The sequence below is a fragment of the Geobacillus sp. GHH01 genome (assembly GCF_000336445.1).
In the GTDB taxonomy this organism is placed as follows: domain Bacteria; phylum Bacillota; class Bacilli; order Bacillales; family Anoxybacillaceae; genus Geobacillus; species Geobacillus zalihae.
This window is the reverse complement of the sequence record NC_020210.1, coordinates 217,672-333,014: the sequence shown is the minus strand read 5'-3', so window position 1 is coordinate 333,014 and position 115,343 is coordinate 217,672. Positions and strand designations below refer to the sequence as shown.

The 115,343-nt window shown below is 53.1% G+C and carries 89 protein-coding genes, 11 tRNA genes, 6 rRNA genes, 4 pseudogenes, 2 CRISPR repeat arrays and 4 riboswitches (2 of these 116 only partly in view); of the genes and pseudogenes, 19 read left to right on the top strand and 91 right to left on the bottom strand.

What is annotated here, in order from left to right:
- The 3 genes from csx2 to cas6 all read right to left on the bottom strand — a co-directional run.
- Nucleotides 1-1,041, bottom strand: partial view of a TIGR02221 family CRISPR-associated protein gene (gene csx2, locus GHH_RS01725; protein ID WP_015373845.1) — the 5' portion only. The gene continues 300 nt to the left of window position 1, outside the view; 1,041 of the gene's 1,341 nt are visible here — the first part of the coding sequence; it begins with the start codon at nt 1,039-1,041; its stop codon lies beyond the left edge, outside the window.
- A gap of 2 nt (nt 1,042-1,043) precedes the next feature.
- Nucleotides 1,044-2,243: a putative CRISPR-associated protein gene (locus tag GHH_RS01720; RefSeq protein ID WP_015373844.1), complete on the bottom strand. Its 1,200-nt coding sequence runs from the start codon at nt 2,241-2,243 to the stop codon at nt 1,044-1,046.
- A gap of 561 nt (nt 2,244-2,804) precedes the next feature.
- Nucleotides 2,805-3,029: direct repeats of the CRISPR family, unit length 30 nt; unit sequence GTTTCAATCCCTCATAGGTACGATAAAAAC.
- A 182-nt stretch (nt 3,030-3,211) separates the two neighbouring features.
- Nucleotides 3,212-3,958 (bottom strand): CRISPR-associated endoribonuclease Cas6, encoded by a 747-nt coding sequence (gene cas6, locus GHH_RS01715; RefSeq protein WP_015373843.1) that lies wholly within the window; start codon nt 3,956-3,958, stop codon nt 3,212-3,214.
- Nucleotides 3,959-4,006: 48 nt separating this feature from the next.
- On the opposite strand from cas6, the pseudogene GHH_RS01710 reads away from it, so the two are divergent.
- Nucleotides 4,007-4,880: pseudogene (locus GHH_RS01710) on the top strand (IS982 family transposase).
- A 49-nt stretch (nt 4,881-4,929) separates the two neighbouring features.
- Nucleotides 4,930-5,359: a CRISPR direct-repeat array (repeat unit 30 nt; unit sequence GTTTCAATCCCTCATAGGTACGATAAAAAC).
- Nucleotides 5,360-5,555: 196 nt separating this feature from the next.
- On the opposite strand, the pseudogene GHH_RS01705 reads toward GHH_RS01710, so the two are convergent.
- From GHH_RS01705 to GHH_RS01685, 5 genes and pseudogenes are all read right to left on the bottom strand, one after another.
- Nucleotides 5,556-5,939, bottom strand: a pseudogene (locus tag GHH_RS01705) (DUF4351 domain-containing protein); the annotation flags it as partial.
- A gap of 49 nt (nt 5,940-5,988) precedes the next feature.
- Nucleotides 5,989-7,209, bottom strand: a complete 1,221-nt coding sequence (locus GHH_RS01700) for a TIGR02679 family protein (protein WP_015373841.1) — start codon at nt 7,207-7,209, stop codon at nt 5,989-5,991.
- Nucleotides 7,206-11,327 carry a TIGR02680 family protein gene (locus GHH_RS01695; protein ID WP_015373840.1) on the bottom strand — a complete coding sequence of 1,374 codons (4,122 nt, stop codon included), beginning with the start codon at nt 11,325-11,327 and terminating at the stop codon, nt 7,206-7,208. The genes GHH_RS01700 and GHH_RS01695 overlap by 4 nt, the downstream gene beginning before the upstream one ends.
- A complete protein-coding gene (locus GHH_RS01690; RefSeq protein ID WP_015373839.1) occupies nt 11,287-12,483 on the bottom strand; it encodes a TIGR02678 family protein in 1,197 nt (398 codons plus the stop codon). The genes GHH_RS01695 and GHH_RS01690 overlap by 41 nt, the downstream gene beginning before the upstream one ends.
- A gap of 2 nt (nt 12,484-12,485) precedes the next feature.
- Nucleotides 12,486-13,976: a TIGR02677 family protein gene (locus GHH_RS01685; protein WP_015373838.1), complete on the bottom strand. Its 1,491-nt coding sequence runs from the start codon at nt 13,974-13,976 to the stop codon at nt 12,486-12,488.
- 144 nt (nt 13,977-14,120) lie between these two features.
- Here GHH_RS01685 and GHH_RS01680 point away from each other — a divergent pair, with 144 nt between their 5' ends.
- Nucleotides 14,121-14,726, top strand: a complete 606-nt coding sequence (locus tag GHH_RS01680) for a coiled-coil protein (protein WP_015373837.1) — start codon at nt 14,121-14,123, stop codon at nt 14,724-14,726.
- Here the strand turns inward: GHH_RS01680 and GHH_RS18700 are convergent.
- The gene (locus GHH_RS18700; protein ID WP_144052001.1) at nt 14,723-15,085 is read right to left on the bottom strand and encodes a hypothetical protein; all 363 of its coding nucleotides are present in this window, start codon (nt 15,083-15,085) and stop codon (nt 14,723-14,725) included. The two genes, GHH_RS01680 and GHH_RS18700, sit on opposite strands and share 4 nt — an antisense overlap.
- Nucleotides 15,086-15,158: 73 nt before the next feature.
- Between GHH_RS18700 and GHH_RS01670 the strand changes: the two genes are divergently transcribed.
- The 3 genes from GHH_RS01670 to GHH_RS01660 all read left to right on the top strand — a co-directional run bounded on the left by GHH_RS01670 (nt 15,159) and on the right by GHH_RS01660 (nt 18,059).
- On the top strand, nt 15,159-16,061 hold the full coding sequence (locus GHH_RS01670) for a glycine betaine ABC transporter substrate-binding protein (protein WP_015373836.1): 903 nt from the start codon (nt 15,159-15,161) through the stop codon (nt 16,059-16,061).
- 16 nt (nt 16,062-16,077) lie between these two features.
- A complete protein-coding gene (locus GHH_RS01665) occupies nt 16,078-17,205 on the top strand; it encodes a betaine/proline/choline family ABC transporter ATP-binding protein (protein WP_015373835.1) in 1,128 nt (375 codons plus the stop codon).
- Between the two features lie 224 nt (nt 17,206-17,429).
- The gene (locus tag GHH_RS01660; RefSeq protein WP_015373834.1) at nt 17,430-18,059 is read left to right on the top strand and encodes an ABC transporter permease; all 630 of its coding nucleotides are present in this window, start codon (nt 17,430-17,432) and stop codon (nt 18,057-18,059) included.
- A gap of 701 nt (nt 18,060-18,760) precedes the next feature.
- Here GHH_RS01660 and GHH_RS01650 read toward each other — a convergent pair.
- The 7 genes and pseudogenes from GHH_RS01650 to gatC all read right to left on the bottom strand — a co-directional run bounded on the left by GHH_RS01650 (nt 18,761) and on the right by gatC (nt 26,362).
- A complete protein-coding gene (locus GHH_RS01650; RefSeq protein ID WP_015373833.1) occupies nt 18,761-19,984 on the bottom strand; it encodes an erythromycin esterase family protein in 1,224 nt (407 codons plus the stop codon).
- 87 nt (nt 19,985-20,071) lie between these two features.
- A complete protein-coding gene (locus GHH_RS01645) occupies nt 20,072-20,452 on the bottom strand; it encodes a DUF5367 family protein (protein WP_015373832.1) in 381 nt (126 codons plus the stop codon).
- Nucleotides 20,453-20,521: 69 nt separating this feature from the next.
- Nucleotides 20,522-20,635 (bottom strand): annotated as a pseudogene (locus GHH_RS19060) (DUF5360 family protein); the annotation flags it as partial.
- Nucleotides 20,636-21,677: 1,042 nt separating this feature from the next.
- On the bottom strand, nt 21,678-22,982 hold the full coding sequence (locus GHH_RS01635; RefSeq protein WP_015373830.1) for a homocysteine synthase: 1,305 nt from the start codon (nt 22,980-22,982) through the stop codon (nt 21,678-21,680).
- A 175-nt stretch (nt 22,983-23,157) separates the two neighbouring features.
- Nucleotides 23,158-24,588: an Asp-tRNA(Asn)/Glu-tRNA(Gln) amidotransferase subunit GatB gene (gene gatB, locus GHH_RS01630; RefSeq protein ID WP_015373829.1), complete on the bottom strand. Its 1,431-nt coding sequence runs from the start codon at nt 24,586-24,588 to the stop codon at nt 23,158-23,160.
- Nucleotides 24,589-24,601: 13 nt separating this feature from the next.
- Nucleotides 24,602-26,059 carry an Asp-tRNA(Asn)/Glu-tRNA(Gln) amidotransferase subunit GatA gene (gene gatA / locus GHH_RS01625; protein WP_015373828.1) on the bottom strand — a complete coding sequence of 486 codons (1,458 nt, stop codon included), beginning with the start codon at nt 26,057-26,059 and terminating at the stop codon, nt 24,602-24,604.
- Between the two features lie 12 nt (nt 26,060-26,071).
- Nucleotides 26,072-26,362 (bottom strand): Asp-tRNA(Asn)/Glu-tRNA(Gln) amidotransferase subunit GatC, encoded by a 291-nt coding sequence (gatC, locus tag GHH_RS01620; RefSeq protein WP_013144149.1) that lies wholly within the window; start codon nt 26,360-26,362, stop codon nt 26,072-26,074.
- A gap of 365 nt (nt 26,363-26,727) precedes the next feature.
- Between gatC and GHH_RS01615 the strand changes: the two genes are divergently transcribed.
- The 4 genes from GHH_RS01615 to GHH_RS01600 all read left to right on the top strand — a co-directional run bounded on the left by GHH_RS01615 (nt 26,728) and on the right by GHH_RS01600 (nt 30,441).
- Entirely contained in the window at nt 26,728-27,303 is a 576-nt protein-coding gene (locus GHH_RS01615; protein WP_015373827.1) for a Uma2 family endonuclease, read from the top strand.
- Nucleotides 27,304-27,487: 184 nt separating this feature from the next.
- Complete coding sequence (locus GHH_RS01610) at nt 27,488-28,057, top strand: hypothetical protein (protein WP_041470379.1); 570 nt, start codon at nt 27,488-27,490, stop codon at nt 28,055-28,057.
- A 29-nt stretch (nt 28,058-28,086) separates the two neighbouring features.
- Entirely contained in the window at nt 28,087-28,863 is a 777-nt protein-coding gene (locus GHH_RS01605; RefSeq protein WP_015373825.1) for a VOC family protein, read from the top strand.
- Nucleotides 28,864-28,965: 102 nt separating this feature from the next.
- Nucleotides 28,966-30,441 (top strand): flavin monoamine oxidase family protein, encoded by a 1,476-nt coding sequence (locus GHH_RS01600; RefSeq protein ID WP_015373824.1) that lies wholly within the window; start codon nt 28,966-28,968, stop codon nt 30,439-30,441.
- 84 nt (nt 30,442-30,525) lie between these two features.
- Here the strand turns inward: GHH_RS01600 and GHH_RS01595 are convergent, their stop codons facing one another.
- The 8 genes from GHH_RS01595 to GHH_RS01560 form a co-directional block, all read right to left on the bottom strand.
- Entirely contained in the window at nt 30,526-31,083 is a 558-nt protein-coding gene (locus GHH_RS01595) for a TIGR00730 family Rossman fold protein (protein ID WP_015373823.1), read from the bottom strand.
- A gap of 175 nt (nt 31,084-31,258) precedes the next feature.
- Entirely contained in the window at nt 31,259-32,482 is a 1,224-nt protein-coding gene (locus GHH_RS01590; protein WP_015373822.1) for a CamS family sex pheromone protein, read from the bottom strand.
- Complete coding sequence (ligA, locus tag GHH_RS01585; RefSeq protein WP_015373821.1) at nt 32,479-34,491, bottom strand: NAD-dependent DNA ligase LigA; 2,013 nt, start codon at nt 34,489-34,491, stop codon at nt 32,479-32,481. Before ligA ends, GHH_RS01590 begins: the two co-directional genes overlap by 4 nt.
- Nucleotides 34,492-34,511: 20 nt before the next feature.
- Complete coding sequence (gene pcrA, locus GHH_RS01580) at nt 34,512-36,686, bottom strand: DNA helicase PcrA (protein WP_011229784.1); 2,175 nt, start codon at nt 36,684-36,686, stop codon at nt 34,512-34,514.
- Nucleotides 36,687-36,714: 28 nt separating this feature from the next.
- Nucleotides 36,715-37,434 (bottom strand): heptaprenylglyceryl phosphate synthase, encoded by a 720-nt coding sequence (locus GHH_RS01575; RefSeq protein ID WP_014194773.1) that lies wholly within the window; start codon nt 37,432-37,434, stop codon nt 36,715-36,717.
- Nucleotides 37,435-37,531: 97 nt separating this feature from the next.
- Nucleotides 37,532-37,867 carry a YerC/YecD family TrpR-related protein gene (locus GHH_RS01570; protein ID WP_011229782.1) on the bottom strand — a complete coding sequence of 112 codons (336 nt, stop codon included), beginning with the start codon at nt 37,865-37,867 and terminating at the stop codon, nt 37,532-37,534.
- A gap of 92 nt (nt 37,868-37,959) precedes the next feature.
- Nucleotides 37,960-38,979: a DUF3048 domain-containing protein gene (locus tag GHH_RS01565; RefSeq protein WP_015373819.1), complete on the bottom strand. Its 1,020-nt coding sequence runs from the start codon at nt 38,977-38,979 to the stop codon at nt 37,960-37,962.
- A 27-nt stretch (nt 38,980-39,006) separates the two neighbouring features.
- Nucleotides 39,007-40,752, bottom strand: a complete 1,746-nt coding sequence (locus GHH_RS01560; RefSeq protein WP_015373818.1) for an adenine deaminase C-terminal domain-containing protein — start codon at nt 40,750-40,752, stop codon at nt 39,007-39,009.
- Nucleotides 40,753-40,849: 97 nt separating this feature from the next.
- On the opposite strand from GHH_RS01560, the gene GHH_RS01555 reads away from it, so the two are divergent.
- Nucleotides 40,850-41,095: a DUF2892 domain-containing protein gene (locus tag GHH_RS01555; RefSeq protein ID WP_013522825.1), complete on the top strand. Its 246-nt coding sequence runs from the start codon at nt 40,850-40,852 to the stop codon at nt 41,093-41,095.
- Nucleotides 41,096-41,405: 310 nt separating this feature from the next.
- Here GHH_RS01555 and purD read toward each other — a convergent pair whose 3' ends face one another.
- The 12 genes from purD to purE all read right to left on the bottom strand — a co-directional run bounded on the left by purD (nt 41,406) and on the right by purE (nt 54,266).
- A complete protein-coding gene (purD, locus tag GHH_RS01550) occupies nt 41,406-42,698 on the bottom strand; it encodes a phosphoribosylamine--glycine ligase (protein WP_015373817.1) in 1,293 nt (430 codons plus the stop codon).
- A 23-nt stretch (nt 42,699-42,721) separates the two neighbouring features.
- On the bottom strand, nt 42,722-44,260 hold the full coding sequence (purH, locus tag GHH_RS01545; protein ID WP_015373816.1) for a bifunctional phosphoribosylaminoimidazolecarboxamide formyltransferase/IMP cyclohydrolase: 1,539 nt from the start codon (nt 44,258-44,260) through the stop codon (nt 42,722-42,724).
- Nucleotides 44,223-44,855, bottom strand: a complete 633-nt coding sequence (purN, locus tag GHH_RS01540) for a phosphoribosylglycinamide formyltransferase (protein ID WP_015373815.1) — start codon at nt 44,853-44,855, stop codon at nt 44,223-44,225. The genes purH and purN overlap by 38 nt, the downstream gene beginning before the upstream one ends.
- Nucleotides 44,852-45,892: a phosphoribosylformylglycinamidine cyclo-ligase gene (gene purM / locus GHH_RS01535; protein ID WP_015373814.1), complete on the bottom strand. Its 1,041-nt coding sequence runs from the start codon at nt 45,890-45,892 to the stop codon at nt 44,852-44,854. The genes purN and purM overlap by 4 nt, the downstream gene beginning before the upstream one ends.
- Before the next feature lie 123 nt (nt 45,893-46,015).
- On the bottom strand, nt 46,016-47,428 hold the full coding sequence (purF, locus tag GHH_RS01530) for an amidophosphoribosyltransferase (protein ID WP_015373813.1): 1,413 nt from the start codon (nt 47,426-47,428) through the stop codon (nt 46,016-46,018).
- Nucleotides 47,404-49,632, bottom strand: a complete 2,229-nt coding sequence (gene purL, locus GHH_RS01525) for a phosphoribosylformylglycinamidine synthase subunit PurL (protein ID WP_015373812.1) — start codon at nt 49,630-49,632, stop codon at nt 47,404-47,406. The genes purF and purL overlap by 25 nt, the downstream gene beginning before the upstream one ends.
- Complete coding sequence (gene purQ, locus GHH_RS01520) at nt 49,616-50,302, bottom strand: phosphoribosylformylglycinamidine synthase subunit PurQ (protein WP_015373811.1); 687 nt, start codon at nt 50,300-50,302, stop codon at nt 49,616-49,618. Before purQ ends, purL begins: the two co-directional genes overlap by 17 nt.
- Nucleotides 50,299-50,553: a phosphoribosylformylglycinamidine synthase subunit PurS gene (purS, locus tag GHH_RS01515; RefSeq protein ID WP_013522818.1), complete on the bottom strand. Its 255-nt coding sequence runs from the start codon at nt 50,551-50,553 to the stop codon at nt 50,299-50,301. Before purS ends, purQ begins: the two co-directional genes overlap by 4 nt.
- On the bottom strand, nt 50,541-51,269 hold the full coding sequence (purC, locus tag GHH_RS01510; RefSeq protein WP_013522817.1) for a phosphoribosylaminoimidazolesuccinocarboxamide synthase: 729 nt from the start codon (nt 51,267-51,269) through the stop codon (nt 50,541-50,543). Before purC ends, purS begins: the two co-directional genes overlap by 13 nt.
- Nucleotides 51,270-51,344: 75 nt before the next feature.
- A complete protein-coding gene (purB, locus tag GHH_RS01505; protein ID WP_015373810.1) occupies nt 51,345-52,640 on the bottom strand; it encodes an adenylosuccinate lyase in 1,296 nt (431 codons plus the stop codon).
- Complete coding sequence (gene purK, locus GHH_RS01500; RefSeq protein WP_015373809.1) at nt 52,637-53,785, bottom strand: 5-(carboxyamino)imidazole ribonucleotide synthase; 1,149 nt, start codon at nt 53,783-53,785, stop codon at nt 52,637-52,639. Before purK ends, purB begins: the two co-directional genes overlap by 4 nt.
- Nucleotides 53,778-54,266 (bottom strand): 5-(carboxyamino)imidazole ribonucleotide mutase, encoded by a 489-nt coding sequence (purE, locus tag GHH_RS01495; protein WP_013144125.1) that lies wholly within the window; start codon nt 54,264-54,266, stop codon nt 53,778-53,780. The genes purK and purE overlap by 8 nt, the downstream gene beginning before the upstream one ends.
- A gap of 110 nt (nt 54,267-54,376) precedes the next feature.
- Nucleotides 54,377-54,478: riboswitch (purine riboswitch) on the bottom strand.
- 148 nt (nt 54,479-54,626) lie between these two features.
- On the opposite strand from purE, the gene GHH_RS01490 reads away from it, so the two are divergent.
- Nucleotides 54,627-55,070, top strand: a complete 444-nt coding sequence (locus tag GHH_RS01490) for an Hsp20/alpha crystallin family protein (RefSeq protein ID WP_015373808.1) — start codon at nt 54,627-54,629, stop codon at nt 55,068-55,070.
- Nucleotides 55,071-55,324: 254 nt separating this feature from the next.
- On the opposite strand, the gene rrf (GHH_RS01485) is transcribed toward GHH_RS01490, so the two are convergent.
- The 9 genes and pseudogenes from rrf (GHH_RS01485) to GHH_RS01445 all read right to left on the bottom strand — a co-directional run bounded on the left by rrf (GHH_RS01485) (nt 55,325) and on the right by GHH_RS01445 (nt 69,531).
- A 5S ribosomal RNA gene (gene rrf, locus GHH_RS01485) occupies nt 55,325-55,441 on the bottom strand.
- A 476-nt stretch (nt 55,442-55,917) separates the two neighbouring features.
- Nucleotides 55,918-58,846 (bottom strand): 23S ribosomal RNA (locus tag GHH_RS01480).
- Nucleotides 58,847-59,495: 649 nt separating this feature from the next.
- A 16S ribosomal RNA gene (locus tag GHH_RS01475) occupies nt 59,496-61,054 on the bottom strand.
- The 16S, 23S and 5S rRNA genes sit together here, the layout of an rRNA operon.
- 361 nt (nt 61,055-61,415) lie before the next feature.
- Nucleotides 61,416-61,805: pseudogene (locus GHH_RS01470) on the bottom strand (GNAT family N-acetyltransferase); the annotation flags it as partial.
- Between the two features lie 76 nt (nt 61,806-61,881).
- The gene (locus GHH_RS01465; RefSeq protein WP_015373806.1) at nt 61,882-63,207 is read right to left on the bottom strand and encodes an NCS2 family permease; all 1,326 of its coding nucleotides are present in this window, start codon (nt 63,205-63,207) and stop codon (nt 61,882-61,884) included.
- A 95-nt stretch (nt 63,208-63,302) separates the two neighbouring features.
- A riboswitch (purine riboswitch) is annotated at nt 63,303-63,404 on the bottom strand.
- Nucleotides 63,405-63,492: 88 nt separating this feature from the next.
- Nucleotides 63,493-65,025 (bottom strand): glutamine-hydrolyzing GMP synthase, encoded by a 1,533-nt coding sequence (guaA, locus tag GHH_RS01460; protein ID WP_015373805.1) that lies wholly within the window; start codon nt 65,023-65,025, stop codon nt 63,493-63,495.
- A gap of 61 nt (nt 65,026-65,086) precedes the next feature.
- A riboswitch (purine riboswitch) is annotated at nt 65,087-65,188 on the bottom strand.
- Nucleotides 65,189-65,228: 40 nt separating this feature from the next.
- Entirely contained in the window at nt 65,229-67,391 is a 2,163-nt protein-coding gene (locus GHH_RS01455) for a transglutaminaseTgpA domain-containing protein (RefSeq protein WP_015373804.1), read from the bottom strand.
- Nucleotides 67,388-68,569, bottom strand: coding sequence for a DUF58 domain-containing protein (locus tag GHH_RS01450; protein ID WP_015373803.1), 1,182 nt, complete (start codon nt 68,567-68,569; stop codon nt 67,388-67,390). The genes GHH_RS01455 and GHH_RS01450 overlap by 4 nt, the downstream gene beginning before the upstream one ends.
- 5 nt (nt 68,570-68,574) lie before the next feature.
- On the bottom strand, nt 68,575-69,531 hold the full coding sequence (locus GHH_RS01445) for a MoxR family ATPase (RefSeq protein WP_015373802.1): 957 nt from the start codon (nt 69,529-69,531) through the stop codon (nt 68,575-68,577).
- A 128-nt stretch (nt 69,532-69,659) separates the two neighbouring features.
- Between GHH_RS01445 and GHH_RS01440 the strand changes: the two genes are divergently transcribed.
- Nucleotides 69,660-70,883 (top strand): Nramp family divalent metal transporter, encoded by a 1,224-nt coding sequence (locus tag GHH_RS01440; RefSeq protein ID WP_015373801.1) that lies wholly within the window; start codon nt 69,660-69,662, stop codon nt 70,881-70,883.
- A gap of 134 nt (nt 70,884-71,017) precedes the next feature.
- Here GHH_RS01440 and fumC read toward each other — a convergent pair whose 3' ends face one another.
- Nucleotides 71,018-72,388: a class II fumarate hydratase gene (fumC, locus tag GHH_RS01435; RefSeq protein ID WP_015373800.1), complete on the bottom strand. Its 1,371-nt coding sequence runs from the start codon at nt 72,386-72,388 to the stop codon at nt 71,018-71,020.
- A gap of 113 nt (nt 72,389-72,501) precedes the next feature.
- Here fumC and GHH_RS01430 point away from each other — a divergent pair, with 113 nt between their 5' ends.
- Nucleotides 72,502-72,921 (top strand): hypothetical protein, encoded by a 420-nt coding sequence (locus GHH_RS01430; RefSeq protein WP_015373799.1) that lies wholly within the window; start codon nt 72,502-72,504, stop codon nt 72,919-72,921.
- A gap of 168 nt (nt 72,922-73,089) precedes the next feature.
- Here GHH_RS01430 and groL read toward each other — a convergent pair whose 3' ends face one another.
- Together groL and groES are read right to left on the bottom strand one after the other, a co-directional pair.
- Entirely contained in the window at nt 73,090-74,706 is a 1,617-nt protein-coding gene (gene groL / locus GHH_RS01425; protein ID WP_015373798.1) for a chaperonin GroEL, read from the bottom strand.
- Nucleotides 74,707-74,810: 104 nt separating this feature from the next.
- Nucleotides 74,811-75,095: a co-chaperone GroES gene (gene groES, locus GHH_RS01420; protein ID WP_013144057.1), complete on the bottom strand. Its 285-nt coding sequence runs from the start codon at nt 75,093-75,095 to the stop codon at nt 74,811-74,813.
- Nucleotides 75,096-75,450: 355 nt separating this feature from the next.
- On the opposite strand from groES, the gene GHH_RS01415 reads away from it, so the two are divergent.
- The gene (locus tag GHH_RS01415) at nt 75,451-76,185 is read left to right on the top strand and encodes a CPBP family intramembrane glutamic endopeptidase (protein WP_015373797.1); all 735 of its coding nucleotides are present in this window, start codon (nt 75,451-75,453) and stop codon (nt 76,183-76,185) included.
- A complete protein-coding gene (locus GHH_RS01410; protein WP_013144055.1) occupies nt 76,182-76,361 on the top strand; it encodes a YdiK family protein in 180 nt (59 codons plus the stop codon). The genes GHH_RS01415 and GHH_RS01410 overlap by 4 nt, the downstream gene beginning before the upstream one ends.
- Nucleotides 76,362-76,542: 181 nt before the next feature.
- Here GHH_RS01410 and tatC read toward each other — a convergent pair whose 3' ends face one another.
- Genes tatC through moaC form a run of 4 tightly spaced genes read right to left on the bottom strand, consistent with a single transcriptional unit; the run spans nt 76,543 to nt 78,622 of the window.
- The gene (gene tatC, locus GHH_RS01405; RefSeq protein WP_013144053.1) at nt 76,543-77,286 is read right to left on the bottom strand and encodes a twin-arginine translocase subunit TatC; all 744 of its coding nucleotides are present in this window, start codon (nt 77,284-77,286) and stop codon (nt 76,543-76,545) included.
- 20 nt (nt 77,287-77,306) lie between these two features.
- Complete coding sequence (tatA, locus tag GHH_RS01400) at nt 77,307-77,459, bottom strand: twin-arginine translocase TatA/TatE family subunit (protein ID WP_011229752.1); 153 nt, start codon at nt 77,457-77,459, stop codon at nt 77,307-77,309.
- Between the two features lie 17 nt (nt 77,460-77,476).
- A complete protein-coding gene (locus tag GHH_RS01395; protein WP_013144051.1) occupies nt 77,477-78,118 on the bottom strand; it encodes a redox-sensing transcriptional repressor Rex in 642 nt (213 codons plus the stop codon).
- Between the two features lie 15 nt (nt 78,119-78,133).
- Complete coding sequence (gene moaC / locus GHH_RS01390) at nt 78,134-78,622, bottom strand: cyclic pyranopterin monophosphate synthase MoaC (protein ID WP_011229750.1); 489 nt, start codon at nt 78,620-78,622, stop codon at nt 78,134-78,136.
- Nucleotides 78,623-78,718: 96 nt separating this feature from the next.
- Between moaC and GHH_RS01385 the strand changes: the two genes are divergently transcribed.
- Nucleotides 78,719-80,644, top strand: coding sequence for an ABC-F family ATP-binding cassette domain-containing protein (locus GHH_RS01385; protein ID WP_015373796.1), 1,926 nt, complete (start codon nt 78,719-78,721; stop codon nt 80,642-80,644).
- A gap of 321 nt (nt 80,645-80,965) precedes the next feature.
- Here GHH_RS01385 and tsaD read toward each other — a convergent pair whose 3' ends face one another.
- From tsaD to GHH_RS01280, 19 genes are all read right to left on the bottom strand, one after another.
- On the bottom strand, nt 80,966-81,979 hold the full coding sequence (tsaD, locus tag GHH_RS01375) for a tRNA (adenosine(37)-N6)-threonylcarbamoyltransferase complex transferase subunit TsaD (protein ID WP_013144049.1): 1,014 nt from the start codon (nt 81,977-81,979) through the stop codon (nt 80,966-80,968).
- Nucleotides 81,976-82,428, bottom strand: coding sequence for a ribosomal protein S18-alanine N-acetyltransferase (rimI, locus tag GHH_RS01370; protein WP_011229747.1), 453 nt, complete (start codon nt 82,426-82,428; stop codon nt 81,976-81,978). Before rimI ends, tsaD begins: the two co-directional genes overlap by 4 nt.
- Nucleotides 82,388-83,128 (bottom strand): tRNA (adenosine(37)-N6)-threonylcarbamoyltransferase complex dimerization subunit type 1 TsaB, encoded by a 741-nt coding sequence (tsaB, locus tag GHH_RS01365; RefSeq protein WP_015373795.1) that lies wholly within the window; start codon nt 83,126-83,128, stop codon nt 82,388-82,390. The genes rimI and tsaB overlap by 41 nt, the downstream gene beginning before the upstream one ends.
- Entirely contained in the window at nt 83,125-83,583 is a 459-nt protein-coding gene (tsaE, locus tag GHH_RS01360; protein ID WP_015373794.1) for a tRNA (adenosine(37)-N6)-threonylcarbamoyltransferase complex ATPase subunit type 1 TsaE, read from the bottom strand. Before tsaE ends, tsaB begins: the two co-directional genes overlap by 4 nt.
- Nucleotides 83,584-83,815: 232 nt before the next feature.
- A 5S ribosomal RNA gene (gene rrf, locus GHH_RS01355) occupies nt 83,816-83,932 on the bottom strand.
- 232 nt (nt 83,933-84,164) lie between these two features.
- Nucleotides 84,165-87,094: ribosomal RNA gene (locus tag GHH_RS01350) — 23S ribosomal RNA — on the bottom strand.
- Nucleotides 87,095-87,758: 664 nt separating this feature from the next.
- Nucleotides 87,759-89,317, bottom strand: a 16S ribosomal RNA gene (locus GHH_RS01340).
- 101 nt (nt 89,318-89,418) lie between these two features.
- Nucleotides 89,419-89,492, bottom strand: a tRNA-Gly gene (locus tag GHH_RS01335).
- 21 nt (nt 89,493-89,513) lie between these two features.
- Nucleotides 89,514-89,587 (bottom strand) — tRNA-Pro (locus tag GHH_RS01330).
- 4 nt (nt 89,588-89,591) lie between these two features.
- Nucleotides 89,592-89,668, bottom strand: a tRNA-Arg gene (locus tag GHH_RS01325).
- A 76-nt stretch (nt 89,669-89,744) separates the two neighbouring features.
- A tRNA-Leu gene (locus GHH_RS01320) sits at nt 89,745-89,827 on the bottom strand.
- A 15-nt stretch (nt 89,828-89,842) separates the two neighbouring features.
- A tRNA-Leu gene (locus GHH_RS01315) sits at nt 89,843-89,924 on the bottom strand.
- Nucleotides 89,925-89,929: 5 nt separating this feature from the next.
- Nucleotides 89,930-90,005, bottom strand: a tRNA-Lys gene (locus GHH_RS01310).
- Between the two features lie 538 nt (nt 90,006-90,543).
- Nucleotides 90,544-90,618: transfer RNA gene (locus GHH_RS01305), tRNA-Gln, on the bottom strand.
- Nucleotides 90,619-90,632: 14 nt separating this feature from the next.
- Nucleotides 90,633-90,708: transfer RNA gene (locus GHH_RS01300), tRNA-Asp, on the bottom strand.
- A 32-nt stretch (nt 90,709-90,740) separates the two neighbouring features.
- Nucleotides 90,741-90,812 (bottom strand) — tRNA-Glu (locus GHH_RS01295).
- Nucleotides 90,813-90,831: 19 nt separating this feature from the next.
- Nucleotides 90,832-90,924 (bottom strand) — tRNA-Ser (locus tag GHH_RS01290).
- A gap of 7 nt (nt 90,925-90,931) precedes the next feature.
- Nucleotides 90,932-91,006, bottom strand: a tRNA-Asn gene (locus GHH_RS01285).
- 636 nt (nt 91,007-91,642) lie between these two features.
- Nucleotides 91,643-92,092, bottom strand: a complete 450-nt coding sequence (locus tag GHH_RS01280; RefSeq protein ID WP_013144047.1) for a SprT family protein — start codon at nt 92,090-92,092, stop codon at nt 91,643-91,645.
- 89 nt (nt 92,093-92,181) lie between these two features.
- Between GHH_RS01280 and cmpA the strand changes: the two genes are divergently transcribed.
- Nucleotides 92,182-92,295, top strand: a complete 114-nt coding sequence (cmpA, locus tag GHH_RS18695; RefSeq protein ID WP_013144046.1) for a cortex morphogenetic protein CmpA — start codon at nt 92,182-92,184, stop codon at nt 92,293-92,295.
- Between the two features lie 18 nt (nt 92,296-92,313).
- Here cmpA and GHH_RS01275 read toward each other — a convergent pair whose 3' ends face one another.
- From GHH_RS01275 to acpS, 6 genes are all read right to left on the bottom strand, one after another.
- Complete coding sequence (locus GHH_RS01275) at nt 92,314-94,479, bottom strand: Tex family protein (RefSeq protein WP_015373792.1); 2,166 nt, start codon at nt 94,477-94,479, stop codon at nt 92,314-92,316.
- A gap of 331 nt (nt 94,480-94,810) precedes the next feature.
- Nucleotides 94,811-95,161: a type II toxin-antitoxin system endoribonuclease NdoA gene (gene ndoA / locus GHH_RS01270; RefSeq protein WP_003253417.1), complete on the bottom strand. Its 351-nt coding sequence runs from the start codon at nt 95,159-95,161 to the stop codon at nt 94,811-94,813.
- A 4-nt stretch (nt 95,162-95,165) separates the two neighbouring features.
- The gene (locus tag GHH_RS01265) at nt 95,166-95,447 is read right to left on the bottom strand and encodes a CopG family ribbon-helix-helix protein (protein WP_011229742.1); all 282 of its coding nucleotides are present in this window, start codon (nt 95,445-95,447) and stop codon (nt 95,166-95,168) included.
- 126 nt (nt 95,448-95,573) lie between these two features.
- Nucleotides 95,574-96,728: an alanine racemase gene (alr, locus tag GHH_RS01260; protein WP_015373791.1), complete on the bottom strand. Its 1,155-nt coding sequence runs from the start codon at nt 96,726-96,728 to the stop codon at nt 95,574-95,576.
- A 248-nt stretch (nt 96,729-96,976) separates the two neighbouring features.
- The gene (locus GHH_RS01255; RefSeq protein WP_013144042.1) at nt 96,977-97,990 is read right to left on the bottom strand and encodes an outer membrane lipoprotein carrier protein LolA; all 1,014 of its coding nucleotides are present in this window, start codon (nt 97,988-97,990) and stop codon (nt 96,977-96,979) included.
- A 105-nt stretch (nt 97,991-98,095) separates the two neighbouring features.
- Entirely contained in the window at nt 98,096-98,458 is a 363-nt protein-coding gene (gene acpS / locus GHH_RS01250) for a holo-ACP synthase (RefSeq protein ID WP_015373790.1), read from the bottom strand.
- 113 nt (nt 98,459-98,571) lie between these two features.
- On the opposite strand from acpS, the gene GHH_RS01245 reads away from it, so the two are divergent.
- Nucleotides 98,572-99,189 carry a rhomboid family intramembrane serine protease gene (locus tag GHH_RS01245; RefSeq protein WP_011229737.1) on the top strand — a complete coding sequence of 206 codons (618 nt, stop codon included), beginning with the start codon at nt 98,572-98,574 and terminating at the stop codon, nt 99,187-99,189.
- 11 nt (nt 99,190-99,200) lie between these two features.
- On the opposite strand, the gene GHH_RS01240 is transcribed toward GHH_RS01245, so the two are convergent.
- The 7 genes from GHH_RS01240 to GHH_RS01210 form a co-directional block, all read right to left on the bottom strand.
- Entirely contained in the window at nt 99,201-100,604 is a 1,404-nt protein-coding gene (locus tag GHH_RS01240; RefSeq protein WP_013144041.1) for a DEAD/DEAH box helicase, read from the bottom strand.
- Between the two features lie 60 nt (nt 100,605-100,664).
- Nucleotides 100,665-101,387, bottom strand: a complete 723-nt coding sequence (locus GHH_RS01235; RefSeq protein WP_011229735.1) for a carboxylesterase — start codon at nt 101,385-101,387, stop codon at nt 100,665-100,667.
- A 72-nt stretch (nt 101,388-101,459) separates the two neighbouring features.
- On the bottom strand, nt 101,460-102,836 hold the full coding sequence (gene murF / locus GHH_RS01230; RefSeq protein WP_015373789.1) for a UDP-N-acetylmuramoyl-tripeptide--D-alanyl-D-alanine ligase: 1,377 nt from the start codon (nt 102,834-102,836) through the stop codon (nt 101,460-101,462).
- A 6-nt stretch (nt 102,837-102,842) separates the two neighbouring features.
- Nucleotides 102,843-103,946, bottom strand: coding sequence for a D-alanine--D-alanine ligase (locus GHH_RS01225; protein ID WP_015373788.1), 1,104 nt, complete (start codon nt 103,944-103,946; stop codon nt 102,843-102,845).
- Between the two features lie 253 nt (nt 103,947-104,199).
- Nucleotides 104,200-105,342 (bottom strand): diacylglycerol glucosyltransferase, encoded by a 1,143-nt coding sequence (locus tag GHH_RS01220; protein ID WP_015373787.1) that lies wholly within the window; start codon nt 105,340-105,342, stop codon nt 104,200-104,202.
- Between the two features lie 12 nt (nt 105,343-105,354).
- Nucleotides 105,355-105,951, bottom strand: a complete 597-nt coding sequence (locus GHH_RS01215; RefSeq protein ID WP_011229731.1) for a DedA family protein — start codon at nt 105,949-105,951, stop codon at nt 105,355-105,357.
- A 10-nt stretch (nt 105,952-105,961) separates the two neighbouring features.
- Entirely contained in the window at nt 105,962-106,690 is a 729-nt protein-coding gene (locus GHH_RS01210) for a polysaccharide deacetylase family protein (RefSeq protein WP_015373786.1), read from the bottom strand.
- A 394-nt stretch (nt 106,691-107,084) separates the two neighbouring features.
- On the opposite strand from GHH_RS01210, the gene GHH_RS01205 reads away from it, so the two are divergent.
- Complete coding sequence (locus GHH_RS01205; protein ID WP_015373785.1) at nt 107,085-108,158, top strand: undecaprenyldiphospho-muramoylpentapeptide beta-N-acetylglucosaminyltransferase; 1,074 nt, start codon at nt 107,085-107,087, stop codon at nt 108,156-108,158.
- 302 nt (nt 108,159-108,460) lie between these two features.
- On the opposite strand, the gene GHH_RS01200 is transcribed toward GHH_RS01205, so the two are convergent.
- The 7 genes from GHH_RS01200 to GHH_RS01170 all read right to left on the bottom strand — a co-directional run.
- Nucleotides 108,461-109,282 carry an undecaprenyl-diphosphate phosphatase gene (locus GHH_RS01200; protein ID WP_015373784.1) on the bottom strand — a complete coding sequence of 274 codons (822 nt, stop codon included), beginning with the start codon at nt 109,280-109,282 and terminating at the stop codon, nt 108,461-108,463.
- 183 nt (nt 109,283-109,465) lie between these two features.
- Complete coding sequence (locus GHH_RS01195) at nt 109,466-110,404, bottom strand: ROK family protein (protein WP_015373783.1); 939 nt, start codon at nt 110,402-110,404, stop codon at nt 109,466-109,468.
- A 153-nt stretch (nt 110,405-110,557) separates the two neighbouring features.
- On the bottom strand, nt 110,558-111,064 hold the full coding sequence (locus GHH_RS01190; protein WP_015373782.1) for a spore coat protein: 507 nt from the start codon (nt 111,062-111,064) through the stop codon (nt 110,558-110,560).
- A 148-nt stretch (nt 111,065-111,212) separates the two neighbouring features.
- On the bottom strand, nt 111,213-112,196 hold the full coding sequence (locus GHH_RS01185; protein ID WP_015373781.1) for a sporulation protein: 984 nt from the start codon (nt 112,194-112,196) through the stop codon (nt 111,213-111,215).
- A gap of 67 nt (nt 112,197-112,263) precedes the next feature.
- On the bottom strand, nt 112,264-112,902 hold the full coding sequence (gene ytaF, locus GHH_RS01180) for a sporulation membrane protein YtaF (protein ID WP_015373780.1): 639 nt from the start codon (nt 112,900-112,902) through the stop codon (nt 112,264-112,266).
- Nucleotides 112,903-113,007: 105 nt separating this feature from the next.
- Nucleotides 113,008-114,843: an APC family permease gene (locus GHH_RS01175; protein ID WP_015373779.1), complete on the bottom strand. Its 1,836-nt coding sequence runs from the start codon at nt 114,841-114,843 to the stop codon at nt 113,008-113,010.
- Between the two features lie 100 nt (nt 114,844-114,943).
- A riboswitch (cyclic di-AMP (ydaO/yuaA leader) is annotated at nt 114,944-115,083 on the bottom strand.
- A 150-nt stretch (nt 115,084-115,233) separates the two neighbouring features.
- A protein-coding gene (locus GHH_RS01170; RefSeq protein WP_015373778.1) for a TrkH family potassium uptake protein crosses the window boundary here: on the bottom strand, nt 115,234-115,343 show its 3' portion. It continues 1,228 nt past the right edge of the window; the window shows 110 of its 1,338 coding nt (coding positions 1,229-1,338); its start codon lies off the right edge, out of view; its stop codon occupies nt 115,234-115,236.

The following is a 115,343-nucleotide window of genomic DNA, read 5'->3' as shown; positions in this document are numbered from 1 at the left end:
ATCTCCCCGGGCCTTCTCATTCCGCAAATCAAGCCCCAACACCCGGCAAACGGCCGTCACCGCATTTTCCTCCAACATCGTCAGCGCCTGCTGAATCAATCCGTGGTCCAAACACCAACGCACAGCCTTCCAACTGTTCATGATCGGATCATCATCAAACATCGCATACTTTTTCTCCATCACATCCAACAATGGGACAAGCGGTTTAATCGCTTCCGCCGACGCTGAGCGAACGCGGCCGAGCTGTTCATGAAATTTCTGCACTTCTTCATCGATTTGCAAGCTTCGGCACGTGCGGATCACTTTTTCCGTCTGATCAAGCTGCTTCGTCAACTGATTTAATTCTTTCACTTCGTTTCGCATTGTCTGGCTCGAAGACGGATTGCGGAACACTTCGCTGTTTTCTTTCGCGGTCAGCGCCTGGATGATGGAGGCATCCCCCGTGCGCAAAAATTGATCGACCCCGTTCGTCCAATCGAGCAGCCTCGCCATGCTTGTCAAATTGACAATCGGCGCCAACCGCCGTTCTGGAGGCAACTGTTTGACATCGGCTGGACGCCCAAGCATTTCAAACCAGCCGTAAACGATCGCGCCAATGTCCGTTTTTTTCACAAAGCGGGCGTAGTTCAACACGATGAGCGCGACAAACGGGATGGAACGGAAACTGTGGGTGATGTCAAAATAAATCGTATCCCCTTCCCGAATTTCATTCAGAATGCAGTCAAACAACCGCCAATTGGCCTGTTCATCCTGACGGCTTTCCATTTCCACGAGCTTCACATTCGCCTCAGGAGCGATGCGCTGAAAAGCGGTGATCAAGCCCTCCAGCCGCTCCTCCCCTTTGAAGCGGTCTCGCCCATTCCGCTCCCGCGCTTCTTTCGTCGCAAACACCACCACATCCATCGGTCCATCCCCGCGAAACAACTCATACACCGCTGTCTGGATAAAACGCGTATAAGAAGACGATTTGCCCTCGTATGTGTAATAACAATATTCATAATCGCTCAATCCAAGAAACGACAACAATACCCTTCTCCCCACGCTTATCTCCCCACTCCCGCCAATTGTTTCGTGATATCGATAAACTCAGAATCCTCTTCATAAATCCCTTTTCCTCTTTCCGCTTCCCGCTCATATCGGTTATGGTCAAGCCATAAATAGTTGGCATACAAGCAATCTTCTTTTTCATCGTATCGGTAAGCAAGGCGAAACGCCGTCTGTCCGTTGCTCGCTCCTTTGTACAAGTGATATTTCACTTTTCGGACATCAATCGTTTTGAATGACTTTTCGTGGTACAAAACGCCCATGTCTCCCTCTTCATGCTTCAGCTTTTTTACCAGCTCCCGCATCTGCTGGTGCACAAACAACGACTGATGGTGATTATGCCGAAGTAGATCGGCGACTTGTTTCGATACAAGGTACGTTGTCGCAAACAAATGTTTATATTTTTCATGTTCAAACAAAAATTGTCCAAATGCACTTAAATACACAAGACCATCCTCTTGCTGGAACAAAAACGGATATTGAAGAATACATTGTTTTTCGCGGTAAGAAAGCGAATCCGCATCAACCATGTCCTTTTGGCATTTCCGCAACAGATCAAAGTGATCATGAACAAATTGCTCATCAATATGTATCGGCACAGGAGGAATCTCATGTAACACTTGGCCGTCCTCATGCATATAAGCTGTCGGATAGTGCAGAAATGCCCCGACGATGTAGCCCAACGATGTCATCACTTTATACCCGCCAATCGGCGCAAAACAAGTTGTTGACGGTTCCCCGTGGGAAAGAGCATCCGCCACCTTCCACATGTACTCCCCCAACGTCTCTTGCATCCGTCTTGGATGATTCACATCCACATCCACGTACATGACACGAACGTTCGCGGCAAAGTCTTCCTCCAGCAACCTTGTCAACACGGCTTCCACAATCCGTCCTCCCACCGTGTCTGTCGCAATGAGGACAACCATTGGCCTCTCCGCCAATTTCCCTTGTCTACGAAGTTCGTAAATCATCGAATATTCCGCCGACACACGATTGGGATCTCGGGCGGCCTCATGAGCAAACTGCCCGGCATGGCGAATCCATTGATCAATTTTTCGTTGTTTTTCCTCGTCGATGTTGGTCGCGCTCAACCAAGGACGAATCTCCCCCATGATTTCATCCCGATTCATCGAGAAAACGTTCCTGTTTCCTGTCAGCAACGACACACCACACGTTACAACAATATGCTGGTACAACCGCCCTTCCCCTCCATATTTCTTTCATCTCAGGAAAATATAGCTATATTTATATCAATTATATTCTATTTTTCAATTATAGAGGAGGATATTTTTTAACAATTTCAAACATTTTTCCACTGAAGAGACGGGTGAAAAACGAATTTTCCACCCAACTTCGCGAAGGCGAATGGAAAATAACAAGGGCCCTCGAAAGTAAAAGAGCGTCTCTTCCAGCTGGTTTTTCCGTTGCTTCCCCCTTTTAAGGAGCGACGCAAAACAACGTCGGAGGACGAAACACAAAAAAAGAATCCCCTGCTCAGAAGGGATTCCCTCGATCGAAAGATGCCGCCAACATAGATCGCTGCCATCTTATTTTTTTCTCCCGTCACTTAGAAAGGCAACCCGTGAGACTAGAAATGCCTTTGCCCAACTTAGAATGCTGTACTGCCTGTTCCGCAGGCGCCCATCCGTTACGCACAATGCTTCATCACCGCAAACGAAGCAAATGAGAGATGTGGTCTGAACTAACTCTGCGACAACAACGAGCCCCCCATCACACCTGCGCGCGAAGATGGAGAGGGTTCAGTTCCTTGTGGATACGATAAAAACATCATAGATTTGCTTGACCGCCGCAAGCAAAAAGTTTCAATCCCTCATAGGTACGATAAAAACGTTTTTCCTTGCGTAAAAGAAGAAAATAAATTAATTGGTTTCAATCCCTCATAGGTACGATAAAAACTCATGGAAGAAATCATGACAGTAAACAAAACGAGAGTTTCAATCCCTCATAGGTACGATAAAAACCCCAAAAATGCTTGTTGCATCAAGCATTTCGATCTAGCGCTGTTTTCAGAATACCACATTTCAAAAATTCTGTCAATAACCTTCAACCTCGATGGCTGTAAGTCTGAACCACCAAAAACCATTGTCGTCGATCCCCCGGGATTTTTGCACGATTGGAGGTCGACGACAATCCCATGACTCGTTTATCCACTTTTGAGGCGAAACATGCCAAATCCTTGTGAATTTCGGCCACCTAGACCGACATGATATAAAAATGTCAACTGTTCTGGCGAAGAACAGAGGCGGTAATAGCCAAGCCATCCTGTAATATATATATTCTTGAACATCGTCACCACACGATGACGATGATGAACATGAATCGGCTCGATCAATAGCCTTTCCGTCGGCGGAACACCGTAGTATGCTTCATATTTATGACGGAAATTCAATTCAATCAAGTGGGGGAACACCTCATCATCGGGATCAAAAAATTGCGTTTTCTTTCTTCCATCGAACGTTTCATATGTGCTATATACGGTCAACGGAGAGAGCATGACAATGTCCATTTCGTTTTCACGTATGTCGATGTTCTCCATTTTGACACTTTTCACTTCGATCAACTGTCCGTAAAGCTCAATCTCTCTCTGCAACAAGAATCGCTGCCCAAGTTGTTGAGTCAGTTCTGGGAGAACGGTGTCGATATGCCATTGGAAATCCCCCAAAAAATGAATTGTTTTCCTTTCTCGATTCACTTGATGCGTTCCAAATAAACGGCTAAATGTGAAAAGTTTAAATGACCGTTTCCCGTGACGGAATCCTTTGTCATGCAAAAAAGCGGCTAATTGTTCATTCTCTAACGAGCGATACACCACCCCTTGTAACAAATGTTGGTAATAGAGAGGCAAGGAAACAGGCCCTTGCCGTCCGCTCATTGTGATTGTCAATCTCATATTTTATCCTGTCCTTCCTTGTTGAGTGCCGTCCTTTGCCCTTATAAAATAAATTCGTCTCCACTTACTACAGATCGAGCCAAGATTCAAAAGCAATATGCCGCCATTTTCTTTTTTGTCTCTGCCCAACTGTCATCGATTCAGATGTACCTACAGCGTCGCAACCGCCATTTGGTCAAACAGGAAGACGCCGTGGTCATCGCGATTCATCTTTTAGGAAAGTTGCTCGGTTTGACATCCGAACGGGCATGGCATCGCTTTGTCACGGGAAATTTGTTCACAAATGGCTCGTTTCTCGAACGTTCCCGGTACAACCGCCGTTGCCTGACGCTTGACTTCGCCATCAAATGGATCGCCGTCGTGAGCAAAACGCGGCCAACATCATGCCTATGCCGTCGTCGACCGCTTGCCGCTCCCGTTGTGCCATACCGCAAGAATGCATCGCGTCAAACGGTTTCAAGAGATCGCAGACATCGGGTATTGCGCTTCCAAAAAGCAATGGTACTATGGGTTGAAGCTGCACCTTCAAGTGACCGATCAAGGGTTGCCCATGGGCTATGTGGTAACGGAAGCATCCTGCCATGATCGTATCGCCGCTGAAAGCGTGATGACTCAAATTCCTCATCCCTATAACTTTGGGGACAAAGGATTCATCAGCCGTGAGTTGCAAAAAAGGCTGTACGAAGAGTACCAAATGGCGCTTTGGACTCCGTCTCGAAAAAACCAGAAACATTGCTGGTCCGAAGCATAGGAGAAATGGATCCAACAAAAACGCAAAGTGATCGAGACGGTGTTCTCGGTTCTGGTTGACCAATACCGGATCACAGGGATCCGAGCAAATTCCATGATCGGATTTGAAGTAGCGCTCGACGGCATATTGTTAGCCTATTCCCTAGTTACACTTGGGCTAGTTGAGTTCTAACGCTCAACTAGCACCACGGGTAACACAAATATTTTGGTACACCGGCACAGGTCTCATCCCTTGTAGGTACGATAAAAACGCTGTTGTTATACGGCAGAGAACTGCCTTTTTTCGGTTTCAATCCCTCATAGGTACGATAAAAACTTGATCCAGTTCCCCGATATGAAAATGAGGCTCCTGAGTTTCAATCCCTCATAGGTACGATAAAAACATATTATCGAATCCTTTGGGAACGCGGCGAAGAAATGTTTCAATCCCTCATAGGTACGATAAAAACATTGCTTCCATCGTCTCTGAAATACTAGAATCAAAAATGTTTCAATCCCTCATAGGTACGATAAAAACTTCCATTCTGGTCATTCTACCTTAGGTCTTCTTGTATGTTTCAATCCCTCATAGGTACGATAAAAACGCTGATTTAGCTTTACAAGAAAGAGAAAAGGGAGATAGTTTCAATCCCTCATAGGTACGATAAAAACCCACACAATGCGCATAAAATCAAGCTTTTCCCCTTTTGGCTGTTTTCAGAATATCACGTTTCAAATATTCTGTCAATATCGTTCAGCCGTGTTGGCTGTAGGATTTTGGCGCAAAAGAACATTGTCGTCGATCCCCAGGGGTTTTTGCACGATTGGAGGTCGACGACAATGCGGAGCTTGACGGCGAAGGGCCGTCTTACCCCTTCATCCTTTCAATCTTCTCCATCGGCATCCCGGTCAGTTCGTGGATCGTGTCGGCATCGTACCCTTTCGCCATCATTCTCTTCACCACGTCGAGCTTCCCTTCCTCGATCCCTTGTTGGCGCCCTTGCTTCATCCCTTGCTTTATCCCCTGTTCAATTCCTTGTTGGATTCCCTTTTCCAGCCCCCGCTGTTCGTATGAGACGATGAGCTCCATCACACGCTTTGCTTCCTTCGTTTCCATTTGGCTCACCTCGTGTCGCAGTTTTGCTTCCTCCTCTTCAGATAGCCGCAAATACGTCTCGAAAAAACCGAACAACAGCCGCTGTTTCGCTTCATCCAGCTCGAGACGGACGAGCATGCGCAAAAATTCCTTTTGGAGAAGGAGACCCGATCGCTCCGGGCTCCTTCTCTGGCTCGTGGATGGACTACCCGTTGATATCCTCTGTCAGCCTCCCGATAATTGCCTCTTGATACCCCGCTTTTTTCGTTTCCGCCATCTCCTCTTTCAGCGGCTGCAGCGGCGTCGACGTTACGGACGCGAGCTTGGCGAGGCGCTCGGGGGTGAGGTCGACGACAGGGTTGGCAGCCTTATAATCGTCCACGGAAAAGCGCCAAAGGGTGACGGACGGTCCGTACCGCTCCTGCATCCGCTCCGCCATGGCCAATCCTTCCGGGTCGAAGTCACCGGAGTAATACAGCTTGGCGCCAGAAGCCGCGAGCAAATCGAGCAGCTTCATCGTCGCCAAGTTCATTTGCCCGTTCGTGCTGACAAGCGGGGCGCGGGTGTCAAGCAGCGTCGAAAAGACGCCCGCGTTTTCGACAATGTACACCGTCCCCCCATGGGCAGGGCGGGCGCGGACAAGCGACAGCACATCTCTAAGCGGCATGTTCAGCGCCGTGTTCGCCTCCCAGGCAGCGGAGAAAACAGGATGCGGTCCGTCCTTGGTTTCAGCAAGAATGTTGGCGCATGTGACAAAGTTCAGGATATCCTCACGGAGCAAGCCGACGGACTGGAGCAACTCGTTGACGCTCTCTACAGATGCCATGTCCCAATCCCCGGGCACGGTCGCTTGCAACGCCGAAAGCAACAATCTCCCCGGTAGCGTGGACAAATCGAACGCGTGCGGGTCGCCCGCCACTTGCTGGGCAAAGAGCGGGAGGCGCATGTATGACGGGAGCGGGAAGTAGCCCAGGGCGGCGCCGACAAGGCGGATGGCCTCCTCCAGGCTGCGGCGGTCGGCTTCGTACGCCGTTTGGACGAAGCGCTGAGGGCGGACCGACTCAACCCAATGATGCTCCTCGGTCAGACGCGCAAAAAAACGATCCCGTTCCTCTTCCTCCGCCTGGCGCCGTTCTTTGTTTGAGACAAGCGGGGCGCCGAAGTACTGTTCAAGCAGCTCGACAAGCCCAACGCCCGCAAACCTCGTCTGTCCGAGCTGTTTTTCAAACGCGATAAGGGAGACGCGGGAGACGTCTTTGCCGAAAAAGGCGGCGATCGACTCCCGCTCTTCCTTGGAGAACGACTGCAATGAAACCGCGCCGCCGACGCGGCCGAGCGACTCGTACTTGCGTTTCATTTCGGCAAACAGCCGCTTGAAGCCCGGTTCGGATCGGAAAAAGGCAGCCGCCTCCTTGGCCGTGCTCACGTCTCGATCGTCTCCCATTCTTTATCATTGACCATCAGCTGTTTGACGCGGCCGTTCCAACGGTAATGAATGACGGTCACAAACGACGCATTGCGCGGGCGGACGAGTTCGCAAATGGACAACGCGGGCACGGTGTCGTAGTCGCCCCAAAGCGCCTGCGAGTTCATGATGTAGTTAAAGCCGAGCTGTTCGACAAGTCCGAACAGGTTGCGGATGTTGTTTTCGTCAACGCCGGCGAACGCCTCGTCAAGGGAGATGATGTACGGGGCGTCATCGCCCGCTTCTTGGTAGCGCGAATACGCCGCGGCGAAAAGCGGAATGTACATCGCCATCGCCTTTTCCCCGCCGCTGAATTGGTAAAAGCGGTGGTTCGTCAGCTCGCGTTTCGGCTCGTTTGTTTTTTCATAGTACAAAGTGAAGGAAAACCATTTCCGATAGTCGAGCACTTCTTTAATGATTTGATGGAGCGTGCTGCCTTGGCCGCGCTCTTCAAGCAATTCGCGGGCGCGGGCGATTTTCGAGCGGAAATGGTTCGTCACCCGCTGCAAATCTTCCTCTTTCAACAGCCGTGAATCGATCCGCAATAGGCGCACCAATTCTTTCGTATCGAGCTCCGCTTCCGTCTCCGCCGTTTTCGGCTTCCATTGAATGGACAGCACAAGCCCTGATGATGTGTCGAGGCCGCCCATCAGTTTATTCATATCATTCACCCACCGTTCGGCGCGCTGAATGCGGCTGCGCAAAATGCGGCCGACTGATTTTAAAATGACGTCCTCATACAGCTCGCGGTCTTGTTCTTTCATATACTCGTGCTGCAAGACGATGTCGCGCTCCACTTCCGCCAGCACCGCAAACGGCGTGGCGCGCTCGCCTTTGTAGTCGAGGTAAATGACGTGCCGTTCTTGTTTCTCCCGCCAGTCCGCGGCTTTCATGGCCATCTCATCGTCTGGGGCAGCGGCGGTCCATTCGGGCTTCGTTTGTTCTTCCAGCGGCTCGAAGGACGCCCGGTATTCGGTCAAGTTGGACGACTCTTGGAAAAAGACGGTGTTCAGCCGCGCCAGAAGCGAGGAACGCGTCTCTTTTAACACTGCTTCGTACCGTTGTTTCGCTTCTTTCGCCTGCTCCAGGAGGGAGCGGGAACGATCAAGATCCACAAGCCCAAGCGCCGCTTCACGGGCAAACGACTTTTCCCACATCGCGGCGAGCTCGCGGGCGAACGCTTCCCGCTGCGCCCCTTTTTCCCGCTCTTCGACTAAGCGCATGAGCCGCTGTTCCGTCCGCGCCCGTTCGTTGACAAGGCGCGGAATTTCGCGGCGCAAAAACGCCAATCGTTCTTGGATGCGGGCGATTTCGGCGCGAATGTCATCCGCCCCCATTTGCGCGAGCGTCCGTTCCATCTCCGCGATTCGCAAGGCGAGCCGCTCGGTTTCATCCCGAAGCCGATTTCGTTCGCCTTTCGCTTCGTCGATCTCCGTTTCCAGCGCCGCGAGCCGCTCGCGCTGTTGGGCGATCATCGCCTCGGTATGGCGCGTTTCGCGGTAAAGCACTTCGAGTTCGTGCACATGGCGGACGTACGATTTCATGGCGAGCTGGGCTTGTTCACAGCCGTCTAAAGTAAAGGCCAAATCGAGCTCGGCCGACTCGTCGTGGAGCTGTTGTTTGATTTGTTTCCATTCGCGCGCCAAGAGAGCGGCTTTTTCTTCTTGCCGCTTCCATTCCCGTTCTTTGCTTTCGGCTTGGCGGCGCGCTTCTTGCGCTTCGTCAAACGCGGTGCGCACATCGCGGTCCGATGGGAAGGACGCCAACCAGTCGGCGAGCGCTTGGATGGCCGCTTCCACCGCCTGATGCGCCCCGCGCAGACGGTCGATCTCTTGCCCCACAGCGGCGATCTCGGCTTCCAGCGCCGCGATGTTCTCAAGCCGCCACCGTTCGCGCGCCGCACGGCCAATGAACATCGCCTTCGATCTCCGCGGCGCATGGCCGCGCACAAGGCCGAGCGAATAGCGCCCCGTTTCATCGATCGTCATGCCGCCTTCTTGTTCCACATCGGTGATCATGATGCTTCGGAGCACTTCGTCGATCCGTTCCATTGACACAGGGGCGTCTTTGTCGGGGCGCAAATAATCGGCGAGCGTATGCGCCATATGAGCCGGGTTCGGAGTGAGCACACGATCGCAGGCGACGTCAATCTCGCGAGCGGTAATGAGGGCGTCAAGCAGCCCCGCGTGTGAAAGCGCCGATTCGATCCGCTCGCGCACATCGTCAGGCACATCGTCGACAAATTCGACCGCGGCATAAAACGGGACAAACGGAATGCCTTTCTCCTCCAACGCCAACCGGGCGGCGACGGTTTGTTCATCCCGTTCAGGCTCGGGGTCGCGTTGTTCCCGCCATTGACGCAGTTCGGCCTCGCGCTCTGCCCGTTTTTCTTCCAACAGACGGATGTCATGCTCGAGCCGCCATTTCTCATCCTTTTTCTTGCCGACGGCATCGTAATACGCTTGAACGAACGGGCGCTTCAAATCATCGAGCGAATACTGCTCATAGAGGGCGCCCATTTGTTGCAAAAACGCCTGAATGTCCGTTTCGGAAACGTCGATTCCTCCCTGCTCGACCCAGGCAAGCACGGCTTGTTCAAACCGCTCTTTCTCCTCTTCGAACAGCTCTTCCCATTTCCATTGCTGGTGGCGCCATTCGTCCATTTCCCGCCGCCTTTCGCCCGCTTCGCTGCTCGCTTCTTCATAGCGCCGTTTCACCTCGTCATGCCTGCGCCAAAGGCGCGCCAGCCCCTCAAGCCGTTCGACATGACGATCGGCTTCCTGCTTCCAAGCGGCAAACGAAAACTCCTGCTGCTTTTGGCGATGGCGGTGAAAGTCGCCTTCGTTCGTTTCATGCAAGGGAAACGCTCCTTCTTCGGCATCCATGCGCAACTGCTCCAACTCATCTTCAAGCTTCTTCTCAAGGTCATCCAACCGCGCTTCCGATTCATCTAGGCGGCGGCGGTGCTGACGTTCCTGCCGTTCTTTTTCCGCAATCGTCTGCTCGTGCCGCTCCCGCCGCTCCTCTAGGCGCTGCCGTTCGGCTTTCAGCTGTTCATACTTTTCCGCCTGCTGAAACACTTCATGGCCAGCCAAGTCGATTTCGCGCGCTCGCAGCACGTCTTCCTCGCGGCCGAGGCGGGTGATGGACTCCTCAAGCTCATCAAGCGCCTTTCGCGTCTTTTCTTCTTCATCGTGAAGGCGGTGTTGTTCAGCAGCGAGCTGTTCCGCTTGTTTGACCGCTTTTACGTATTCTGCCGCCTTTTCGGCGATCATATATTCGTTGTACAGGCGGTACTGATCGCAAAGACGCTTCAACGCCCGTTCGTCGCGTTCGAGCTGCTCAAGTTGCTGCTTGGCTTGGTCCATGTTTTCAATCGTTTCGGATAAATGGCGGAGCTCGTCATCGGTCAACGGAGGCAGCGAGCTTTCCAAAATCTCATAAATCACCGTCGGCTTAAAGTCTTTCGACAGCTTCGGGCTGCGCAGTTGAATGAGCAGTTCGATCAATTCTTGAAACGCGTCGATCGTCTCAAAACGAAACACATGTTTGTTCACGAGCTCCATATACTCTTTTTGCGTCTCGACGACCGTCCCGCCCGCACCGAGCAATGCGGCGAGCTCGCGTTTCGTCAGCGGGATTTTTTCTCCTGTTTTTTCTTGTTTATACAACTGAAGGTCATAGCCGATGCGGCGGTTGTCAAAGAGGACAAACCCCCAAAAATCGAGGCTTTTTTGCCGCTTCGCGCGCAGGCCGATGCCCGTTGTGACGTATTGGTCGGATGTCTTCCGTTTGTATTCCAAAAACAAATACCCCGTCCGCTCATCGCGATTGACGACATCTTTTTCCCCAAGCAAGTAGTCTTCCATGCGCCGCGCCCGTGAACCGAACGGATCGAGGCGATCGGGCGTCTTCTTGCCGTCTAAAAGCACCGGGATCAAGCTTTGCATCGTCACCGACTTGCCCGCCCCGTTGCTTCCCCGCAAGAGCAGCTTACCGTCAGCGAAATGAAAATACTGCTCGTCGTAATACCAAAAATTAATCAGCCCCGCACGATGAAGCACCCATGGATTCGCCATGTTCTCCTCCCTCTTTCGCGTCAAAATCATCCGGATACCGTCCCGACATCCGCCCGAGGAGGGGATAAAGGACGATCATTCCGGTGTCGTGCTCCACATCGGCCATGCGCCATTCGTTGAGCGCCGCAAGCACTACGCGGACAAGCTCGGCAGCCGACATGTCGCGGTACGTTTTCCCCCACCCAGCCCCGTAACGGCGCCGGCAATCGGCAAGCCAGGCGGAAAATTGTTCAGGCGTCAATCGTATGCGGCCGTATTCATCCGGCGGATATTCCCCAAGCCGCTCGCGCACCAAGGCAGAAAAATGAAGGATGATCTCCGACGTTCCTTTCTGGTCGGGAAATGTCGTGTACGGCGCCTGCCGCTCAGGCAGCGTCAACATGGCGGCGTTTTTGTACAACTCGTACCGAAACGGCGTATGCGCTTCGATGTCATCGCGCAGCCGATGGCGGAAGTTGCGCAAGTAGTAAAAGTCTTGCTCGTCCCCTTCCGTCCGATGCACCGCCGGGGATAAAAACAGCTTCCGATACAGGCGATGGCGCCGATAATCTTGCGGCGAGGCTTTCCACTCCTCGGCGAGCAATTCGTCGATCGATTCATATTGCAACAAATCTTTCGGATACGTGCGCATAAAATAACGGGCGAGCACCGGCACTTCGTACAGCGCCTCTTCCTCCACATGCTGGGCGAACGCCTCAATCTCCCCATCCATCCGGCGGACGAGTCCGATTTGTTCCGCCGTCTTCAACACGCGGATGAGGGAGCGCCGATGCGAGTAGTTCGTCCAATCGACCGGTAGATCCCCCGGGTACATGGCGCGAATTTCTTCGCACACGTCGGAAAGCAAAAACTTGTCCTCCACCGCCTTGCCTTCCAAATACGCCATCAAGCAGCAAAACAGCGCATAGTCAAGCGGCTCTTGGAACGACTCGATGCCCATCCACGGCTCGGGATCGGCGGGAATTTTCTCGAGCTTGGCGAAATAGCGGTGGACGATGAGTCGATACCCAAACTTCTCCTCCACATACCGTTTCAACACATGTTCACGCTCGCGGATGAGCTGATACAAATCCGGCTCTTGGTCGCGAATGATCCAAAACTGCTCAAACAGCGCGGCGAGCGCTTCCTTCGCCTTGTCGTCAAACGCCGTCTCCACGCTCATTCACCTCCTGCCAGCACGTGGATTTCATAGTTGGGCATTACGAGTTCCCCGTCTTCCGCCCGAAGGCAAATCGTCCCCTCTTTCGCCGCCACCTTGACCACCCACCCGTTTTCCGTCTTAATAGCTTGCCCCTCGCGCCCCATCGCCTTGGCGATCCAACCGAGCAGCGTTTTTCGTACATATGGAGTCACCTCGGGAAGGTCAGCCAGCACGATTTTCCCGTCGGTCACAAGCTGCCTAAGCGCCGCTTCCTCGCGCGCTTTTTCTTCCAAATAGCGGAGGCGCGCTTCTTCTTTCTCCCGTTCTTTGTCTTCAATCGCCTGCGGCTTTTTCTTTTCCCCGTAATGGCGGACGCGCGGCTTCGTCACCCACTCGGCTGGCGGCTCGTCCCATACGTCGCGGTATATGTTGTCTGTCGCCCCGAAATCGGCCACGAGATGTTTCGTATGGAAGCAGCCGAATACGACCGCTGACAGGCAGTGCGCCTCTTCAATCGATTCAAGGCGGGAAAACCAACGGGCCAAATGCAAGTAGTCGCCTTTGCGGCTGCGAAAATGATGATGCCGCTCGCCAAGCCGCTGCACGACGCGCGTCAGACGGCGAATCGCCTCATTCGTCTGGTATTGCAAAAACGAAAGCTCGCTCTCGCGCCCGTCGCGGCCTAAAAACCATTCGCACAGGCTGCGCCACGTCTCCCATTTTTCTTCAATCTGCACAGCGCGCGGCGGCGGCGCATCGGCAAAGCGCGGGATCGACCGCTCATAGTCGACGACACGCTCGATGAACTGCCGAACCCCTTTTTCCGGCAGATCTTCAAGCAATTGTTCAATCTGCATCGACGTTTTTTGCAAGGCGACGATAAAATCGCGCAAGTACGCCGTAAACTGCTCTTTATAGACGAGAAACGACTCGGACGTCATCCGCTCTTCCAAGTTTTCACTGTGCAAATAAGCGATATAGTCAGCGGAATTTTGGATGATTTTCTTAAAATAATCGAACGTCTCTTCCCATACTTGATGCATTTCATCCGCTTGTTCTTGAAAATCAGAAGCGATGATCGCCTCCATGCGGGAAAGAGATGCATACAAACGGTCGAACCGTGTTTTCTCGAGGGACCCTCCGAACGAATCCCCGAGCTGCTCAAGGGTACGGATCATCCGCTCGATCTCCACCGTGTACGGGCTGCATTGGTAGCGAAACCGCTTTTTCTTAAACTCTTCAATCGTCCGGACATGGGACGTCTCTTGGCGGGCGATCAAGTTGTTCCATTTGACGAGCTGGTCGAGGTCTTGCTGCAAGTCATCTTCCGTGTAATCCGCAAACTCCTCGTGCTGCTTTAAAAAGGCGTACACTTCTTCCGGAAACAAAAATTGGCGCATCCGCTCGTGCTGGATGTAGAAATAGCGCAAAATCGCCCGGTAGCGGTGCGCGTTTTCCGTCGATAAATATTTGGTTTCGACAATGGGCTTGAGCCATGTGGCGTCCATTTCCGTCCACCTTTGCTTCGGTTTTTTCCTATGTTTATTGTAACGATTCTCTCCGCTCTTTTTCTAGCAAAAACCGTTTTCCTATTTTTTCTCGCCATCGGCGCGCGTTTTTTGTAAAATAGAGGGGAAAAGGAGGTGAAACGAATGGAAGCGTTGCTGCGGGAAATTTTGCATGAAGTGAAAGCGACGCGCGCGGCGGTCGAATCGCTCGAGCAACGGGTTGGCGCCTTGGAGGGGCAAGTGGCCCAGCTCAATGAACGAACAGGTGCTCTTGAAGCTCAAATGACCAAGCTGAATGAGCGCACGAGCGTTCTCGAACGCCAGGTCGCACAGCTTAACGAACGAACAAGCGCCCTTGAGCAGCAGTTCACTCAGTTGAATGAGCGGACAAGCAACCTTGAGCACCAAGTTGCTCATCTCAACGAACGCATGGGCACTGTCGAACACCAAGTCGCTCAACTGAACGAGCAGACGACCACGCTTGCGCAACAAATCGACTTGCTGGATGAGCGCACGAATGAAACGAAGGCGATCGTTGAAGCGCTCCGCCATGGGCAAGAAGTGCTGACCGCCAAATACGAGGCGATGGCGCACGACCTTCACCATATGAAAGGCGACCTCACCCATATCACATCCATCCTCGAAGACAAAGTGCTGCCTGCCCTCGCCGAACATGAAGCGGGACTGCACGTCTTGAACGCCCGCGTTTTCAAAACGGAAAGCACCCTTCATCGCCTTGTTCATGCCTAATGCGTTCCCCATAAAAAACGTTCCACACGGATTCCTTTTTCACCCGGCAGCCGTGGGCTGCCGTTTTTTTGTTCACGTGTCGATCCGTTCGTCTTCGCCATGGAGCCTGCCAACCTTTCGATCAACGGCGCGGGGGAATGCATAGCCAGCATGTTGATGGATAAACGGCGGGCTTGTTCGAACATCTCGAATTCGGAGTATTCCGAAGGATTCGCCAGCATTCCGGAGCATTTTTTAGGATCAAGGAGGAGAGGGCCATCATCACCGCGAGAGCAGGCGAGAGGCAAACATATCGGCTGATACCAAATTTGCCAGTTGCACCCAAATTGCGGTATCCTTTGTTTGTGACGCTTTTTCATCCCCTCCGCGTCTTGTTGCCGCCTTTTTTCATCCCCCTTTATTTGTATGACAACAGCCGAAAAAGGAGGAATTGTGTTGCGAAAATGGATCCGATCTTTGCTCGCTGTTGGGCTTGTATTTGGATTGGCTGCCTGCAACGGAACGAGCGATGCGAAAGGAAAAATTGTGATTAGCGGAAAGAAGTTTACCGAGCAGGTGATTTTGACGCATTTGTTGGCGGAATATGTGAAAGCCCATACGGATTTGGATGTTGAAGTGAAAGACAGTTTAGGCGGCGCGTTTATGTTGCAGCAGGCCATTGAAAATGGCGATGTCGACATGTATGTCGAGTACACAGGGACAGGGTATTTGAACATTTTAAAACAGCCGTACGACCCCAAAAAGACGCCCGAACAAATCTACAATGAAACGAAGAAATTATATAAGAAAAAATACAACATCGCTTGGCTCAAACCACTCGGATTTAACAACACCTACGCCTTGGCCATGCGCAGAGACTTGGCGGAAAAGCTCGGGGTAAAAACGTACTCCGATTTGGCCAAACACTCGTCCTCCCTCACCTTCGGGTCGGACGCCGAGTTTTTTGAGCGAAGCGACGGCTATGATGGGCTTGTCGATGCGTACGGATTTCAGTTCAAGAAAAAAGTGACGATCGATCCAGACCTGCAATACGAAGCGGCGAAAAACGGGGAGATTGACGTCATCACCGCCTATACGACTGATGCAAGAATCAAAAAATATGATTTGGTCGTGCTAAAAGATGATAAGAACTACTTCCCGCCATACCACTCCGTGCCGATCATCCGCCAGGAAGTGCTCGATGCCAATCCCGGGCTTGAGGAGAAACTGAACAAGTTGGCCAACATTTTGACCGATGAAAAAATGATGGAACTAAACGGCCAAGTGAACTTGGAAGGAAAACAGCCACGTGAGGTGGCAATCAACTTTTTGAAATCGGAAGGACTGATCGACTAGAAAGCGAGGAATGTCAATGATTCGGTTTGAAAACGTGACGAAACAGTATGAGGACGGCTTTGTCGCCTTAAAAAATATGAATCTTGAAATCCGCAAAGGTGAGCTTGTCGCCTTGATCGGGCCGAGCGGGTGCGGAAAAACGACGACGATGCGGATGATCAACCGCTTGATCGAGCCGACATCGGGCAAAGTGTACATCGACGGGCAAGACATTTCAGAGCTCGACCCGGTTGAACTGCGGCGCAACATCGGCTACGTCATCCAGCAAATCGGCTTGTTTCCGCACATGACGATCGCGGAAAACATCGCGCTCGTGCCGAAGTTGAAAAAGTGGGAAAAACACGTCTATGAAAAGCGGGTGGATGAGCTGCTTGAGCTCGTCGGATTGGATCCGGCGACGTTTAAGCACCGCTACCCGTCAGAGCTCAGCGGCGGCCAGCAGCAGCGCGTCGGCGTCGTCCGCGCCTTGGCGGCTGAACCGAATATCATTTTGATGGATGAACCGTTCAGCGCTCTTGACCCGATCAGCCGCGAGCAGCTGCAAGATGACATCGTCCGCCTGCAAGAAGAGATTCAAAAAACAATCGTCTTTGTCACCCACGATATGGATGAAGCCATTAAAATCGCCGATCGGATCGCCTTGATGAAGGACGGGGAAATCGTCCAATTTGCGACGCCCGACCAAATGCTTCGGCGGCCGGCGAACTCGTTCGTCCGCGAGTTTATCGGCGAAGACCGGCTGCGGACCCGCCAGACGGCCGTGCCGACGGCGGAAGATTTAATGTCGGCGGACGTCGCGACGATCTCGCCGCGCCGCGGTTTGGCCGAGGCATTCCGATTGATGAAAGCGAAAAAAGTCGACAGCCTGGTCGTGGTCGATAAAAAGCAGGCCTTTCTCGGCATCGTGACGCTGAAACAAATCGAGGAGCGCTATCGGGAAGAGCATTTGTTAGTCGCCGACATCGCCGATTACGATGTGACGACGTTGGCGAAAGAAGCGGACGTCACGAACGTCGCCGCTCTGTTCCAAGACCCGGATGTGCGCATCATTCCGGTGCTCGATGGCGACCGTCTTATCGGGGGGATTACGCGCTCGAGCATGATGCGCGCACTCGCGGAGTGGACGTTCCAGCAGCACGCATAACGGGCAACGGAACATGCGCAGGCAAATCACAGCCGGAAAACTCGATGCCGCAATCGCCTCGCTTGAACAACATGCCTCATGTTGAAAAGGAAAAATGGCCTCGAGCGGTTTGTCAACGGAATTCGTTCTGCTTGCGAATAAAAAGGGATGACCGTTTTTATCTGAACTTCTCACGACGAAGCAGCAGCCATCCGCTGCCGCTTTTTCCGCCAAGGAGGGATACGATGGAATTGTTGCAGACGTTGATCGAACGAAAGAATGATATTTGGATCGCCTTTCAAGAGCATGTGCTCTTATCCGCTATCGCCATGGGCATTGCGATCGTCATCGCCGTGCCGCTCGGCGTCGCATTGACGCGGTATCGCAAACTCGCCGAGCCGATCATTGGCGTGGCCGCCATCATTCAGACAATTCCGAGCTTGGCGTTGCTTGGGTTTATGCTTCCGATTTTCGGCATCGGCAAACTGCCGGCGATCATCGCGTTGATGCTGTATGCCTTGCTTCCGATTTTGCGCAACACGTACACCGGCATTCTCGGCGTCGACCCGGCGCTGGTGGACGCTGGCCGGGGGATGGGGATGACATCGCGGCAAATTTTATGGATGGTTGAACTTCCTCTCTCGCTTCCCGTCATTATGGCTGGCGTGCGCACGGCAACGGTGCTGACGATCGGCGTCGCCGCCTTGGCGACCTTCATCGGCGCTGGCGGGCTTGGCGACTTGATCGACCGCGGCTTGCGCATCGCCGACAAAAACTTGATTTTAGCCGGCGCCATCCCCGCAGCGATCTTAGCGATTGCCTTTGACTGGCTGCTGCGCAAAGTCGAAAAGAAAGTGACGCCAAAAGGGTTTTGACAGGCCACCAGATGTTGACTTCTTCCATACGCTTCAGGCAACCAACAAACACAGTGGCCCTGACGCAAAACTTCCTAAGATGGAAGCCGTCTTGAAAAAGGTGTCCTCCAACAACTATTGTTGAGCTGATTTTTCATTCAATCACCAGCCTTCTAGGCATGAATATGCCCCATTAAGGCACGCGTATTTTCACTGAAACAAGTTCCTTGGAGAATTTTCTCTCCAAGGAACAGCTCCAAGATATAAGCCACTAAACTTGAGTATGGTCTGTAGATGAGCAAATTCACTAACATAAATAACATAAATTGACAACCAAACAAAAAAGGGGTTCATCACCAAAAGATGTACTTGACTTTTAAAGATAAACATGATAGCAATGTTGCTCAAAGAGATGTGTGGTATAAAAAGGAAAAATGCTATTTTGATTGTCTTTATCATAATCGTCTTTCTTTGTCAAGTACACTTTGTGGTGAAGAGCCAGCAAAGGCTCTTCACCACAACATGTACTTGACAAGCAATACGGTTTCCTGCCCAAAGATGTGCAAAAATCACTGATTTGTTGATTTTCCCTCACAAGCGTAAATAGAGTATGTTCAGAAAAAATCAAGTACAACTTTTGGTGAAGAGCCACATTTTTCTTGATCGACAGATGCCTGGCGCCATGCTGCTAAAAGTGGTCCCTTATCTTTCTATGACCAAATTCAATCTAGATTGATGTACTTTGGAGAAGATGTTTTCGCACAAACGACAAGCCCGTCATAACAAGCGCTAGGTTTGATAAGACTTAATTGCTTTCCTTCATGCATTGTGTAAGTATGCTTGAAAAGCCAACGGTTTTGGGGCACTTTTCTTTGCTGCGAGATATCTAAAAAGCCAATTTCATGTCCTACTTGCTTGATTCGAAACTCGATGCTGTCTTGGCCAGGCTGCTGTACTTCATATACACTGCGATTATTTTCTGCTGCTTGTCCACTATACATAAAGAAGCCAATGGTATAGGAGAATTCCTTGATTTCGGGAGGTAAATAAGAAAATGTCGATAGAAACCCTAGTAATCTCCTAGATTGCTTCATTATATGCCCATTGTGCGCCCATATTATTATCTTTTCATTAGGAAACATCTCTTGTGCCAGCCACGAAATATTGTCAGCCATTGCCTTATTTCGGATTTTTATCGCTTTCATGAAATGGGAAGAGATCATCTGCATAAGGAAAATTCGGTTTTGCAAAATTCGGTTCACAAGCAAAAAAGCGTCTTTTCCAAACTTATTTTGTAATGCAAGGCGGTTTTTATCTAATAACAAGAGAAATTCTTGATAAAGAGCCATCAATTCTTTGCATTTTTGCTTACGTTCCTTTTTGGAAATTGACGGACTACGGGAATTGACATATTGGTAAAGCATTTCTTGTTCCAACTCTACCATTTTCTCACCATAGGCCTTATCCATATTTGAAAACATTTTTGAGAGAAATTTGCCAGTAATATGATCGTTTGAGGCAGGCTGAATATCCAATCCTGTTAAGATAAGAGGCTGATTGGATAATTGTGTTTCCTTCACATAATGAAAGAGCGTCTCGACTTCCTCCGTATGCCAGACTTTAAACAACGAATGTTTCATCCATTGCCTTGCATCCAGTTGGTCTTGTTGATAAAAGCATACGCTGCAGTCACTGAAGCTGCTTTCGAATGCTAAAACTCGAAACCCCAATTCTTTATGTAAGTACTTGATCATCTTTGTTTTAATCATGCTATGTTCTGCCACCCCGTGGCCATTCTCTCCCAAAAAAACGATCCGCTTATTTTGCAATAAAGGTTTTAAAAAATACAAATCGGAATCATCATCGAATTCATGCAATTGTATACAGTACGTATGACCTTTGAGCCAATCGATTTCAGAAGAAATATTATTTTTGCGGTGAAACATGTGTTTATCCCCTTGCTTTCATAATATTCCGTAGCATTACTGCCCCAAAGCCTGTAAAACGGCCAGACAAACATTTTAAACGTTTTTTCATTTGTCACCTCCCTCTCGCTTTTTTAACGGAAGACCCGTTATCAAAATTAAACTGTACGCCCATAATAACCAAGAACCAAAATACCGATCGGATTGCACAGGTAAATTCGTAAACACATCTGGAAAGATCACTAACACAACCGTATCAATGAACATGCCGGGAAGCGCGATAAACATAGCGGCTTTTAAACGTTCATCTTTTGTCAAGTCTTTAAGCTTGTACAGCGGATAGGTTAATAAAACAATGACCGGAACAACAAGCAGATAGGACAAAAGAAGAAGTAAAGCGTTTTCTGGATGGAAGAAAAAATGGCCAAAAAACCGGAAAATGAGGGTTGCTCCTAACCAGACAAGAAAGCCCCAAATAAGAAAATACACGATCAACACCCCTTTTTCTTAAATAAGGTCATAACCGCATTTCACCAACAATTTTGATCCATCATACCTTCACAGACAATCCTTATTCTTTTCAGCAATAAAATCTTTAATAAAAAACAACGGGTAAATCATTAAATACAAGTTGGCAGCCCACCAAGTGATGTCAAAATCTTTGCGGAAAACCCAAAATGCGCATGATCAACGGAAAGAAACGGCTAAAAGTTTGATTAATTTTATTTTGTTGATTCTTTACATTGGACATTGAGGAAAGGAAAAACAACGCAAGAAAGCATTGCCTCTTTTCGTTCATCTCCAATAAGAAAATCGGCAGAGCGGTCAAATCTTTGATAAATGAAGATAGCATGCGGCAATTCCTCCGTGATTGATGATTTGCCCACCTTTACTTTCGCTTTCTTTGTACCCTCATGCACACAAAAAAACGGACACATTTTATAAAGATCCTCAATTTACAAAAATAAGGAACCACCTGCCTATAGGATAAGCTAGAATGTGAGATCATCGGCTTTAACGCTAAGCTTATCCTAAACGCGCATACCAATCAATCATTACCACATGCCTAATGACTCCCATTTAGTCGCCCCTAATGTTTTATAAGCTGAGTTAATTGTCTCAATTGGCTCTTCACCACAAAGTGTACTTGACAAAGAAAGACGATTATGATAAAGAAAATCAAAACAGCATTTTTCCTTTTTATACCACACATCTCTTTGAGCAACATTGCTATCATGTTTGTCTTTAAAAGTCAAGTACATCTTTTGGTGATGAACCTTAAAATACAGGACCGGTCCCATGGGATATTATAACAAAAAAAAAGAAGTAAATACGAAAAATTAAAACAAAATGGGTGCATCACTGTAACCTTGAATCGGTGATCAAGACGGGTTCACACCCCCACAAGAAAATTTGATCAATCAACAAAACGTTTAATAGGTGAACATTCGAAATAGAGTAGAGGCCTCTGCATAATTGAGAGTTTCCCGGCATTTCGGGTACACTTCTATCACGGATTCAGGTGGAACGTACTTGACAAGCGAGGATAGTCTGGAGTCTCCGTGTCCGGAAAATCTGATGTACTGATTTTCCCTTGCAAGTGCAGAGAAGGCGTGTTCTGAGATAGCTTTGCTCTGCAAATCAAAAAAGAGCGCCCTAGTTTGTCGATTAGGGCGCTCTTTCTATTTTCTAAATGGTTCTCGCTTCGTTGCTTCTACTTCACCCCCACCGTCTGGCTTTGACGAATGGCTTGGCGCAAGTCGTCCAAAATGTCGTCGATCGCTTCCGTGCCGACGGACAGACGCACAAGGCCCGGGGTGACGCCGGCGGACAGCTGTTCGTCCGGGCTCAGCTGCTCGTGCGTCGTGCTGGCCGGGTGGATGATGAGCGATTTCGAATCGCCGATGTTGGCCAAATGGGAGAACAGCTTGACCGAGTCGATCAGTTTTTTGCCAGCTTCGACGCCGCCTTTGATTTCAAACGTGACGATCGCGCCCTGCCCATTCGGCAAATACTTTTTCGCCAGTTCATGCGACGGATGGCTCGGAAGCCCTGGGTAGTTGACCGATTCAACTGCTTCTTCCTCTTCTAAAAACTTGGCGACGGCAAGGGCGTTTTCGCTATGGCGCTGCATCCGCAAATGGAGCGTCTCCAACCCTTGCAAAAGCAAAAACGCGTTAAACGGCGACAGCGCCGCTCCTAAGTCGCGCAAGAGCTGGATGCGCGCTTTCGTGATGTACGCTGCTTCGCCGACGGCGTCCACATACACCAACCCGTGGTAGCTTGGGTCTGGCTCGGTGAACTCCGGAAACTTGCCGCTCCCTTTCCAGTCAAACTTGCCGCTGTCGACAATCACACCGCCGATCGAATTGCCGTGCCCGCCGATGAACTTTGTCGCTGAGTGGACGACGATGTCGGCGCCGAATTCAATCGGCCGCAACAAATAGGGGCTGGCCACCGTGTTGTCAACGATGAGCGGAATGGCGTGGCGATGGGCGATGTCGGCGACCGCTTCAATGTCAAGCACATCGTTTTTCGGGTTGCCGATCGTTTCCGCAAACAACGCTTTCGTTTTGTCGGTGATGGCCTTCTCAAAGTTTTCCGGGTCAGACGGATCGACAAACTTCACCGTAATGCCGAACTTGCGCAGCGTATGGGCGAACAAGTTGTACGTTCCGCCGTAAATGGACGACGACGAGACGATTTCATCGCCCGCCGAGGCGATGTTGATGATCGAATAAAACACCGCCGCCTGCCCCGATGACAGCGCAAGCGCTCCAATGCCGCCTTCAAGCGCCGCGATCCGTTTTTCGAACACGTCGTTCGTCGGGTTCATAATGCGAGTGTAAATGTATCCTTCCTCTTTCAAGCCAAATAAATTGGCTGCGTGCTCGCTGTCGCGGAATACATACGAGCTTGTTTGGTAAATCGGCACCGCCCGCGCGCCCGTTTCCGCATCCGGTTTTTGCCCGGCGTGGATGGCGAGCGTCTCCGGGCGGAAGGTTTGTTCATTGCTCATCGTTTCCTCTCCCCTCTTTGACCCTTCGAGATTTCATATCCTACTAAATCAATTGGTTTTTTCTTATAAAAAATCTATCATTCGATCACAACGTTTGTCAATTGTATTTTTTTAATAGTGCAAAAATTTTTATTGAAAACAGAGCCTGCCGGTGGGCAGGCCTCCTATTGTTTCATTATCGTTTTCCAATTTCCTCTACTAACAGCTTATTGACAAGCGGCGGATTCGCTTGTCCTTTCGTCGCTTTCATCACTTGGCCGACAAGGAAGCCGAGCGCGCGGTCTTTGCCGTTTTTATAGTCTTCCACCGACTGCGGGTTGGCGTCAAGCACTTCGAGCACAATTTTGCGCAACGCTCCTTCGTCGGAAATTTGCACGAGCCCTTTTTCTTTGACGATTTTCTCTGGGTCGCCGCCGTGTTCGACGAGTTCTTTGAACACTTTTTTCGCGATTTTCGACGAAATCGTGCCGTTTTGGATGAGTTTGATCATCCCAGCCAAACTTTCCGGCGTCAACGCGATGTCATGGAGCTCTTTTTGCTCGGCGTTTAAGTACCCGGATACTTCGACCATGAGCCAGTTCGACGCCAGTTTCGGATCGGCGCCGTTTGCGACCGTTGCTTCGAAGAAATCCGCCATTTCTTTGGTCAGCGTCAGCACTTTGGCGTCGTATTCCGGCAAGCCCCACTCTTCGACATACCGCTTCCGGCGGGCGTCCGGCAGCTCCGGAATCGAGGCGCGGACGCGCTCTTTCCATTCGTCGTCAATATAGAGCATCACCAAGTCCGGCTCTGGGAAGTAGCGGTAGTCTTCCGAACCTTCTTTGACGCGCATGAGGATGGTCGTTTTTGTCGCTTCGTCAAAGCGCCGCGTTTCTTGGCGGATGACGCCGCCTGAAAGCAAAATTTTCTCCTGCCGCTTCGCCTCATACTCGAGCCCCATGCGGACGAAGTTGAACGAGTTTAAGTTTTTCAACTCCGTTTTCGTGCCGAATTGGTCCGATCCGATCGGGCGGAGCGAAATGTTGGCATCGCAGCGGAGCGATCCTTCTTCCATTTTGCAGTCGGAGACGCCTGTGTATTGGATGATCGCCTTTAATTTTTCCAAGTAGGCGTACGCCTCTTCCGGCGAGCGGATGTCTGGTTCCGAGACGATCTCGATGAGCGGCGTCCCTTGGCGGTTAAAATCAACGAGCGAATAGCCGTCGCCCGTATGTGTCAGCTTGCCGGCGTCTTCTTCCAAGTGAATGCGGGTGATGCCGATTTTTTTCTTTTTCCCATTCACTTCAATTTCAATCCAGCCGTTTTTGCCAAGCGGCTGGTCGTATTGCGAAATTTGGTACGCTTTCGGGTTGTCCGGATAAAAGTAGTTTTTGCGGTCGAATTTCGTCTCGGTCGCGATTTCGCAGTTTAACGCCATCGCCGCTTTCATCGCAAACTCGACCGCCTGGCGGTTCAACACCGGCAGCACGCCCGGATACCCTAAGTCGATGACGTTCGTTTGCGTGTTCGGGGGCGCGCCGAACGCGTTCGGGCTGCTGGAGAAAATTTTCGATTTCGTTTTCAGCTCGACGTGCACCTCAAGTCCGATGACCGTTTCAAAGTTCATCACCTAACCCCCCTTACAACACCGGTTTTTGCTTATGGTAGTCGGTCGCTTGTTCAAAAGCGTGGGCGACGCGGTAGACAGTGCTTTCATCAAAGTGCTTGCCGATGATTTGCAAGCCGACCGGCAAGCCATCGACAAAGCCGCACGGCACGGAAATGGCCGGCACGCCTGCCAAGTTGACTGGAATCGTTAAAATGTCGTTCATATACATCGTCAGCGGATCGTTCGTTTTCTCACCGATTTTAAACGCCGGTGTCGGTGTCGTCGGGCCGATGATGACGTCATATTGTTCAAAGACGTTCTCAAAATCTCGTTTGATCAATGTCCGCACTTTTTGCGCTTTTTTGTAATACGCATCGTAATAGCCCGAGCTTAACGCGAACGTCCCGAGCATAATGCGGCGCTTGACCTCCGCCCCAAACCCTTCGCTTCGCGTCAGTTTATACATATCGATCAAGTTTTTCGCGTTGTCCGTCCGGTAGCCGTAGCGGACGCCGTCAAAGCGAGCCAAGTTCGCTGATGCCTCGGACGAAGCGAGCAAATAGTACGTCGCGAGCGCATATTTCGAATGCGGCAGCGACACTTCTTCCCACGCCGCACCCAGCTTCTCAAGCACGGCAAGCGCCGCAAGCACCGACTGGCGCACGCCTTCATCGACGCCCTCACCTAAATATTCTTTCGGCACGGCGATTTTCAATCCTTTGATGTCCCCGGTCAACGCCTCCACATAGTTTGGCACCGGAACATTTGCCGATGTCGAATCCATCGGATCGACACCCGCTATCGCCTGCAATAAGTAGGCGTTGTCTTCGACCGTGCGCGTAATCGGGCCGATTTGGTCAAGCGACGAGGCAAACGCGACGAGGCCAAAGCGCGAGACGCGTCCGTACGTCGGCTTCAAGCCAACAACCCCGCAAAACGCCGCCGGCTGGCGGATCGAACCGCCCGTATCAGAACCTAAAGCAAACGGCACTTCGCCGGCCGCCACCGCCGCCGCCGAACCGCCGCTCGAGCCGCCCGGAACGCGCTCTACGTCCCACGGGTTGCGCGTCAGCTGAAAGCCGGAGTTTTCCGTCGACGAGCCCATGGCGAACTCGTCCATGTTCAGCTTCCCGATCGTGATCGCCCCTGCGGCATGCAGCCGCTCCATGACAGTAGCGTCATAAATCGGGTCAAAGTTGTATAGAATTTTGCTGGCGCATGTCGTGCGCAATCCTTTTGTGACGATGTTGTCTTTAATGCCGATCGGCAAGCCGAACAGCGGGTTCGTTTCTTCACCTTTGGCGAGCCGGTCATCGAGCTCCTTCGCTTTCGCCCTCGCCTGTTCTTCATTTAATGTTAAAAACGCTTGCACTTTCTCTTCCACTTCGCCGATGCGGCGGTACGATTCGTCGACGAGATCGGAAACGGACACTTCTTTTTTCTGCAGCAACGTATGTAATTCTTGCACGGAATGGTCAAAAAGCGACATAAATCCCCCTCCTTACTCTAAAATGGCCGGCACACGGAACTGGCCGTCTTGCTGATCCGGCGCGTTTTTCAACACTTCTTCGCGCGGCAGCCCCGGTTCTGGAATATCCTCGCGCATCACGTTTCTCATATCAAGCACGTGCGAAGTCGGCGGAACATTCTCCGTATCCAATTCATTCAACTGCTCGGCAAATGTAATGATCGCATCGAGCTGTTTCGCAAACATCTCCGCCTCTTCATCCGTAATCGCCAATCGCGCTAGGTCGGCGACGTGTTTGACTTGGTCAATCGAAATTCGCGACATGGTTTCACCTCCAACGAGTTCGACCTATCACAATACCATGATGATACCAAACTTTCAACGAATGAAGCAACAGTTGCCGCGTGTTCTGAGCGAGAATCAATCTACATATTCGCGATGCAAATGAATACAACGTTCCATAACACCCCCCAATAGCGAAGGCAGGCGTGAAACCGGGAGGATTTAATTTTGATGTAGGAATATTTCGTTTTCCTGAACAGCGCACAATAGGACGTCACTCGCATGAGTAAACGGTTGATGGGAGAAAAAGGACGCGCTCCTAATTTAGACACAGGAAGGAATCGCTCGTGACGCCTTTTTTTATTCAAAGAAATACGATAAAATGAAAGCACAAGGAGGGAAATTGCATGTCGCTGCCAAATCAAAATCATCCATGGACATATGCAGATTACGTAAACTTCCCTGAGGAAAAACGATATGAGGGAATTGACGGCGTCCTATTTATGACTCCTTCACCTACACCAAGACATCAACGTATCGTGACAGCTTTGTCAGCACAGTTTTTCGACTTTCTACACCATTCCTCGTGTGAAGTATTTGTCGCACCGATCGATGTATGTTTATTCGCAACAAAAGATACTCCTCTTCATGACATTAAAGATTGGTATATTCCCGATTTCATTGTTGTTTGTGACAAACAAAAAATTGGTGATGAGCGAATTTATGGGGCGCCTGATCTTATCGTAGAAGTTCTTTCTCCATCTACCGCCAAACACGACCGCATTACGAAATTTCACAACTACGAACAAGCTGGTGTCAGAGAATACTGGATTGTCGATCCGGTTCATGAGACCGTCGAAAAATATGCCTTGCAAGATCAAAAGTTTCACCAAGCGGGAGTGCACTATAAAGATGAAACGATTTGCCCTCATATTTTTCCAAAGCTCTTCATCTCATTGCCAAAAGTATTTGCTTCCATGTGAACATCTCATATTTTGGATGCTGCTGACAAAAATCGGGAGGATTGTTGGGCATCGATATGGAATAAACCGTTGACAAACAAGGAATGGGAAGGAGTTTGTCCGCCATGGATGTTCAAATTTTCTTGATTGACAACCCCGAACATATGTACTATAATGGCCATAACAGACGAAAAAAGGGGGAATCATGACGATGAGTGACGCTTTGCTCGCCCAAGTGCTTGATCGCCTGAACGCCATGGACAGCACACTGCAAAAGCTCGTAGAAGGCCAAGAGCGGCTCGAGCGTGAACAAATCGCCATTCGCCAGGAACAAGAAGAAATTCGGAAAGAGCAACAAGAAATTCGGAGAGAACAGCAAGAAATCCGAAAAGAACAGCAAGAAATCCGAAAAGAACAGCAAGAAATCCGAAAAGAACAGCAGGAAATCCGTTTGGAACAACAGCGTCTGCGTCAAGAACAAGATTCGCTTCGCGCTGGGCAAACGGAATTGAACGGCATCGTGGCTGCTCTCCTCCACCGCCAAGACGAAACAGACGCCAAACTGGAAGCTCTCGCTGCTGACATCCACCAGCTTCACCGGGAATTTTCCTCATTGAAACAAACGGTGGACCGCCTCGAACAAAAAATGGATTCCCGTTACGAACAATTGTCCGCCCAAATTGAAGACATCAAGCTCGATTTGAATTTTATCGCCCACCGCACCGTCGATAACGAACGAATCATTTACAAGCTCAAAGAAATGCTGTTCCGCTGATCGATTCCATCTAGGAGGAGGCCGCCGCCATGCATGTCGTGTTTGACCATCTCGTCCACTTAACCGAACGACCAGAGCAAGCGAAAACGGCGTTTGAACAATGGGGGTTTACAGCCATCCATGGCGGCCGCCATCCGTCATGGGGAACGTACAACGCCTTATGTTACTTTGAGCATTTGCGCTACATTGAATGGATCGGCATTGCTGATAGACAGGCGGCGAGAACGTGCGGAAATCCGCTCATCGCCCAGCTTGTCGCCGACCGCCAAGAAGGAAACGGCTTCTCCCAATTTGCCTTCCGCACGAACAACATCGAAGCGGTGGCGGCACATCTCAAACGAAACGGGTTTACCCCAATCGGTCCGCTCCCCGGCAGCCGCGAGCGCGATGACGGCAAGCGGCTGACATGGTCGATGCTGTTTATCGAAGACGACACAGACGGTGCATTTCGCTATCCGTTTTTCATCCAATGGGGCGACGGCGATGACGTGCGGATGAACGAGCTGGCACCGCTCATGAGACACCCGATTGGCTCTGTTTCGCTGTCGTCAATTAGCATCTACACCCTCGATCTCCAGCGGGCAGTCAACGGCTACCGCCGGCTGTTTGACTTGCCCAAACCCGATGTGGGGCGCGATGAGGCGGGAGCGTATGCGAAGCTCGCTGTCGGCGGCATTGCGATTCGGTTCTATGAGGCTGACCGACGTCATCCATCAACGCGCCCGTTTTCGTGCCGGATTGTGGGGGTGCAGGAACAGCGCTCCATCGAAATCGATGGCGCGACGTATATCGTTTCCAGGCCGTGACGGGCATTCCTATTCTCACATACTCCCCTTTGCCGCGGAATAAGATGGAATAACCGCACCTTCATCCTCGCGCGGTGAAAACGGCAAAGGGGGAGTCCAACCGTGTCCCACCCGTATGTTTCTCCAAAACTCTCAATGGAAACGATGATCTCGATTATTCGCCACGGCTTAAAGAAAACGACGGCGCCTCAACATATCGTCATCATCGGCGCCGGGATGGCCGGGCTTGTCGCAGCGTCATTGCTGAAGCAAGCCGGCCATCGCATCACCATCTTAGAAGCATCCGAGCGGGTCGGCGGCCGCATCTACACGCTCCGCTCCCACTTTCGCGACGACCAGTATCTCGAAGCCGGCGCGATGCGCATCCCGCACACCCATCAATTGACATTGGAATATATCAAAAAATTCAACTTGCCGCTCCACCCGTTTATCAACAGCACCCCGCGCGACATTTTATATTTCCGCGGTGTGAAAGCACGCCTTGGCGAATATGAGCGGCATCCCGGCCTCTTTGGCTTTCCCGTCGCCCCCCACGAACGGGGAAAAACCGCTTCCGAGTTATTGCAGATGGCCATTCGTCCGGTCGTTCAATTCATTGAACAAAATCCGGAAAACCATTGGCCAATTGTCATCGAACGGCTCGACCGCTATTCGCTGGACGCCTATTTGCGTTACAATCCGTTTGGCCTATCGTTGTCCATCGGCGCCATCGATATGATCAAAGCCGTTCTTTCGCTTGGGGGATTGCCGGAACTGTCGTTTCTGGAAATGTTGCGTGAATTGATGGTGCTGTTTACCCCGAACATCCGTTTTTACGAAATCGTCGGCGGAAACGACCGGCTTCCAAAAGCCTTTTTGCCGCAGCTGAAAGATGATATCCTTTTCAGCCACAAAGTGCAAAAAATCGTCCAGCGCGAAAACGGCGTCACCATCCACGCCACGCACACCAAAATTCTTCAACCGTTTCAAGTCACCGCCGATCGAGCAATCGTCACCATCCCATTTTCGATTTTGCAGTTTGTCGACATCGAACCCCGCCATTCATTTTCCGAAAACAAATGGAAAGCCATTCGTGAACTTCACTATGCCGGTTCGACGAAAACGGGCATCCAGTTTAAAACGCGGTTTTGGGAAAAAGAAGGCATGTTTGGGGGCAGAGCGGTTTCCGATCTGCCGATTACGTATACACAATATCCAAGCCAAGGCATTGGCACCACGGGGCCAGGTGTCGTATTGGCGAGCTATACGTGGGAAGATGACACCATTCCTTGGGACAGCTTGGGCGATGAAGAGCGACTGGAATATACGCTGAAAAATTTAGCGATCCTCTATGGAGAGCAAGTATACCGTGAATTTGAAACCGGAACGAGCCATAGCTGGGTTCGCTATCCGTACTCCGGCGGTGCCTTCACGATGATGAAGCCGAATCAAGTGACGGAGCTGTCGCCGTATATCGCCACTCCCGAAGGGAGGGTGCATTTTGCCGGGGAACACGCTTCCACCCACCACGGATGGATTCAAGGCGCCATTGAATCCGGCATTCGCGTCGCCCATGAAGTGAACAATGCACAGGCTTGATGAACCACTGGCAGCCCGCACCATCGTTTTGATTGGCCTTGAAAGATCAAATGCACCGTCATGATCGCATAAAAAGACCCGTCATCACTGTCTACGATGATGGCGGAACAGGCTCATCCGCTCATACAGCGTCGGAACGTCTTCGGCGCTGACGATCAGCTTGAGATCTTCCGGCGCGGCAAATCCGTTTTCGACTGTATGCCGAAGCAAATGAAGAAGAGGATCGAAAAACCCGTCCACGTTAAGCAGGCCAATCGGTTTTTGGTGGAGGCCGACGCGCGACCATGAGAGCACTTCAAACAGCTCTTCATACGTCCCATACCCGCCTGGCAAGGCGATAAACCCGTCGGCCGCTTCATACATTTTCGCCTTGCGCGTATGCATCGTATCGACGACCACCAGCTCGCTCAACCGGTCATGCGCCACTTCCCTGTCTTTTAAAAACTGCGGAATGATGCCGATCACACGCCCTTGATGGCGAAGCGCCGCCTCCGCGATTTCCCCCATCAAGCCGCGTTTTCCGCCGCCGTAAATAAGCGTCGTGCCGCTTTGGGCGAGAAACGTTCCGAGCGCTTTCGCCGCTTCCTTGTATTTTACGCTTTGTCCATAACTTGATCCGCAAAACACACAGATGGCTTTCATGATCGTGACACACCTTTACTCGCATCTAGGTCTTCATTATTTTATCAGTCTGTCCCCCATCCGGCAAATCACACCGACAGGCTGCCACCGAATCCGTTTACACCAGCCTTTTCGAACCGCAACATCGCAAAAAACACATCCCCTCTGGCTCGTCCAGAGGGGATGTGGCACGTTGTCATTGATAAATATGCACAAACGGCTCGTCTGCTTTCGCCTGGCGCACGATGAGGCTTTCCGGCTGGCCGGCCGAGGCGATGTAGACGTTGACGGTGATGTAGTCCGGGAATTTTTCCATCACCAAGCCGGTCACGTATTGGGTAAAGCCGATCACTTCCGCTTTGCCGTAAAACGGCATCGTAATGTTGATCGTTAACTTCTGAAGCTGGTCGTTGACATACAGCCCTCTGCCGACGATGCCCGTGTAGTTCGGGAAAAAGTCCTCAACGTCTGATTTAAAATTATTGAATTTCAGCCAGTCGTCGCGGTGGTTTTCTTCCGCCTCATCAGACGGGAATAAATAATATTCCTCGTTCACCGCCTCCCAATCATCGATGGTGCTGCTTCCTTCATCGACATGGGCGACGGCGAAAAAGTGGCCTGGAACAACAGATGAACGGGGCGCTTGTTTGTACAGGGCGATCGTAATCGGCACACTGCCAAGCCCTTTCATGCTCCGCAGCCGCTTCAGCACCTCGGCGGCGATCCGCTTTCCTTCCCGTTCGATGACATCGTCTTTGATTTTGACCTCGCGCGGATAGCCTTGCTCGGTTGAGTAATAGTGGACGGAGTTTAACGCCAGGCCGATAGCGATGCCGCCGAGCTTCACTTTGTCGTTGTCGATCTTCACCAAATAATCATGTTCCAAAATGCTCGCCAAATAAATCGGGCTTTGTTTGTTTTTTTGTTCGTTTGTTCCCGTGTCGCTGATCGGTGGGTTTAAGCCGATGTTGTCTTCCGGCTTCATTTTCTCTTCCTTCAGCTGGCGAGTCGTCTTCTTGCGAGCGAGCCATTTTCCAACCGTCTCGCTGTCTAAATATTGCCCCTCTTGGAACAAGTACTCATCCGACGGAAACTGCTCAGTGGCCAAGCGCATGAGCCCCGTCTCAAATTCGTCGACATCAAGGCGCGTATTTAAATCATTGACGACCTCCCCACGGGCCCCGGACGGTTTGAACGGAAGGATGACGCGGTAATACGAGTCGGCAATGTTGTATTTCGGGATGACGGCTTCTTGCTGTTTGCTGCCTTTGTCTTGCACGACTTCCTCACCTTTGTCAAACTTCGGCGCACACGCAGACAACAAACAAATCGAAGCGAGGCCGACAGCGGCCAACCGCTTTCGGGCCCGATTCGTCCAACGGCAGGCAACCAAACTGCGAAGTGGTGAGATTCGTTTCATCGTTTCCCCCTGTTGATCTCTTGCAAAAATCGTGATTCGTCCCAAATCTCAATGCCAAGCTGCTGGGCTTTCTCCAGCTTCGATCCGGCGTCCTCACCGGCGATGACGATGTCGGTGCTGCGGCTGACGCTGCCGGTGACGCGCCCGCCGCGCCGTTCAATCTCTTCCTTTGCCTCATTGCGCGACATCGACGCGAGTTTGCCGGTCAAGACGACCGTTTTGCCGGCGAAGGCGGAGTCAGCAGGCGCTTCAGCCGCCCGCTTCGGCCCTTTGTATGCCATGTTGACGCCGTAAAGCCGCAGCTCATGGAGCAGCTCGGCCGCTTCTGGCTGGGAAAAGAAGGCGATGATCGAGTCCGCCATTTTCTCGCCAATTTCCGGCACGGCCATCAATTCCTCTTTCGTCGCTTTTTCCAGCCGCTCCATCGTTTCAAAATGCTCAGCCAAAAGTTGGGCGGCTTTCGCCCCGACGTAGCGGATGCCAAGACCGAACAGCAACCGCTCGAGCGAGTTTTGCTTCGATGCCTCAATCGCTGCAAGCAAGTTGGTTGCTGACTTTTCGCCCATCCGTTCCAAACCGATGAGCTGTTCTTTCGTCAGCCGGTACAAATCGGCGACATCGTGGACGAGGCCAGCGTTAAACAGTTGGGTGACGACTTTTTCGCCCAACCCTTCAATGTTCATCGCTGCTCTTGAGGCAAAATGGATGAGCCGTTCGCGCAGCTGGGCCGGGCATTTCGGGTTTAAGCAACGGAGCGCCACTTCTCCATCTAGGCGGACGAGCTCGCTTTCGCATTCCGGACAATGCGTCGGCATCACAAACGGCGTTTCATCCCCGTCGCGCCGGTCGACGACGACGCCGACCACTTCCGGGATGATGTCGCCCGCTTTTTTAATGATGACCGCATCGCCGATGCGAATATCTTTTTCCCGTATAAAATCTTCATTATGAAGAGTGGCGCGCTGCACGGTCGTGCCGGCGACGCGGACCGGCTCTAAGATCGCTGTCGGAGTGACGACGCCCGTGCGGCCGACGTTCACCTCAATGCCGATGAGCGTCGTCACCACTTCCTCGGCTGGGAATTTGTAGGCGATCGCCCAGCGCGGGCTTTTTGCCGTCGCACCAAGCTCCCGCTGTTGGGCGAACGAGTCGACTTTAATGACGATGCCGTCGATCTCGTACGGCAGCTGCGGCCGTTTTTCGTGCCACTCGTTGACGAAGGCGATCACCTCATCGATGTTGGCGCAGCGCCGCCGCTCGGGATTCACTTTAAACCCAAGCGCCTGTAAGTAGTCGAGCGCCTCGCTGTGCGACTCAATGCCAAGCTCTTCGGCATTGGCCAAACCATAAACGAACAAATCGAGCTGGCGCGACGCCGCCACTTTCGGATCGAGCTGGCGGAGCGAGCCAGCCGCAGCGTTGCGCGGGTTGGCAAACAGCTCCTCGCCTCGGGCTTTTCGCTCCTCATTCAAGCGCAAAAACGACGCTTTCGGCATGAACGCCTCGCCGCGCGCCTCCAGCGACACCGGCTCCTTCAGCCGAAGCGGCAGTGAACGGATCGTTCTCAAATTTTCCGTAATGTCCTCGCCGGTCGTTCCGTCGCCGCGTGTCGCCCCTTGGACGAAATAACCATCTTCATAGCGGACGGAGACAGCGAGACCATCGATTTTCAACTCGCACACGTACGCTGCTTCGCCGACCTCTTGGCGGACGCGGCGGTCAAAATCGCGCAAATCCCCTTCGTCAAACGCGTTCGCGAGACTCATCATGGGAACAACATGCGTCACTTTGCGAAACGCCTCAAGCGGAGGGCCGCCGATGCGCTGGGTCGGCGAGTCGCTCGTTTTCAATTCCGGATACTGTTCCTCGATGGCCATCAACTCTTGCATGAGCCGGTCATACTCGGCGTCCGGGACGGACGGCCGGTCGAGCACATAATATTCGTAGCCATAGCGGTGCAGCAGTTCGCGCAGCTCGGCCGCGCGCCGTTCGGCTTGTTGGCGGTCCATACGTTCACCCGTTCTCCTTTCTATACTTTCTCAATCGGCGCAAATTTAGCGAGCAGACGTTTAATGCCGATCGGGCTCGGGAAGGCGATATCGAGTTCTTGGTCGTCACCTTCGCCACGGACACTGACAACCGTACCGATTCCCCATTTCCGATGGTTCGCCCGGTCTCCGACTTTCCACACCCTGATGGCGCCGCCTGCCTGCAAGCGAGCGGACGCTGAACGGGAAACAGACGGTTTCCCACGCGAGACCGTCTCCAGCAAATGCGCGGGAATCTCATCTAAAAAGCGCGACGGCCGGTTCATTTGGATGTTGCCAAACAGCGTCCGCATTTGCGCGTTCGTCAATACGAGCTCTTCCTCGGCCCGAGTGATGCCGACATACGCCAGCCGCCGCTCTTCTTCCATTTCATCCTCATTCTCCAGTGAACGAAGATGCGGAAAAATGCCTTCTTCCATGCCAATCAAAAACACGACCGGAAACTCAAGCCCTTTGGCGGCGTGCAGCGTCATGAAGACGACGGCATCGCCCTCGGCCGCCTGATCTGTCCCATTCAGCTCGTCCAAATCAGAAATGAGCGCCAAGTCGGTTAAAAAGGCGACGAGCGATTTATCGTCGCTTACATTTTCGAAATGCTTCGTCACCGACAAAAACTCGTCCAAGTTCTCAAGCCGGCTTTGCGCTTCAATCGTCCGTTCCGCCTTGAGCATCTCGCGGTAGCCCGATTGGTCGAGCACTTCCTCCACAAGTTCCGTCACCGGAACGTATTCTTGCAGCTGCGTCCATTGCTCAAGCTGTCCGCGAAACGCGGCGAGCGCCCCGGCCGTCTTCGCGCTGAAGCCGATCATCTCCAGCTCGCCGAGCGCTTCAAACAAGGACAGCTCATGCTCGGCCGCATAGCGGACAAGTTTGTCGATCGTAGAGGCGCCGATGCCACGCTTTGGCACGTTGATGATGCGAAGCAAGCTCAAATCGTCATCGGGGTTGGCGATGACGCGCAAGTAAGCGAGAATGTCTTTAATTTCTTTCCGGTCATAGAACTTTAAGCCGCCGACGATTTGGTACGGAATGTTCGCTTTTAAAAACATTTCCTCGATGACGCGCGACTGGGCGTTCGTCCGATAAAGCACGGCAAAATCGCGGTAGCGGCGCTCCCCGCTCTCAACCGCCTCTTGAATGCGGCGGGCGACAAATTGCGCTTCGTCCACTTCGTTCATCGCTTCATAATAGACGATTGGCTTCCCTTCCGGGTTTTCCGTCCACAACCGCTTTGGTTTTCGATTGACGTTATGCGCAATGACTTCATTTGCCGCCTGCAAAATGCGTTTCGTCGAGCGGTAGTTTTGTTCAAGCAAAATGACTTTCGCGTTCGGGTAGTCGCGCTCAAACGATAAAATATTGCGAATGTCCGCCCCGCGCCACCGGTAAATCGACTGGTCGGCATCGCCGACGGCGCAAATATTTTGAAACCGGTCTGCGAGCTTTTTCACCAGCGTATATTGAGCGCGGTTCGTATCCTGGTACTCATCGATATGGATGTACTGGAACTTATACTGGTAATATTGAAGCACATCCGGCACGCGGTCAAACAAGTGGATCGTCGTCATGATCAAATCGTCGAAATCGAGTGAATGATTGCGGAGAAGGCGCTGTTGATACTCTTGATACACGTCGCCGACGATCTTTTCGTAGTACGTCGATGCCCGCTTTGCGAATTGCTCGGGCGTGAGCAAATCGTTTTTCGCCCCGCTGATCGTCGCTAAAATCGTCCGCGGCTCAAATTTTTTCGGATCGATATTTTTGTCTTTCAAAATCGCTTTGATGACCGAAAGCTGATCCGTCGGGTCAAGGATGGAAAAATTGCGATTGATGCCGATGCGGTCAATGTCGCGGCGCAACATGCGGACGCACATCGAATGGAACGTCGAAATCCACACGTCTTCCGCCGCCCCGCCTAAGAGCGCCTGCACCCGCTCCTTCATTTCACGCGCCGCTTTGTTCGTAAACGTAATGGCTAAAATATTCCACGGCGCCACCTGTTTTTCCGCCATCAAATAGGCGATCCGGTGCGTCAGCACGCGCGTTTTTCCGCTGCCCGCTCCCGCCATGATGAGCAATGGGCCTTCTGTCGTTTTAACGGCTTCTTGCTGCTCTTTGTTTAAATGCGCAAGCAGCTTTTCCGATAAAAAATTCATCATGTCCACCACCAACAAAACATATGTTCTATTTTCCGTCATCGCCGCTGCGTTGACCAGCCATCTGCTTCACCGCCGCCACCGTCGCCAACGCCTGTTCGAACGCGTCGTAAATCGCGTTGCCGACGACCACCGTATCGGCATAGCGCGCCATATGCTCCGCCTGCTCAGGAGTTGTGATGCCGCCGCCGTAAAACAGCTGCGTCTGATCAAGCGCTTGTTTCACTTTTTCCACGACAGACGGATCTCCATAAACTCCGCTATACTCAAGGTAAAAAATCGGCAGCTTGTACAAATGCTCAGCCAAACGGGCATAGGCCACAATATCGTCGACGTCAAGCTCCGTATCGGCTCTCGTCAGCTTGGCGGCCTTGCATTCCGGATTTAAAATGCAATAGCCCTCTGCGGCAATCTCATCCCAGTTCATCATATCACCGTATTGTTTCACCGCCTCGTGATGACGGCCGATGATCCACTCCGCCTGCCGGCTGTTTAACACGATCGGAACCAAATATACGTCAAATCCCGGCGTCAGCGCTTCGACGTCGGTGACTTCGAGCGCGCATGGCACCGAAAAACGGCGGATGCGAGCCAATAAATCAAGCACGTTGTCGATGGTCACCCCGTCGGTTCCGCCGACGATGACGGCATCCGTTCCCGACTCGCAAAGGCGCTCAAGGCGCTCGTCATCAATCGGTTTATTCGGGTCGAGTTTAAACACATGGCGCCAAGCGCGAATCTCCTCCATAGCGGCAACCCTCCACTCCGTCTCCATTGTTCCATTATAACAAATCCGCAAAAAGAAAAGGAGTTCCTTTGCAAATGGAAGGAATCTCCTTGCCGCGTCAGTCTGTGACCGCTTCGTTGGCTTCTTTCTCTTCTTGCTGTTGCTCCTCTTTAATGCGATCGAGCGCCATGGCGTAAGCATCATTGCCGTAGTTGAGGCAGCGCTTGACGCGCGAAATCGTCGCCGTGCTCGCTCCGGTTTCCGTTTCGATTTTGTGATACGTATATCCTTCGCGCAGCATGCGGGCGACCTCGAGCCGCTGGGCGAGCGCCTGGATTTCATTCACGGTGCATAAATCATCAAAAAAACGGTAACACTCTTCTAAATCGCGCAGCGATAAAATCGCTTTAAACAGTTGATCCAACTCTCTGCCGCGCAGTTTGTCAATTTGCATAGCTGCTTCCTCCTTGCGTTTTGGCGGGAAAAATGTTGTAGCCAACCAATCTGCGAATCCACCGCCCCTTTGCCTTGCAACAGACAAGGCGGTTATGATTTCCACTGGACGATCGCCAGTTCCGGCACGATATTGATCCACGTTTTTCCCGGCACGAATCCGATCGGAGCCCCGTTATGGTACGGCAGCAGCCGGCCGTCGACGTTTTTCCATTCGATCGGCTGCATGACGCCGCCCTGCAGCAAGTACCCCTTGCCACCGGAGGCGAGGTCGATGTCGCGCCGTCCGTGGCTATCGATGACTCGATGCCGGGCAGCGATAATCATGACGTTTTGCACGACAACCGGCTTATGCGTATCATAATCGATCGTTTGCTCGCCGCCGCTGTACCGGTAATACCCCTTTTGTTCAGGAACATATTGGTATTCAACCTGGGCATAGGCGCGATGCGAATAGGCGATGTGAACCGTCTCGACCTTTTGGCCGCTCGGCTCATCGGTGCGAAACGATAGCGGGGCAACGTGGTCCGTCCAAGCATACCCGTTTTGTTTCGCTCCTTTTTCGATGTTGGCGAATGAAATGTATGAGTTGTGCGGCGCCTTGCGGAACGGGACGCGCTGAAACAATGTGCCGTCGTAAAACAATCCGTTCAAATAGTCGATTCCGCCTCCCTCAAGACGCGCTTTCGCCTCCGGACTCCAGCCGTGACATACATACAGTGCATGGTAGCCTTCACTCAAGTCAATATAGTAATCACGCGCGCTTCGCACCGGTCCGACCCGCTCCGGCAATTCGCTTTGGTACAACGCCAACAAACGGGTGATATCGCCCTCGGCAAGCACCTCATACACGATGTCCGCCGCACGAAGCCCCGATTGCGGCCGCGCCTTCGGGTGATTGTTGATCATCACGCCGACGACCCGTTGATGGATGTTCCCTTTCGCCGGCAGCCCCGTCAGCGGGAACGTTTGTTTTTCCTCCGCCGGAGGCTTGGACGGCTGCTCCTGCCGAGGAGCCGGTTTGGCTGGTTCAGCCTGCTTCGGCTCGCTTTTGGTCGTGCAGCCCCCTAACAACAATGCCGCGCAGCTGATGACGAACAGCCAATGTTTCAATGGACACACAACCTTTTCTTTTTTATTTTACCGCATTATCGAAGGAAAGAGTACCGTTTTGTGCATCACATCATAAATGCCGCGTTGGGTGACGCGCACATACGGCAGGTGGGTCGATTGCAAAAAGAGCAACGAATACACCGGGTCTTCGAACGGATATCCACGCTCGCGCAACAAACGGACGAACGTTTTTTCTTCGTTGATCAATTCATCCACCTCTAAGGAGGACATCATGCCGCCTAAAGGAAGCGAGAGCTCAAACAAAATCTCTCCGTCCTCAGCGAGCACAATGCCGCCGCCGATCTCCTTCATCCGCCGGAAGGCGAGCATCATATCTTCCTTATGCTTGCCGATCAAAATCAAATCCCCGGTGTTCGAGTAAGAACTCGCCAGCCCGCCAAGCACCGATGAAAAACCTTTTAACATCGTATTGACGCGCCAGCGGCCGTTTCGGTCAAACAAGGCCAGAAAACACTCATCATGGTCATGCCCTAAACGATCGCGCGACGTATCGATCGACACGGAATACGGTTTTAAAATGACGGCGTTTTCCATGCACAGCCCCATCGGCATGGAAAATTGCAAATCATCCCATTCAAGCTCCCATGACAACGAAAGCGGCCGAATGCCAAACTGCCCCCATTCCAGATCTGGCCAGAGAGGCGGCGCTTCTCCATCGCGCTTCACCCATTCGCCTTTGGCGAGCACTTGCGCCGGCGTCGGATCGTGAGCCGAGCGCAAAAAGTTGATATGAGCGATGCGGCCGGTGGCAATGCTGCCGTGAAGATGCTCGATGCCGTAGTGGCGGGCGGCGTTGATCGTCGCCATCGCATAGGCATCGATCACCGGCACGCCATGCTCGATCGCGATGCGGATCAGCCAATCGATCACTCCATTCTCATAAAACGATGGCGGCGAGCCATCCGTCGTCAACAAGCATTTATCATAATGCCGGATGCCAAGCGCTTTCATCTCTTCAAGCAGCACCGGCAAATCGGGGCGAATCGAGGAATGCCGAAGCGCGACGGTATAGCCGTGCCAAAGGCGCATGCGCACTTCCTTTCCCGTCATTGCCTCATGATCGCCATCTGCGCCAAAGAGCGCCATTTTGACAAGCGTCTTTTCCGACGCCCCCGGAAAATGCCCTTCAATTTTGCGGCGTCGCCGATGCGCTTCTTGCATCCAGTACAAGATGATGTCATCGCCGCTCGCCACTTTTGGCCATGAGGTCAACTCACCGCCTTGAAGCACCGCCTCTTGGTCAAGCCAGCGCTTGATCCGAGCATTGGACACTTGTTCCTCTTCGCGCTCGAGCTCCGTTTGCCCATCAAATCGGCACCACCAATACATCGACGTTGGAAGCGCATTCATTTCTTGTAAAAAGAAAAGCGCTTCTTCATCATCGAGCTGCAAAAGCAAAAACAAGTTATCGTTGAGGAGTGTTGTTGTTCCGTGCGCCGCTGCATAACGGGCAAATGAATGGGGATTATATAATTGAAATGGATGGACATGCGGCTCGATGTAGCCGGGAACGAGCACGTACCCACGGCAGTCGACGATTTCACACGCCTCGTCGACCTGATCAGGAAGACGCTCTCCGGCATACACGATGCGATCTCCATGGATCCATATGTTTCCTTTTACCCATTCACGAAAATACGAGTGCAAATACGTCGCATTCACCAATACTTTCGTCGGCGATTGTTTGCCATCAATCACCGCTGCTTGTGCACGCAGTTCGCTGCCTTTCCATCGGTAACGTTGTTCGCCCATTGATACCCCGTCCCTTGTTTCCTAATCGTTCCATACAACCATTTTAACGCACAAAAGCGACTTTCACAATAAAAAATATTAAGGAGGGGACAGACCGATGGCGAATATCGGCATTGTGAACGCATTGATTCGCATCACGGTTGGCCTGACTGTCATCGCCTGGGCCACCGCCCGCCTGGCTCGGCGGCCTTGGTGCACATCCTATTTGTGGGCCGCTTTGCTTGGAGCGATGAAAGTCGGAGAAGGGATCACCCGTTTTTGTCCGATGACCGCTCTGTTTGACAATATGCAGCGCCGACAGCTGCTTGAAGAGGAAAAGGAAGCGGTCGTCAATCCGACATGAGGGAGGACATCCGTCCGACGTTGCGCACCGCTTTTTCCAATATCCTCCATCCCACCGTCATTCGGCAACATTTTTCGCATCGTGAGTGATGCGTGCTGCTTCGGTATCGAAGCGGCCCGTGAAGAGTGCAGACTGTCAACGAAAGAGAAGAAAGCAACATGATTCGCGGCTTGGCATTGTGGACTAGCCAAACATCATCAAAAAAGGTGTCCCATACTTGGGACACCTTCGACTACAAAGGAGTGAACCACCTTGCTGCTCGAGTATATGACCGATATGTCGTTCGTATTGGCCGCGTTAATCGGCGGCATTATCGCCCTTTCATACGTGTATATGCGGCGGAGACGCGTTCGATAGCGCGCCGGCCGATATCGCGGCGGTAAAATAAACCGTCACAGTCGATCGCGGCCAATTGCTCGTACGCTCTTTCCTTCGCTTCGGCAAGCGTCTCCCCTTTGGCCGCTAACAGGAGAACGCGTCCGCCATTGGTGTACCATGCGCCGCCTTCTCGTTTGGTGCCAGCATGGAACAACAACGCATCAGGGGAAATTCGGTCCAACCCGCGGATTTCGGCCCCGCGCTCGTACGCGCCGGGGTAACCTTTCGCTGCCAGCACGACGCCAAGCACCGCCTCGTCCGTCCATTCAAGCTCCAACTCTTTTCCATCCATCACCGCTAGTACCGCTTCCACCAAATCGGTCTTCAGCCGCGGTAGCACGACTTGTGCCTCTGGGTCGCCAAAACGGGCGTTGAATTCGATCACTTTCGGCCCCGTTGCTGTTTCGATCAGCCCGGCATACAGCACGCCGGTAAACGGCCGGCCTTCAGCCACTAACGCTTTGGCGGCCGGACGCAAGATCGTCTCCAGCGCTGTTTCCACCGTCTCCGCCGAGATTTGCGGCACCGGCGAGTAGGCTCCCATGCCGCCGGTGTTCGGTCCTTCGTCTCCGTCATACGCCCGCTTATGGTCTTGGGCGATGGAGAGCGGATACACCTTCTCGCCGTTAACGAACGCCATAAACGAAAATTCTTCCCCTTCTAAATACTCCTCAATGACAACTTGACTGCCGGCTGTGCCGAATTGTCCGTCGACAAGCGCTGCCTTCGCCGCGGCAAGCGCGTCTTCCACCGTTTGGGCGACGGTGACGCCTTTTCCGGCGGCCAATCCGTCCGCTTTCACGACGATCGGCGCGCCTTTTTGTTCAATGTACGCTTTCGCTTCTTCGTATGACGTAAAGGTCGCATGGTCCGCCGTTGGGATGCCGTATTTCTTCATCAGCTCTTTGGCAAACGCCTTGCTTCCTTCGATGAGCGCCGCCCTCTGGCTTGGGCCGAAAATGCGAAGCCCCTCGGCCATAAAACGGTCAACAATGCCGGAAGCAAGCGGCGCTTCCGGCCCGACGATCGTCAAATCGATCGCCTGTTGTTTCGCAAACTGCACCAATGCCTCAATATCGAGCTCATCAATAGGAATCAGTTCCGCCACGTCCGCGATGCCCGGGTTTCCCGGCGCTACATACAGCTTGCCAACAAGCGGGCTTTGCGCCGCTTTCCAGGCGATGGCGTGCTCGCGCCCGCCTCGTCCGATGACCAGTACATTCATCGTCTCCCTCTCCTTTGCCACACTTAATGTTTAAAGTGGCGCACGCCGGTGAAGACCATGGCGATGCCGTATTCATCCGCTTTGCGGATCGAGTCGGCGTCGCGAATCGAGCCGCCCGGCTGAATGATCGCGGTAATGCCGGCTTTCGCCGCCGCCTCGACCGTATCGTCCATCGGGAAGAACGCATCGGACGCCAACACGGCGCCAACCGCCTGTTCCCCAGCCTGTTCAATCGCAATTTTGGCCGCGCCGACCCGGTTCATTTGCCCGGCGCCAACGCCGACCGTCATCCCGTTTTTGGCCAGTACAATCGCATTCGATTTCACATGTTTGACAACCTTCCAAGCAAACCGAAGCTGTTCGCGCTCAGCCTCGGTCGGCTCGCGCTTCGTTACGACATTCCATTCGGCGTCTTCAAGCGTGAACGTATCGGCCTCTTGGACGAGCAAGCCGCCATTGACGGAAACGAGCATGTTTTCCTTGACGTCCGGCGCGGTAAAATCAAGCGTCAACAGACGGATGTTTTTCTTTTTCGTCAAAATGGCAAGCGCCTCGTCGCTGAATGACGGAGCGATGACGATTTCCAAAAAGATGTCGTGCATCCGTTCGGCTGTTTCTTTGTCCACTTCACGGTTGACCGCAATAATGCCGCCGAAAATCGAGACTGGATCCGCTTCATACGCTTTCGTAAACGCCTCAAGAAGCGTCGCGCCGACGCCGACGCCGCATGGGTTCATATGTTTGATGGCGGCCACAGCCGGCTCTTGAAATTCGCGAATGAGGTTGATCGCCGCATTGGCGTCGTTAATGTTGTTGTACGACAACTCTTTGCCATGCAGCTGTGTCGCGTTGGCAATCGAGAACGCCGCACCGAGCGGCTTGGCATAAAACGCTGCCGATTGATGCGGATTCTCGCCATAGCGCAATGATTGTTTTTTCGTATACGTGACCGTGAGCGTTTCCGGATAGTTCTCTCCGGTGAGGTTTGTCAAATACTCCGCAATCATCGCGTCATACGCCGCCGTATGGCGGAACGCTTTCGCCGCCAGTTGTTGCCGCGTTTTTGCTTGGATCGAACCGGTCATTTTCAGTTCTTCAATCACTATCGGATAGTCGGCTGGATCGACGACAATCGCGACATCAGCATAGTTTTTCGCCGCCGCCCGCACCATCGTCGGGCCGCCGATATCGATGTTTTCAATCGCCTCGGCGAGCGTCACATCCGGTTTGGCGATCGTTTGTTGGAACGGATACAAGTTGACGACGACCAAATCGATCGGGCGAATGCCGTGCTCTTTAAGCGCTGCTTGGTGGCGCTCATCGCTGCGCACCGCCAAAATGCCGCCGTGAATGGCCGGATGCAATGTTTTGACGCGCCCGTCCAAAATTTCCGGAAAGCCGGTGACATCGGAAATCGAAATGACGGGAACGCCGGCGTCTTCAAGCGCTCGTTTTGTCCCACCGGTCGAAATGATATCAATGCCAAGTTCAGCCAGCTGCTTCGCAAACGGAATGATGCCTTCCTTATTGGACACGCTGATCAATGCTCGTTTCACTGCCATCGTTCTCGATCCTTTCTTCCTGTTGTTCCTTTTCCCCTAGCAGCATGCGCAACACCGTCGGGTACAGCTCGTGTTCGACTTGATGGATGCGCGCCTCAAGCGCCTCGATCGGCTCGCCCGGCACGATCGGAACAACGCGCTGGGCGATGACCGGCCCGGTGTCCATCCCTTCATCAACGTAATGAACGGTGACCCCTGTTTCCAAAACGCCAGCCCGATACGCTTGGCCGATCGCATCCTTGCCCGGAAACGCCGGCAGCAGCGACGGATGAATGTTGACGATTTTCCCTTCATAGGCGGAAAGCAAAGTCGGCCCGATCAAGCGCATATAGCCGGCCAACGCAATCCAGTCGATTTGGCGTTCCTTTAGCTCACGCAAAATCTCGCTCTCAAACGCCGCTTTGGACGGGTAGTCTTTTGGAGAAAACACAAACGCCGGCACGTTTTCGCGCGCCGCTCGTTCAATGACTTTCGCACCTGGGCGGTCGCAGACCAAAAGCGCCACACGAGCCGGCAAATCGCCGCGCTTGGCCGCGTCGACGATCGCTTGAAAGTTCGTGCCGCTTCCTGAGGCGAACACCGCCAGCCGCTTCATGCCCGGCCCCCTCCAGCAAACGACACGCCCGCTCCTTCGGCCACTTCGCCGATGATGTACGCCGGTTCGCCTCGTTCCGAAAGCCACTCAACAAGAGGCGCCGCCGTTTCCGGACTGACAGCGAGCACAAGGCCGATGCCCATATTAAAGACGGAAAACATCTCTTCTTCCTCAAGCTCGCCTTTTTGGCGCAACAAGTCAAAAATTGGCAAAACCGGCCATGAACCGAGCTGAATGCGCGCGCCGATTCCTGGCGGCAGCATGCGCGGAATGTTTTCGATCAACCCGCCGCCGGTAATATGCGCCATCCCTTTGATCGTAAACCGCTCGCGCACAGAGCGCAACAGTTTCGCATAAATGCGCGTCGGCTTCAATAACTCCTCGCCGAGCGGAACATCAAGCGGCTCGTAAATCTCATTAAGCGACAATTTCGCTTGTTCAAACACAATGCGGCGCACAAGCGAATAGCCGTTGCTGTGAAGGCCGCTTGATGGCAGGCCGACAAGCGCATCGCCCGCTTGAATCGTCTCTCCGGTTATGAGTCGCTCTTTTTCCGCAACGCCGACCGCAAACCCAGCCAAATCATACTCATCTTCATCATACATTCCTGGCATTTCCGCGGTCTCCCCGCCGATCAAGGCGCAGCCGGCTTCGACGCAGCCGTCGGCCACCCCTTTGACGATGGCGGCGATTTTCTCCGGCACCGCCTTGCCGCAAGCGATATAGTCGAGGAAAAAGAGCGGCTCCGCCCCTTGGACAATAATATCGTTGACACACATAGCGACACAGTCGATGCCGATCGTATCATGCCGGTCAAGCAAAAACGCTAGTTTCAACTTCGTTCCGACACCGTCCGTGCCGGAGATGAGCACCGGCTGGCGGTAACCAAGCGCAGATAGATCAAACAAGCCGCCAAACCCGCCGATCCCGCCCAGCACTTCGGGACGCATCGTTTTTTGCACGTGCTCTTTCATGAGGGCGACGGCCTGATAACCAGCCTCGATGTCGACCCCTGCTTGTTTGTATGCCTTTGCCACGTCAACTCCTCCTTTTCGCCGCCCATCACGCTCAGGACGCCAGGCGACGCTCTTGTTGCGCAGCGTTTCTCTCGTGGAAACGCGCCACCACACTCGTCAGCTGCACCGGTTATACTTCCTCCATCATTTCATCGTCAGACATGGCCGCGCCGTTTGACCGAGACGGGTCGGATATTGGCCAGTGAAACACGCCAAACATTGCCCGCGCTCTGGCGAGACGTCCGGGCGCCCGATCGCCTCAAGCATCCCTTCCTGGCTGATAAAGGCGAGGGAATCAGCGCCAATCAAGCGCCGAATCTCTTCAACAGTGCGATTCGCCGCGATCAATTCTTCCTTTGACGACGTATCAATGCCGTAAAAGCAAGGATGGGTGATCGGCGGCGCGCTGATGCGCACGTGCACTTCGACCGCTCCCGCTTCGCGGAGCATCGAGACGATGCGCCGGCTCGTCGTCCCGCGCACGATCGAATCATCCACCATCACAACCCGTTTGCCGGCCACAACCCCGCGCACCGGCGACAGCTTCATTTTCACTCCTTGCTCGCGCAGCGCCTGCGACGGCTGGATGAACGTCCGGCCAACATAACGGTTTTTGATGAGCCCTAATTCATAGGGGATGCCGCTCGCCTCAGCATAGCCGATGGCAACGGAGATGCTTGAGTCCGGCACGCCGGTGACGATGTCGGCCTCTGCCGGCGCTTCCAAAGCCAGCCGCTTTCCTAAGTTTTTTCGGGCCGTATGGACATTGATGCCGTCGACATGGCTGTCCGGACGAGCGAAATAAATGTACTCCATGCTGCAAATCGACCGCGGCTGCCTAGAAGCGAACCGTTCTGAACGCACCCCTTCGCGGCTGATGATGAGCAATTCCCCAGGCGCCACTTCCCGCTCGTATGTGGCGCCGATGACGTCAAACGCGCACGTTTCCGACGCCACGACATACGCCGAGCCGAGCCGGCCGAGCGACAGCGGCCGAAACCCGTGCGGATCAAGCGCCGCATAGAGCGCCTTTTCCGTCAGCAGCAAAAACGCAAACGCCCCTTCGATCTGACTGAGCGCCTCTTTCATTTGCTCGACAAACGTCGGCGCTTGGCTGCGGCGGATGAGATGGGCGAACACTTCCGTATCCGATGTCGTCTGAAAAATGCTTCCTTGTCCTTCAAGCGCGAGCTTCAACTCGATGGCGTTTGTCAAGTTGCCGTTATGGGCCAACGCCATCGCGCCGGTTTGCGAGCGGAACAAGAGCGGCTGAACGTTTTCATAGCCGCCCCCGCCCGCCGTCGAATAGCGGACATGACCGATGGCCGCCGCCCCTTTGAGCGCATCGAGCGTACCGCTTTGAAACACATCGGTCACCAGCCCCAGCCCTTTATGACCGGATAAGCTCCCGTTATGCGCGACAACGATGCCGGCCCCTTCCTGCCCACGGTGCTGCAGGCTGTGAAGCCCGTAGTATGTGAGCCGGGCGGCGTCTTCATGCCCCCAAATGCCGAAAATGCCGCACTCCTCGTTCAATCCTTTGATTTCAGCAAGCATGGAATAGCCCCTTTCCAGACGTTTCGCATCTTGGCAACGGAAAGGTGAATGAGCGTCTCACCGTGCTCCCCGTTCACCACGAATGCGCCGTCGTCTGTCACTTCGCCGATTTGTTTCGCTTCAACCAGTTGCTCAAACGCCTCTTTTTGCTCTTTTTTCACCGAGACAACAAAGCGTGATTGCGTTTCGCTGAACAGTTCACTGACGAGGTCACCGTCTATCGTCACCTTGGCGCCAAGCCCCGAGGCACCCATGACACACTCAGCAAGCGCAACGGCTAATCCTCCTTCGGCAATATCATGCGCTGACGCCACCACCCCCGCGCGGATCGCTGCAAGCAGCTGGCGCTGGCGGCTTGCTTCCACCTCTAAGTCAATCTCCGGTGCTTTTCCAAAAATGCGGCCTTCCAGCCATTTTTGCAACTCGCTGCCGCCAAACTCCGGCTTCGCCTCGCCGATCACGTAAATGAGGTCGCCCGCTTGCTTAAACGACTGAGTCGTAATATGGGAAAGATCATCAATGAGACCGACCATGCCAACGACCGGGGTTGGGTACACGGCCTCGCCGTTCGTTTCATTGTACAGCGAGACGTTGCCGCTCACCACCGGCGTCCCGAGCGCCCGGCACGCTTCGCTCATCCCGTCGACTGCTTTTTCGAGCTGCCAGAAAATCTCCGGCTTTTCCGGGCTGCCAAAGTTGAGGCAGTCCGTAATGGCGAGCGGCTTCGCTCCGGAGCAGACGACATTGCGCGCCGCCTCGGCGACGGCGATTTTCCCGCCCGTTTCTGGATCCAAATACAAGTAGCGCGAGTTGCAATCCGTCGTCAGCGCGAGCGCCTTATTCGTGCCGCGGATGCGCACGACCGCCGCGTCCGATCCCGGGGCGACGACCGTATTCGTCCGCACCATATAGTCGTACTGGTCGTACACCCATTCTTTGCTCGCAATCGTCGGCTGGGCGAGCAGCCCGAGCAATGTTTGGTTGTAGTCTTCGATGTGCGGAATATACGGCGGCATCGCTTGAAACTCGCGGTAATAAGCCGGCTCCGCAGACGGTTTATGATACACCGGCGCGTCTTTCGCCAAGGCGTCCACTGGAATTTCCGCCGCCACCTCGCCTCGGAACAAGAGGCGGAGCATTTTGTCATCGGTCACTTTGCCGATTGCTTTGGCCTCGAGGCCGTATTTGGCAAAAATCGCGGCGATTTCGTCTTCACAACCTTGCTTGACAACAAGCAACATCCGTTCCTGCGATTCGGACAGCATCATTTCGTACGGCGTCATGCCTGCCTCACGCTGCGGGACGAGATCCAAATTCATTTCAATGCCAAATCCGCCTTTGCTTGCCATCTCGGCGGATGAACTCGTGAGTCCTGCCGCCCCCATATCTTGAATGCCGACTAACGCATCGGACTTGACTGCTTCAAGACACGCCTCAAGCAGCAGTTTTTCCATAAACGGGTCGCCGACTTGCACGGCGGGACGCTTTGCTTCCGACTGTTCGCTCAACTCTTCCGAAGCAAACGTCGCCCCGTGGATGCCGTCGCGGCCCGTTTTCGCCCCGACGTACATGACCGTGTTGCCGACCCCGGTCGCCACGCCGCGCTGAATGTCCTCATGGCGGATGATCCCGACGCACATGGCGTTGACCAATGGGTTGCCTTCATACGCCGGGTCGAACTGCACCTCGCCGCCGACAGTTGGGATGCCGACGCAGTTGCCGTACCCGGCAATGCCAGCGACGACCTGCTCAAACAAATATTTGACGCGCGGCGACGTCAGTTCGCCAAACCGAAGCGAGTTCAAAAGCGCGATCGGCCGCGCCCCCATCGAAAAGACGTCGCGGATGATGCCGCCGACCCCGGTCGCCGCCCCTTGATACGGCTCGATCGCTGACGGATGGTTATGGCTTTCGATTTTAAACGCCACCGCCAGCCCGTCGCCAATATCGACAATGCCCGCACCCTCACCCGGCCCTTGCAGCACGTGCGGACCATCAGTCGGGAATTTTTTCAGCACCGGCTTCGAGTTTTTGTAGCTGCAATGCTCCGACCACATGACGGCAAAAATGCCGGTTTCCGTGTAGTTCGGCAGCCTCCCCAAAATCGCTTCAATGCGCGCAAACTCTTCATCTGTTAACCCCATCTCACGGTACAACTTTTGTTCTTTGATCATCGCCGCGCTCGGCTCAAGCAGTAACGACATGCGTCTCCCTCCAATAGTTGACGATCGATCGGAATAGTTTCAATCCGTCCGCGCTGCCGAGCAAGGCGTCGACCGCCCGCTCCGGATGCGGCATCATGCCGAGCACATTGCCCCGTTCATTGACGATGCCGGCAATATCCGCCAAGCTGCCGTTCGGATTTTCTCCATGGTAACGGAACACGATTTGCCGGTTCTTGACAAGGCGCTCGAGCGTCTGTTCATCGCAATAATAATTCCCTTCGCCATGGGCGATTGGAATTGTAATGACTTCGCCTTTTTCGTAAGCGGATGTAAACATCGTCTCATTGTTTTCCACCACAAGCTGCACTGGCCGGCAGATGAACTTCAACCCTTGATTGCGGCGCATCGCCCCAGGAAGCAAGCCGGCTTCAAGCAAAATTTGAAACCCGTTGCACACGCCAAGCACCGGTTTTCCGGCGTCAGCTGCCTGTTTGACGGCAGCCATTACTTTCGAAAAGCGGGCGATCGCCCCCGAACGCAAGTAATCGCCGTACGAAAAGCCGCCTGGAAGCAAAATGGCGTCAAAACGGTCTAGATCGTCCTCGTCATGCCAAACGTATTCGACCTCTTCGCCAAGTTCATCGGCGATCGCATGATACATATCGACATCGCAATTCGATCCCGGAAACACAACGACGGCAAACTTCATCGGGCGACGGCCTCCTCGATTTCATAGCGGTAGTCTTCAATCACCGGGTTGGCAAGCAGTTTTTCACACATCTCGCGAACGAGCTCGTTGATGTCGCGGTCGCTCTCTTCAATCACGAGCTCCATAAACTTCCCGATTCGTACATCTTTCACTTCCGTATACGATAAGCTGTGCAGCGCCCCTTTTACAGCGATCCCTTGCGGATCCAACACACTCTCTCGCAACGTGACATACACTTTTACTTTGTACATGCCGATTCTCCCCCTAACCGTTGTAAAATGACTTCGTATGCGTCCGTCAAACTGCCCAAGTCGCGGCGGAACACGTCTTTGTCGAGCTTTTCGTTCGTCTTTGCGTCCCATAACCGGCACGTGTCCGGTGAAATCTCATCCGCCAAGAGGATGGCTCCGTCTGCTGTACGGCCGAACTCAAGCTTAAAATCAATCAACCGCACGTTCCGCTCGGCAAAATGGAGGCGCAGCACGTCATTCACCGCCAGCGCGGCCTGCTTCAGCGCGGCGATTTCCTCGCGGCTGGCGAGTTTTAAAATGAAGATATGATCTTCCAACAACAACGGGTCGCCAAGGTCGTCGTTTTTGTAATAAAACTCAACAAGCGGCGCCTCAAGCGGCGTCCCTTCCTCTAGACCGATCCGCTTGGCTAAACTTCCCGCTACCACATTGCGGACAACGACTTCAAGCGGGATGATCGTCACGCGCCGGACCAATTGTTCCGTTGGCGACAGCTTTTCAATAAAATGATTGGCAATGCCTGCTTCGCGCAGCTTCAAAAACAACAAGCTGGAAATCTCGTTATTGAGCCGCCCTTTGCCGGCGATCGTCGCCTTTTTTTCGCCGTTAAACGCCGTTGCGCTGTCTTTGTACTCGACCCAAAGCACATCTGGCTCGTCAGTCGCGTAAATTTTTTTCGCTTTCCCTTCATATAACAGCTGTTGTTTCGTCGGCACGATCAACGCCTCCGTTTATCCAGAAGATTGAAAATCTTTTGTATAGCCGGCCGGCTTCGACCAGCCGGCAGCCGCTCACTCCAACCCTAAGCGGGCAAAAATCGTATCGACATGTTTCAAATGATGACGATAATCAAAACAATCATCGAGTTCCTCTTTCGTCAGCTGGCTCATGATCCGCTCATCCGCTTCAAGAAGCGAGCGGAACGGCACTTGTCTCTCCCACGCTTCCATCGCTTTCGGCTGCACCAAATCGTACGCCTCCTCGCGCGTCATCCCCTTGTCGATCAAGGCAAGCAAGACTCGCTGTGAATAAATGAGCCCGAACGTGCGCTCCATATTTTTTTTCATGTTTTCCGGGTACACAAGCAAATGTTTCACGATATTCGCGAATCGGTTCAACATATAATTCAACGCAATCGTCGCATCCGGCAAAATGATGCGCTCGGCCGACGAATGGGAAATGTCGCGTTCATGCCAAAGCGGCACGTTTTCGTACGCTGTCACCATATACCCGCGGATGACGCGCGCCATGCCGGTCATGTTTTCCGAACCGATCGGATTGCGCTTATGCGGCATCGCTGATGAGCCTTTTTGTCCTTTGGCAAAAAACTCTTCGACTTCGCGGACTTCGCTTTTTTGCAAGCCGCGAATCTCGACGGCAAATTTTTCAATCGATGTCGCAATTAAGGCCAATGTCGCCATATAGTAAGCGTGGCGGTCGCGCTGCAGCGTCTGCGTCGAAATCGGCGCCGGCGTCAAGCCGAGTTTTTCACAAACATACTGCTCCACAAACGGATCCACGTTGGCGTACGTGCCGACTGCGCCGGAAATTTTCCCTACTTCCACCATCTTGGCTGCTTGTTCAAACCGCTCCAAGTTCCGTACCATCTCGGCATACCAAAGCGCCAGCTTCAGCCCGAACGTCGTCGGTTCGGCATGAACGCCGTGCGTGCGCCCCATCATGACCGTGTATTTATGTTCGCGCGCTTTCTCTTTCAGCACTTGAATGAAGTTTTCCAAATCACGCCGCAAAATCGCGTTCGCCTGCTTTAACAAGTAGCCGAGCGCCGTATCGACAACATCGGTCGACGTGAGACCATAATGCACCCATTTTCGTTCTTCCCCAAGCGTCTCAGAAACGGCGCGGGTGAAGGCGACGACATCGTGGCGCGTTTCTTCTTCGATTTCCTTAATGCGGTTGACGTCAAACGACGCGTTTTCACGCAGGCGGCGGACATCTTCTTTTGGGATGACGCCAAGCTCGGCCCACGCCTCGCACGCGAGCAGTTCCACCTCAAGCCATGCCTTAAAGCGGTTTTCCTCGGTCCAAATCGCTCCCATTTCCGGTCTTGTGTAACGTTCAATCATCCTCGTTCCAGCCTCCGATCATGCCAAATTTGCCACGATTCGATTCGCGCCAACGCCGCCTCGACATCGTCTGCCAGCACCGTCACATGCCCCATTTTCCGCTTCGGCTTCGCTTCGTGTTTGCCGTACAGATGGACGTAGGTCCCCCCGTCGAACGCACCGATATGCCGAATGACCGGCTCGACGTGCTCGCCTAAAATATTGACCATCACCGCCGGCTTCAACAATTCGGTCGATCCGAGCGGCCAGTTGCAAACAGCGCGGATGTGCTGGGCAAACTGCGACGTCGCGCATGCATTGATTGTATAATGTCCGGAGTTGTGCGGTCTAGGGGCCAGCTCATTAATATAAATATCCCCGTCCGCAGTCAAAAACATTTCCACCGCCAGCGTCCCAACGAGCGAAAACGATGCGGCCAACACTTCCGCGTAGCGAATGGCCCGCTCTTGCACGCTTTCCGGAATTCGGGCCGGAACGATCGTTTGATGCAAAATGTTCTCGACATGAACATTTTCCGCCACTGGAAAAACAGCCGTCTCACCATCGAGGTTGCGGGCGACAATGACCGACATTTCCTTCACAAACGGCACCCAGCCTTCCAAAATGCATGGGCCAAGCCCAAGCAAATCAGCCGCTTTGGCTAGATCGCCTTCGCCGCGCAGCACATATTGCCCTTTGCCGTCGTAGCCGCCGCGCCGCGTTTTCAAGACGCACGGAAAGCCGATCATGGCAACGGCCTGTTCCAACTCATCCCATCCGTCCACTTCCCTATACGGCGCCACCGGCAACCCGGCCTCCACAATCGCCGCTTTCTCCAACGCCCGGTCTTGTGTCACCGCCAGCAGTCGGCTTCCTTGCGGGACATAGGCGTTTGCCTCCAGCCACTCAAGCGCTCGCGCATCGATATTTTCAAATTCGTACGTAATGACATCGCTCACGCAGGCCAGTTCAGCGATGGCGTCCAAATCATGATAAGGCGCCGTAATCTCCACATCGGCCACTTGCCCGCACGGGGAGTCAGGCGTTGGGTCGAGCACGGCAATGCGAAAACCCATCTCGCGCGCCGCCAAAGCCATCATCCGCCCGAGCTGCCCCCCGCCGATGATGCCGATCGTCTGCCCAGGAACGATCCGTTGCTTAGTCAAATTGATCACTGCTTTCTACGATTTGTTTGCGAATCGCTTCCCGCCGAGCTTTGAGCGCCTCCATATAGCGTGGCTCAAGCAGTCCAAGAATCGATGCGGCGAGCAGTCCGGCGTTGGTCGCCCCCGCCTTGCCGATCGCCACCGTCGCTACCGGCACCCCGCCTGGCATTTGCACAATCGACAATAACGAGTCAAGTCCATTCAATGCTTTTGACTGCACGGGCACCCCAATCACCGGCAGCGTCGTTTTCGCCGCGATCATCCCCGGCAAATGAGCCGCCCCGCCAGCGCCGGCAATGATCACGCGGATGCCGCGCTCCTCGGCTGTCTCCGCATACCGAAACATCTCATCCGGCGTCCGGTGCGCCGATACGACTTTTTTCTCAAACGGAACACCCAATTCCTCCAAAATGGCGCAAGCATGTTTCATCGTTTCCCAATCCGAATGGCTTCCCATGATCACCCCAACGAGCGGGCTCATACCGTTTCACTCCTTTTGCTAGCACAACAAAACCCAGAACATGCGTTCCCATCCGTAAACGAGGGAAAGCATCGTTCCGGGCTTTGACAGTTGCTGATCGAAAAAAAGCCAAAACCGATCCTTTCCCTCATAGTCCAATCATTTACGGTGATTGGGTAGAAACTTTTGGGCCATATTCCCAAAATTATATGAGGGATCTTCTCATACACTATGAAGTTACCTTTATAGTAGCAGGTTTTTTTTCGGCGTGTCAAGGAAAAAATCGAACATTTAGTATTTCATCAAAGCAAATGTTCGTGTTTTTTGAATCACCAAACGAAGAAGACGGCATATGATGAAGGAGCGGAGGAGGGAGACGTTATGACCAACGAAAATCCATTTATGCCGTTTTCCGATTGGACAAAACATTGGCAGCAATTTTTTCAAAATGATTTTTGGGGAAGCATCCAGCCGTTGCTGCCGTCATCGAACAAGCCATCATCCGGTATGAACATTTACAAAAAAGACAACGAGCTGCTCGTTGTCATCAGCCTCCCGGGGCTCGAAAAAATCGAAGATGCAGAAGTGTATGTATCATACAAAACGTTGGAAGTGAAGGCAACCATTAATCTAAACTTCAAAGGGTTTGAGCTAGTAGAAGAAGGCCTTTTCCAAGGCCAATTCCAAAAAACAATTCCACTGCCGTTCGCCGTCAAAGAGGACCGCATCGAAGCAACATACCATAACGGCCTGTTGTTCATCCACCTGCATCGACTCATCCCTGACGAGCCGAAAAAGAAAATTGTCATCAAAAGAAGCGAATAATCTCCCCCACGAGTCCAAAAAAGGAGATACCTGCCTTTCCGAAAAAAATAAAAAAAGAGGGTGTCCATGCCGTACAGGACACCCTTACGCGAGTTTCCGTTTCCTATCGCTTTTATGAAAAAGGGGGTCTAGGAAACGATGATCACGCTTTACATTTTGGGGGAGAGGATTGAAAATGGCGTCATTCAAAATGACTCATTTCCCATTAGGCAAAAATAATGAGAGAACCATTCAGCTCCCTCATTTTTTTGCCTGCCTAGCAGCGACCTACTCTTGCAGGGGCGCTGGCCCCAACTACCATCGGCGCTGGAGGGCTTAACTTCCGTGTTCGGGATGGGAACGGGTGTTTCCCCTCCGCCATAGCCACTAGGCAAGCGGTTGGATTTTGACATCATTTATTATACTTGAAAAACAAACAATGTCAAGAAGGAAATTCATTCCTTCAAAACTAGATAACCGTCGGAAGAAGCCGCTCGCCTGCGCTTTTCGCATTGTCCAGCTCCGGCTCGCCGCCGCTCGGGGTCAAATAACCTTCGCCTTCGGGATGTGAACATCCCTGCAGGCGAAGAACATTTGCCCGTCGCGGCGACCCGCTCGCCTGCGCTTTTCACTGTCTAGTTCCGGCCGCCATCGGCTCGCGACGCTTCGGTCCTGCTGCGGCGGCGACAGCCTCCTCGCAGGCCCTCCAGCGCACCTCGCCGATAAGCGGGCGGCCTCCACTTTTCTTGCTGTCCAGTTCCAGCGCCTAGCTCTCTTCTGCCAAATAACCTTCCCCCTCGGGGTGCAAGCACCCCTGCGGGTGAAGAACATTTGGCTTCGAGAGCTAATCGCGGCGCTTCCACTTTTCTAGGTTAAGCCCTCGATCGATTAGTATCCGTCAGCTCCACGTGTCGCCACGCTTCCACCTCGGACCTATCGACCTCGTCATCTTCGAGGGATCTTACCCGCCTGACGCGGTGGGAAATCTCATCTTGAGGGGGGCTTCACGCTTAGATGCTTTCAGCGCTTATCCCGTCCGCACATAGCTACCCAGCGGTGCCCCTGGCGGGACAACTGGTACACCAGCGGTGCGTCCATCCCGGTCCTCTCGTACTAAGGACAGCTCCTCTCAAATTTCCTCCGCCCGCGACGGATAGGGACCGAACTGTCTCACGACGTTCTGAACCCAGCTCGCGTACCGCTTTAATGGGCGAACAGCCCAACCCTTGGGACCGACTACAGCCCCAGGATGCGATGAGCCGACATCGAGGTGCCAAACCTCCCCGTCGATGTGGACTCTTGGGGGAGATCAGCCTGTTATCCCCGGGGTAGCTTTTATCCGTTGAGCGATGGCCCTTCCATGCGGAACCACCGGATCACTAAGCCCGACTTTCGTCCCTGCTCGACCTGTCCGTCTCGCAGTCAAGCTCCCTTGTGCCTTTGCACTCTCCGAATGATTTCCAACCATTCTGAGGGAACCTTTGGGCGCCTCCGTTACCTTTTGGGAGGCGACCGCCCCAGTCAAACTGCCCGCCTGACACTGTCTCCCACCCCGCTAAGGGGTGCGGGTTAGAATTTCAATACCGCCAGGGTGGTATCCCACCGCCGCCTCCACCGAAGCTGGCGCTCCGGCTTCCCAGGCTCCCACCTATCCTGTACAAGCGATACCAAAATTCCATATCAGGCTGCAGTAAAGCTCCACGGGGTCTTTCCGTCCTGTCGCGGGTAACCTGCATCTTCACAGGTAGTATAATTTCACCGGGTCTCTCGTTGAGACAGCGCCCAAGTCGTTACACCTTTCGTGCGGGTCGGAACTTACCCGACAAGGAATTTCGCTACCTTAGGACCGTTATAGTTACGGCCGCCGTTTACTGGGGCTTCGGTTCGCACCTTCGCTTCCGCTAAGCGCTCCCCTTAACCTTCCAGCACCGGGCAGGTGTCAGCCCCTATACGTCGCCTTTCGGCTTCGCAGAGACCTGTGTTTTTGATAAACAGTCGCTTGGGCCTTTTCACTGCGGCTCTTCAGGGCTCTTCACCCCAAAGAGCACCCCTTCTCCCGAAGTTACGGGGTCATTTTGCCGAGTTCCTTAACGAGAGTTCTCCCGCGCGCCTTAGGATTCTCTCCTCGCCTACCTGTGTCGGTTTGCGGTACGGGCACCTCTTCCCTCGCTAGAGGCTTTTCTTGGCAGTGTGAAATCGGGGACTTCCGGATCACTCCGTCGCCGTCACCGCTTGGCCTTATGATCCGCGGATTTGCCTGCGGATCAGCCTCACGGCTTGGACAGGCTCTTCCAGCCGCCTGCTCGCCCTATCCTCCTGCGTCCCCCCATCGCTCAAACGGGAAGAAGGTGGTACAGGAATCTCAACCTGTTGTCCATCACCTACGCCTTTCGGCCTCGGCTTAGGTCCCGACTAACCCTGAGCGGACGAACCTTCCTCAGGAACCCTTAGGCTTTCGGCGCAGAGGATTCTCACCTCTGTTTTCGCTACTCATACCGGCATTCTCACTTCTAAGCGCTCCACCAGTCCTTCCGGTCTGGCTTCTCTGCCCTTAGAACGCTCCCCTACCGATGACCAACGGTCATCCCGCAGCTTCGGCGGCACGTTTAGCCCCGGTACATTTTCGGCGCAGAGTCACTCGACCAGTGAGCTATTACGCACTCTTTAAATGGTGGCTGCTTCTAAGCCAACATCCTGGTTGTCTTTGCAACTCCACATCCTTTTCCACTGAACGTGCACTTCGGGGCCTTAGCTGGCGGTCTGGGCTGTTCCCCTCTCGACCACGGATCTTATCACTCGCAGTCTGACTCCCGGGCATAAGTCATTGGCATTCGGAGTTTGACTGGGTTCGGTAACCCGGTTTGGGCCCCTAGCCCAATCAGTGCTCTACCTCCAAGACTCCTAAACCCGAGGCTAGCCCTAAAGCTATTTCGGGGAGAACCAGCTATCTCCAAGTTCGATTGGCATTTCACCCCTACCCACACCTCATCCCCGCACTTTTCAACGTGCGTGGGTTCGGGCCTCCAGCCGGTGTTACCCGGCCTTCACCCTGGACATGGGTAGATCACCTGGTTTCGGGTCGACGACGACGTACTCACACGCCCTGTTCAGACTCGCTTTCGCTGCGGCTCCGCCTCTTCGGCTTAACCTCGCACGCCATCGTCACTCGCCGGTTCATTCTACAAAAGGCACGCCATCACCCATCAACGGGCTCTGACTACTTGTAGGCACACGGTTTCAGGTTCTCTTTCACTCCCCTCCCGGGGTGCTTTTCACCTTTCCCTCACGGTACTGGTGCACTATCGGTCACTAGGGAGTATTTAGCCTTGGGAGATGGTCCTCCCTGCTTCCGACGGGATTTCCCGTGTCCCGCCGTACTCAGGATCCGCTCGGGAGGGAACGAAGTTTCGACTACAGGGCTCTCACCTTCTCTGGCCGGCCGTTCCAGACCGGTTCGTCTACCCCGTTCCTTTCTCACTCCCATTGTGAGCGGTCCTACAACCCCAAGAGGCACGCCTCTTGGTTTGGGCTGTTCCCGTTTCGCTCGCCGCTACTTAGGGAATCGCATTTGCTTTCTTCTCCTCCGGGTACTAAGATGTTTCAGTTCCCCGGGTGTGCCCTCCATGCCCTATGGATTCAGGCATGGATACTGCCCCATTACGGACAGTGGGTTCCCCCATTCGGACATCTCCGGATCAACGCTTGCTTACAGCTCCCCGAAGCGTTTCGGCGTTTGCCCCGTCCTTCATCGGCTCCTAGTGCCAAGGCATCCACCGTGCGCCCTTTCTAGCTTAACCTATTGCGCTCTCGGCTTCTTCCTTTGCGTTTCCGGTTATCTAGTTTTCAAGGAACGAGACTGCTTCTTGAATTTGCTTCTCTGCAGTCTTGCATCGAGGAATCCCACTTCCTCGAATCTGCTAGAAGACGCAGATGCAAAGTTGCTGCCTTGAACCTGCTTCTTCGCTGGTTTGCGTCGAGGAATTCGGCTTCTCCGAATCCGCTTGTAGACGCAGACGCAAACGAGACTACTTCATTGAATTCACTTCTCTGCAGTCTTGTGCCGAGGAATCTTGCTTCCCTGAACCTGCTAGCACACGCAGGCACAGGCGCTTTTGAAGGAACTTTTCATTCCTTCAAAACTGAACGAAGCGACTGCCTTGAGTCTGCTTCCTTGCAGCTTTGCGCCGAGGAATCCATCTTCCTTGAATCTGCTAGAAGACGCAGGCGCAAAACAAGTGAAGGAATTTCTCATTCCCTCAAAACCGAACGAAACGAAAGCGCGATTAGTTAATGGTTGGCCATTGCGGCCTCCGCTTTTCGGATTGTCTAGCTCCGGCTCGCCGCCGCTCGGGGTCAAATAACCTTCGCCTTCGGGATTGTAAATCCCTCCAGGCGAAGAACATTTGCCCATCGCGGCGAAACGCTCGCCTTCGCTTTTCTCCTTAGAAAGGAGGTGATCCAGCCGCACCTTCCGGTACGGCTACCTTGTTACGACTTCACCCCAATCACTTGCCCCACCTTCGGCGGCTGGCTCCCTTGCGGGTTGCCTCACCGACTTCGGGTGTTGCAAGCTCTCGTGGTGTGACGGGCGGTGTGTACAAGGCCCGGGAACGTATTCACCGCGGCATGCTGATCCGCGATTACTAGCGATTCCGGCTTCATGCAGGCGAGTTGCAGCCTGCAATCCGAACTGAGAGCGGCTTTTTGGGATTCGCTCCCCCTCGCGGGTTCGCAGCCCTTTGTACCGCCCATTGTAGCACGTGTGTAGCCCAGGTCATAAGGGGCATGATGATTTGACGTCATCCCCACCTTCCTCCGACTTGTCGCCGGCAGTCCCTCTAGAGTGCCCAACCGAATGCTGGCAACTAGAGGCGAGGGTTGCGCTCGTTGCGGGACTTAACCCAACATCTCACGACACGAGCTGACGACAACCATGCACCACCTGTCACCCTGTCCCCCCGAAGGGGGAACGCCCAATCTCTTGGGTTGTCAGGGGATGTCAAGACCTGGTAAGGTTCTTCGCGTTGCTTCGAATTAAACCACATGCTCCACCGCTTGTGCGGGCCCCCGTCAATTCCTTTGAGTTTCAGCCTTGCGGCCGTACTCCCCAGGCGGAGTGCTTATCGCGTTAGCTGCAGCACTAAAGGGTGTGACCCCTCTAACACTTAGCACTCATCGTTTACGGCGTGGACTACCAGGGTATCTAATCCTGTTTGCTCCCCACGCTTTCGCGCCTCAGCGTCAGTTGCAGGCCAGAGAGCCGCCTTCGCCACTGGTGTTCCTCCACATCTCTACGCATTTCACCGCTACACGTGGAATTCCGCTCTCCTCTCCTGCACTCAAGTCCCCCAGTTTCCAATGACCCTCCACGGTTGAGCCGTGGGCTTTCACATCAGACTTAAGAGACCGCCTGCGCGCGCTTTACGCCCAATAATTCCGGACAACGCTCGCCCCCTACGTATTACCGCGGCTGCTGGCACGTAGTTAGCCGGGGCTTTCTCGTGAGGTACCGTCACCGCGCCGCCCTCTTCGAACGGCGCTCCTTCGTCCCTCACAACAGAGCTTTACGACCCGAAGGCCTTCTTCGCTCACGCGGCGTCGCTCCGTCAGGCTTTCGCCCATTGCGGAAGATTCCCTACTGCTGCCTCCCGTAGGAGTCTGGGCCGTGTCTCAGTCCCAGTGTGGCCGGTCACCCTCTCAGGCCGGCTACGCATCGTCGCCTTGGTGAGCCGTTACCTCACCAACTAGCTAATGCGCCGCGGGCCCATCCGCAAGTGACAGCCCAAAGGCCGCCTTTCAACCAAAGACCATGCGGTCTTCGGTGTTATCCGGTATTAGCTCCGGTTTCCCGGAGTTATCCCGGTCTTGCGGGCAGGTTGCCCACGTGTTACTCACCCGTCCGCCGCTGACCGAATCAAGGCAAGCCCCAATCCGGTCCGCTCGACTTGCATGTATTAGGCACGCCGCCAGCGTTCGTCCTGAGCCAGGATCAAACTCTCCAAAGAAAGTTGATTGGCTTTTGCTTCGGCGCCTAGCTCTCTGCTGCCAAATCACCTTCCCCCTCGGGGTGCAAGCACCCTCCGGGTGAAGTACATTTGGCTTCGGGAGCTAATCTCGGCGCCTCAGCTTTTCTATCGCGCTTCGTTTCGTTCAGTTTTCAAGGAACGAGCTTATCCTTTATTCGCATTTGCTTTATTGAGACATCCATTATCTCAAAAGCGACTCTTATAATATATCATCCCTTTTTGTTTATGTCAATATGTTTTTTGTTTTTTCGCCGCATTGAAGCGGCTTTACCAATATAGCATCTCCATTTTGATGTGTCAACAGTTTATTCAAGATTTTTTCTTTCGGCCCCAAACTCCCTTATTCACATTTCTTCCATTCTCTCGCTAACATCCCGTACACAACATGGTCGACAAAATGATCGTAAAGCCACTCCGCATCTCGAATCGTCCCTTCATTCGTAAATCCCAGCCGTTCAGGAATCGCTCTGCTCCGTTGATTTTCTACCGCACAGCGGATTTCGACACGATTCATCCCTTGTTCAACCAACAAATAGTCAATGCACGCCTTGCATGCTTTCGTCATCAATCCCATTCCTTGAAACGATTCGCCAAGCCAGTAGCCAATGCTCGTTTTTCGATTTACTCGATCAATATAATGAATTCCAATGACACCGGCCAATTGGCCACGATGCCAAATCCCTGCCTCAAAACCATTGCCAGCAGCAAATTTCTGCAATCCTTGACCGACCTTTTAGGACATACAAAAAAGACTGCTCTGAAAGGCTATCCAACCTGCCTTTTGGAACAGTCTTGCGTCTCCGTTACTATTCCCGCAAAAAGACGAAGTAACAAATAAAAACGACAAACAGCACATACAACAGCGGATGCACGTCTTTGCCGCGGCCTTTTAAAATCATCGTGATCGGGTAGAAGATGAAGCCAACGGCAATCCCAGTGGCGATGCTGTAGGAAAGCGGCATCGTGATGAGCGTGAAGAACGCCGGTACAGCGACTTCGAACTTCTTCCAGTCAATTTCGCCGATCGACGAGGCCATTAATACCCCGACGATGATGAGCGCTGGCGCGGTGACCGGTGCGGTAATGACGCTTAACAGCGGCGAGAAGAACAACGCCAGCAAGAACAAAATCCCCGTCACAACGGCCGAAAACCCAGAGCGTCCTCCGGCGGCGACGCCGGCTGACGATTCGATGTACGATGTCGTCGTCGATGTGCCAAACACCGCCCCCACCATCACTGCTGTCGCATCGACAAGCAGCGCTTTGCCGGCGCGCGGCAGTTTGTTGTTTTTCAACAGCCCGGCTTGGTTGGCCACTGCCAAAAGGGTGCCGGTCGCATCGAAAAAGTCGACAATAAAGAATGTCAAGACGACGCCAAGCATTTTCAGCGAAAGAATATCTGGCAAGTGTTCAATCGCGACGCCGAACGTCGGGGAAATGTCCGGGATCGCGCCGACAATTTGTTTCGGCACTTCAATCAGTCCGAAAATCATGCCAACGACAGCCGTAATGACCATGCCGTAAAAGACGCCGCCGTTTACCTTTTTCACCATTAAAACAACGGTGATGAACAATCCGAAAATGGCGAGCAGCGTATTGCCATCCTTCAAATCGCTCAATCCGACCAGGGTGGCGTCGTTATTCACAATAATGCCGGCGTTTTGCAGGCCGATGAACGTGATGAACAGCCCAATTCCGGCGCTGACGGCATATTTCAGTTCAACGGGAATGGCATCGATGATTTTTTCTCGAATGCCGGTGAGCGATAAAATCGTAAAAATGATGCCGGAAACAAACACTCCCGCCAAGGCCGTTTGCCACGGAATGCCCATATGCAGCACGACGGTGAAGGCGAAAAAGGCATTCAGCCCCATCCCAGGCGCCAAGGCGATTGGATAGCGGGCCAACACTCCCATCAAAATCGATCCGTACGCCGCTGCCAAAGCCGTGGCGACAAACACGGCGCCTTGGTCAATGCGCAGTTCGTCAGGAAAATCTTTCACAGCCCCTAACGACAAGGTAAATGGGTTGACGAACAAAATGTACGCCATCGACAAAAACGTCGTCAGCCCGGCGATAATCTCCGTTCGATAGTTCGTGCCGAGCTCATCAAACTGGAAGTACTTTCTCACGTCTGCCCCCTCCTATACATAAAATAAAAAACGCTTCTAGCAGCTACCAGAAGCGTTGACTAAGAAGGAATGACGAACAGAGAGAGGACATCGGCTCTCTATTTCACATCCCTCGTAGTCAAGCTATTTACGGTAGCTTGGTAGAAACTCCCGAGCCATATTCCCGGGATTATACGACGGAATTCAACAATATTCATGATTCCACGGCTATTGTATCAGCCTGAAGATGACCTGTCAAGAAAAAAGACGAACATTTCTTTGGAAATGTCCGTCTTTTGTTCGTTTTTATTCCCACTCGATCGTTGCCGGAGGCTTGCTTGTAATATCGTAGACGACGCGGTTGACATGCGGCACCTCATTGACGATGCGCGTTGAAATCCGCTCGAGCACATCCCACGGGATGCGGGCCCAATCGGCGGTCATCCCGTCGATCGAGGTCACCGCGCGGATGGCGACCGTATAATCGTACGTGCGGGCATCCCCCATCACCCCAACGCTGCGAATGTCGGGAAGGACGGTAAAGTATTGCCAAATTTCGCGGTCCAACCCAGCTTTTTTCACTTCTTCGCGCAAAATGGCGTCTGATTCGCGAACGATTTCCAATTTTTCTTCCGTCACTTCTCCAAGAACACGGATGCCAAGCCCTGGCCCCGGGAACGGCTGCCGCCAGACGATTTCGTCTGGGATTCCTAGTTGCGTGCCGAGTGCACGCACTTCGTCTTTAAACAGCGTATTGAGCGGTTCGATCAGTTCGAATTTCATATCTTCCGGCAAACCGCCGACATTATGATGCGATTTGATCGTTTGCGCCGTCGCCGTGCCGCTTTCGATAATGTCGGTATAGAGCGTGCCTTGCACTAAAAATTCAATGCCTTCAAGCTTGGCCGCCTCGTCGTCAAATACGTAAATAAACTCGTTGCCGATGATTTTCCGCTTTTGTTCCGGGTCCGTAACCCCTTTGAGTTTCGCCAAAAAGCGGTCTTTCGCATCAACTTTAATGACATTCATTTGGAACTGCTCACGGAACGTCTTCATGACGCTTTCGGCTTCACCTTTGCGCAAAAGGCCATGGTCGACGAAAATACAAGTAAGTTGATCGCCAATGGCGCGGTGCACCAAAACGGCAGCAACCGACGAATCGACTCCGCCGCTTAAGGCGCACAGCACTTTTTTTCCGCCCACTTGTTCACGGATGCGGCGCACCTGCTCATCAATAAAGTTTTCCATCGTCCAGTCGCCCCGGCAGCCGCACACCTCAAAGACAAATTTCTTCAATAGATCATTGCCGTATACCGAGTGGCGCACTTCTGGATGGAATTGCACTCCATACCATTTTCGCCGTTCGTCACTCATCGCAGCAATCGGGCACGAAGGGCTCGTCGCATCGACAGCGAAACCAGCCGGCGGAGCGGTCACCAAATCGCCGTGGCTCATCCAAACGACTTGCTCGTCCGGCAAACCATGAAAAAGCAAAGAATCGTTTTTCACTTGGATGAGCGCTTTGCCGTATTCACGGTGCGTCGCTTTTTCCACCTTACCTCCTAAATGGTGCGCCATCAGCTGCATCCCGTAGCAAATCCCTAAAATCGGCAGCCCCAGCTCAAAAATCGCTGGGTCGCATGTAAACGCTCGTTCATCATACACGCTGTTTGGACCGCCCGAGAAAATGATTCCTTTGGCGTTCAGCGCACGAATTTCCTCAGCACGGATCGTGTGCGGATGCAGTTCGCTGTAGACACCAAACTCTCGGATGCGGCGGGTAATCAGCTGGTTATATTGACTGCCAAAGTCCAAGACGACGATCATTTCTTGGTTCATGTTTTCCACCCCGTCAAAAAAATAACGCTGCCATTGCCCAAAACATGGATGAAGGCAGAATAGCAGCGTCTTCTGCCTTCATAGTCGGGCCGTTTACGGCGGCCCGGTAGAGACGCGCAAGCCATATTCTTGCGCTTATATGAAGGGCTTTCGTCTATCCGTATGCAAATTTGAGTTCATTCTATCAACTTGCCAGCATACGGTCAAGAGATCGTCCTTTTTATTAAATTTTCCCACAATTCCACCGCTTCACGGACATTGGCTTGCTTGATTCCCGTTCCGTATACGGCGCGTTCATATAGTTTCGTCAACCGATTCATTTCATCTGTTTCAAACAGGCGATCCACTTCGGCGGCGTATTGACGCAGCGTTTCATGCGGCCGACGCTTAAGTCCATAATCTTGCAAATGGCGAAGAAGCGCCCCGTACGCAGAAATGAGCCAGGCGGCCCCATCGAGTTTCCGGCGGCGGAACCGAAACAGCGTAAAGCGCGGCCACCATTTCCGCCTTGTCGCATAGGCCGCTCCGCCCAACACGGCCAACACGACCAGCGTGGTCAACCCCATTTTCCACGACCAAACATCCGCCAGCTTCTCCCACCAATGCTCCCCCTGTGCCGTCGAAGGTTGCTCAAGTAATTGATCGAGCGGCACACGCGGCGTTTCCCGTTCTTCCGGCTGCAGCTGTGGTTCTGGCTCCTCTGGATTCGAAGCGGCAAGCGAGAACGCATATGGATTGACAAACCCTTGCGTCGGTTCAAATGGCACCCAGCCGATGCCTTCAAAATACACTTCGACCCATGAATGGGCGTCGTTGTTGCGCACTTCATAAACCGATTGCCCGTCTTGTTCCCCAACCAACCGTCCGGATGTGTACCCTTTCACCCAGCGCGCTGGAATGCCCAGTGTGCGGACGAGCACCGCCATCGAGGTGGAAAAATTGTCGCAATACCCTTGCTTCGTCTCAAATAAAAACTGGTCGACGTAATCTTGATCAGGCCCGGGAACAGCGACGTCCGTCGTTTCGTACGTGTATCCGTTCAGATGGAAGTATTGCTCGATCGCTTTTACCTTGTCGTACACGGTTTCTTTTCCATCAGTAATTTGCTTCGCCAACTCGCGAACCCGCTGCGGAAGCGTCTCTGGCAATTGCGTATAACGTTTCAAAAAGGGCGGGTCTTGGACAGGAGGAGCGGCGCGCAATGCCTCAATCGGAAAATCTGGCTCCATATACGTCAGCATATACTGACGGATCGGAAGCGCGTTGGCGTTTTGATCGCTCGTATAAATTTTTTCCGTCGCCATATGCATGCGGTAGACGATATGGTCAGACGTTTGCACCTGTTGCAAGCCGAGCGGATAGACGAGATGAAACGCCTGGTCTTGGCGGGTGATTTCCGCCGTCTGCTCGACCGTCTTGACTTTGTCGCTCCACCATTCATACCTAATCAGCTCACCGTTTCCAAACGACTGGACTTGTTCGCTTTGAAACGCTTCCCACCCTTTTCCCGTGTAAATGTCTTTCGTTTCGACGCGCCAATAATGACGGCCTTGGTCTTTGGCAATGAAAACGACGGCATCATCAGCAATAAACGGCCCGCCGAGGCGGGAATCATTTTGCCCATATCCCACTTTTGCCACACCAGGAGAAGGTGAGTCATCGTTCGTTTCTTCCGGCTGGGCGTGATAGCTGCGGATAAACGCCACCGGATCCGGCCATTGCGGCGGCAGCTTCGGACCCGCATACCCAACCGCAAGAGCGACGGCAGGAATGAATAGAGCGGCCGCCCGCCACTTTCCGATGCGAAAAGACGGCGCTTTTGCCTGCAGCTCTTCGCCCTGGAGCCAAACGAAGGCAAAAAAGCCGAGCGCAACAAGACGAAGGATCGCCCCGTTGCCGCTATATGGCAGAAACGTATCAAGCACAGCGATATACCCAACTGTCAACGCGTATGGGACAAACCACCGATTCCGCCGTACAATAAGCCAATGCAACAGGAACGAAACGGCCCATAACAGCAGAAAAAAGACAAAGGTGCGCAGCGCATCACCCGGCATAGAAGACCGGTCGCCCAACAACCAGACGGTGCTATCCCGCCAAAGCGCATGAGGCAAAGCGGCGATCGAAGCAAAAGAAAATAGACGAGAAAGCGCCCACCATATATAAACCATTTTCCCGAGCGCGGAAAGCCATATGGGAACACGGAGCAAATGAAGTCCGAAACAAAGGGCGACAAATGATACAAACACGCCTATATGCGCTGTATCGGTGACGGCCTCTAACGGCCAAAGCCATTCCGTGAGCAGCCAAGCGGCTAGGGCGTTAGACAGCACGGTAGATAACATGTTTGCCCCTAACGGTCTCATCCGTCTCCTCCTCCTTGCCGGACGGTTTGCAACGCCTGCGGGTCAATGCGCGATACGTACACTCCGCTGCGGCGAAGCCTGTCCGCCCAATTCCGCTCATCCTCTCCCCATTCACGGTTGACAACATACAGAACAATATGGCGTTTTGGCGCCATTGCTCGCAGCTGCCCGGCCAACTGGGCGGACAACGCGGACGTCACAATGATGCAACCAGCAGCCGTCCTCCAGTTCGCCTCCTCAGCTAAAACATGCGCGAGCGGCTCTTGGCCGCCGACGTCCACTTCCGCCAACCGGAGAAGAATCGACTGCCACTGTCCGTCATGGCGGCGCGGCGCTAAGAAAGAACGCTCTTTTCCAGCAACGAGCATCCCGACCGGCACCCCTTCATCTATCAACGCCTTCGATACGGAAGCCGCTAACGTGACAAGCTCCTCAAACCATGGAGACGCGGCGCCGTCGAGCACAACGATCCAATCGTCATTGCGCTGTTCATCAAACTCTTTGGTCATCAGTTCCTGTCTGCGCGCTGACGCCTTCCAATGCACCCACGACATTTTGTCCCCAGGCACGTATTCACGGGCGCCGGCCGCCACGGCCATATCGCGGCGATAGGCAAGCGTGCGCGCAGCTTTTCCTTGGGCAAACCATTCGCGCACCATCTCAGGCGGCCATTCGATATAACGTGGATAGACGATGACCGTGCACGGGGCATAAAACGATGCCGTTTTGTTCACCCAGCCAAAGACATCGCGCGCTTCCAAGCGAACAGCTTCCAATTGATGACGGCCGCGCGGCAAGGAAAGCGGCCATGTACAAGAAAGATGGCGGCGAAACGGCCAAGCAATCGCAATCATCTCTCCTCCGTGCTTCCACCCTTCCTCAGCAACAGCAAGCGCCGCCAGCGGAACCGCCCACGGCAACTCGATACGAACCATCACCGGAATCGATTCACCCGCATGGTAGCGCCGCGCCGGCACGGTTCGAATCACCGCAGCGCGTCTGAGCGGATACAAGGCGACGGCAAACGCATGCAGTCCAAACGGCAAAAAGCTGTAAAACAAAAACCAGCTGACAAATCCACCTTGAAACATGGCGTAGGAAAACAAGATTGCGGTCAACAGCAACAATCCAACAAGCGGGAGCCAACGCCTCCCCTTCTTCATTCGCTTCGCGTTCATCGCTTTTATCGCCGTCCTTGCACCGGCACCGGCGTACGGGCTAGAAGCTGTTTGATGACGGCAGTGGCGTCAAGCTTGTCCCATTTTGCTTCAGGACGAATCAAGAGACGGTGGGCGAGCACATGCGGAGCGAGCTGTTGCACATCATCGGGGATGACAAAATCACGGCCATGGATGAACGCGTACGCCTGCGCCGCCTTCATCAAAGCGGCGGCCCCGCGCGGGCTGACGCCCAAATAGACCGCTTCGTGCACACGGCTTTGCTGGATGAGATCGACGATATACCGCTTCACGGTATCGCTCACATGCACGTCGGCTACCTTTCGTTGCAGCGCAAGCAATTCATCAAGCGACATCACCGGGCCGATCTCCGCCAGCGGTGCCGTCTTTTCTAGACGGTTTAACATTTCGATTTCCTCGTCAGGGGACGGATAGCCCATGTGCAATTTCAACAAAAACCGGTCAAGCTGGGCCTCAGGAAGCGGGTACGTTCCTTCATACTCAATCGGATTTTGCGTCGCCATCACCAAAAACGGCTGCGGCAACACCCGGGTGACACCATCCACCGTCACACTTCCTTCTTCCATCGCCTCAAGCAGCGCCGACTGCGTTTTCGGCGACGTCCGGTTAATCTCATCAGCCAACACAATATGAGCGACAATCGGGCCGGGCTTGTACTCAAACTGCCGTTCTTTTGGATTATAGACGGAAACGCCGATCACATCGCTCGGCAGCAAATCCGGCGTAAACTGAATGCGCTTGAGCTCCACGTTGAATGATTTCGCCAGCGCACGCACAAGCATCGTCTTGCCGACGCCGGGCACATCCTCGAGCAGCACATGGCCTTTGGCCAATAACGCTGTTAAGCTGAGGATGATGACGTCGCGTTTTCCGACGATGACTTGCTCAATGTTGCGGACCACCTTTTCAAAAGGGGGAAGCAGCGGCTCGTAAATCGCCATGACATCAAACTCCTTTTATAGTAATGAATGGGTCTTTCAGCGGTAGACAAGGCGCAGTTTATACTATTACTATAATATCGAATATACTGAACTTTTGGAATCCATTTGCAACAAGGGGGAAGAGAAAAATGGGGAAATCGAAGTGGACGATGATCGGCCCGGGGCTGATCGTCGCAGCGACCGGAGTCGGGGCCGGGGATTTGGTGGCCGCTCTTGTCGCCGGAACGAACTACGGCCTTGTCTTTATGTGGGCGATCATCGTCGGTGCATTGTTCAAGTTTGTGTTGAATGAAGGGGTCGGCCGTTGGCATTTGCTCAGCGGCAAAACCATTTTCGAAGGCTGGCAGTCAATGGGGAAATGGGCCTCAATCTATTTTGGCGTGTACGCCATTATTTGGGGATTCGTATACGGCGCGGCCGGTACGTCATCGTGCGCCTTGGCGATGTCAGCGATGATCCCGTCCATTCCGCTTTGGGCGTGGGCCGTCATCCATGGGGTGGCTGGCTTTGCGATTACTTGGTCCGGCCGATTCCAATTGTTTGAGCGGGTCATGAATGTGCTCGTCGGGCTCATGTTCATTACCGTGGTCGGCTCGGCGCTTCTTGTCCTGCCGCAGCTCGATGATCTTTGGAAAACGGCCGTTCCGGATTTGCCGAAAGGGTCGCTTTTGTATGCTCTCGGGCTGATCGGCGGCGTCGGCGGCTCTATCACCATGGCGTCATACGGATATTGGCTGCAGGAAAACGGCTGGAAAGGGCGAGCTTACGTATCGCCGATGCGCTATGATTCCGCTGTCGCTTATATTGTCACCGCCATCTTTACGTTGTCGCTTCTCGTGCTTGGGGCCGCCTTGTTGTACGGCACTGACACGACGATCAGCGGCGAGCAGGGGCTTGTGTCATTCGCTTCGATCATGGGCAACGAGCTGCACCCGGCTGCCCGTTGGCTCTTTTTGCTCGGCTTTTGGTCGGCGTCATTTACATCGGTCATCGGCGTTTGGAACGGCGTTTCGTATTTGTTCGCCGATTTTGTTCGCAACATGCGGAAAACGCCGGTTGGCGCCGAATCGCTCAACCAGTCAAAAGCGTTCCGCTTCTACGTCTTTTGGCTCACCTTCCCGCCGATGCTCTTGCATTTCATCGGCAAGCCGGTCGGACTCATCATCGCCTACGGGGCGCTCGGCGCGCTGTTTATGCCATTTTTGGCTGTGACGCTTCTTTATTTGCTCAATTCGAAAAAAGCGCTTCCGGACGAAGGGCGCAACCATTGGCTCTCGAATGCGCTGCTCGTTCTTTGTCTGGCGCTGTTTGCCGTCTTGTCGATTAATGAACTCATTCGCCTGTTTGCTTAACATTTGCCCGGTGCAAAGCAGCCAGCTGGCGGCAGGAGGCTGTCTCAATGGAAAAACGCTCATCCCTTGAATCGGGATGAGCGTTTTTGGCCCGCCTATTCGCTCACGGCTGATCTACCCGTCGTTTTGTGCCGCTAAATCATCTTCTCCGGCCTCACCCATTCTTCGTACTGCTCAGCTGTCACATACCCGGTTTTCAATGCCGCTTCCTTGAGCGTCAACCCTTCGCGATGGGCGAGCTTCGCGATTTCCGCCGCCCGGTCGTAGCCGATACGCGGGCTCAACGCCGTCACGAGCATGAGTGAGCGGTCCACGTATTCTTTCATTTTCGCTTCGTTCGCCTCCAGCCCTTGGGCGCACCGTTCATCAAACGAGCGGATCACATCGCCGAGTAGCTGCACGGACTGAATGGCGTTATAGGCGATGACCGGCTTGAACACATTTAATTGGAAGTTGCCTTGGCTCGCCGCAAAGCCGATCGTGGCGTCATTGCCGAACACTTGCACAGCGACCATCGTCATCGCTTCGCTTTGCGTTGGATTCACTTTCCCCGGCATGATCGAGCTTCCGGGTTCATTGGCTGGAATCGTGATCTCCCCGAGCCCGGAGCGCGGCCCGCTCGCCAGCCAGCGGATATCGTTGGCGATTTTCATCAAATCGGCGGCGAGCGCTTTCAACGCTCCGTGGACATACACGATCTCATCATGGCTTGTCAGCGCATGGAATTTATTGGTTGACGAACGGAACGGATAGCCCGTCTGCGTTTTTAGCTGCTCGGCCACTTGCTCGCCAAATCCCGGCGGCGCATTGATTCCGGTGCCAACCGCCGTGCCGCCGATCGCCAAATCAAGCAGCTTCTCACTCGCCTCCATGATCATCGCCTTGCTTTTCTCAAGCATCGCCCGCCAACCGGAAATCTCCTGCCCAAATGTGAGCGGCGTCGCGTCTTGCAAGTGGGTGCGCCCGATTTTGATCGTCTTCCCATATTGGCGTTCTTTGGTCGCGAATGTCCCGATCAAGCCATCAAGCGCTGGCAGGAGGTGCGTTTGGATCTTCGTGAAGATCGCGATATGCATCACAGTTGGGAATGTGTCGTTCGAGCTTTGCGACATGTTCACATCATCGTTCGGGTGAATGCGCCCTTCCCCCTCATCCAGCAGCTCGCTCGCCCGTCTCGCCACGACTTCATTGACGTTCATGTTCGTCTGCGTCCCGCTTCCCGTCTGCCAGACGACGAGCGGGAAATGCTCATCCCATTGGCCCGCCAAAATTTCCTCGCACGCGGCGACAATTGCCCGCTGCTTCGCTTCGCTCAACTTCCCGGCTCGGTGGTTGACGATGGCCGCCGCTTTTTTCAGCTCGGCATACGCATAGATCAATTCCAACGGCATTGTTTCCGTGCCGATGTGAAAGTTTTGCCGGCTTCGCTCCGTCTGCGCCCCCCAGTACTTATCAGCCGGCACCTGCACCTCACCGAGCGAATCGCGTTCAATCCGCACGTTCATTCCATTCTCCTCCTTTGGATATCGCCTTTCCATTTCTAATTTTACCCAAAATCACAATCGACAATGAAACAAATGAGCAGGCAAAACGTCTAACTGAGAAAGGGGGAAACGACATGAAAAATAGATGGCTATGGCTCCTCATCGCTGTATGGCTGTCCGGTTGCCAATCGGGCGACATCCAACCGCCTGACTTACGATTGGCCGTCGACGGAGAGACAATCGACCACCGCCTCGGAACATATACATGGTCAACAGGCGGCCGCGGAGTCGTGGCCGACGCTGCCGCCCCGCCGCTGCTCGTGAAAAACATGAATCCCCATCCGGTTGCCCCTGGGGCAAAATTACACCTCCAATTTGACGACCGCCCGTTGACGATCGAAGCGGGTGTATGGAACGGCGGAGATGCCGACTGGCGCCCGGTGCAAAACGGAATCATTACTCTTCCGGAAAAGAAAGGGGCATACATTTATGCCATTCACGCCTCTTGGAAAAAAGGGGATGCGATTTATGCGTTTTTCATTGAGGTGCGATAACTAGCACAGCGGAGGAAAAGGTGCAATAGAATAGCGATATGAGGGAGAAACAACAGCTGCCCTTCACCCGATCAGCGGCTGTAAGAACACCTGGCTGAGGCATATATAGTCAAAAAGAAAAAGAACACCGGGGAACTCCCCCGGTGCTCCAAGGCTTTTGCGGCGAGATTACATCATGCCGCCCATATCCGGCATGTTGTTGTTGCCTTTGTTTTCTTCCGGTTTGTCGGCAACGACCGCTTCTGTCGTCAAGACCATTGCGGCGACAGATGCAGCGTTTTGCAGCGCCGAACGAGTGACTTTCGTCGGGTCAACGATACCAGCTTCGATCATGTCGACCCATTCACCTGTTGCCGCATTGAAGCCGATGCCCGGTTTTTCGTTTTTCAGGCGCTCAACGATGATCGAGCCTTCCAGACCAGCGTTTTGCGCGATTTGACGAACCGGTTCTTCGATCGCGCGCAATACGATTTTCACGCCGGTTGCTTCATCGCCTTCCGCTTCGATGGCAGCGACTTTGTTGTAGATGTTCATGAGAGCCGTGCCACCGCCGGCGACAATGCCTTCTTCAACAGCCGCACGAGTCGAGTTGAGCGCGTCTTCGATGCGCAGTTTGCGTTCTTTCAATTCTGTTTCTGTTGCCGCCCCAACTTTGATGACCGCTACGCCGCCAGCCAATTTCGCCAAGCGTTCTTGCAGTTTTTCGCGGTCGAATTCGGACGTCGTTTCTTCAAGCTGCGCACGGATTTGGTTGATGCGCGCTTTGATGCGCTCCGAATCGCCAGCGCCTTCGACGATCGTCGTCGTTTCTTTCGTAACAACAACTTTCGACGCACGGCCGAGCGAAGCGATCGTTGTCGATTTCAGTTCGCGGCCGAGCTCTTCGGAGATGACTTCACCGCCCGTTAAAATCGCGATGTCTTCGAGCATCGCTTTGCGGCGGTCACCGAAGCCAGGCGCTTTGACAGCTACCGCATTGAACGTGCCGCGCAGTTTGTTGACAACAAGCGTCGCCAATGCTTCGCCTTCAACATCTTCCGCAATGATCAAGAGCGGACGGCCTTGTTGCACGACTTGCTCAAGAACAGGCAACAGCTCTTGGATGCTCGATACTTTTTTGTCCGTAATCAAGATGTACGGATTTTCGAGAACGGCTTCCATTTTTTCCGTATCCGTAATCATGTACGGCGAAACGTAACCGCGGTCGAATTGCATCCCTTCGACAACGTCGAGTTCTGTCGTGAAGCCTTTCGATTCTTCGAGCGTGATGACGCCGTCGTTGCCGACGCGTTCCATCGCTTCAGCGATCAATTGACCGACTTCTTCATCAGCAGCCGAAATCGCAGCCACTTGGGCGATCGACTCTTTCCCTTTGATCGGTTTGGAGATGGCTTTTAATTCTTCAACAGCAACCGCAACCGCTTTTTCAATCCCGCGGCGGATGCCCATCGGATTGGCACCAGCAGCCACGTTTTTCAAGCCTTCGCGGATCATCGCTTGAGCCAATACCGTAGCGGTTGTTGTACCGTCCCCAGCGATGTCGTTCGTTTTGCTGGCGACTTCAGCGACCAATTTCGCGCCCATGTTTTCAAACGGGTCTTCGAGTTCGATTTCTTTCGCGATTGTTACCCCGTCATTCGTGATGAGCGGCGAACCGAATTTTTTCTCCAATACGACGTTGCGGCCTTTCGGACCTAATGTGACTTTCACTGCGTCTGCAAGTTTGTCCACCCCGCGCAACATCGCACGGCGCGCTTCTTCGCTGAACTTGATTTGTTTTGCCATACCCCGTTACCTCCTTATGAAATTGTTGGACTGCGTGCCACAAGTTAAGTATCCGATTAAGTACCCAGTATGTTTTCGGAATGTTTATGTGATGAACGCATATATTAGCGGATGACAGCCAAAATATCGCTTTCGCGCAAAATTAAGTATTCTTTGCCGTCGTATTTCACTTCTGTGCCCGCATATTTCGAGAAGATAATGCGGTCGCCAACTTCGACTTCCGGCGCGATGCGTTGGCCGTTATCGAGCACGCGGCCTGCACCGACAGCGACAACGCGGCCTTCTTGCGGTTTTTCTTTCGCCGTATCCGGCAGCACAATGCCGCTAGCCGTTTTTTCTTCTGTTTCCACGACTTCAATGACAATGCGATCGCCTAATGGCTTCAACACGGGAAACGACCTCCTTAACGATAGTTTTCGCCGTTCTTATTAGCACTCATCACTATCGAGTGCTAACACACTTATAATATTAATGAACTTCTTTCCGTTTTGCAAGTAGGAAATGCAAAAAAATAACTGTTTTTCTCTCCTAAAGAAGAAAGAGCAAAAGGAGCCGGTTGTTTTGCCTCTACTCCCCATCCGCGCGGAGCTCATTTTCATTATTTCACATTCCTCGGACTGATAAACGGCTCCGGTTAATTTTTTTACGGCGGTGAGGTGGGATGCGAGGATGCAGTTTTCTTACTATTTTCGCCATACATGTGCTACAATACGGATATAATTTGAAATAAAAGGGGTAGAGGGTTTGAAACGCAACCACTGGTACGTCATCATCACGTATATCGTCATGCAGCTGTCCGCCTTTGTCGGCGTGCCGCTTCTTCGCGCCCTCGGCGTCGGCCAAGGAACGGAAAGCCGCCTCGAAGCCGCCAAACTGGCTTCCGGGTATTGGGCGATCATTAGTTTCCTGCTCGCTTTTGTCATTATCCTATGGCTGCTCCGCGGTGACCGCAACGAACGAATGATGCGGCGGCTGCCGCTTGGTTCCTCGTGGATGTGGGCGGTCTTGGGCGTCTTTTTGGCGCTCACGGCGCAAAGCATCGCCGCCAACATCGAATGGCGGTTGCTCGGCATCAAACCAGGGTCGGAAAATACAAGGCAAATCATCGATATCATCCGCCTGACGCCGCTGCTTATCGTCGTCACCTCCGTCATCGGCCCGATTTTGGAGGAGATTATCTTCCGCAAAATCATTTTCGGCTCGCTTTATGAAAAATACAACTTTTGGCTTGCTGCGCTTGTCAGTTCGCTCTTGTTTGCCCTTGTCCATATGGAGCCGGAACATTTGCTTCTGTACACATCCATGGGGATGGTATTCGCGTTTTTATACGCGAAAACCGGACGCATTTTCGTGCCGATTTTCGCCCATGTCGCCATGAATACGTTCGTCGTCGCCATGCAGACGCTGTTGGCCGACGAGATTGAGAACATGATGCGCCAGTCCGAGCTGCCGCTCGCCGTTTGGAGGGTTTGGCTATGATGCGAAACCCTCAGCTGTTTTCGCTTCCGTATTTCGTCTTAGGCTCAATGTTTACGTATTTGGCCATCGAAAGTGCTCATGAAACGGTTTGGAACGTCTCCACCATCGCTTTAGCGGCGCTCGCTGCCTTTGATTTCGGCACCGCCCTTCGCCTTCTTTTCGCCTCAAAACGCTGACCCCTTCCCGTGATTCGGACGGGAAGGGACCAGAACATCAGTCTCATGACGGCGATCATATCGTGAAAATGGAAACAAAAAACAAGAGGCCGGCCTCAAAGTCCTGTCTTGTGGCTTTTGAGACGGCCCCTTCGTTTGGCCCGGCCTTGCTCGCTTTCCTCTCAATGTTTTTCGTCCCGCCTCACTCATTGCCTTCCTCCTCGGCTGCTCGCTGCGCTTTCCGATAGCCGATGCGCGCCACCCAAATGCTTCCTTCATACAAAATGGTGAGCGGAATCATGACGATCACTTGCGACAGCACATCCGGCGGCGTAATGACCGCCGCTAAAATAAGCAGCGCCAAATACGCATACTTGCGGATGCGAACAAGAAGCTGCGGCGTAATAAGCCCTAAGCGGGTGAAAAACAACACGACGATCGGCAGCTGAAACACGATGCCAAACGGCAGCACGAGCTGAAGCAAAAACTGAAAATATTCATTAATGCCGATCATTTGTTGAACCCCTAGTTGGTCAGCCAGCTGGCTCATAAATCGAACGACAAACGGAAACAAGACGAAATAAGCGAAGCTGACGCCTGCTAAAAAAAGAACGATCGACGCCGGGATATAGCTTAACGTCACTTTCCGCTCTTTTTCATACAGACCGGGGCTGACAAACGCCCAAATTTGATACAACAGCACCGGAGCCGACAGCACAGCCGCGATGACAAAGGCAAACTGAAAATACACTTTAATCGGATCGGTGAGGCGGAAGGCGTTCATGGTCAAATGCTTCGCCTCGGCCGTTCGCTGCAAATACAAAATGACATCATCGACAAAAAAGAAACTAACGACAAGCGCCGCAGCAAAAAAGATGAGCACGATGATGAGCCGTTTTCGCAGTTCACCCAGATGCTCATACACCGACATTTCTTTGTCATTCATTGTTTCTCCATCCTGCCTTGTCATCGGTCGGTTTTCGTTTCTTCGTCATCAGCGAGCCCTTTTGTGGCGTCTTTAAACTCGCGAAGCGACTGGCCGAACGACCGCCCCAACTCCGGCAGCTTTTTCGTGCCAAACAGCAACAAAATTGCAGCAACGAGCAACAAATATTTCATGTGTTGTTCTCTCCTTTTTACGATGGCGATGGATAGTTTTTCAAAAAATAGACGAGCGACTGCAGCTCAATGGCTAAATCGATATGATGGACGCGAATATGGTTCGGCACGTTCAACCGCGCCGGAGTAAAGTTTAAAATGCCTTTAATTCCTTGCGCGACAAGGCGGTCGGTCAGCGCTTGAGCCGCGGCGGCCGGCACGGTTAAAATGGCGACCGGGATGTTTTCGTGAAGCCGCTCCTCCAACTCATCGAGATGATAGACCGGCACCCCGCCGACTGTCGTCCCTACTTTCCGCTCATCGACATCAAACGCCATCACGATTTTCGTATTGTTGTTTTTCGAAAAATTATAGTTTAAAAAGGCGGTGCCTAAATTGCCGACGCCAAACAAGGCGACTTCGGTCACCTCATCCTCTTCAAGCGTCCGGCGGAAAAACGACAACAAATAATTGACATTATACCCGTATCCCTTTTTGCCAAGCGCGCCAAAATAGGAGAAATCACGGCGGATCGTCGCCGGATCGACTTTCACCGCCTCGCTCAACTCGGCAGAGGAGACGCGTTGCTTGCCGGAAGCGTGCAAGTTTTTCAAAAACCGATAGTAAAGCGGCAGCCGTTTGGCGGTTGCCTGCGGAATTTTCGGTTGTTCGTTGCTCATGATCTCATCCCCTAGCTAATCGGTTTTCCGTCGGTAATGGCCAGACTTCCCGCCCGTTTTTTCGACCAAATACGTCGGACCGATGACCATTCCTTTATCAAGCGCCTTGCACATATCGTACACTGTCAACGCACAGACCGAAGCGGCCGTCAGCGCTTCCATTTCCACTCCTGTGCTCCCTTTCGTTTTCACCGTTGCCGTGATGACGAGCTTATGCGCTTCTCCATCGTTTTCCCAAGCAAAAGCAATGTCCACACCCTTTAACATAAGCGGGTGACACATTGGAATAAGGTCAGCTGTCTTCTTCGCCGCCATCACCCCCGCCACTTGAGCGACGGCGAGCACATCCCCTTTCTCGATCGCATTGCTCGTCATTTTTTCGTAAATTTCCCGGCTGACAGTCACGCTCGTTTGCGCCACAGCCACTCGCACAGTATCTTCTTTGTGCGTAATATCAACCATTTTCGCGCGCCCTTGTTCATTGAAATGAGTGAACGATGACAATACAATCTCCTCCATTTATACACTATACACGATTTTTCATCATTCGTCTTTGACCGTTTTCGCGACTTGCGTTAAACTATTCGCGAGGTGACGGACATGATCATTTTGCAAGTGCACGGGCTCACGAAATATTTCGGCGCTGACCTTATTTTATCGAATATAAAACTAGAAATACAGTCCCGCGACCGAATCGCCCTTGTCGGCCGCAACGGAGCGGGAAAATCGACATTGTTGAAAATCATCGCCGGTGAACTCTCTTTCGACAGCGGCAAAATCATCAAACCAAACCATATCAAAATCGGCTATTTGGCGCAAAACAGCGGGCTCGACTCGCCGCGTTCCATTTGGGACGAAATGCTTGAGGTATTCACCCCGCTTCTAGGACTCGAAAAACAGCTCGCCGAACTCAGCATGCAACTCGGCGACCCGGACGTACTCGCCGATCCCGCTCGCTATGAAAAAACGCTGAAAATGTATGACGAGCTGCAAGAACAATACAAAGAACAAGGCGGCTACCAATACGAAGCCGACATCCGCTCCGTTTTGCACGGGCTGCAGTTTTCCTCATATGATTATAAAACTACGCCGGTCTCGTCGTTAAGCGGCGGACAGCGGACGCGGCTTGCCCTTGGGAAATTGCTGTTGTCCAAGCCGGATTTATTGATTTTGGACGAGCCGACGAACCATTTGGATCTTGAGACGCTTGCCTGGCTGGAGCAGTACTTGCAAGCCTATCCCGGTGCCGTCCTGGTTGTTTCCCACGACCGCTACTTTTTAGACAAAATCGTCACCGACGTATACGAACTGTCGAATGCCACGCTCAAACACTATGCCGGCAACTACAGCCGCTATTTGGAGTTGCGGGCCGAGCAATACGAACAAGAGTTAAGACGGTACGAGAAACAGCAAGAAGAAATCGCCCGACTCCAAGACTTCATCCAGCGCAACATCGCACGTGCCTCGACGGCCAAACGGGCGCAAAGCCGGCGAAAGCAACTGGAAAAAATAGAACGGCTCGAACGGCCTGTCGGCGATGAAAAATCAGCCTCCTTTTCGTTCTCGATCGATCGACCGAGCGGCTATGAAGTGCTCACCGCTGAAGACATAGCCGTTGGCTATGACGACGGTGCACCCATCATCCGCCAAATCAGCTTCCGCATCACGCGCGGCGAAAGCGTCGCCCTAGTCGGGCCGAACGGCATCGGCAAGTCGACATTGCTGAAGGCGATCGCCCGAAAACTCCCTATCCAAACAGGAGAGCTCCGCTACGGCGCAAACGTCCAAATCGGCTATTACGATCAAGACCAAGCTGATTTGTCATCGAACAAACGGGTGCTTGACGAGCTGTGGGACGCCTACCCCGAAAAGACGGAAAAAGAAATTCGCACCGTGCTCGGCAACTTCCTGTTTTCCGGCGATGACGTTTTAAAACCGGTCTCCGCTTTAAGCGGCGGGGAGAAAGCACGCCTTTCGCTCGCCAAGCTGATGCTGCAAAAAGCAAATGTCCTTCTTTTGGACGAACCGACAAACCATCTCGACCTTGACAGCAAAGAAGTGCTCGAGCAAGCGCTCATCGACTACCCGGGAACGATTTTGTTCGTTTCCCACGACCGCTATTTCATCAACCGAATCGCAACAAAGGTGTTTGAACTTTCCAGCGGAGGCCTAACGGAATACTTAGGCGACTATGATTACTACATCGCCAAAAAAGAAGAAATGCGCGAATTGGCGCTCCTGAACGTCCGCCCGACAGAAACGGCAAGTGATTCTGCCAAAACGACATACGAGCAAGAAAAAGAGGAAAAAAAACGACGGCGCCAGCGCCAACGCCGCTTGGATGAAATCGAAGCCGAGATTGCAGCGCTTGAAGCACAAATCGCTGAGATCGAGCAAAAACTTTGTGATCCATCCGTTTACGGCGACTATGAGACAATGCAACGATTGACGCAAGAAAACGACGAGCGGAAGCAGCGAGTCGAAACGTTATTGGCCGAATGGGAACAGCTTTATACTTCACTATAACCGACAACCCGCCTCTAGTTTCGGCGGGTTGTTCTTTAGTTAGTCACATTATCCACAAAAGAATCCACAATTTCCACCATGGAATATAAGTTATTCACCAACTTTTCCACATTATCCACAAAAAACATCTTCCTTTTGCACAAAAATCGCTGTGTATTGTTTTTCTTATGTTGATCATGTTTTACCGCTTTTTCCACATTGTCCACAGATTTGTGGATAAAAATATACACAAACTTTTTTCACATGAAAACAAAAAGGACGATCCGTTTGCCTGCCGCAAACGGATCGCCCTTCGGTGTCTTTCGCGTTTCAGCCAACTGCCTAGACAAGCGGCAAGCTTGGATTGGCGTTGAGCGCCAAATCAGCCCGCTTTCCTTGTTGATATAACACTGTTCCCGCAACGGCAATCATCGCAGCATTATCGGTGCATAGCGATAACGGCGGGATGACAAGCTCCACATCGGGGAGCTCTTTCATTTTATCCTGCAGTGCAGCCCGCAGCCCGCGGTTGGCCGCCACCCCCCCGGCGAGCAGCACTTGCCGTACGCGGTATTCTTTGGCGGCCTGCACCGTTTTCGTCACCAGCACATCGACGACGCTGGCCTGAAAGCTCGCGGCCATCTGTCTCGGATCGATCTCCTCGCCGCGCTGCTTCGCGTTGTGGAGCGCATTGAGAACCGCCGATTTTAAGCCGCTGAAGCTGAAATCATACGAACCTTCCTCAAGCCACGCTCGCGGCAAATCAATCACTGGCTCTCCCTCATGAGCCAGCCGGTCGATGTGCGGTCCTCCTGGGTACGGAAGGCCTAAAGCCCGCGCCACCTTGTCATACGCCTCACCGGCAGCGTCATCGCGCGTTTCACCGATCACCGCAAAATTCCCATGCTCCTTCATGAACACGAGTTCCGTATGACCACCGGAAACGACGAGCGCCAACAGCGGAAACTTCATTTCAGCCACTAATTGATTGGCGTAAATATGACCGGCGATATGATGCACCCCAATAAGCGGCAATCCATGGGCAAACGCTAACGCTTTCGCCGCGTTGACCCCGACAAGAAGCGCTCCGACAAGCCCCGGTCCGGCCGTCACCGCCACCGCATCAAGGCCCGCAAACGATACGCCGGCCTGCTGCATCGCTTCTTCAATAACGAGCGTAATTTGCTCCACATGATGGCGGGAAGCAATTTCCGGCACGACGCCGCCAAACCGCCGATGGCTTTCCATTTGCGACGCCACTACATTCGATAAAACCTCTCTTCCGTTTTTCACGACTGCTGCCGCCGTTTCATCGCAGCTCGTTTCAATGCCTAATACATATACGTCCTCATTCATCTCAGCTTCACCCACATGACTAACGCGTCTTCAAAGTTATCCGGATAATACCGTTTGCGAATGCCTCCGTTGCGAAACCCTAGCTTTCGGTACAGCGACTGGGCAACATGATTGGACACGCGCACCTCAAGCGTCATCGTCGCCGCCCCGTGCTGCCTGGCCATGTCCATCAAGCGCCGCATGAGCGCTTCACCAAGCTTTTGCCCACGAAACTGCGGCAACACGGCTACATTCGTCACATGCGCCTCATCGATGACAAGCCACATCCCACCATACCCGATGATCCGCCCGTTGTACACCATGACGATATATTTGGCGTAGCGGTTGTACATGAGCTCGTTGTAAAACGATTCACGGCTCCAAGGCGAAGTAAACGATGCCCGCTCGACTTGCACGACTTCATCAATGTCATGAATGGTCATTGGCCGAAATTGAACATTGATCCCCATCGTTCTGTTCCCCTTTTTGTTTCGCGAGCCATTTCGCCTCCGCCTCGGCAAGGCGGAGGTAGTTCGGCACAAACACATGGGCGTTCTCGCGCTCTTTTTGTTTGCCTAGCATCACCAACTCGCTCGGACGCGGCAACGCCAAAGACGACGGAGCCACGTGAACCCGTTCGCCTAAATGACTTCGAAACAAATCACGATATAGCGGTGCATCCGCACCAATGAACAATACATCCTCTTCCCGCTCGCTCAACCGACGCGCCCACTCATCCGCCGCCACAATCCGATCCTCCTCAAGGCAGCGGAGCGCACCGCCTTCGTAGCGATAAAGCCCGGTGTAAATTTGTCCGCGCCGTGCGTCAAACAGCGGAACGATCACCCCAGGAAAATAACGGCCATTGGCGGCGAGCACCTCAAGGCTCGACACTCCGGCGATCGGAATACCGAGCGACCAGGCAAGCGTTTTCGCAATCGTCACGCCGATCCGCACCCCGGTATACGACCCCGGCCCTTTCGCTACAACGATTAAATCGAGATCTTTTGGAGCAACGTCACATCGTCGAAGCAACAACTCAATGGCTGGCATCGCCCGGGATGAATGGTCTTTTTTCACATTGGTGATGAATTCCCCTTTCACGACATCACCATCTACCAACGCAATGCCAAGCGGCATATTCGATGTATCAATTCCCAATACTTTCATGACGGAAAAATCTCCTTGCACAACTGTTCATAACGCTCCCCCGACGGCTCAAAGTGAAGCAACCGCTCATCGCCGCCACGATGAAACAAGAAAACGGTCAGCCGTTCCTCAGGCAACTGGCCGGCGATCAAATGCGCCCATTCAACAACCGTGACGCCATCGCCAGCAAAATATTCGTCAAATCCAAGATCTTCCCATTCATCTTCAAGTCGGTATACATCCATATGATAAAGCGGAAGCCGACCATCATATTGCTTAATAATCGTAAACGTCGGGCTATTGACCGTTTGCGTAATGCCCAGCCCTTCAGCAAGACCTTTCGTAAACGTCGTCTTTCCCGCCCCGAGATCACCTTCTAATGCGATGACCATTCCCGGCTCAAGATGTTCCGCCAGCCGGCGGGCCACCGACTTCGTTTCTTCCGGAGAATGCACCAAAATTTCAATTTTTTTCATTTTGTTCTACCTTATCCCCTTTTATCATCTTCACTCTTGCTTTTGAAATTGTATCATATCCGAACATCTTGCCGCCACTTCCAAAACGAAAAATAGGCATAGGAGAAAAGGAAAAACAAAAAGGACGATCCCGCGCAGCCTTTTGGCTCGCTGACAGATCGCCCTGTTGCGCAATCGCCCCTAAAAAGAAAAAGGGAATGAGGCGTGTCGAAACTCCCTGGTGAATGAAGCTGCCTAGCAGCGACCTACTCTTGCAGGGGCGCTGGCCCCAACTACCATCGGCGCTGGAGGGCTTAACTTCCGTGTTCGGGATGGGAACGGGTGTTTCCCCTCCGCCATAGCCACTAGGCAACAATGGACAAGTCTTATTATAAGGAAAGTTGACCTGTTGTCAAGACTTTTTCATTCCCTCAAAACTAGATAACCGTGCTCAGGAAGAAGCCGCTCGCCTGCGCTTTTCGCATTGTCCAGCTCCGGCTCGCCGCCGCTCGGGGTCAAATAACCTTCGCCTTCGGGATGTGAACATCCCTGCAGGCGAAGAACATTTGCCCGTCGCGGCGACCCGCTCGCCTGCGCTTTTCTTGGTTAAGCCCTCGATCGATTAGTATCCGTCAGCTCCACGTGTCGCCACGCTTCCACCTCGGACCTATCGACCTCGTCATCTTCGAGGGATCTTACCCGCTTTGCGCGGTGGGAAATCTCATCTTGAGGGGGGCTTCACGCTTAGATGCTTTCAGCGCTTATCCCGTCCGCACATAGCTACCCAGCGGTGCCCCTGGCGGGACAACTGGTACACCAGCGGTGCGTCCATCCCGGTCCTCTCGTACTAAGGACAGCTCCTCTCAAATTTCCTCCGCCCGCGACGGATAGGGACCGAACTGTCTCACGACGTTCTGAACCCAGCTCGCGTACCGCTTTAATGGGCGAACAGCCCAACCCTTGGGACCGACTACAGCCCCAGGATGCGATGAGCCGACATCGAGGTGCCAAACCTCCCCGTCGATGTGGACTCTTGGGGGAGATCAGCCTGTTATCCCCGGGGTAGCTTTTATCCGTTGAGCGATGGCCCTTCCATGCGGAACCACCGGATCACTAAGCCCGACTTTCGTCCCTGCTCGACCTGTCCGTCTCGCAGTCAAGCTCCCTTGTGCCTTTGCACTCTCCGAATGATTTCCAACCATTCTGAGGGAACCTTTGGGCGCCTCCGTTACCTTTTGGGAGGCGACCGCCCCAGTCAAACTGCCCACCTGACACTGTCTCCCACCCCGCTAAGGGGTGCGGGTTAGAATTTCAATACCGCCAGGGTGGTATCCCACCGCCGCCTCCACCGAAGCTGGCGCTCCGGCTTCCCAGGCTCCCACCTATCCTGTACAAGCGATACCAAAATTCCATATCAGGCTGCAGTAAAGCTCCACGGGGTCTTTCCGTCCTGTCGCGGGTAACCTGCATCTTCACAGGTAGTATAATTTCACCGGGTCTCTCGTTGAGACAGCGCCCAAGTCGTTACACCTTTCGTGCGGGTCGGAACTTACCCGACAAGGAATTTCGCTACCTTAGGACCGTTATAGTTACGGCCGCCGTTTACTGGGGCTTCGGTTCGCACCTTCGCTTCCGCTAAGCGCTCCCCTTAACCTTCCAGCACCGGGCAGGTGTCAGCCCCTATACGTCGCCTTTCGGCTTCGCAGAGACCTGTGTTTTTGATAAACAGTCGCTTGGGCCTTTTCACTGCGGCTCTTCAGGGCTCTTCACCCCAAAGAGCACCCCTTCTCCCGAAGTTACGGGGTCATTTTGCCGAGTTCCTTAACGAGAGTTCTCCCGCGCGCCTTAGGATTCTCTCCTCGCCTACCTGTGTCGGTTTGCGGTACGGGCACCTCTTCCCTCGCTAGAGGCTTTTCTTGGCAGTGTGAAATCGGGGACTTCCGGATCACTCCGTCGCCGTCACCGCTTGGCCTTATGATCCGCGGATTTGCCTGCGGATCAGCCTCACGGCTTGGACAGGCTCTTCCAGCCGCCTGCTCGCCCTATCCTCCTGCGTCCCCCCATCGCTCAAACGGGAAGAAGGTGGTACAGGAATCTCAACCTGTTGTCCATCACCTACGCCTTTCGGCCTCGGCTTAGGTCCCGACTAACCCTGAGCGGACGAACCTTCCTCAGGAACCCTTAGGCTTTCGGCGCAGAGGATTCTCACCTCTGTTTTCGCTACTCATACCGGCATTCTCACTTCTAAGCGCTCCACCAGTCCTTCCGGTCTGGCTTCTCTGCCCTTAGAACGCTCCCCTACCGATGACCAACGGTCATCCCGCAGCTTCGGCGGCACGTTTAGCCCCGGTACATTTTCGGCGCAGAGTCACTCGACCAGTGAGCTATTACGCACTCTTTAAATGGTGGCTGCTTCTAAGCCAACATCCTGGTTGTCTTTGCAACTCCACATCCTTTTCCACTGAACGTGCACTTCGGGGCCTTAGCTGGCGGTCTGGGCTGTTCCCCTCTCGACCACGGATCTTATCACTCGCAGTCTGACTCCCGGGCATAAGTCATTGGCATTCGGAGTTTGACTGGGTTCGGTAACCCGTTTTGGGCCCCTAGCCCAATCAGTGCTCTACCTCCAAGACTCCTAAACCCGAGGCTAGCCCTAAAGCTATTTCGGGGAGAACCAGCTATCTCCAAGTTCGATTGGCATTTCACCCCTACCCACACCTCATCCCCGCACTTTTCAACGTGCGTGGGTTCGGGCCTCCAGCCGGTGTTACCCGGCCTTCACCCTGGACATGGGTAGATCACCTGGTTTCGGGTCGACGACGACGTACTCACACGCCCTGTTCAGACTCGCTTTCGCTGCGGCTCCGCCTCTCCGGCTTAACCTCGCACGCCATCGTCACTCGCCGGTTCATTCTACAAAAGGCACGCCATCACCCATCAACGGGCTCTGACTACTTGTAGGCACACGGTTTCAGGTTCTCTTTCACTCCCCTCCCGGGGTGCTTTTCACCTTTCCCTCACGGTACTGGTGCACTATCGGTCACTAGGGAGTATTTAGCCTTGGGAGATGGTCCTCCCTGCTTCCGACGGGATTCCTCGTGTCCCGCCGTACTCAGGATCCGCTCGGGAGGGAACGAAGTTTCGACTACAGGGCTCTCACCTTCTCTGGCCGGCCGTTCCAGACCGGTTCGTCTACCCCGTCCCTTTCTCACTCCCATCGTGAGCGGTCCTACAACCCCAAGAGGACATGCCTCTTGGTTTGGGCTGTTCCCGTTTCGCTCGCCGCTACTCAGGGAATCGCGGTTGCTTTCTTCTCCTCCGGGTACTAAGATGTTTCAGTTCCCCGGGTGTGCCCTCCATGCCCTATGGATTCAGGCATGGATACTGCCCCATTACGGACAGTGGGTTCCCCCATTCGGACATCTCCGGATCAACGCTTGCTTACAGCTCCCCGAAGCGTTTCGGCGTTTGCCCCGTCCTTCATCGGCTCCTAGTGCCAAGGCATCCACCGTGCGCCCTTTCTAGCTTAACCTACAGCGCTCTCGGCTTCTTCCTTTGCGTTTCCGGTTATCTAGTTTTCAAGGAACGAAGTTGCTGCCTTGAACCTGCTTCTTCGCTGGTTTGCGTCGAGGAATTCGGCTTCTCCGAATCCGCTTGTAGACGCAGACGCAAACGAGACTGCTTCTTGAATTTGCTTCTCTGCAGTCTTGCATCGAGGAATCCCACTTCCTCGAATCTGCTAGAAGACGCAGATGCAAAGTAGCTCCTTTGAATTCGCTTCTTTGCAGCTTTGCGCCGAGGAATCCATCTTCCTTGAACCTGCTGGAAGACGAAGGCGCAAAGTAGCTCCTTTGAATTCGCTTCTTCGCTGGTTTGCGTCGAGGAATTCGGCTTCTCCGAACCCGCTTGTAGACGCAGACGCAAACGAGACTGCTTCTTGAATTCACTTCTCTGCAGTCTTGTGCCGAGGAATCTTGCTTCCCTGAACCTGCTAGCAGACGCAGGCACAGACGCAAAGCAACTACATTGAAACAGCTTCCTTGCAGCTTTGCGTCGAGGAATCCAGCTTCTCTGAATTCACTTGTAGACGCAGACGCAAAGCAACTGAAGGAATTTCTCATTCCTTCAAAACTGAACGAAACAGAAGCGCGATGGATTGGTAGGTTGGCCATTGCGACCTCCGCTTTTCTCCTTAGAAAGGAGGTGATCCAGCCGCACCTTCCGGTACGGCTACCTTGTTACGACTTCACCCCAATCACTTGCCCCACCTTCGGCGGCTGGCTCCCTTGCGGGTTGCCTCACCGACTTCGGGTGTTGCAAGCTCTCGTGGTGTGACGGGCGGTGTGTACAAGGCCCGGGAACGTATTCACCGCGGCATGCTGATCCGCGATTACTAGCGATTCCGGCTTCATGCAGGCGAGTTGCAGCCTGCAATCCGAACTGAGAGCGGCTTTTTGGGATTCGCTCCCCCTCGCGGGTTCGCAGCCCTTTGTACCGCCCATTGTAGCACGTGTGTAGCCCAGGTCATAAGGGGCATGATGATTTGACGTCATCCCCACCTTCCTCCGACTTGTCGCCGGCAGTCCCTCTAGAGTGCCCAACCGAATGCTGGCAACTAGAGGCGAGGGTTGCGCTCGTTGCGGGACTTAACCCAACATCTCACGACACGAGCTGACGACAACCATGCACCACCTGTCACCCTGTCCCCCCGAAGGGGGAACGCCCAATCTCTTGGGTTGTCAGGGGATGTCAAGACCTGGTAAGGTTCTTCGCGTTGCTTCGAATTAAACCACATGCTCCACCGCTTGTGCGGGCCCCCGTCAATTCCTTTGAGTTTCAGCCTTGCGGCCGTACTCCCCAGGCGGAGTGCTTATCGCGTTAGCTGCAGCACTAAAGGGTGTGACCCCTCTAACACTTAGCACTCATCGTTTACGGCGTGGACTACCAGGGTATCTAATCCTGTTTGCTCCCCACGCTTTCGCGCCTCAGCGTCAGTTGCAGGCCAGAGAGCCGCCTTCGCCACTGGTGTTCCTCCACATCTCTACGCATTTCACCGCTACACGTGGAATTCCGCTCTCCTCTCCTGCACTCAAGTCCCCCAGTTTCCAATGACCCTCCACGGTTGAGCCGTGGGCTTTCACATCAGACTTAAGAGACCGCCTGCGCGCGCTTTACGCCCAATAATTCCGGACAACGCTCGCCCCCTACGTATTACCGCGGCTGCTGGCACGTAGTTAGCCGGGGCTTTCTCGTGAGGTACCGTCACCGCGCCGCCCTCTTCGAACGGCGCTCCTTCGTCCCTCACAACAGAGCTTTACGACCCGAAGGCCTTCTTCGCTCACGCGGCGTCGCTCCGTCAGGCTTTCGCCCATTGCGGAAGATTCCCTACTGCTGCCTCCCGTAGGAGTCTGGGCCGTGTCTCAGTCCCAGTGTGGCCGGTCACCCTCTCAGGCCGGCTACGCATCGTCGCCTTGGTGAGCCGTTACCTCACCAACTAGCTAATGCGCCGCGGGCCCATCCGCAAGTGACAGCCCAAAGGCCGCCTTTCAACCGAAGACCATGCGGTCTTCGGTGTTATCCGGTATTAGCTCCGGTTTCCCGGAGTTATCCCGGTCTTGCGGGCAGGTTGCCCACGTGTTACTCACCCGTCCGCCGCTGACCAAACAAGAGCAAGCCCTCGTTCGGTCCGCTCGACTTGCATGTATTAGGCACGCCGCCAGCGTTCGTCCTGAGCCAGGATCAAACTCTCCAAAGAAAGTTGATTGGCTTTTGCTTCGGCCCATGCGGACCTCCGCTTTTCGTCGCGCTTCGTTTCGTTCAGTTTTCAAGGAACGAAATAATCCTATGGACTCTTCATGGAGCGGGTGATGGGAATCGAACCCACGACATCAGCTTGGAAGGCTGAGGTTTTACCACTAAACTACACCCGCATAATATTTAGTTTAACAAAATCGGGAAGACAGGATTTGAACCTGCGACCCCATGGTCCCAAACCATGTGCTCTACCAAGCTGAGCTACTTCCCGATGATGGCGCGCTCGAGAGGATTCGAACCCCTAACCTTCTGATCCGTAGTCAGATGCTCTATCCAATTGAGCTACGAGCGCAATAGATTATTGCACCAAAGAGACGGATTATATTTTAGCAACTCGCTGTGTTGCTGTCAATAGTTTATCTAAAAAATGCGGTCGAGAGGACTTGAACCTCCACGGGGTCGCCCCCACTAGGCCCTCAACCTAGCGCGTCTGCCATTCCGCCACGACCGCATATTGACTAATCAGTGCGGGTGGAGGGACTTGAACCCCCACGCCGTGAGGCGCCAGATCCTAAGTCTGGTGCGTCTGCCAATTCCGCCACACCCGCTAATATGGTGAGCCATGGAGGACTCGAACCTCCGACCCTCTGATTAAAAGTCAGATGCTCTACCTACTGAGCTAATGGCTCATGGTTGGGTATACACTCCAGGTACTACCTAGCTCTACCTGCCTCTTCCTCTGCCAGCCTATTCAAAGAAGCTAGGTGCGTCGAGGCAACTCGAAGCAAACTCGAAGATGCAGCGCTCGTTACTGAGCTAATGGCTCATAGTCAAGTATACACTCACAGTGAACGATGTCCCTTCCTCTGCTAGCATATTCGAAGATGTCGGATGCGTCGGGACAACTCGCAGCGAACTCGAAGATGCAGCGCTCGTTACTGAGCTAATGGCTCATAGTCAAGTATACACTCACAGTGAACGATGTCCCTTCCTCTGCTAGCATATTCGAAGATGTCGGATGCGTCGGGACAACTCGCAGCGAACTCGAAGATGCAGCGCTCGTTACTGAGCTAATGGCTCATAGTCAAGTATACACTCACAGTGAACGATGTCCCTTCCTCTGCTAGCATATTCGAAGATGTCGGATGCGTCGGGACAACTCGCAGCGAACTCGAAGATGCAGCGCTCGTTACTGAGCTAATGGCTCATGTATTTAACACATAAAAATGGCTGGGCCAGCTGGATTCGAACCAGCGCATCACGGAGTCAAAGTCCGTTGCCTTACCGCTTGGCTATGGCCCAGCGATTTAGTGCAATGGCGGTCCCGACGGGACTCGAACCCGCGATCTCCTGCGTGACAGGCAGGCATGTTAACCACTACACTACGGGACCACAAATCGCGGGGATCACCCCGCGCTATTCAGTGACCCGTACGGGATTCGAACCCGTGTTACCGCCGTGAAAGGGCGGTGTCTTAACCACTTGACCAACGGGCCACGCATATACGTATTGGAGTGGCGGAGAAGGCGGGATTTGAACCCGCGCGCCGTAAAGCCACGACCTAACGGTTTAGCAAACCGTCCCCTTCAGCCACTTGGGTACTTCTCCAAAGAAATGGCTCCGCAAGTAGGATTCGAACCTACGACCTACCGGTTAACAGCCGGTTGCTCTACCGCTGAGCTATTGCGGAATGATGAAAAAATTATATGTCATGCATATCTTTACGATGTGCTCGTTGCCTCTTCCTCTGCCAGCTAATTCAAGAAAGCGAGATGCGTCGAGGCAACTCGCAGCCAATTCGAAGATGTGAGGCTCGTCGCTGAGCTATTGCGGAATGATGTTTGACAATCGACATTGTTTATTATATTGAGCAACTTGTCGTTTGTCAATACGTTTTCCCGCAACTTCCTCTGCTGTTTTCCGCCGTTTAGCGACGGCTTTTATAATTTAGCACACGATCATCCTGATTGTCAACCTTTTTTCGCAAAATGTTTTGTTTGATTATTGGCATTGACTGGACATTATAGTTTAACAATTCCTGACGAAAAGGCAGCTTGTCTATTTTCTCGACTGACGAACACCAAGGCGTGACGGAAGAACGAACAACCACCCGCTTCACAGACCCATGCATGGGTCTGAAAGCAGCATTGTTCAGTCGCCCGACAGTCGATCAAATGCCGAGGCTATGGAAAAGCTGCAAATGTTAAAGTTTCAAATTGCATCTACTCTGAAAATACCTGAGCTTCAAAATGTGTAAAACTGTAATATTCGACATAGAGATATTTTCATCCTTCCGATGGCAACCAAATTTTTCTGTCATGGAAGCCTAGGATCGTTTGAGCTTGCTTCGGCAGCGGCCGCAAACATAACGGTCTATGTTGATCCGTCTTTTGCGGCGGTAGGTGAGGCCGCATGACGTGCAAATGTATGTGTAGATCGTTTTCGGCGCTTTTGTATTTCGAGCAAGCGGACGACAATAGCGAGGCGCCCCCACTTTTTGCAGCAGTTCGCGGAAGTCGCGGTCGCGGTGGCGGTAGCCTTTTCCCTCAAGGTGCAAGTGGTAATGGCAAAGCTCGTGTTTGATGATGGCGATCAATTCTTCCTCGCCGAACTGCTCGTAATGTTTTTTATTGAGCTCAATGTTGTGCGTTTGCAACATGTAGCGTCCGCCGGTGGTGCGCAAACGAGGGTTGAAGAAAGCGGTATGGCGGAACGGCTTGCCGAACACGCGAATGGAAATTTGTTCGACAAGGGCTTGCAGCTGCTTTTGGTCCATGGCGGGTCTCTCCTTCATCTTTTGGCACAGGACAATTCACCATTACATACACATATATTACCTTTCCACTGTCAGGGAGGTGACTGATTTTGCCTACATGGCTGAAAAATCAGATGAGACGAGCCTACTATGAGAAAAACCGTGAGCAAATTAAACTGTTGAACCAATGCTGGTTTTTTTATCGGAGAAAACACTGCTCCTAAGGCAGTGCTTTCTCCATTTCACTCTTTCGGCGGCACCATCGACAGCGATATTCTTCCCTTCGCCACATCGACATGCTCGACCCATACTTTGACGACGTCGCCGACCGAAACGACATCGAGCGGATGGCGCACGTATTGTTTGCTTAGTTTGGAAATGTGCACGAGCCCGTCCTGTTTGACCCCAATGTCGACAAAGGCGCCGAAGTCAACGACGTTGCGCACGGTTCCTTCCAGCTCCATGCCTGGCTTCAAATCTTCCATCTTCAACACATCTTTGCGTAATAGCGGCTTGGGCAGCTCGTCGCGCGGGTCGCGCTCTGGGCGGCACAACGCGTCAATGATGTCGCGCAACGTCAGTTCTCCGATGCCGAGCTCGGCAGCCACCGTCTCGACCTCGATGGCTTGCAGCGCCTGGCGCAGTTCATCACTGCCAATGGCGGCGGTCGTAAATCCTAACTTACGCAACAGTTGCTTCACTTCCGCGTACCGCTCGGGGTGAATCGGCGTGCGGTCAAGCGGTTCGTCGCCATCAACGATGCGCAAAAAACCGATGCACTGCTCGTACGTTTTCGCTCCGAGCCGAGGAATCGTTTTCAACTCTTCGCGGTTGCGGAATTTCCCTTGCTCTTCGCGACGCTTGACGATGTTTTCTGCAACGGTTTTCGTGAGCCCGGACACGTACTGAAGCAGGGAGACGGAGGCAGTGTTGACGTTGACACCGACTTGATTGACGACCGTCTCGACGACGAAACGAAGCGACTCGGCAAGCTTTTTTTGCGACACATCGTGCTGGTATTGGCCGACGCCGACCGATTTTGGATCGATTTTGACAAGCTCGGCGAGCGGGTCTTGGACGCGGCGGGCGATCGAGACGGCGCTCCGCTCTTCGACTTGCAGGTCGGGAAACTCAGCGCGTGCAAGGTCGGAAGCAGAGTAGACGCTCGCTCCTGCTTCATTGACAATCAAATAAAAGATATCGCGTTGCACATGCTTCAGCGTGTCGGCGACAAACTGTTCGGTTTCCCGAGATGCTGTTCCGTTGCCAATCGCGATCATATCAACGTGATAGTCATCAAGCAGGCGAAGAAGTTTCGCGCGCGCCTCTTCTTTTCGCTCTTGCGGCGGATGCGGATAGATCACATCAATGCGAAGCAGTTTCCCCGTTTCGTCGACAACGGCGAGCTTGCACCCAGTCCGATAGGCTGGGTCGATGCCGAGCACCGTTTTTCCTTTGAGCGGCGGCTGGAGAAGCAGTTTGCGCAAGTTTTCAGCGAAAATATGGATGGCCCGCTCCTCCGCTTTCTCCGTCAACTCGTTGCGGATGTCGCGTTCAATGGCAGGCTCCATCAGCCGCTTGTATCCGTCCTCGATCGCTTCTGCCACGATGGGAGCGGCCGGGGACGATTCATCAGCGACTGTTTTTCGCCGCAAATAGCGAATGATGTCCTCAACAGGCGCCTTGATCGAGACGCGCAGCACCTCTTCCTTTTCACCACGGTTTAACGCCAACACGCGGTGCGGAACGATTTTAGCCAGGGGCTCCTCGTAGTCGTAGTACATTTCGTACACACTCTTTTCGTCCTTTTCCGGCGCTTTGGCAACCGAAGCAATCGTTCCTTTCCGCCGCGTCTCGTCGCGCACCCATTGACGAAGAGCAGCGTCATCTGCCACTTTCTCGGCGATGATGTCTTTCGCACCTTGAAGCGCCTCTTCAACGGTTGCGACTCCTTTATCTTCGTTGACGAACATTTCGGCCTGTTGTTCCGGAGTTGGGGCCGGTGGACACGAAAGGAGCCATTCGGCAAGAGGTTCAAGCCCTCTCTCTTTTGCGATGGTTGCTTTCGTGCGCCGCTTTTGCCGATACGGGCGGTATAAATCTTCGACTTGTTGCAACTTCGTGGCCTCAAGAATGTCGCGCTTTAACTCTTCCGTCAACTTCCCTTGCTCGTCAATGAGGCGGAGCACTTCCTCTTTCCGTTGCTCTAAATGCTGCAAATACTCCCATCTCTCAAGCACTTCACGAATTTGCACTTCATCGAGCGCCCCAGTCATTTCTTTCCGGTAGCGGGCGATAAACGGGATCGTGTTTCCTTCTCGATGGAGCGCAATGACGTTTTCGACTTGCTTTGCTGCCAGCTGCTGCTCGGCGGCAATGACTTCAATGAGCCGCTGTTCGTTAGCCAAGCGATTCCCTCCTTAATGATATGGGACTTGAACGCTCTCCCACCTACGCTAACGCTTCGAGGTGGAAGTGGGGGATGAATCGGTTTAGGATAATAAAAAAAGCGCTACCTGTACGCAGCTGCTTTGTGAAACAGTATACATAGATGAAAATGGAAGGACAGACCGTTCCGGGAAGACCGATCTGCCCGTCTCACCAACGTGAACACTCGATAATCAAGACCGATGCCGCACGTCAACGCCGCTTTCCCCATCCGCTCGGCCGCCCGTTGGCAACCGAAAACGCCGTTTCTCCTGTTCGCTGTTATGCCAAAAGCAAAGGTTTTTCGCTCTATCAAAAGTCGATCAGTCCTAAGCTAATTTGCAGCGCCTCATCGACTTTATCCATCATTTCATCGTCCAAATGAGTGATTTTATCGGTCAGCCGTTGCTTGTCGATCGTGCGAATTTGCTCAAGCAAAATGACCGAATCGCGTTCAAACCCGTAGCGTTTCGCGTCAATCTCGACATGCGTCGGCAGCTTCGCTTTTTGGATTTGCGCCGTAATCGCCGCGACAATCACCGTCGGGCTAAAACGATTGCCGATATCGTTTTGGATCACCAACACGGGGCGCACGCCGCCCTGCTCCGAGCCAACAACCGGGGAAAGGTCCGCAAAATACACGTCGCCACGTTTGACAATCAAAGCATTACCCCCCGCTAACTAAGCGTTCAACGGTGTGGTCGGCCTCGTATTCAGCATGAAACGCTTCAGAAGCGATAGATAAATTGATTTTCGCCATTTCCATGTAGCCTCGTCTCATCGCCTCACGAATTTGCCGTTTCTTCCGCTCGCGAATGTACATTTTCGTCGCTTGATAAATGAGTTCATTGCGGTTGCCGTTTTCCTGCTTTACGAGCACGTCCAGTTCTGTCAGCAGCGACTGCGGCAAACGAACGACGATTTCCGCTGTTGCGCCAGATTCCGACACAAATATACACCTCCACGAACTGCAGCCATTGATTGCTTCCACTTCATGATACCATTAAACAACGGCGCTGCAAAGTCATTTCTCCATTTTCTATCCTTTGTCTTCCGAAGCAGATTATGCATCGCTTCATCCGCGGCCAACGGCGTTTCTCACTTCCATTATACGCTTATTTCGGAAAAAAATACGGGGCACCCGGTAGCTGATCGTGCACGGCACTTCATAATTGATTGTGTCCAAATGGCGGGCGACATCATCGATGGAAATGACTTCGTCCCCTTGGCGGCCAATTAATGTCACCTTCGTCCCGACAGGCAGCGGCTCAGGCAGGCGGATCATGCATTGATCCATGCAGATACGGCCGACGATCGGCGCCCGCCGCCCGCCAACAAGCACATGAAAGTGCTGCAACCTTCGCAGCCAGCCGTCCGCATAACCGATTGGAATCGTGCCGATCCACTCTTCCGTCTGCGCGGTGTACGTCGCACCGTAGCTCACCTTTTCGCCTGGTTGCAGTTTTTTGACGTGTACAAGGCGGCTATGGAGCGAAAACGCCTCTTTCAATTCGTATGGGAGGAGCGGCTTGATGTCCGGCGATGGGGCGAGCCCGTACATCGAAATGCCAAAGCGAACCATGTTGAACGCTCGATCGGAAAAACGAAGGGCCGCCGCGCTGTTGGCGCAATGAACGAGCGACGGCCGCGACGGCAGCCAGTCAAGCATATGCAAAAAGCGGGCGTATTGATAAGAAAAGTAATCCGTATTCACTTCATCAGCGGTCGCAAAATGCGTATACACCCCTTCAAGCACAAAGGGCGGATGGCGATCGATCAAGGCCGCTATTCGCTTTGTCTCCTCTTCGTCTTTCACCCCAAGCCGTCCCATTCCCGTGTCCATCTTTAAATGGAAATGAATCGGGGTCGAACCGTTATACAGCGATGACGCCTTCTCGAGCCAATCAGAGCGAAACACGGTTAAGGCGATGCGGTGTTCGGCGGCCAACGCCACATCCTCGGGACGAGACGCCCCAAGCACTAAAATCGGGGCATCGATGCCTTTTTTTCGTAAGGCAAGCGCCTCGTCCAAAAAGGCGACGGCCAAGCGGGAAGCGCCCGCTTCGAGCGCCGTTGCCGCCACTTGGGCATCGCCGTGCCCGTAGGCGTTCGCCTTGACAACGGCCATAATTTGCGTACCCTCCGGCAAAAAGCGGCGCAAATTCGCGACGTTGTCGTAAATGGCGTCCAAATCAATTTCCACCCACGTATCGCGGTGAAACTCGTCCATCCTCTCTCGCTGCCTTTCTAGTCATAGCCAGTTTGAAAGCGCTTGAATCGATTGGATTCCTTTTTTAGTTTACCATGTTCCTAGGGAAGAAGGAATAGGATGAGCGGCGGAAAAATGAGAAAAACGGCGGAAAACATTGGAGATCGCAACGATTCGTCCACTGGCCTGCCTTCACTGCTTCTGCACAAAAACAAAAAGCAGCTTCTCCGCTTCAACGCGGAGAGCCGCCTGTTTGCAAATCCGCACTGTCATTTTGCCGCTTTTTCTTGCACGGAGCTGGCGACCATCACCATTTCTTCCGGCGTCAAATCGTCCGAGGCGAGCGTAAACTCCGCCCCGTTGTACCACCATGTCAACGTTCGGTCGGTGAGGGCGCCAATGGTGAATCCTAAATCAACCGGGTCGCCGTTGACAAGAACTGGCATGCTTGTCGCCGGAAGCACATCCGCTTTTTCTTGCACGAGCGTAAACGATTTTTTGCCGCCGAATGTCATAATGACGCGCGTGCCGTTTTCACCTTTCACTTCTTTTTCCTCAAGCGCTTGAACCCCTTTCGGAAGCTGACTCGGGTACATGACGGCCATCACTTGCTCTTTTCCTTCGGCCATCGTTGGCACCTCAAGACGGGCGCCAGTCATGTTTTTCTTTGTATCAAACGCGTCATCATCAAACTTTTTGTTAAACTCGACGTTGGAAAATTCGACCGTCAACAGCGCTTTCCGGTCCGTATCCATCACTTTGACCGAGACGGGCGCCAAATCTTTTTTGCGCAGTGTAATCTCTTGGGTTGGAACGACTTCGCTGTTCGGGTAGTTCGTTTTCGTCTCAAACACATAGTAATCGTCCGTCGCCTTAAACTTCGCCTTCGAATCGCTCAAAATGTCTTTGACGAGCGATTCGTACAAATACGCTTGGCTGCTGTTTTTCGGCCAATCGCTCACAAACTTGAAGGTTTTGTTGAGCGCCGGCGTGAAGACGAACACCCCTTCGTCATTGCGCAAAATCATTTGGCTTTGTCCTTTGTCGGCGTTTTTCAAGCTGACGCGGTAGTAGGACGGCTGCTTGTGCCACACTTCGACATGATACACTTGCGGCTTTTCCCCGGTGCGGAACGTCATTTTCGCCTCAGCCTGATAACCCGTCATCTCATCGACCTTTTCATCAAGCGCCTTCAGCACCTCTTCCTGCGATTTCGACCCGCAGCCAGCCAAAGCAAACAGAAAAATGATGCCGACCAACGCCATCAGCACGTTTCTGCCCATCGCTTCAACCCCTTTGCCTCATATATCGATTTCTACCCATGCACTACAATATATGAGACAACTTTCGGGAATATGCAGACTAGCCATGGCAAGCATCAGCCGGCGTTATCGGTCAAGACGCTCAATGACGACTTGGGCGACGGCGTAATCGCGGCTATGGGAAATGGACAGATGAACCGTCTCGCCATCGCGGCGGGCAGCAATGCTCGGCTTTCCGTGCTCATCGGAAACGATCTCGATGTCTTGAAACGATAGATGCCGCCCGATCCCCGTTCCGAGCGCTTTGGCGTACGCTTCTTTCGCCGCAAATCGCCCAGCGAGAAACTCTGCCTGTCTTGCGGGCGGCAACTCGCCAAACTGCGCTTTTTCACGCGGCGTCAAAATTCGCTCTGGAAATTTGCGGCTCCGCTCAAGAAGGGAGCGGATCCGTTCCAACTCTACAATATCAATGCCAATGCCGACGATCACTGCTTCCTCACCTATCCTATCCGCCCTGATGGTCCGACAAATTTTTTATGAGAGACCCGCATAAGATGGCTTATAAAAAACGCCCCATTTCCGCGAAGAAGGGAGACCAACCCGTGTTTCAACATGCAAGCGATGTCCGCTCATTTGTCCGCCTTTATCCCGTCGTTGCCGCCTTATTATTGGTCCATATCGCCGCATGGCTGTTGTTTTCTCTTCCCTTGACAGCGCTTGAACCCATTTGGCAATACGCCGTCGGGACGAACGGCGCGATCCGCCATGGAGAGTACTGGCGGCTTGTCAGCCCAATCGTGCTCCATCGCGATTTCCACCATATGGCCGTCAACAGTTTGTCCTTATGGCTGTTTGGCCCCTGGCTGGAGCACGCACTTGGGAAAAGAAAGTTTTTGTTTCTGTATATCGGAGGCGGAATCGGCGCCAATGTCGCCACTTTATTCCTTCTGCCGCCGCTGTACACCCATGTCGGGGCGTCGGGCGCCATTTTCGCCTTGTTTGGCATGTACAGCTACCTCGCCCTATTCCGCCGCGACTTAGTCGCCCCCCGCCACGCCCAGTTGCTGCTTTCGGTCATGGCGGTTCATTTGCTGCTTGGCATCATGACACCAGATGGGAATTTATTGGCCCATCTATTTGGCTTCGCCGTCGGCGGCCTGCTTGCCCCCTTTTTGTCCATCCGCCCCAAGCGGCCGTCGTTTTACATGCCTCGGCTATGAAAAAACGGCGCTTAATGCGCCGTAATCCGCCGTTTCTTCGTCCGGCTGCGGGCTGAGCCGTCCGGGCGGCCGCCCCGTTTTTTCTCCCGCTTGACCGCTAAAGGCGGTTCTTCCGTCAATTGCACCGGCGTCGTATCCGGCTCGCGCGTCAACATTTTCAAGCAGGCAGCGACAATCGTTACCGAATCGTGCTCTTCAAGCAATTCTTCCGCTGCCCGTTTGTAAAATGACAGGTTTTCGGTCTCCACGACGTTGAGAAGCTTTTCGATCGCGATACGCTGTTGGCCTTCGAGCGCCTCATCAAGTGTCGGCGGCTTCATCCGCTCCATTTTCCGCTTCGTCGTCCGCTCAATATGGTGAAGCTGGCCGATCTCCCTTGGAGTGACAAACGTCATCGCCACCCCTGTCTTGCCGGCGCGCCCGGTGCGCCCAATCCGGTGGACATAGCTTTCCGGGTCTTGCGGAATATCAAAGTTGTACACGTGCGTTACGCCGGAAATATCCAAGCCGCGCGCCGCAACATCCGTCGCCACTAAAATTTCAATCGCACCTTCCTTAAACTTGCGCAGCACCGACAGCCGTTTCGCTTGGCTTAAATCACCGTGAATGCCTTCCGCTGCATAGCCTCGCAAGTTGAGCGCCTCCGCCAGCTCATCGACACGACGCTTCGTGCGGCCGAACACGATCGCGAGCTCCGGCGCCTGAATATCAAGAAGCCGCGTCAAAATGTCAAATTTCTTTTTCTCGTGCACTTCTAAGTAGTACTGTTGAATGTTCGGCACGGTCATTTCCTTTGCCTTCACTTTGACAAGTTCCGGCTCGTTCATGAAGCGCTCGGCAATGCGGCGAATCGGATCCGGCATCGTCGCCGAGAACAGCAACGTCTGCCGCTCGGCCGGCACATGGCTTAAAATCGCCTCAATATCTTCGATAAAGCCCATATTGAGCATTTCATCCGCCTCATCGAGAACGACCGTATGCACATGCTCAAGGCGGAGCGTCCCGCGGTTGATATGGTCGATAATACGGCCCGGCGTCCCGACGATCACGTGCGGATGTTTTTTCAAAGCACGGATTTGCCGCTCGATATCTTGACCGCCGTAAATCGGCAAAACGCGCACGCGCTTGACGGCGCCGATTTTGTACAGCTCTTCTGATACTTGGATGGCGAGCTCACGCGTCGGCGCGACCACAAGCGCCTGAATGGCGCCGTTTTTCACATCCACTTTTTCTACGATCGGAATGCCAAACGCCGCCGTTTTCCCCGTTCCGGTTTGCGCTTGACCGATTACGTCTTTATTTTGCAGACTGAGCGGAATCGTCTTTGCTTGAATCGGAGTCGTCTCTTCAAACCCCATCCGCTCGATCGCTTTCATCACTTCTTGGCTTAATCCTAATTCTTGAAATGTCGTCAATGTTATTCAAACTCCTTATAAAAAATCGTCCCTTTATCCGAGAGAAAGGTTTGACAGTTATCATACCATGTTATGCGGTGATTTGCAATGATGGGCATGGGCAGCGCGCAAAAATGTTTCCACCTCAGCAAACAGAACGTGCCGATCGATACTATGACAAACATGATGGAACGAATTGGGCAAAAGCAACAGCTTTTTTTCCGCCGATCCAATCTGCTCATATAAATAATAGGCGCTTTTTAGCGGCACGATCCCATCTTTTTCTCCTTGCACAATGAGCGCGGGTGCCGCGACGCGCGGAAGTCGGGGACGCACATCGCGGACGAGTTTGCGAAACTCCCTGACAGCTGAAAACGGCGTCGCCATCATTTTGTTTCGATAGCGGAGAAACAGTGGGTGCTCCCGCGCTCCTTTCCATCCATTGGCAAACATCTCGCGGATGTCGCGCCATAATTGGCGCGGGTTGACATAGTAAAACGCAGCGCTTAGCAGCACGAGTTTGGCGACCGGGTATTTTTCCGCCAAGTAGACGGCGATCACTCCACCCATTGAAAACCCAATGACATACACCACACTGCAACGGTGATGGAGCGCTAAAAACGCTTGTTCCGCCGCTGCGATCCATTGGTCGTATGTAATTCCTTTCAACCGCAGTTCGCTTCCGTGGCCCGGCAAGGTCGGCGTTTCGATCATCCAATCGGTCCGCTCCCGCAAATAATCGGCCAGCGGCGCCACTTCTTCTGGACTTCCCGTAAACCCGTGAATACATAAACAGCCGATCATCATTTCCACCCCCGCCCGAATGAAAAGCGGCGCCTGTGACGCCGCTTTTAGTTTCTCTCGGGTTGCTTGATGTTACACCCAATATCGAAGCAACTCTTCCAATTTCATGCCGCGCGATGCTTTCAATAAAACAATGTCATCCGAAGTCGCGACGGAACGCACGGCCTCGGCCAACGCTGCTTTATCGTCGAACTCCCTCACCCGTCCATCATCAAAAAATGGGGCGGCCGCCGCGGCGATATGGTGCGCCAGCGGCCCGTAAGTGAACACATAGTCCACCATTCCCGGCCGCAGCACCTCCCCGATCTCTCGATGAAACGCCACCTCTTCGTCGCCAAGCTCCAACATATCGCCCAATACGGCGATTTTTTGCCGGTAGCCGCCTAATTCCCCAAGCAGCGTCAAGGCGGCGCGCATCGATGTCGGGCTGGCATTGTAGGCGTCATTAATGACGGTAAAGCCATATTTCGTCTTGACGACTTCCGTACGCATGCGCGTCACTTGCAGGCGGGAGAGAGACGCATCAATGCCTTCCCAATCGATGCCGAAAAAGCGGGCGACCGCAATGGCGGCGAGCGCGTTGTACACATGATGCTTGCCTAATACCGGCATAAACAGCGTCCGGCCGGGGAGCGCATTGATGACAAACGATGTTCCTCCCGCTTCAATGCGCACATCGGTCGGATAGTAATCGTTCTGTTCGCCCGCCCCGAACGTCACGACATGGCGGGGAAGCGGCAGCTTCGGCACGCGCTCCGTCAAGAGCGGCTCATCGCCGTGGTAGACGAATAAACCATCATGGTGCAAACCCGCCAAAATTTCCAACTTCGCCTTGGCGATGCCTTCCCGCGACCCGAGCTCCTGCAAGTGTGCTTCTCCGATATTCGTGATGACCGCTGCGTCCGGACGGGCGATCATGGTCAGCCGCTCGATTTCGCCAAACCCGCTCATCCCCATTTCGACAACGGCCATCTCCGTCCCTTCGTCAAGCGAAAGAAGCGTCAGCGGCACGCCGATGTGATTGTTCAAGTTCCCTTCGGTCTTTTGCACTCGATAGTGGGTTGAAAGCAGCGCGGCAATCATATCTTTCGTCGTCGTTTTGCCGTTGCTGCCAGTGACGCCGATCACCTTCATTCCAAGCTGCTCGCGGTAGCGGGCGGCGAGCCGCTGCAATGCCAAAAGCGTATCATCCACAACGACCACTGGCACACCTTCCGGCGGCGTTCCTTCCCTTTCCGCCCACAGTACGGCGGCGGCTCCTTTTTGCACCGCTTCTTGCACGAAATCGTGGCCGTTAAAGGTCGCACCGCGCAACGGAACGTACAAGCTGCCGGCTTGGATCGTCCTTGTGTCGGTTGACACACCGCTTACGACCATATTCTCCCATTCCGGCTTTAAACACTGTCCGTCAGCCATTTCGGCGATTTGCCGCACTGTCCGTTTGATCATCGGCTCTCACCTCTTTTCTTTTTTGAACGTGTACGTGATCGTCTGCTTTTCTTGATGTCGTTCCAATGCGAGCGCGATAAGCCGTTCAATCAGCTCCGGGTACGGCACACCGCTGTGCTGCCAAAGAAGCGGGAACATGCTGTATGGCGTAAAGCCTGGCATCGTGTTCACTTCGTTGATATAAACAGCGCCATCTTCGGCGAGGAAAAAATCGACGCGCGCAAGTCCAGACAAATCCAGCGCCTGAAACGCCGTAATGGCCATTTGTTTGATCGTCTCATACTGTTCTTTCGTTACGTCCGCTGGGATGATCAATTCGGTTTGCCCGTCTTCGTATTTCGCTTCATAGTCGTAAAATTCCTTTTTGGGAACAATTTCGCCAACGACCGAACAAATCGGCTCATCATTTCCGATCACGCCGATTTCAATTTCGCGGCCGACAATCGCCTCTTCAATAATAATTTTTCGGTCATACTGAAATGCCTCGATAAATGCGGCTTTTAAATCGCCGCGCTGCTTGCATTTGGAAATGCCGACGCTCGAACCGGCGTTGGCTGGCTTGACAAAGCACGGGTAGCCAAGCTCTCGTTCGATCCGGTCATACACCGTCTCGCCTCTTTTTTGCCAATCGTACTTCGTCACGGCGATATATTTTGCTTGGCGCAACCCGGCCTGCGCAAACAAGTTTTTCATCATCACCTTATCCATGCCGACCGCGGAAGCAAGCACCCCGTTGCCGACATACGGAATGTTCAATATCTCAAGCAGCCCTTGCACCGTTCCGTCTTCACCGTTCGGCCCATGCAAAAGCGGGAAAATGACATCGATCGTTTCCTCGTTTCCTCCCGCAGCCGAATCGGCAGCCGGAACTTGGTTCAAGGAAACCGGAATCAAGGCGGTCGCCGCCGAAGTGAATTGCAGCTGCTTGATTTCCTCGATCGGTCCGGTCAGTTGTTTGCCCTTGATCCATTGACCTTCCGGTGTAATATAAATCGGAATGACATCGAATTTATGAGGATCAATGGCGTTCATCACCGCCATCGCCGTCGACAACGATACTTGGTGCTCCGGTGATTTGCCGCCGTATAACACGCCAACTCTCGTTTTCATCATCGTTCCTCCTCTTTCCTTGGCCATCGTTCCTATTGTAACACGTTTCGCGCCCAACGGTCTGATATTTTATATGTACGATGCAGGTTGTTTCGCCACCCCCCATAAGCGATAAGGAACAAAAAAGTGAGGGTGTCTAAAAAAGTGGTTCTTCTTTCAGCAAAGCACAACATATCGTTTTCCAGCATTTGTTTTACACGTATATACAGGAATAAGAAAAGGTGCCCCGACCGTTTTGGGACACCTTCTGTCGCTACGGATGCAACGCGCGCCAAGCCATGCGTTGCGGCATGGCCGCTACCACTTCGGCGAGCGCTTCTTGCCCCGTTTTTTCCACGCCAGCAAAATAATCGGACACACGGCGGAAAAACCGGTTTTTCTCCACATCATCCATCAACAAGCGAAGCATGTGCTGCTCGCCGCTTTCTGGCCCGACCAAATGATAAATGAGACCATTTTGCTGTAAATATTGCAAATTGATGCGCTCCTGGCCAGGCAAGCAATCAATCGTAAAAATCGGAATGCGCTTATGAAGCAACTCGCTGACCGTCACCCCGCCTGGTTTCGTAATGACGGCATCCGCCTCTTCATACAGCCGATTCATCTCTTCCGGGTCAGCGATGTATGGAAGCGGCCGGATATGAGGCAGCTGCCAGCTGGCGATTTCCTCGTACAGCTGGCGATTGGCGCCGCACAGCACCGAATAGCGGAACAACGTTGACGTGCGGGCCGCCCGCAAAAACGCCAGCATATTGCCAAGCCCTTGGTTTCCACCGGCGACAAGCACATGAGCGAGGTCCCGCTTGCGTCTCGCTTCCGACCGATTCATAAACACATCGTGCACTGGGATGCCAGTGACGATGATGCGTCCTTTGTCAACCCCGTACTTCGTGATCAGCTCCCATTTCGCCTCTTGATGGGGAACAAAATGATAGTCAATAAACCGTTTCCCCCAGATGCTGTTCATAAAAAAGTCGGTGTAGACATTGACAACTGGAACCGTCAGCACCCGTTTTCGCTTCAGCCGCTGCAAAATGCGTGACGGAAACGAATGGGTGCAGACGATTAAATCCGGCCGTTCTTCTTCCACCATCTTTTTCATTTTGCTTTCAAAATAAGGCAGCCATGGCTCAAACGAAATGAACTCAAACCGGGGCGGCTCTTGGTACATCAGCGTTTTGTACACACGGTGGTACGAAGCAGGATGCGAGCGAATCCAGCGCAAGTAGGCCTCTGACACGATTTTTTCCATCAGTTCATTGCAATAGCTCAAAAAATCGATCTTTTTGCTTTCGACCGCCGGAAACTGGCGGCGCAAAAAATCCATCAACGTATCGGCTACTTTATGGTGTCCCGTATTCATTTGAAACAGCGGCAAAAACAATACTTTCATCATCGATCGCACCCTTTAGCTTTCGAAAGATTTTTTGCGCCTCCGCTGCCCAACCCATGCCGCAAGCAAAAAAAGCAAAAACAACGCCAAACCGGCAAGCGGAAAAGAAATCAGGGGGATATGGATGCGCTGGCCGAGCCAAAGCCCCGCCGCGGTCAACGGAACGGCCCAACCTGCCGTTCCAAGCGCCGACAGCAACAAAAACGGCCCGAACGGAAACCGGCTCACTCCCGCCATATACGGGCAAATTTGCCGCACCCCGGGAGCATAGCAGCCGAACAAAATCCCCCATTTGCCATAGCGGCCAAACCATCGGCGAGCCCGCTCCCAACGTTCAGCCGTAATTCCGACGCACTTGCCGTACTTTTGCACAAACGGCGCCCCCCACCACCGGCCGGCGCCGTATGCCGTCACCATGCCGGCCATCGCCCCGCCCCAGCATGAAGCGAGCGACGGTCCAAGCAGCAACTGCTCCTTGGCCACCATCACGCCGACCAAAAAGAGCAAGCTTTCCTCCGGCGCCGGAATGCCGACAATGCCGCAAAACAAAAAGAAAAACAGCATCACATATCCATATGACTGGACATACGGCAACCATACGCTTGTATCCATAGCTCCCCCGCTACATCGCCGAGATTTGTGTATTAGTTTGCACATTTCGCAGTTCCGTAATCGTCACCCAACGCATCTTTTTCGCTGCTTCATCCTTAAACAGCAGCTCGAGCGCTGACAACATTTGCTCTGGCGCGCGTTTGTCAGCACCCAGCGCATCCCCATTGTCATGAAGCACAATCACCGCCCCGCCGCGGATGGACGAACGCAAGCGGCGGAACAATTCCATTGTACCAATTTTTTCGTTCCAATCGCCAAGAATATGCGACCATAGCACCGTTGTATACCGCTTTTGCACGATCGGCGTCCAAGCGTTAAAATGCCCCCACGGCGGGCGGTAATACACCGGGCGTTGGCCCGTCGCCCGCTCAATCGCCTTAGCGGCGCGGCGCACCCCCCAATCCAACCAAAGCGGCGGCAACAGCCAATTGCTGATGTGGCGGTAATTATGAATCCCAATTTCATGGCCTTCTTCGGCCATCCGCCGCACAATATCCGGATAGCGCTCGACTTTGCGGCCGACAACGAAAAACGTCGCCTTCACGCCATATTTCTTTAATAAATCAAGCAACTTTGGCGTATAATACGGGTCGGGGCCATCATCAAACGTCAGCGCCAGACAATCGGATGCCGTTCCCTCCCGAAACAAACGCACCCGCTTTTTGCGAATGATGATCGTCGGTACAATCCCATAAATGGCAATTCCCACAATGAAACAAACGAACAACCAAGCCCACATGGCATTCACCTCTTGATTGTACTTTACCAATATTTCTTCTCTCTGAAAATAGAAAAATGAATTTTCTATATAAGTTGAAACTTTGTTTTACATCCAGTAGAGCGCCCGCTGCATTCTATCAAAATGACTTGTTATGAAGGAAAACAGAATCGAACAATCGGAAAATCTTTATTGCAACTTATATATATTCGAGATCATCACGATGTAGGTGTTTTATCATATAACAAACAAATGAGAAATCGAAAAGAAAATCATGAAAATTTCATGCAGACCGTCCAGTCTTCTTATTTCCTATACGAAAACCGCCATCGCTTGGTTTCCTCCCGAAGCTCGGTGGAATTTGCTATAATACATAACGATACACGAGCGATTAAAAAAAGACAGGTGATCCGCATTGCGAAAAAAAATCATTTTAACCGGCGGCGGCACAGCCGGCCACGTGATGGTCAACGTCGCCCTCATCCCGAAATTGAAAGAGCTTGGATGGGATATCGTTTACATCGGATCTCATCAAGGGATTGAACGGGAGATTATCGGCCGCATCGACGGCGTCCCGTACTATTCGGTTTCGACTGGAAAACTGCGCCGCTATTTTGACTGGAAAAACTTTAAAGATCCATTCAACGTGCTGAAAGGCGTTTGGCAGGCGTACCGCCTGATCCAAAAAGAAAAACCGGACGTCGTCTTCTCAAAAGGCGGATTCGTCTCCGTTCCCGTCATTCTCGGCGCTTGGCTGAACGGCGTGCCGTCGGTGATCCATGAATCTGACTTAACCCCGGGGCTTGCGAATAAAATTGCCATGCCGTTTGCGACAAAAATCTGCCTCACCTTCCCGGAAACGAAGCAATATGTCAATGCCGATAAAGCTGTCTACGTGGGCGCCGTCGTCCGCGAAGAGTTGAAGGATGGCAGAGCCGAACAAGGGAGGAAGATGTGCCAGTTCGACGGAAAAAAACCGGTCTTGCTGGCGATGGGGGGCAGCTTAGGCTCGAAAAAAATTAACGACGCCTTGCGCGCCAACCTATCGACGCTTCTTGCCGAATTTGACATCATCCACATTTGCGGCAAAGGGAACATCGACCGAAGCCTCGCAGGCCAAAACGGATACAAACAGTTCGAATACGTCAACGAAGAGCTGCCCCACTTACTCGCCTTAGCCGACATCGTCGTCTCCCGCGCCGGGGCGAACGCCATTTTCGAACTGCTCTCCTTGCGCAAGCCGATGCTGCTCATCCCGCTCTCGAAAGCGGCAAGCCGCGGCGACCAAATCCTTAACGCCCGTTCGTTTGAAAAAGCCGGCTATGCGGAAGTGCTGATGGAAGAGGACTTGACGAACGAATCGCTGCAAGCCGCCATTCACCGCCTATACGAAAACAAAGACCGCTACCGAAAAAACATGGAGAAAGCCGGCGCAAGCGATCCGCTGCAAACGTTGCTTGCAATCATTCAAGACACCGCCCGCCGGTAAAAACAGGCGATGCCCGATGCGGCCAACCACGGCCGTTTTTCGGCATCGCCTCGTTTTGTTTTCATCACCACACAACGAGCCTTCTCTCCTTTACACCGGCTCAAGCCGATAACGGTTGATACGGAACACATGGTCGCACAAGAGATCGATATCTTCTTGATGTTGTACTGGAATTGTGATGCTGGCTCAGTCTTAGCACTCAGCTAGCACTACGGGTTATTTTTATTCAAATTTTTTCGTTTGCCATTTCCTTCCCCCAACCAGAAAACCGCCCGGCGGAACAACCCCGCCAGGCGGCACGACTAGAAGTATAAGAAATAAATGACAATGGCCAGCACGATCCGATACACGGCAAACGGCACGAGGCGGATGCGGTTGATGAGCTCAAGGAAAAAGCGAATCGCGAGCAAGGCGAAGACAAAGGCGCTCAAAAAGCCGGCGATGAAAAACGGAATATCGGCGGTGGTGACGTATTGCCAGTTTTTCAACAGCGACAGCCCGCTCGCCCCAGCCATGATCGGAACAGCCATAATGAACGTGAAATCGGCGGCGGCGCGATGGCTCATGCCGACAAGCACCCCGCCAGAAATCGTCGAGCCGGAGCGGGAAAAGCCGGGCCACAAGGATAAACATTGCATCAAACCAACAAAAAACGCCTGCTTGTACGTAATTTGGTCGACCGTCTGCGTCCGCGCGGCTTTTTTGGCGAATTGGTCGGCGGCAATCATAAGCAACGCGCCGAGCACAAGGCCGATCAGCACCGTTTTGGTCGAAAACAAATGTTCATCGATGTAATCTTCAAACAAGACGCCGAGCACCCCAGCCGGCAGCAGACCAATGATGACGTGAATGAGGTTAAGGCGCGGATGTCCGCCCGGATGACGGCCGCGAACGCCAAGCAAGTCGAGAAATCGGTCTTTAAACACGACCACAGCGGCTAGAATCGAGCCGAGCTGGATGACGACTTTAAACGTATTCGCCGCGTACTTGCCTAAAAACTCTGTGGATTTCAGCCAAAGATCGTCGACCATAATCATATGGCCGGTCGAGGAAACCGGGGCAAACTCGGTCAGCCCTTCGACCATTCCTAAAATGATCGCCTTCCATAATTCCATCCAGTGCATGTCCTTCCATCCTTTCTGCGCGGGGTCGTCCTTTCTATACATATGGGCCAAGCGGGTGGAATAACACTCCGCTTTTGGCCGCGCCTGCTCTATTGTACTACAAATCTTTGTCTTGTACTACCCGCGCTTTTTCTAGTCAGCGACCTTGTTTTCAAGACAGAACAGTCGACTTCCTGTTGCTGCCTAATGGGACGGGCCGGACGCTTCCCCTAATTCCCCGCGCCGCTCTAAGTAATGATACAAAGCGCCGAGCAAGTTCGCATCGTTTTTGAATTGGCACGTCTCCACCACTGGCTGGACTTTGGCAATGGGAACGAGCGACAATAACACCGAAAGCCGCTTGTTGATTTCGTCGACGAAATCGGGGCGGCTGCTAATGGCCCCGCCCAAAATGATTTTTTCCGGGTCATATGCGTACTGCAAGTTAAAAATCCCTTGGGCCAATGAAAAATAAAACCGGTCAATGGCCTTTTGCGCGGCTTCATCGCCGCTCTCGGCCAGCGCAAATACTTTTTCTCCGTCCAACTCCCTCTCCGGCATCCCCTTTTCCTCAGCCGCCATCCGGATCAACGCGCTTGTCGCCGCCAGTTCGCTCCATGTTTTGCATTCGATCCTTCCGTTCTCATAGCGGACATCCATCAACATATAGCCAAATTCCCCGCCGTGCAAATGCGCCCCTTTATGGATGCGTCCGTCTTTCACGATCGCCCCGCCAATGCCGGTGCCGACAATGACAAAGGCGATGTCGCGGCAGCCCCGGCCCGCCCCCTTCCATAACTCGCCAAGCGCCGCGCAATTCGCGTCATTTTCCATCTCTACCGGCAGGCCCGTTGCCCCGCCGAATACGTCTTTAAAGTTGGGACCGTGAATACAAGGCAAGGCGCTGCTTCCGCCGATGACGCCGATGTCGCTATCCACGCTTCCTGCGGAACTGATCGCAATGCCGGAAAGTGGATAGTTGGCCTGCGCCTGGCGGACGACGTTAAGCAAGTCATCGCGAAATTGATGAAAGTCATGCCGCTCCGAACGGTAACGCCCCTTTTCGAAAAAGTCGCCATGCTCGTTCATGACGGCATGTTTGACATATGTGCCGCCAATATCAAAAACGATATAGTAACGCACCGATGACGCCTCCTTCGTTTTTTATCTTTCCTCTCTTCTAGCTCCATTCGGCTTAGCTGTTTCTCCGCTTTTATGTATTCGCCGTCGGTCCATCCGCTCCTCCCCGCTGCAAGGAAAGAGGCCGCCCCGTTAGGCGGGGGCGGCTCGCCATCATCATCGTTCATATCCCATTGACAACGCCTTTTGCGCATTGCGAACATCGTTGTGAAGGAGCTGGACGAGATCGTACGCTGGATAATCACTTCGTTCATACATATAGTTGAACGCTTTTTCGTGCGTGTCAATGGCTTTAAGCAGATGTTTGACAAACGTTTTGCGCAGCACCGGCGTCGCCGCCTCGGTAATGGCAGCAGCATAATTACGCACTGCCGTTTTTGAAAAGCCAAGCAAGTCGCCAGCGTGCAAGGCGCGGTCGCCATCATCATGGTCGCGGCTTTCTTCCATCATCGGTGCCGCCGGAATGAAGGCAAGCAGCTCGCGCAAATTCGTTTCCAGCCCTTGAATCGTCTCAAGGTACAATCCTTTTAATTCAGGACAGTCGATTTTGCCGACCGCCTTTTTCATTTTTATGAGCCCATTTGCTTGAAAAGCGATCAGTTCATGCAGCTCCAACGTTTCATGCCAAGCCAAATGGCGATGGCCGTGCATCTGTCCATGCATATGGATCACGTTCTCCCCTTGTTTTTCATTGGTTGATTTCCATTTACTGTATATGCCTGCCAAAAGGAAATGGTCACTATTGTCCAAGCTTCCCGCACCAGCAAAAAAAGGCGTCCCGCGAAAAGCGAAACGCCTTCCTCAGTCACTGTCACAACAGATCCCCGCCGTCAAATCCATCGCCGCCATCAAACCAATCATCCACGTCCAACCCGTCAGCGACATCATCGATCACATCGTCAAGCAACTCTTCCGCCACCATTCCCGCCAACATCCCGGCCGCAAATCCTCCAATGGCGCCAGCCCACCCATGTCCGCCATGATGCGAATGATGGACGGGTGGATAATGGCCTACTGGATGGCTATAGATTGGCGAATGCGGCGTTGCCAATGGATGCCCGCTCAGCTGGCCGAACGCCCCGGCCGCCCGCACCGCCTCTTCAATGGCTTCTCGAAGCAGACGGGCTGCCGTCGCCGAATCGCGAAGCTGTTCATGAGTGATCAACAGCTCCCGTTTCATTTCGCGTTCCCCGCCAAAGCCGTGGCGGACGTCGATCTCCAGATACAAACGCACCCCTTCTCCCTCGACGAGGGCAAAAAACTCGACTTCTTGGACGATCCCTTGAAATTCGCTCGTCGGGAAGAACGCAAATTCCTGGCCATGCGGCGTAATGCTTCCGGATGTCGCTTTCTCCCGGAATCCCAGGGCGGCCAAAGCGGAAAACACTTGCTCCAAGGCCGTCGGCGGCAAAATGTGAATGGCGTCTTGGTCATATGCATCCGCCCCATCGGCAATATCGAGCCGGGTGACGAACGTATAACGGACCGTTGGGCGGCTGATCGGCAAATGGAGCGGCAGTGCGTACGAAAACGGGAGCACTTTCCGCTCACCGGGCTGAATCGTAAACGAAGAAGCGACCGGGATCACCGCTGCGGTTCGGCGATATGCCTTTCCTTCCGCGTGCACCTCCAATTGCAATACGACATCTAGGTTCCGAATGTGTTGGGCGACCGAACCACCTTCCAGCAAAAATTCCCCTTCCAACGTTTCACCAAGGCGCACATGAGGGCGATGCAGCACGAGATCCACTTTGGCAGCGCCAATGCCGAATTTCGATAAAAACTTTTTCCACATCGGACCTCTCTCCTTTTTCATCAACCTATTTTCACATTTGAATTACGAACGAGCCGCCAAAATGGTGTCACCGAAATAATTTGATCAACCCTAGGACAATCAACACAACCCCAGGCAGCATTGTCGCCTTTTTCATGATTCCCGTTTTCGACACCATGTACCCCAACGATAAGCCGACTCGGATGAACATGAGAGTAAATACGCCAACCAACAGGGAAAACGAAAGCGGCGGGAAATGCAAAAGCGACGAACTGATCCCGGCGCCAAACGCATCCATCGACAGGGCAAGCCCGATCAACACCGCTTCTTTTTGGCTGATCGTGCCTGAACGATCAAGATCGCCAAGTTCGGGGCGTTTCAATACTTGAACAGCGCCGCTGAATCGGTTAGCCTCCCCTGCTCCATCAGATTCCATAGATGAATCGCTTCCATCTCCCTTTGGCTTATAGACGTTATAAATCGCCCAACCGCCAAGCGCCATGAGAATGACTGAAGCAAGCCCTCGCTCGACTTGCAACGGCAAAAAAAGCGCCAACAGACGGCCGATGTTCATGGACACAAACACCATCATTCCAGACATGCATGCAATAAGCGCCAACGAAAAGCAGGAAAAACGGACACCACCCATTCCATACGTAATGCCTACGCTCAAGCTGTCCATGCTCACGCTGAAAGCGAGCAAAATCATGGACACCCATAACCACATATGAATCCCCCCTGCCGTACGATATGCAATTCCGTACGGAGAGGGGACTTTCTTGCCATTCGACACGCATCGATTTCCGGGGAAATGTTTCCCCTTTTCTCGACATTATTCCCGCAAATGATACGGCAGCGTCGCAATGACAACATCTTTTTTCATGATCAAGAAAAAGCGCAAGATGATGGCTGTTTGGTTATGCAAAAATGTATGCCACCATTTTTTCACGATAAATTGCGGCAAGAGCACCGTCACCGGCGCGCGGTCTGCTTCTTTTTCCGCTTTCGTGATGTATTCTAACAATGGCGACAAAATGGTTCGGTACGGTGAATAGATGACTTTCAACGGAATGTCCGGATAAAACTTCTCCCACTTTTGCCGCAGCTTTTGTTCGTCTTTTTCGTCGAAAGTAATCGACAGTGCCGTAATGTCGTCGGAAATGCTGCGAGCGTACTGAACGGATTGGGCGACCACTTTGCTGACGCCGGAAATGGGAATAATGACTTTTGGTTTCAACAGTTTCTCGCGCTGTTGCCACTCCCGTTCGTCAAGCCGCAATTGCTCGCCAAGTTTTTTGTAATGCTCGTGAATTCGGATGAACATCCAGACGAACAGCGGAATCGCCACGATAACGATCCACGCTCCTTGCGTAAATTTAGCGACCATCGTGACGAGCGTGACCATCCCGGTGACCACCGCTCCCGTTCCGACGGTGAGCAGCACGCCGATCTTCCGTCCTTCTTCCCGTTTCCATAATTTTTTAATCAACCCACCCTGGCCGATGGTGAAGGAAAGAAAGACGCCAACCGCATAAAGCGGGATGAGCGAATGAGTCTCCGCATGAAAAACAATGATCAACAAGATCGCCAACACGCTCAATAAAATGATGCCATTGGAAAACACGAGGCGATCGCCCCGGGCCGCCAAGCTTCTCGGCAAAAAACCGTCCTTCGCCATAATCGACGTCAGCTGCGGAAATCCGGCAAAACTCGTATTCGCCGCGAGCACTAAAATGACCATCGTCGCCAGCTGAAACAAATAAAACACAAGACCATTCCCAAATACATGACGCCCGATTTGCGAAATGACCGTTTGATGCTCGGTCGGAGTAACGCCGAATCCCGCCGCCAACACGGTGATGCCTAAAAACATCACGCCAAGCAATGCGGACATCCATCCCATCGTAATGGCAGCGTTTTTTGAACTGTCCGGCCGGAACGCCGGCACGCCGTTGCTGATGGCTTCGACCCCGGTCATCGCCGAACATCCCGACGAAAAGGCGCGCAGCAAAATAAACAAACTGTAACCGGACGCAAACATGTGAGCTGAGGAAGCATGCTCATGCATCGTAAACCCATGCCATCCTTCATGCCACAACTGCCACCCGCCGACAGCGATCATCACGAGAACGAAGCCAATGAACACATACGTCGGGTAGGCGAAAACTGTTGCGGATTCGGTAATGCCACGCAAATTGAGCACCATCAAAAACAAGACAAGGGCGACAGCGAGCTCCACTTTCCACGGCAGCAACCCCGGAAACGCCGATGTCAGCGCGGCGACGCCGGAACTGATGCTGACAGCGACCGTCAAAATATAATCGATCATGAGCGCCGCCCCGGCCACTAAACTAATTTTCGTCCCCAAGTGGTCGCGGGCAACGACATACGCTCCGCCGCCAGATGGAAACGCATAAATGATTTGCCGATACGACAACGTTACTAACAACAGCAGTACTAAAATCGCCACCGCGATCGGCAGCGAATAGAAAAAGACGCTTGTCCCTAATAAAGCAAGCACAAGCAGAATTTCTTCCGTCGCGTAAGCCACCGATGACAGGGCATCGGAAGAAAAAACGGCCAATGCCTTCCATTTGGGTAATTTTTCATGCTTCAACCGTTTCGTTTCCATCGGTTTCCCAATCAACAAACGTTTTAACGAAGCCATGCTTCCGTTCCTCCCAAAAGCATAAGAGTTGACTCATCGATTCAAAAGAAAAAACCGCTGAGGACGCACTCAACGGCTACAAATGTTCTAAAGCCATACTCGTCCCTCCCCAAAGCGCTTGCGAGGTTAGCTGTCGGGTTCGGGCTTGGAGAGATGCCCGTCCTTTCGGATTCACCCCTAGCAACGAGCGTTGCAACGATTGGGTCCCCCGCTCCATGCCGGATTCAGCGCATCGAATCAAGTGATTGTTGCTTCCATATGTTACCCCTTTTCTTGTCCCTCCGCCAACCTTGAAAAAGGAGGAAAACAGCGAGTTTTTAGGCTTTTGGGCTTATTTTTTCTTTATTATTTCCCCTTCGCTCACGCTCCCGACATTTTTCTGTTTTTCACTCATCCAATCATCATTTTCCCTTTCGGATAGCGGAACGGATCGGGCTGACGGCGCAGCGTGACCGCGTACGCGATCGTCAACGGGCCGACGCGGCCGGCAAACATCGTCA

Bases quoted from the DNA above. Each gene is read 5' to 3' on its own strand.
- cas6 (WP_015373843.1), bottom strand. From the start codon at position 3,958: ATGAGATTGACAATCACAATGAGCGGACGGCAAGGGCCTGTTTCCTTG.
- GHH_RS01695 (WP_015373840.1), bottom strand. From the start codon at position 11,327: ATGGCGAATCCATGGGTGCTTCATCGTGCGGGGCTGATTAATTTTTGG.
- GHH_RS01685 (WP_015373838.1), bottom strand. From the start codon at position 13,976: ATGGACGCCACATGGCTCAAGCCCATTGTCGAAACCAAATATTTATCG.
- GHH_RS01680 (WP_015373837.1), top strand. From the start codon at position 14,121: ATGGAAGCGTTGCTGCGGGAAATTTTGCATGAAGTGAAAGCGACGCGC.
- GHH_RS18700 (WP_144052001.1), bottom strand. From the start codon at position 15,085: ATGAAAAAGCGTCACAAACAAAGGATACCGCAATTTGGGTGCAACTGG.
- GHH_RS01665 (WP_015373835.1), top strand. From the start codon at position 16,078: ATGATTCGGTTTGAAAACGTGACGAAACAGTATGAGGACGGCTTTGTC.
- GHH_RS01660 (WP_015373834.1), top strand. From the start codon at position 17,430: ATGGAATTGTTGCAGACGTTGATCGAACGAAAGAATGATATTTGGATC.
- GHH_RS01650 (WP_015373833.1), bottom strand. From the start codon at position 19,984: ATGTTTCACCGCAAAAATAATATTTCTTCTGAAATCGATTGGCTCAAA.
- GHH_RS01635 (WP_015373830.1), bottom strand. From the start codon at position 22,982: ATGAGCAATGAACAAACCTTCCGCCCGGAGACGCTCGCCATCCACGCC.
- gatB (WP_015373829.1), bottom strand. From the start codon at position 24,588: ATGAACTTTGAAACGGTCATCGGACTTGAGGTGCACGTCGAGCTGAAA.
- gatA (WP_015373828.1), bottom strand. From the start codon at position 26,059: ATGTCGCTTTTTGACCATTCCGTGCAAGAATTACATACGTTGCTGCAG.
- gatC (WP_013144149.1), bottom strand. From the start codon at position 26,362: ATGTCGCGAATTTCGATTGACCAAGTCAAACACGTCGCCGACCTAGCG.
- GHH_RS01615 (WP_015373827.1), top strand. From the start codon at position 26,728: ATGTCGCTGCCAAATCAAAATCATCCATGGACATATGCAGATTACGTA.
- GHH_RS01610 (WP_041470379.1), top strand. From the start codon at position 27,488: ATGACGATGAGTGACGCTTTGCTCGCCCAAGTGCTTGATCGCCTGAAC.
- GHH_RS01605 (WP_015373825.1), top strand. From the start codon at position 28,087: ATGCATGTCGTGTTTGACCATCTCGTCCACTTAACCGAACGACCAGAG.
- GHH_RS01595 (WP_015373823.1), bottom strand. From the start codon at position 31,083: ATGAAAGCCATCTGTGTGTTTTGCGGATCAAGTTATGGACAAAGCGTA.
- GHH_RS01590 (WP_015373822.1), bottom strand. From the start codon at position 32,482: ATGAAACGAATCTCACCACTTCGCAGTTTGGTTGCCTGCCGTTGGACG.
- ligA (WP_015373821.1), bottom strand. From the start codon at position 34,491: ATGGACCGCCAACAAGCCGAACGGCGCGCGGCCGAGCTGCGCGAACTG.
- pcrA (WP_011229784.1), bottom strand. From the start codon at position 36,686: ATGAATTTTTTATCGGAAAAGCTGCTTGCGCATTTAAACAAAGAGCAG.
- GHH_RS01575 (WP_014194773.1), bottom strand. From the start codon at position 37,434: ATGGAGGAGATTCGCGCTTGGCGCCATGTGTTTAAACTCGACCCGAAT.
- GHH_RS01570 (WP_011229782.1), bottom strand. From the start codon at position 37,867: ATGCAAATTGACAAACTGCGCGGCAGAGAGTTGGATCAACTGTTTAAA.
- GHH_RS01560 (WP_015373818.1), bottom strand. From the start codon at position 40,752: ATGGGCGAACAACGTTACCGATGGAAAGGCAGCGAACTGCGTGCACAA.
- GHH_RS01555 (WP_013522825.1), top strand. From the start codon at position 40,850: ATGGCGAATATCGGCATTGTGAACGCATTGATTCGCATCACGGTTGGC.
- purD (WP_015373817.1), bottom strand. From the start codon at position 42,698: ATGAATGTACTGGTCATCGGACGAGGCGGGCGCGAGCACGCCATCGCC.
- purH (WP_015373816.1), bottom strand. From the start codon at position 44,260: ATGGCAGTGAAACGAGCATTGATCAGCGTGTCCAATAAGGAAGGCATC.
- purN (WP_015373815.1), bottom strand. From the start codon at position 44,855: ATGAAGCGGCTGGCGGTGTTCGCCTCAGGAAGCGGCACGAACTTTCAA.
- purF (WP_015373813.1), bottom strand. From the start codon at position 47,428: ATGCTTGCTGAAATCAAAGGATTGAACGAGGAGTGCGGCATTTTCGGC.
- purL (WP_015373812.1), bottom strand. From the start codon at position 49,632: ATGTCGTTACTGCTTGAGCCGAGCGCGGCGATGATCAAAGAACAAAAG.
- purQ (WP_015373811.1), bottom strand. From the start codon at position 50,302: ATGAAGTTTGCCGTCGTTGTGTTTCCGGGATCGAATTGCGATGTCGAT.
- purS (WP_013522818.1), bottom strand. From the start codon at position 50,553: ATGTACAAAGTAAAAGTGTATGTCACGTTGCGAGAGAGTGTGTTGGAT.
- purB (WP_015373810.1), bottom strand. From the start codon at position 52,640: ATGATTGAACGTTACACAAGACCGGAAATGGGAGCGATTTGGACCGAG.
- purE (WP_013144125.1), bottom strand. From the start codon at position 54,266: ATGAGCCCGCTCGTTGGGGTGATCATGGGAAGCCATTCGGATTGGGAA.
- GHH_RS01490 (WP_015373808.1), top strand. From the start codon at position 54,627: ATGACCAACGAAAATCCATTTATGCCGTTTTCCGATTGGACAAAACAT.
- guaA (WP_015373805.1), bottom strand. From the start codon at position 65,025: ATGAACCAAGAAATGATCGTCGTCTTGGACTTTGGCAGTCAATATAAC.
- GHH_RS01455 (WP_015373804.1), bottom strand. From the start codon at position 67,391: ATGAGACCGTTAGGGGCAAACATGTTATCTACCGTGCTGTCTAACGCC.
- GHH_RS01450 (WP_015373803.1), bottom strand. From the start codon at position 68,569: ATGAACGCGAAGCGAATGAAGAAGGGGAGGCGTTGGCTCCCGCTTGTT.
- GHH_RS01445 (WP_015373802.1), bottom strand. From the start codon at position 69,531: ATGGCGATTTACGAGCCGCTGCTTCCCCCTTTTGAAAAGGTGGTCCGC.
- GHH_RS01440 (WP_015373801.1), top strand. From the start codon at position 69,660: ATGGGGAAATCGAAGTGGACGATGATCGGCCCGGGGCTGATCGTCGCA.
- fumC (WP_015373800.1), bottom strand. From the start codon at position 72,388: ATGAACGTGCGGATTGAACGCGATTCGCTCGGTGAGGTGCAGGTGCCG.
- GHH_RS01430 (WP_015373799.1), top strand. From the start codon at position 72,502: ATGAAAAATAGATGGCTATGGCTCCTCATCGCTGTATGGCTGTCCGGT.
- groL (WP_015373798.1), bottom strand. From the start codon at position 74,706: ATGGCAAAACAAATCAAGTTCAGCGAAGAAGCGCGCCGTGCGATGTTG.
- GHH_RS01410 (WP_013144055.1), top strand. From the start codon at position 76,182: ATGATGCGAAACCCTCAGCTGTTTTCGCTTCCGTATTTCGTCTTAGGC.
- tatC (WP_013144053.1), bottom strand. From the start codon at position 77,286: ATGAATGACAAAGAAATGTCGGTGTATGAGCATCTGGGTGAACTGCGA.
- tatA (WP_011229752.1), bottom strand. From the start codon at position 77,459: ATGAAATATTTGTTGCTCGTTGCTGCAATTTTGTTGCTGTTTGGCACG.
- GHH_RS01395 (WP_013144051.1), bottom strand. From the start codon at position 78,118: ATGAGCAACGAACAACCGAAAATTCCGCAGGCAACCGCCAAACGGCTG.
- GHH_RS01385 (WP_015373796.1), top strand. From the start codon at position 78,719: ATGATCATTTTGCAAGTGCACGGGCTCACGAAATATTTCGGCGCTGAC.
- tsaD (WP_013144049.1), bottom strand. From the start codon at position 81,979: ATGAATGAGGACGTATATGTATTAGGCATTGAAACGAGCTGCGATGAA.
- rimI (WP_011229747.1), bottom strand. From the start codon at position 82,428: ATGGGGATCAATGTTCAATTTCGGCCAATGACCATTCATGACATTGAT.
- tsaB (WP_015373795.1), bottom strand. From the start codon at position 83,128: ATGAAAGTATTGGGAATTGATACATCGAATATGCCGCTTGGCATTGCG.
- tsaE (WP_015373794.1), bottom strand. From the start codon at position 83,583: ATGAAAAAAATTGAAATTTTGGTGCATTCTCCGGAAGAAACGAAGTCG.
- GHH_RS01280 (WP_013144047.1), bottom strand. From the start codon at position 92,092: ATGGACCAAAAGCAGCTGCAAGCCCTTGTCGAACAAATTTCCATTCGC.
- alr (WP_015373791.1), bottom strand. From the start codon at position 96,728: ATGGACGAGTTTCACCGCGATACGTGGGTGGAAATTGATTTGGACGCC.
- GHH_RS01255 (WP_013144042.1), bottom strand. From the start codon at position 97,990: ATGGGCAGAAACGTGCTGATGGCGTTGGTCGGCATCATTTTTCTGTTT.
- GHH_RS01235 (WP_011229735.1), bottom strand. From the start codon at position 101,387: ATGATCGGCTGTTTATGTATTCACGGGTTTACGGGAAGTCCAGAAGAA.
- murF (WP_015373789.1), bottom strand. From the start codon at position 102,836: ATGATCAAACGGACAGTGCGGCAAATCGCCGAAATGGCTGACGGACAG.
- GHH_RS01225 (WP_015373788.1), bottom strand. From the start codon at position 103,946: ATGAAAACGAGAGTTGGCGTGTTATACGGCGGCAAATCACCGGAGCAC.
- GHH_RS01220 (WP_015373787.1), bottom strand. From the start codon at position 105,342: ATGATGAAAGTATTGTTTTTGCCGCTGTTTCAAATGAATACGGGACAC.
- GHH_RS01215 (WP_011229731.1), bottom strand. From the start codon at position 105,951: ATGGATACAAGCGTATGGTTGCCGTATGTCCAGTCATATGGATATGTG.
- GHH_RS01210 (WP_015373786.1), bottom strand. From the start codon at position 106,690: ATGTGGGCTTGGTTGTTCGTTTGTTTCATTGTGGGAATTGCCATTTAT.
- GHH_RS01200 (WP_015373784.1), bottom strand. From the start codon at position 109,282: ATGCACTGGATGGAATTATGGAAGGCGATCATTTTAGGAATGGTCGAA.
- GHH_RS01190 (WP_015373782.1), bottom strand. From the start codon at position 111,064: ATGCATGGACAGATGCACGGCCATCGCCATTTGGCTTGGCATGAAACG.
- GHH_RS01185 (WP_015373781.1), bottom strand. From the start codon at position 112,196: ATGTGGAAAAAGTTTTTATCGAAATTCGGCATTGGCGCTGCCAAAGTG.
- ytaF (WP_015373780.1), bottom strand. From the start codon at position 112,902: ATGTGGTTATGGGTGTCCATGATTTTGCTCGCTTTCAGCGTGAGCATG.
- GHH_RS01175 (WP_015373779.1), bottom strand. From the start codon at position 114,843: ATGGCTTCGTTAAAACGTTTGTTGATTGGGAAACCGATGGAAACGAAA.